This is a genomic window from Acinetobacter sp. YH12108 (assembly GCF_013419055.1).
GTDB lineage: Bacteria > Pseudomonadota > Gammaproteobacteria > Pseudomonadales > Moraxellaceae > Acinetobacter.
This window is the reverse complement of sequence record NZ_VPAW01000011.1, coordinates 1-107,544: the sequence shown is the minus strand read 5'-3', so window position 1 is coordinate 107,544 and position 107,544 is coordinate 1. Positions and strand designations below refer to the sequence as shown.

The window sequence follows — 107,544 nt, the reverse complement described above, 5'->3', positions numbered from 1 at the left end:
ACCTACTGCATCTTTCAGGGCATTCTGGACTTCTGTCCATGATTCAGCGGTGTAATCCGATGGTTTTTTCGCCAAGGCTTCATCAATCAGATCTTTTAGCTCTGCTTCTTTGGCATCAGACAGACCGTTGTCATTCTGGTCATTCTCATTCACAACTGGTGGCGTAACTGTTATCAGACCATTAATCGCGGTTTCCAGACTAGAGATCAGCTCATCTAATGCAGCGTCATTTTCAGGAGTCGTACCTACTGCATCTTTCAGGGCATTCTGGACTTCTGTCCATGATTCAGCGGTGTAATCCGATGGTTTTTTCGCCAAGGCTTCATCAATCAGATCTTTTAGCTCTGCTTCTTTGGCATCAGACAGACCGTTATTGTCCTTGTCGTTTTCATTTACTACGGCACGATAACCCATTGAATTACCAGAGCTATCAGCAGTTAATATACCAACTGCCACTGCACCCGCCCCCCATGGTAAAAGATCAAGAAAGAAATTTTCAGAACCTTTATAAAGTAATGATTCAAGTTCATTTAAAGGGTTATAACTAACACTATCAAAGTTAAATAAGAACATTTCCGATTGTTCATTTCTAAAAACTAATGAACTCTTTTCCGGATTAAATTGATCAACTAATATTTTTTCGCCATTTTTTAAAGTGATTACTGCTTGGTTGTTTATATATTCTATTTTTTCTATATCTTCGACTTTTACATCTACTAGAACTACAGAATCTGTGTTGAGTTCTATTTTTTCCAGATACTCTTTTATTAATCGATTATTACCGCCTGCTTTTGAAATAATTTGAACCTGCATAGAAAACCCCTAAAAACCCACTGAAACAGTTGGTATTAATTAAAGATTTATTAAAAACATTTTTCAAGCAATTACTTTACTTTTTTACAATATAATTTTACAGATAATAATAATCATTTCTGGTTTAACTATCACTTTTTTAACAATAGCTAATCATTCATTGATAGTTTTATATAAAATAAAATTAAGTTATTGTTTTACATAGTTTAATAAGACTCATAAAGTTAAAATATTTAGTTTTTTTAAAAAATTACATTCAAATAAATTATATTTAATCTTATAAAATTTATGTTTTTTTACTTTTCTAGATTTGGAAAGTATTTATTTCTAAAAATTTATTTTTATTACTTTTAATGTAAACTTCACATTGAAAAACAGTTAATTTATTAAAACAAAGATATTAAGCACCACTCTGAAAGATATCTCTGATTAAAATAGATCACACCTAAATTATTTAATATTTTTAAATTAATATTTAAGATTTTCTTAAACTATTTTTTATTGGTTTGCTTTACTTTTATATTTATAGAGTCTGATCATTAAAAATTAATATTAAGTATTTATCTCAAGAATCTAATCACTATATCCTGTAAAAAATAAGAGCGGGTATTTAACGTTATAACCTGCTCTTAAATTAAAAATTCAGTAATATCTAAACTATAAGGTTCTAACCTAATTCATTTCTAATATTGTTCACCATATGTAATAAACGTGGTGCAATATCATTTTTGATTTTCTCTTCATTGAGCAGAAAACTTGGACCGCCGCAGTTAAACACCAGTAGACCATGCTGTTCATGGACAAAAGGAACTGCAACCGAATTCACATCCTTATGCCATTCACCGATTGAAAAGCAGAAACCATATTCCTGATAGTCTTTAAATGACTTCTCCAGATTTTTTTGGATCTGTGGCCATTCTTCAACATGTTTACGGCGAATCGCATCAAGCAGAAAATCACGCTCATCTTCTGGCATTGCAGCCAGACAGGCACGCCCCATTGAACTTAAATGAATCGGCAAATGGGTTCCTACCTGACGACGCATGGTGACATTGCCTTTGCCCTGCACCACATCCAGATAAATCATGTTCAAACGGTCGCGGGTCGCCATTGCAACGGCTGCCTCAGCATAGTCTGCCAGATTTTTCATTAATGGATGAGCAACCGATCGCAAGGATAAATTCGACAGCATCGAATAACCAAAAGACAGTACGCCGACTGAGAGCTGAAACTTGCTCGAATTCGGAACCTGCTTTAAATATCCTAAACGGGACAAAGTATGGGTCAAACGGGTAATCGTCGGTTTAGGCAAACCTGTCATTTGTGACAGCTCCTGATTACCCAGGTGCTGATGTTTTGGACTAAAGCAGCGCAGTAACTCCAGACCACGTGCTAAAGCTGTAATAAATTGACGGTCATTTTCATCCTGCATATCTTCGATCGGATGCAATAACTCATGGCGCAAAGGCGCAATTAATTTTTCTTCCGACTGATCGGTTTCAGGTACATCATCAGACATGTCTTCACCGTCCTTCAAATTCATAATAAGTGTTTCGCATTGCGAAATTATAAATAATTATCTTGTATATAGCAAAGAAGCAACTTTGATTAAGTTGCTTCTTTATTGGACTTATGGGTTTTCTTGTTTATTAACCAACAATACCTTGAGCTTTTAGGGCCTCCAGTTTTTCCTCATCCACGACACGTGAAAGAATTTCATTCGTATGCTCACCTAACATTGGTGGTGCTTTACGATATTCCACTGGTGTACGCGATAATTTAATTGGTGAGCCAATCACCGTTAATTTTTCTTTTAACGGATGGGGGATCTCAACCAGCATATTACGCGCTTGCACTTGTGGTTCCTGGAAAGCTTGTTCAAGGTTATTAATCAGGCCTACCGGAACTTTCACTGCATGAATTGCTTCTACCCAATGCTTCGCAGTATTGCTTAAGAAATGTTTGGCTAGCAGCTCTGTGATTTCTGCACGATGCTGAATACGCAGTGCATTGGTCACAAAACGTGGATCTTGCGGTAAATCAGGCAAACCAATTGCAGCGCTCAAGGCAACAAATTGCTTGTCATTACCACAGGCAATAATGAAGTCTTGGTCGGCAGCGCGGAACACTTGATAAGGCACAATATTGGCATGCGCATTACCATAACGACCTGGAATTTTACCTGAAGCCAGGTAGTTCATCCCTTGGTTTGCCAGCAAAGCAACCTGCACATCCAACAGTGCCATATCAATATGCTGACCCAGGCCAGTCACATGACGATTCAGCAAAGCAGCCTGAATAGCGATGGTTGAATACAAACCCGTCGTCAAATCCGCAAAAGCCACGCCAACTTTTTGTGGTCCACCACCTGGTAAGTCATCTTTCTCACCAGTGACAGACATTAAACCGCCCATCCCCTGGATGATAAAGTCATAACCTGGTTCAGGTGCACGAGGGCCAGTTTGACCAAAGCCAGTAATTGAGCAATACACCAGTTTCGGATTAATCGCGCTGAGGCTTTCATAATCCAGACCGTATTTTTTCAATGAACCCGCTTTGTAATTTTCAATCACCACATCTGAATCAGCAGCCAGTGCTTTGACCAGTTCCTGACCTTCAGGCGTTGAAATATCAATCGCAACTGACATTTTATTACGGTTGGCTGACTGGTAGTACGCCGCTTCACGTGTATTTTCACCATGGTCATTTTTCATCCAAGGTGGTCCCCACATACGGGTATCATCACCCGTTTTAGGACGTTCAACTTTAATCACTTCAGCGCCTAAATCCGCGAGGATTTGACCACACCAAGGACCTGCAAGTACGCGACTTAAATCCAGTACGCGAATACCCTCTAATGCACCCATGTGTTTTTCCTTTGTTTATACGCGTTCGATGACCAGTGCCAGACCTTGGCCCACACCGATACACAGACTAATCACAGCATATTTTTTGCCGCTGCGCTGCAATTCACGAGCGGTGCTGAGCACTAAACGAGCACCTGAAGCACCGAGTGGATGCCCAACTGCAATCGCACCACCATTCGGGTTCACACGAGCATCATCAAATGCCACACCCAGACCTTTTAAGCATGCTAAAACTTGTGATGCGAATGCTTCATTGATTTCAATGATATCCATGTCATCCAACGTCAAGTTGGCACGTTTTAATGCTAGTTTGATCGCATCAACCGGACCGGCGCCCATAATACGTGGTTCAATACCCGCAGCCGCTGAAGCGATGATTTTCGCCATTGGCTGGATGCCCAGTTTTTCCTGAGCGGCTTCAGAACCAATGATTAGCGCTGCTGCACCATCATTGACACCAGAAGCATTACCCGCAGTCACTACACCGCCTTCAAACAGTGGACGTAGTTTCTGTAGCGCTTCCAAGTTAGAAGATGGACGTGGATGTTCGTCTTGATCGACCAATTTTGCTGGTAATTTACGGCCTTGAGGCACTTCAACACCCACGATCTCGTCAGCAAAGAAACCTGCCTGTTTAGCTGCTTCATATTTGGCTTGTGATGCTGCAGCAAACTGGTCTGCATCTTCACGGGTTACACCGTATTCTACTGCTACATTATCGCCAGTTTGCGGCATGGTGTCATTGCCGAACTGTTTTTCAATGGCAGGGTTCGGAAAACGTGCGCCGATGGTTGAATCGAATACTTTAAAATCACGGCTAAATGGTGTTTCAGATTTGGCAAAGACAAACGGTGCACGAGACATCGACTCGACACCACCTGCAAGGAAGATATCCCCTTCATTACAAGTAATCGCACGAGCTGCATCAATCACCGCTGCTAAACCTGAAGCACATAGACGGTTCACAGTTTGTGCTGGCGTTTTCACATCCAGACCCGCTAATAACGTTGCATGACGTGCAATGTTACGACTGTCTTCACCCGCCTGATTGGTATTACCCAGAATTACATCATCAAAAATATCAGCAGCTAAATTATGCTTCTCTACCAGTGCCTTAATCACATGTGCAGCAAGATCATCTGGACGAACCTTTGCCAGGCTACCTGCATGACGACCAAATGGCGTACGTAATCCATCATAAATATATGCATTTAACATGAGTTTGATTCCTTAAACTGCTGCAGTGTGAAGAAGAGAAAGTTTTAAACGGGCACGGCGTTGTACCCATGGACTTGGACGGTAACGCTGGTCACCGGTATTTGTCAGGATACGTTCCAGGATCAACAGGATACGTTCTGCGCCCAAAACATCACCCCATGAAATTGGTCCATGTGGGTAGCCCAGACCAAGTTTTACTGCTTTATCGATATCGGCTGCAGTTGCGATTTGTTGTTGGGCAATATCACAAGCCAGATTCACGACCATTGCCAATACGCGCTGTGCGACAAAGCCAATACTTTCAGCAATTACCGATACGCCATGACCATTTTTAGCAAACAATGCATGTGCCTGGTCGATATAGGCTTTTTGAGTTGCAATCGAAGGCATGATGGTACGGTGCTTGGCAAAATCAGTCAGCATATCGATGCTGATTGCACGAGTCGCATCGACATCAAAACGAAGCGCTGCAGTCGTGGTGTCTTCACCATAAGTGGCCAATAGAATCAGACTGTCAGCTGCCGGAGTTTCTGCACTGTCGATAACCAGACCTTGCTCACGGATATAGTCACGCAAGATACTGGCATCCTGTTCAAGATCTGCTTTGATCCAGACCGGGCTGAATTCAGTTACTTCAGGCGCAATCTGAGCCGGAGCTTCATTAGTCTTTTGACCATCCTGATACTTATAGAAACCTTCACCGACTTTACGACCGACTTTTTTACCAGCCAGCATTTGACGGGTTAAAGCGCTTGGACGGTAACGGTCTTCCTGATAATACTGGTTGAAAATCGATTCCATTACCGGATGAGAAACATCCAGTGCAGTCAAGTCAAATAATTCCAGTGGTCCCATACGGAAACCGGCACCTTCACGCAGAATACGGTCGATTTCAGAAACAGAAGCTACACCTTCACCCAGGATTTTTAGTGCTTCAGTACCATAAGCACGACCCGCGTGATTGACAATGAATCCTGGCGTGTCTTTGGTACGCACACCAAAGTGACCCATATGTTGTGCCAGTTCGAGTAGATCTGCAACGACCTGTTCATCTGTTGCTAGGCCAGCAATCACTTCGACAATTTTCATCAAGGGCACTGGATTAAAGAAGTGGAATCCCGCCATACGACCTTGATGCTCAAGATTGGAAGCAATCGCAGTCACTGAAAGCGATGAGGTATTGGTGGCCAGAATGGTCTCTGGTGAAACAATGGATTCCAGCTGTTTAAATAAACCTTGCTTGATGTCCAGATTTTCGATGATGGCTTCAACCACCAGATCAACACCAACCACTTCTTCAATGCTATTCAGGATTTTGAAACGTGCCAGAGTTGCATTCAGAACTTCTTCAGTAAATTTACCTTTGGCTTGCAGCTTTTCAAGCGTAGCTTTAAGTTTAGCCAAACCTGCTTCTGCCGCACCTGCTTTGGCATCGAATAAGCGCACTTCCAGACCTGCCTGGGCTGCGATTTGCGCGATACCCATGCCCATTACACCAGTACCAATGAGCGCCATAGATTGAATGGTCATGTCTTATTCTCCAGTGTATTGTGCAGGACGTTTTTCAAAGAACGCATTCACGCCTTCTTTCTGATCTTTGGTATCAAATAAAATCTGGAAAGCTTTACGTTCCAATGCCAAAGCACCTTGTAAAGATTGATCTTGGCCAAGATTGGTCACTTCTTTAATTTGCTGCACTGCAATTGGAGAGAAAGACGCAATGGTTTGAGCAATTTCAATGGCATGCGTAATAGTATTTTCATCTTCCACGACTTCAGAAACCAAGCCCATACGCTCAGCTTCAGCAGCTTTCACCAGTTTACCGGTGAGTACCCAAAGCATGGTTTGATATTTACCAATCGCACGCAGTAAACGTTGTGTTCCACCTGCACCCGGCATCAAGCCCAGTTTTACTTCAGGCTGACCAAATTTGGCATTTTCACCGGCAATGATGATGTCGGCATGCATGGCCAGTTCACAGCCACCACCGAGTGCATAACCATTCACAGCCGCAATAATCGGTTTCGGACAGTCAGTAATACTTTGCCAGTACTGTTCAGTATGGCGTAAATACATTTGTGCTGTGGTTGCAGTAGTGAAATCTTTAATGTCTGCTCCCGCAGCAAAAACCTTTTCACCGCCGGTCAAAACAATGGCTTTTACAGCATCTAATTTTGAAAGGTATTGAAATGCTTCAGAGAGTTGCTGACGTAATTCCAGGTTCAAGGCATTACGTGCTTCCGGGCGATGGATTTGAACAATCGCGACGCCATCTTCCTGTACAGTCAATTTTAAAATTTCAGTGCTTTCCATAATCTTCTCATTTCGCACAGCGGTATTTAATTAACAATATACATAAATTTCGTTCAAAGTAAACTATTCAAATTTGAACAAAAAATATTTTATAACGCCTTAAAAATAGCATTAATCAAACCAAATCAATTATTTAAATCCAATTTTATAGCAAAACATAAATATCGCACAGCAAAATATAATTTCGTATATATTGATCCTTGTTTTAATTTTAATTAGTATCCGCATAAATTTAGCTTAGTGATGAGTTTTTATTCACATTGGACAAGATGTGGACAGAACGAAATCCTAGATACGGAGTTAGGACATGATTCGTGATCAGGAAACCTTAGACCAGTTGGTAGATATGATTCGCCAGTTTGTAGAAGGCGTATTAATCCCAAATGAAGAAATTGTTGCAGAAACGGATGAAATTCCTACAGAAATCGTGCAACAAATGAAAGAGTTGGGCTTATTTGGTTTAACCATTCCTGAAGAATATGACGGTCTTGGCCTGACCATGGAAGAAGAAGTCTATATCGCTTTTGAACTAGGCCGTACTTCCCCTGCTTTCCGCTCATTGATTGGTACGAATAACGGTATCGGCGCATCTGGCCTGATCATCGATGGTACTGAAGAGCAAAAACAGCACTTCCTGCCAAAACTTGCCAGCGGTGAAATCATTGGCTCGTTCTGTCTGACTGAACCGGATTCTGGTTCTGATGCAGCGTCGCTTAAAACTACTGCTGTAAAAGATGGTGATGAGTACATTCTGAATGGTACCAAGCGTTTCATTACCAATGCCCCACATGCGGGTGTATTCACAGTAATGGCACGTACCAATCCTGAATTAAAAGGTGCTGCAGCTATTTCAGCGTTCATCGTTGACAGTAAATTGCCAGGTATTTCACTGGGTAAACGTGACAAGAAAATGGGCCAGAAAGGCGCACATACCTGTGACGTGATCTTTGAAAACTGCCGTATCCCTGCATCAGCTTTGATTGGCGGTGTAGAAGGCGTTGGCTTTAAAACTGCGATGAAGGTTCTGGATAAGGGCCGTATCCACATTGCTGCACTGAGCGTGGGTGCTGCAACCCGTATGCTGGAAGATTCATTGCAATATGCCGTTGAACGTAAGCAGTTCGGTCAGGCGATTGCCAACTTCCAGCTGATCCAGGGCATGCTGGCAGATTCTAAAGCTGAAATTTATGCAGCGAAATGCATGGTGCTTGATGCAGCGCGTCGTCGTGATGCCGGCCAGAATGTAAGTACTGAAGCATCATGCGCAAAAATGTTTGCAACAGAAATGTGTGGCCGTGTCGCTGACCGTGGTGTGCAAATCCATGGTGGCGCGGGCTACATCAGTGAATATGCAATTGAGCGCTTCTACCGCGATGTGCGTTTATTCCGTCTTTATGAAGGAACCACGCAGATCCAGCAAGTCATTATTGCGCGCAATATGATTCGCGAGGCGACTCAGTAACAAGTTTGGCCTGATCAACTCTCCTTGCGATCAGGCCTTTTTTATAGGTAATGGATGATGGCTATAACGAATACAATTTCAAAAATTGGCCCAAATACCTGGAAAATCGCATTTATCTTTGCATTCCTCGCCCTGCTGGTCGATGGTGCGGATTTAATGCTGCTTTCCTACAGCTTAAACAGTATTAAAGCTGAATTTGGCCTAACCTCTGTGGAAGCTGGGATGCTCGGAAGCTTTACCCTTGCAGGTATGGCAGTTGGAGGTATATTCGGAGGGTGGGCTTGTGATAAATTCGGTCGTGTACGTACCGTCGTTGTCTCAATCCTTTTATTTTCGGCATTGACTTGTGGTCTTGGTTTTACCCAAAGCTTTGCTCAATTTGGTGCATTACGTTTCTTCGCTTCTCTTGGCTTGGGTTCTTTGTATATTGCATCGAATACTTTAATGGCTGAGTACGTGCCAACTAAATATCGTACAACTGTTTTAGGTACATTACAGGCTGGCTGGACAGTTGGCTATATCGTTGCGACCTTGCTTGCGGGCTGGTTAATTCCAGATCACGGCTGGCGCATGCTGTTCTATGTAGCTGCGATTCCAATTGCCTTGGCTATTTTGATGCACATTCTGGTACCAGAACCAGCGGCATGGCAAGAAAACCGCTTCAAGAAAGTTGAAGTGACTGACAAACCTGCTGAGTCGACCTGGAAGCTGATTTTCCAAGATAAGAAAAACCGTAACATGTTTATCTTATGGGCTTTGACTGCCGGTTTCCTTCAGTTTGGTTACTATGGCGTTAACAACTGGATGCCGACATACCTTGAAAGTGAACTCGGTATGAAGTTCAAGGAAATGACTGCCTACATGGTGGGTACGTATACTGCGATGATTCTAGGTAAAATCCTTGCAGGCTTAATGGCAGATAAATTCGGACGTCGTTTTACTTATGCCTTCGGTGCAATTGGTACTGCGATCTTCCTGCCACTGATCGTATTCTATAACTCACCAGACAATATCCTGTACTTATTGGTGATCTTCGGTTTCCTATATGGTATTCCATATGGTGTGAATGCAACATATATGACTGAAAGCTTCCCAACCAATGTACGTGGTACAGCAATTGGTGGTGCATATAACGTCGGTCGTTTAGGTGCGGCAATTGCCCCAGCTACGATTGGTTATCTGGCAACAGGCGGTTCGATCGGTCTTGGCTTCTTAGTAATGGGTGCTGCATACTTTATCTGTGGTCTGCTTCCTGCCCTGTTCATCAAAGAAAAACTCTACGATCCTCAAAAATCTTAATCCGTTTTAGAAAAAGCCTCCTAGGAGGCTTTTTTCATAATCAATTCCCAACTTTCTATTTAAAAACTTTTTCACTGTGGTAAAATACCGCTAAGCGAAACAGGGTTTCTTATTATGGAAGATATTTCTAGAGAATCGATGGAGTTTGACGTTGTGATCGTAGGTGCGGGCCCTGCCGGCCTGTCTGCTGCAATCAAAATCCGTCAACTTGCAATTGAAAACAATTTAAATGATCTGTCCGTTTGTGTCGTAGAAAAAGGATCCGAAGTCGGTGCACATATTCTTTCAGGTGCTGTGCTTGAACCACGTGCCATGAACGAACTATTCCCGAACTGGAAAGAAGAAGGTGCACCTTTAAATGTGCCAGTGACAGAAGACAAAACTTTCTTCCTTCTTTCAGATGAAAAATCACAAGAAGCACCGCACTGGATGGTGCCGAAAACCATGCACAATGATGGCAACTATGTCATCTCACTCGGTAATGTAGTGCGCTGGTTAGGCCAGAAAGCCGAAGAACTGGAAGTATCGATCTTCCCGGGCTTTGCTGCTTCAGAAATTCTGTATCATGAAGATGGTACGGTGAAAGGTATCCAAACCGGTGACATGGGTATTGGCAAAGATGGCGAACCGACACATAACTTTGCGCCAGGTTATGAGTTGCATGCCAAATACACCATCTTTGCTGAAGGCTGCCGCGGTCATTTAGGTAAACGCCTGATCCAAAAATTCAATCTGGACAAAGATGCTGATCCGCAGCACTACGGGATCGGCATTAAAGAACTCTGGGAAATCGATCCTGCCAAACATAAACCAGGTCTGGTAATGCACGGTGCCGGCTGGCCTTTATCTGAAACTGGTTCGTCAGGCGGCTGGTGGTTATACCATGCTGAAAACAACCAGGTGACATTAGGCATGATCGTGGATCTTTCTTATGAAAATCCACACATGTATCCATTCATGGAAATGCAGCGCTGGAAAACCCATCCACTGATCAAACAGTATCTGGAAGGCGGTAAACGTATTTCTTATGGTGCGCGTGCCGTAACCAAAGGTGGTTTTAACTCCCTGCCGAAATTTACCTTCCCGGGTGGCTCACTCATTGGTGATGATGCCGGCTTCCTGAACTTTGCCAAGATCAAAGGCTCACACACTGCCATGAAATCCGGCATGTTGTGTGGTGAAGCGGTATTTGAAGCGATTGCTGCCGGTGTAGAAAAAGGCGGTGATCTGGCGATTGCCCGTGTGACTGAAGGCGAAGACTTCTTTGTTAAAGAACTGACTACTTATACAGACAAGTTCAACAACAGCTGGTTGAAAGAAGAGCTGTACAGCGCGCGTAACTTTGGCCCAGCAATGCACAAGTTCGGTCAATGGATGGGTGGTGCATTCAACTTCATCGACCAGAACGTGTTTAAAGTACCATTTACCCTGCATGACCTGATGCCAGACTTTAAAACTCTGAAAACAGTCGATGCAGTAAACTTCAAGCCGAACTATCCAAAACCGGATGGTAAGCTAACCTTTGACCGTCTGTCTTCTGTGTTTGTATCGAACACGGTACATGAAGAAAACCAGCTGGCACATTTGAAACTGACCGATGCTTCGATTCCGGTAGATGTCAACTTACCGAAATGGGATGAGCCTGCACAGCGCTACTGCCCGGCAGGTGTGTATGAAATCATGGAAAATGATGACGGTTCAAAACGCTTCCAGATCAATGCAGCGAACTGTGTACACTGCAAGACCTGTGACATCAAAGATCCATCTCAGAATATCACCTGGGTAACACCGGAAGGTGGCGGTGGTCCGAATTACCCGAATATGTAGGGTAATTTGTGTGAGTAAGAAATCTTTTTCTTGTTCATATACCCAATTTTGAAGCAGTTATAACTAACACTTCACTTTAATTTTTTAGGTAATCCCAGTTCCCTAGGGAGCTGGGATTAAAAATAATCAAGAATAAAAACAGATTCACGTCTTTTTCGCTGACTTGCTGCTTAGACCAGCTTATTGACTGTGAAATACTGTGCCTCAGTAGAGAACCAACACCTTATCTAGTCATTTTTATCCATATACGTTGTCTTTAATTAAAATTAATTGCCTGAATATACAAACACTTTAGTCGTATTCCTCTTTGGTTCTTCCTATTCAAAATGCTATTGTACAAAAAGTTTCCAATTTCTCATTTTCTAATCACGATCTAGTTTCATGACTTATAAACTGAATGCCCGACATCTGGTGTTAGACCTGCTCTATGCCTCACATAACTCTACTGTTAGCATCAAACAGATGTTATGTGCAGCAGATTTATTAGGAATCTCTGACAACAGCTTGCGGGTTGCAGTCGCACGACTCAATCAGGATCAGATCATTCAGTCAGTAGAACGCGGCATTTATCAGTTAATTGAAAAAAAATTTGATACTTCTTTTATCAGCCTGAACAAACATCCTAATATGCAGACTGCTACGGCTTGGGATGGCAAATACATTCTGGTTTATACCGGTGCGTTGGGACGAGTAGATCGTACGGCCTTATCTAAACGGGAAAAAGCCCTGCGTTATTATGGATTTCAGGAACTGGAACAGAATGTGTTTATCCGCCCGGATAATTTACAACTCAGTTTGAACGAGCTTAAATCAGCAGCCGTCAAGTTTGGTCTGGATCAAGGCGCACGATTTTTTCAGGTCAGCGAGATCGATCAGCACACTCATGTATCTGCACTTTGGGATATTCATGGCCTGCATCAAACTTATTTGAATATCAGTCAGGAAATTGAACAATGGTTTGAAAACCATCAACAGTTATCCTTGGCTGAATCAGCTAAAACTGCCTTTTATCTGGCAAAATCTGCTGTATTTAGTCTGCGTGCAGATCCGCTATTGCCTGAAGAATGGCTAGACGCTCCAGCCCGACAAAAATTTGAACTGGCTGTACGGCGTATGGAAGAACAAGGCCAGCAGTTATGGCAGCAATATTTTCAGCAGCAAGGCGTATAATTTATTTCCTATACACTCACAAAAATAAATTGACTGTAATATTTTAATTCAAATATAGTGACAAGAAATACAAGAACTAAATCAAGGCAAAATAATGAACAGTAAAGTGAGTGTCACAGAGCTATTTAGCCGTGAAGAAATCAAAGAGCTGACCACCCCATCCGACTTACAGGGGGCTCTGGCAGTAGGCTCAACTTGGGCTGTGATTGTTTTGACCTTTGGCACAGTCGCTTATAGCTGGGAATATTTACCAGTCTGGGGAAAAATATTGATATGTGCCTTGGCATTAGCCATTCTGGCAGGTCGTCAGCTGGCTATGGCCATTTTAATGCACGATGCCTCACACCACAGTCTGTTTAAAACCAAGTGGCTAAACACACACTTCACTGACTGGTTGTGCGCCCGTCCGATCTGGAATGAGGTCGGTAAATATCGTCCTTATCATTTGAAACATCATGCCCGCACCTCTCAACCTGATGATCCAGATTTAGGTTTGGTGAAAAACTTTCCAATTACTAAACAATCATTATTTAGAAAATTCTTTAGAGATTTAAATGGTCAATCCGGCCTAAAATTTCTGGCTGGCCGAGTCTTGATGGATTTAGAACTTCTGGAATGGAGTGTTTCCAATGATCCGAAACCAATTCCTCGTGGTAATCGCAGTAACTTGGAACTGGCAAAGAATCTGTTAAAAAATAGCTCGGGCATGCTGATTTCCAATGCTGCCCTATTTTCCGCACTTTGGGCCAGCGGTCATCCAAAACTTTATTTATTATGGCCGTTAGCTTATATCACTCCTTTCCCACTGTTTATCCGTATACGGGCAATGGCTGAACATGCAGGCCTGGAAACCAGCCATTCTGCACTGACTAATACCCGTACCACCCATGCAGGCTGGCTAGCGCGGGCTTTCGTTGCACCGATTCATGTAAATTATCATATTGAACATCATTTAATAGCCTCTGTTCCGCATCAAAATCTGCCCAAAATGCATCAGATGTTGCGAGAGCGCGATTACGTGAAAGCGCCACCGAGTTATAAAGATGTAATTGTTTCATTATTAAAAGGCTAAAATAAAAGATCGAAGTTTAAAAATACATTAAGTGTGATGGCAAAATTTTTTAAACTTAATGTTGATGGCTTTCCTTATGCTCATGCGAATGGGCTGATTGCCGATGCTGTTCTGGGGGACAATCTTCTGCTTCAATTTGTAATGTCATCTCGGTAATGTGATGTTCATGATGCAACATCTCAAACGCCTCCTGATGCAACTTTTTATAGTCAACTTCTGGCGCAACCAGATGAACGGTCAGCATGACTTTCTTGGAAGTAATCGCCCAGACTTTTAGCTGATGAATATCTTCAACACCGTCTAGCGCCAGTAGGTCATGGCGCAGTTTTTCAATATCGATTTCATCGGGAACCCCTTCCAGCAGAATATTGATGCTCTGTTTCAATAAAATCCATGTCCGTGGAATGACCCAGAATCCGATCATGACTGCAATCACGGTATCGATCCACATCCAGCCGCTGAAATAGATGATGATTGCGCCAATAATGACACCCACCGAACCCAGTGCATCACTCAGTACTTCCAGATAAGCCCCTTTAATATTCAAGCTTTCCTGACTGCTAGAAACCAGAATTTTCATGGAGATCAGGTTAATGACCAGTCCAAGTATGGCAACAATCAACATGCCCAGACTTTCAATTTCAGGGGGATGGCTCAGGCGCTGGTAAGCTTCGAACAAGATATACATCGCCACCAGAAATAGCATAATCGCATTAAACAAAGCTGCCAGAATTTCAAATCGCTGGTAGCCAAAGGTACGTTTATCATCTGCGGGTTTTTGCCCGATCTTAATCGCAGCCAGTGCAATCGCCAATGCAGCGGCATCGGTAAACATATGTGCTGCATCAGAAAGCAAGGCCAGACTCTGAGTCATAAAACCGGCAATAACTTCTACAATTAAAAAGGCTGTCGTCAGGGCTAAGGCGATGGACAGTTTTTTGGCATTCTTGGCACTAACTTCTACATGACTATGATCATGATGATGTGATCCACCCACCTTATACTCCTTTTCATTTGAATTTGATTCTAAGTTTTAGCTACTTCTTATTACCTATACTTTCTATACTACGCTTGCTCTGCTGATATTTAAGAAATTTTTTGTATAACTTGGCTCTCTTTTAAAATATCCATGTCTATCTATTAAGCAAACTTAGTACTTAAATTATTAAATTGACCTCTCTATACCGGACATAGAGTCAGAACTCAGAATGAGTCTTCAATTTTTCATTTTCCAAAATCCAGGACTGCACTGAAGATCGCTGAAAATTACGCTGGATATAGGCCTGAATCTTTTCGGGAAGCTCAACATCATGACTAAGCAGACGATGCAGCATAAAGGCTAGATCAAAGTCTGCAATTGACCATTGTTCGGTGAGCCACAACTCTTCAACTAAAATTTCTGTGATTGCCAGTAAGCGCTGAATATCCTGCATGGTTTCAGCCGATGCGATTAAAGGCCTTTTAGGTGGAACAAAGATCGAAGTTGAAAGCATATCCTGCCGGATAGAGGAAAAATCAGTTTTAATCAAAGCCTGAACGGCGCGACATTTTGCTCTGGCTTTCATCTCTGCAGGATATAAAGCAGGATAATCCGGTGCCGGAAAAGCATCTTCCAGGTATTCAGTAATCGCCCACGATTCAAATAAATGAAAATCATCAATGATCAGACAAGGAACTTTGCCACTCGGACAAATTTTACGATAAGCTGAAGATTGCTGTTCCAGCAGATCCAGATCAATCATTTTTTCCTGAAAGTTGAGTCCTTTCTCTTTTAGAGCCACATAAACCGACATGGCATAAGGACTGATACGTTTTTTATCGACATATAAGCAGATATTGTGCATTTTTTATCCTGCCTCTTATGATTATCCACTGCTTTCTACTCTAACGCCTTTTTTATAGAAAAGGAAAATATCGCTGCATATTGATACAAAGCGGAGTTATAGTCTTACATAGGATTGCCGATTCGGATGAATCACCTACCTAAGGCTAAATCACCGGATTAAAAAGACTTCTAATTTTTTGCAGAATAACGTTAAATAAATATTTTCCATTTAGACCTGACTGCTATGCTGAACCTTGATCACTTCCCCGATACCGTATATGCCATTCAACATCTGGCTTTTGAAGACCTAGGTGCCTGGGAAGATGTATTTTATCAGTTGGGATTACGTGTTCGCTATTTTGAAGCCGGTATTGATGACCTGCGTAAAGCGTATGAATATAAAGGTCTGACAATTATTTTAGGGGGTCCAATTGGTGTTTATGAAACGGAGGACTACCCTTTCTTACAACAAGAAATAGACTTACTTAAAGTGCGTTTAGAAAAGAATTTACCTACTTTAGGTATTTGTCTGGGTGCTCAACTCATGGCTCATGCACTCGGTGCTAAAGTCTATGCAGGACATAGAAAAGAAATTGGCTGGTCTAAGCTTACTCTTCCAGTCGCTGAGAATAATCCACTACAAGCCTTGGAAAATATTGAAGTGCTACATTGGCACGGCGATACTTTTAATCTGCCTGAACAGGCTGAATTGCTGGCCAGCTCTGATCTTTATCCAAATCAGGCCTTTCGGGTAGGACAGAATATTCTAGCACTACAATTCCATGCTGAAGTATCCAGTGAAAGTTTAGAGAAATGGCTGATTGGACATACCTGTGAGTTACGCAAAGCCCAAATCAATATCCTCACCTTGCGGGCGGATCATCAACGCTATGCGCCCGCGCTTGAACAGGCAGCCAGTTCGGTATTGATGCATTATTTAGAAAACCTGCAACTTAAATAACCGTAATAAAAAAGCACCCAATTGGGTGCTTTTTTAATTTGTCACTCTTACTTTTTCGGAGCAGGTACAGAAGCCTCGGTAGTAATGTTTACTGTAATTTTATCGCCCACATTTGGAACATAACCGCCTACCCCAAAGGCTGAACGGTTAAATGAAGTGGTTGCATTGAAACCAATCGTTTGTAATTTAGTCATTGGATGTACGCCTTGTTTATTTAAAACTGCATCCAGTACCACAGGTTTAGTGACATCTTTCACGGTTAAGTTGCCGGTGATTTTATATTTGTTTTTGCCTAAAGCCTGAACTTTAGTACTTTTAAAAGTAATATTCGGATATTTGGCAACATCAAAAAATTCTGCTGTCTTAATATGGTCATCCAGTGCTTTCACATTCGTATTAATGCTTGCAACCGGGATGTTCACATTGACCGAAGAATTCGCAGGTTTTTCATTATCAACATTAATGGTGCCTTGGATGTCACTGAAGTTTGCAGATGGCGTAGAGAAACCAAAGTGGCTCCAAGAGAAAACAGTTGCTGAATGAGTCGGGTCAATCGTATAGGCCACTGGTTTTGCCATAGAAACTGTTGCTACAGATGCGATCGCCAAGCCTAATGCTAATGTTTTGAAATTCATGTTTTTATCTCACGTTTTGGATGTTATTAAGTGTATAGAATCTGGAACCGTTTACAGCCCTAAAGATAAAACGTTTTGTTGCAGCGATGAAACGATAAAATTGTAAGTTATTTTTTTAATTTTTGAGCTTTAATCCATACGGTACTGAATGAATCCTGTTTTCTTGGCGACTTTGTTATACAACGCTTGTGCCTGATGGTTTGATTCCTGAGTCAGCCAGTAAACCCGGTCGCAATTACGCTGCTGCGCGACCTGATAGACATGTTGAATCAGCTTGCGCGCCACGCCTTGTCCGCGATAGTCCGGATGGGTAAATAGATCCTGCAAATAGGCATAAGGTCTTACTGTCCAGCTACTGTTATGTTCGATGACATGCACAATCCCAACGACCTTTCCATCCATCAGCGCCGCAAAACCGTACATTGAATCTAGCTCATAATTGGTTAATTTATCCCAAGTATTTTTACTTACCTCATCCGAAATTTGGGTCTGATAAAAGCGTTGATAGTCTTGCCATAAAAATAGCCATTCTGGCTGTGATATTTGCTCTAGAGATTTGATCTGGATCTGGGATGATATTTCCATATTGAGTAACTTCTTTGGTTTATGTCTTTAATTATCTTTAAGTCAATTATTTACGATATGAGTCATTAGGTTTTTATGATGGCACGAACTTAGATTTATCTCATCTAATGTTCATAAGCAACTGTCAGAGGAAATCATCCGACATAAAAAAAGCCCCATTCAGGGACTTTTAGTATTTTCTGTTAAAGTTTTTCAACCAGAATACGATCCACCTGTTTCAAACCAGAATGCTTTTCATGGTTCTTGCGACGTACTTTAATGATTTTTTCTTCAGCCATTTCCTGAAGTAATAGCTCAACCGCAACCATTGCTTCAAGGGGTAGATCCTGCCCGATCCATTTCTGCTCGCCTGCATCCATTAAAGTAATTTCATCACTAATTTGTTCATACAAGCTCATGTTTATCTCACTCTTTCATTTCAATTATGGGAGAACACTTTTTAGCGGTTGCCACATGAAAACAAGGCTAGAAAGCGGAAAAACAAAAGACGCCCCAAAACTGGGGCGCCCTTAAAAAACGACTTAATCAGTTGATTAAGCAGTAATCTCTTTTACAGCTGCTACAACAGCTTCAGTTGTAATGCCGAAGTGTTTAAACAGGTCTTTAGCAGGTGCAGATTCGCCATAAGTGGTCATGCCGATCACACGTCCATCCAGACCTACAAATTTCCACCAGTAATCCACATGTGCAGCTTCAACTGCTACACGTGCACGAATATTTGAAGGAAGAACCGCTTCGCGATACGCAGCATCCTGTTTCACGAACTCTTCAGCACATGGCATAGAAACTACACGTACACCTTCAAGCTGTGCATAAGCTTCCATTGCAAGAGAAACTTCAGACCCAGTCGCAATGATGATCGCTTTCAATTCGCCTTTTTCTTCAGCCAGAACATAACCACCTTTCGCTACATTCTCAATTTGTGCTTGAGTACGAGATTGGAATGGCAGGTTTTGACGAGAGAAGATCAACGCTGTTGGACCTTCTGAACGCATCAAAGCAGATTTCCAGGAAATCGCTGCTTCAACGGTGTCACATGGACGCCATGTATTCAGGTTTGGTGTACCACGTAAAGATGCGATTTGTTCGATTGGCTGGTGTGTAGGACCATCTTCACCCAGACCGATTGAATCGTGAGTGTAGACATGAATCACACGTTGTTTCATCAGCGCAGACATACGTACTGCATTACGTGCATATTCCATAAACATCAGGAATGTTGCTACATAAGGAATGAAACCGCCATGCAATGCTACACCATTGGCAATCGCAGTCATACCAAATTCACGTACGCCGTAATGAACATAGTTACCTGCTGGATTGTCCTGTACGCCTTGTGCACCTTTCCAAAGTGTCAGGTTAGAACCTGCAAGGTCAGCAGAACCACCTAGTACTTCTGGTAATGAAGGTACAAGTGCTTGTAACGTGTTTTGGCTCGCTTTACGTGTTGCAATGGTTTCTTCTTTCACATTTACTTCAGCGATGTAAGCATCTGCTTTTGCAACGAAGTCAGCTGGAAGATCACCAGAAAGACGACGTTTTAATTCTGCCGCTTCTGTTGGATATTTTGCTGCATAAGCGGCAAAAGTTTCGTTCCATGCTGCTTCAGCTTGTGAACCTTTTTCTTTGGCATCCCAAGCTGCGTATACATCCTCAGGAATGACAAATGCTTCGTCTGACCAGCCAAGCGCTTCACGAGTCAATACGATTTCGTCATTACCCAAAGGTGCACCGTGACAGTCTTCTTTACCCTGTTTGTTTGGTGAACCTAAACCAATCACTGTTTTACACATGATGATGGTTGGTTTGTTCGCTTCAGCTTTTGCTTCAACAGTCGCTTGACGGATTGCATCAGCATCATGACCGTCAACTTTGATCACTTGCCAGCCATAAGACTTGAAGCGTTGTTCTGTATCGTCAGAGAACCAGCCTTCAACTTCACCGTCAATCGAAATGCCGTTGTCGTCATAGTAAGCAATCAGCTTGCCTAGACCTAAAGTACCTGCCAAAGAACATGCTTCGTGAGAAACACCTTCCATCAAGCAGCCATCGCCCAGGAAGCAGTAAGTGTAGTGATCTACAACTTTAATATCTTCCTTGTTGAATTGCGCTGCTAAAGTTTTTTCAGCCAGTGCAAAACCAACAGCATTTGCGATACCTTGGCCTAATGGGCCAGTGGTTGTTTCAATACCCGGTGCATAGCCCAATTCTGGGTGACCTGGAGTTTTAGAATGAAGTTGACGGAATGCTTTAAGATCTTCAATTGAAAGATCATAGCCCGTTAAATGAAGAAGTGCGTATTGAAGCATAGAGCCATGGCCATTCGACAATACGAAACGGTCACGGTTAGCCCAATTCGGATTTGTTGGGTTATGGTTTAAGAATTCACGCCAAACCACATCAGCGATATCTGCCATCCCCATTGGAGCACCTGGATGTCCTGAGTTTGCTTTTTGCACAGCATCCATTGCCAATACACGAATTGCGTTTGCAATACGACGTTCATTAAGCGGGGTTGTCATAAATCAGCGTCCAAATAAATTCAGAAGAAATAGGAAATGATGAAAAGACTTTCAAAACTGCCGTCTATTGTCTTAAAAAAACAGCGAGGGGTAAAGACTAGCCTACAATATTTATCAATTTATTGATCTTGTATTTACCTATCGGATAAATATTCTGCACTTTTAAGGTGCATTGATTGACTAGAGTCTAAGTTAAATTCTAATAAGATGATAAATCTGGGATTATTCTTAACTATTTTTTATAAATTAAACTTTTACAATATGTTGAATTCCTCTTCAGGATACCTCCAGCTAGGAGTCAAAACAGAAGATCCAGACTTAAATAAGTGATCTTTTTCCAGTCCATAAAAATGCATATGTGAATATCTAATGTCTGCCCAAGATCATCAGACATGAAAAGATAAAGGTTGAAGTTCAATCAGGCTAGTCGATACCACGAAAATCATTGTCCTCGACACTCTTTAGGTAAATAACGCTGACTGATATCGCTCGAAGAACAACTGCCGCCATAGACATCAAAGGCGATGGATTTGCCACGGATTGCCGTATCTATCCCATCCTGCCGTAGCTTAAATTCAATCCGGCAAGCTGCATTGATCACGACTTTTTCAATATATTGGGTTCCGCTGCCAATTTGACGGCCTGCATCACAGTGACCATCAGAGGCAATAAATTGAGTTCGATAGCTACCTGCCTGCTCAAAAACCTCTGCTAGTTGGCTTCGCACGACATAACTGTGATAACTCATGCCTGCTACTGTCGCCAGAATGGCAATAATTGTGAGTACAATCATGACTTCAATCAAGGTAAACGCCTTTTGATACATGCTTTTCCATCTCCGTACAGTCTTTTAAACAAGTCCATACCAAAAGATTTCGCCACTTCCTGACAGGCGGTTTCTGAAGGCTTGAAGCTACTATGCAGAGTCGTACTATTTGCAGCAAGGCTGTCTGTCGTATGATCAATACACCCGCCTTAAGTTATTAATAGAATGATCACTTTCCTTGATATTTTAAACACTCTAATTTTTATATTTTTCTTAGTATTTAGTTCTGCAAATTTGTTTGGAAATATCACTGCTTAATTAGCGTCTCTTATCAATTCACAGACTATTTATTAAGTTTATTAAATGAATCTAGCCTGCTGTTTAATTAGGCATATCAGTTTTTTTAATTCCAATAATCAAATAAAAGCACAATAATTTGAAACAATTTCGTGCAATTTTGTCGAGTTGCGCTAGTCCTAGAGCACAAGTCGATGTAACATATCGGGTCTTTAAATTTAACTGTGATAGGACTATGCGCGAGTACGCTGTATTTACTTCGGAATCTGTAAGCGAAGGCCATCCAGATAAAATGGCTGACCAAATCAGTGATGCTATCTTGGATGCAATCTTAAAAGAAGACCCATACGCACGGGTTGCTTGTGAAACGCTTGTAAAAACAGGTGCGGTTGTACTTGCCGGTGAAATCACAACAACTGCGAACATCGATTTTGAAGCGGTTGTCCGCCATACCGTTAACAGTATTGGTTATCATCATTCTGACCTTGGCTTTGATGGTTCGACCTGTGCGATCATCAACATGATCGGTAAACAGTCTCCTGAAATTGCTCAAGGTGTAGACCGTCAGAAACCTGAAGATCAAGGTGCCGGCGACCAAGGGTTGATGTTTGGTTATGCCAGCCGTGAAACTGATGTACTCATGCCTGCGCCAATTTCTTATGCGCACCGCTTAATGGAAAAACAGGCTGAATTACGCCGTAACGGTACATTGCCTTGGTTACGTCCAGATGCAAAAAGCCAGGTGACTTTCGCTTATGAAAATGGCGTGCCTGTTCGCCTAGATGCTGTTGTGCTTTCAACTCAACACGATCCTGAAATTTCACAAGCTCATTTAAAAGAAGCTGTGATTGAAGAAATCGTGAAAAAAATCATTCCTGCCGACATGTTCCATGCAGACACCAAATTCCACATCAATCCGACCGGGATGTTTGTGATCGGTGGTCCTGTAGGTGACTGTGGTCTGACTGGCCGTAAAATCATTGTAGATACTTACGGCGGTATGGCACGTCACGGCGGTGGTGCATTCTCTGGTAAAGATCCATCAAAAGTTGACCGTTCTGCTGCTTATGCAGGCCGTTATGTTGCGAAAAACATTGTCGCTGCGGGTCTTGCAGATAAATGTGAAATTCAGGTGTCTTATGCAATTGGTGTTGCCGAGCCAACTTCAATTTCAATCAATACCTTCAATACAGGCAAAGTGTCGGATGAATTGATCGTTCAATTGGTTCGTGAGCATTTTGACCTGCGTCCATATGGTATTACCCGTATGTTGAACCTGATCCAGCCAATGTATAAACAGACTGCGGCTTATGGTCACTTTGGTCGTGAAGGTTCAGATACTGCATTTACTTGGGAAAAAACTGACAAAGTCGAAGCACTTAAAGCATCTGCTGGTCTATAAGTTTTCAAGTTTTAAAAGCTCGCTTTATGCGGGCTTTTTTTATGGCTTCTACTTTTAGCCTGACAAAAATTGAGCCGGAAATAGTTGTGTTTTGTTACATCTAAAACTCATATTAAAACGGATAAACTTATTCTTTATAAGCAGTGAGAAGCAATCTATATAAGGGTTGTAAGAAAATACATTCAAATAATCAGACGATTTATATTTGGCAAAAATTGTATAAGCCTTTATAAAAATTACATTTAGTGAACAAATTCTGATCTAATTATTAGCATAAATTCAAATAAATACTCGCTAGACTGTTTTCGACCTTACAACTACAAAGGATATGACACGATGAATAAATTACTTGTTGCTTTGGGTTTAGCTGCAACCGTTGCTTTAGTGGGTTGTAATAAGAAAGAAAATCCTGAAACAGGTGCGACAACTGGCGAACATTTAGAAAATGCTGCTACTCAAGCAGGCCATGATATGGAAGATGCCACTCATGAGGCTTCTCAGGAAACTGACCAAGCCATGGATAATGCGGCTGCAAATGCTTCTCGTGCCGCTGATGAAGCCGCCGCTGCGACTTCTCGAGCAGCAGATGCCACTGCTGAAGCCGCTAAAAACGCGACTGCTGCAACTGCGGGTGCTATTGAAGAAGGCGCAGGCAAAGTTCGCGAGAAAGCTGAAAATTAATTTTTAAAGCTTTCAATCTTTAAAAGCCTGCTTTGCAGGCTTTTAAACTTTTTATACGTTTCACTATTGGGCAAATGATTCTTGTGATTAAACTGATATCTTTTGAAATAATCATGACCTCATATCATTTAAAGTCATAATTATTATCAGTTATCAGGATATTTAATTGACTCTTAGAAGCCCTAGATCAGCCCATTTTAGTGAGAAATTACGTAATATACGCGACTTTATTTTTAAAACTTGATCTCCCATGTCTGTTATTGCTGCGTCTTCCCAGCGATCGAATCTCTCGGTCTTGGTGGCTTTTATTTTACTTGTATTAGGAACTGTCGGTGCCTATCACATCGTAGGTCTGAACCAAGCTCTATTATTTCTGGTGGGTGGTGCACTGGGTATGACCTTGTATCATGCCTCGTTTGGTTTTACCTCCAGCTGGCGTGTCTTTATTAAAGAACGTCGTGGTCGTGGCTTACGTGCCCAAATGATCATGTTAGGTCTTGCTGTATTACTATTTTTCCCTGCTTTAGGCGCAGGTGAATTGTTCGGTAATCCAGTTCAAGGCTTTGTCAGTCCGGTTTCACTTTCTGTGGTAATTGGTGCATTTATTTTCGGGATTGGGATGCAACTCGGTGGCGGCTGTGCATCAGGTACACTTTATACTGTGGGTGGTGGTAGTGCCCGTATGCTGGTAACTCTTTTCTTCTTCTGTGCCGGCTCACTGATTGCGACTTCGCATATTGACTGGTGGTTTAACCTACCTCATTTCGCACCTATCTCTATTGTAGAAAGTTTTGGTGTCATTCCTGCACTCATTTTGAGCTTTATCATTTTTGCAGTTATTGCTGCTGTAACTATCTTTTTTGAAAAGAAATGTCATGGCAATTTAGAAGTTGAACCTCAAAGCCAGCATCAGGGCTGGAAACGCTTTTTGCGTGGTCCATGGCCATTAATCTGGGGCGGAATCATTTTAACCCTGCTTAACTTTGCTACTTTGGCGCTGGCTGGTCGTCCATGGGGGGTTACTTCTGCCCTTGCTGTCTGGGCCGCGAAATCTGCAAGTTTTGTTGGAATTGATGTAGCCTCTTGGGCGTATTGGCAGCAACCAGCCAATGCCAAAGCCTTATCTGAATCGCTCTGGTTCGATATTACGTCTATGATGAACTTTGGCATCATGCTTGGTGCATTATTGGCTGCCAGTCTGGCAGGTAAATTTGCTCCAAACTTCAATATTCCAAAACGTTCATTGGTTGCTGCGGTTATTGGCGGTTTGATGCTTGGCTACGGCGCTCGTCTGGCTTATGGCTGTAATATTGGTGCCTATTTTAGTGGTATTGCTTCAGGCAGTGTACATGGCTGGTTATGGCTGGTTTTCGCATTCCTTGGAAATGGGCTTGGGGTAAAACTTCGTCCAATTTTCTTCCCCGGTGAGAAACCTCAACCAGAAAAATTAACTGGTTGCTAAATAAAAAAGCCCATCTTTGCGATGGGCTTTTTTTTAGCTTACTACTTATAACGCAGCTTTTAGATTACAACCATAATTCATGGTTTGTTGAACCTGACGATAAGCCGTATAACGGTCCAGAATAAAAGTATAGAACTGATCGCTAGATGCAAAATTGGATTTCAGGTCTTCATTCTCGGCTTTAGGCAATTGAATTTCGTCGACCAGATTCAGATTATAATGCCCCAAGCGATACATCTCAGCAAAATAACCATTCATCATGTCACAATAGGCCACTTTACTGGATTTTAGCGCAGTCCGGCTGACAGGATGCTGATTCAAGGTTTGCAGGTTATTCACATCCAAAGGCAGCTGATGAGAAAAGGCAATACTTTCTACTTTTTTAAATTGCTGAAAGTCTTGTGCCAACTTACTGTTTAGATCATCAAAACGTTGCTGTAATTCCTGTGCACTTTTAACCTGATATTTACCTGGATCTACTGCTACTTTCTGTTGCTCTGCTGAACATGCGGCCAATCCAGTTACCATAGCTAATGATGCCAGCCATACCTTCATATCTATACACTCGATCTAAATATTAGCTGTCATTATGCCTTAAACTTGGGCGAAGATTTTATTTAAAGTACTTTCTCATTCATATAACGCCAGTAGCGTTTAGGTACATACTGGATATGCAGCTTCATATTTTGTCGTGCCTGAATATTCACGCTTTTAAAATAATCTTTCCAAAGCTGATCATAGAGTACTTCTTCATCATCCAGTTCAATGCTAAAAGACTGACTATGTCCAATCCGGATTTGTGGATCAACTATTTCTGCATTCATCTCTATCTGGTGCACATCATTTAAATCGTAATAGATGCCGTACTGGCGCTGCTCATCATAAATTAGCCAACGCTGGTCTTGGTAACGTTCCTTAAAATGTCGGGAAATAATCGGCAGTACATTAAAATCCGGTTTGACCAGACTGAGAAACAATCCATCTTTGGCCTTTTTGAAGCGGACAAAAGCTTCCATACGATGCTTTTCACGCCCGACCTGTTTCATCCATTGTGACATTCCGATGACTGCATGATGGCCATAATCTTTATCAACCGGCCGCTGATTTTGGAATACATAGACCGCAAAATCGAACAGGTTCTGAAATGCCTGTTCTTTTTCAGAAAGAAAAGCATAATAAAAGGCTTTTAAACTACTGGATGATATTTTCTGTTTTAAGCCTTGCCAGACCCGCTGCCCATGACTTTCATTCGAGGCCACATGAATAAAATCATCGAATAGGCCATTTTGGGCCTGCGGATTAGCCGTCACTTTGACATCAAACTCTTTAAATTCAAAAGCCCGAAATACACAGCTTAATAAACCGGTCATGGTGCCATCAAAACAGTAGTGTGCCATCAGAAACCAAATCCCAGTTGAGGTGACAGTTGCTGCTGATATTTGGACTGACCCGCTTGTAAAATCTGCTGGCGAATCTGCTGGGATTGCTGCTCCTTTTTAAATTTCGGTGTATCTGCACAGCGAATAAAATGCTGCGCCCGGTTATACGCCACGCCCATCCGTTTTAGTTGATCGATATGAATCTGACCAAAACGGCGTGCCTGTACAATCTTTTTGGCAGAACGTACTCCAATGCCAGGCACGCGTAATATTATCTTGTAGTCGGCTCGGTTAATATCAACCGGGAAGGCCTCCGGATGGCGTAAAGCCCAGCTCAGTTTTGGATCAATATCCAGATCCAGATTTGGATGCTGGTCATCCACAATTTCATCTGCTTCAAAACCATAAAAGCGCATCAGCCAGTCAGACTGATATAGACGATTTTCTCTTAATAAGGGTGGCGCTGAGCCGATTGCAGGTAAGGCTTTTTCTTCGGGATTAATCGGAATATAGCCAGAAAAATACACGCGTTTCAGCTTAAATTCCTTGTAGTGCCGATCAGCCATCAAAATAATATCTTTGTCCGTTTCACTATGCGCACCGACCACCATTTGCGTGGTCTGTCCTGCGGGAACAAATTTGGGAACGGATTTGATGATCTTACGTTCATCTTTCAACTGGATTAAGCGATCCCGTACAATTCCCAGATCTTTTTGCACTTCTGTATGGGTTTTCTCTGGAGCAAACTTTTGCAAGCCTGCTTCGGTTGGCATTTCCAGGTTGATACTCATCCGGTCGACATATAAACCCGCTTCAGTAATGATCTCCTGCGATGCTCCGGGAATGGTTTTGAGATGAATATAACCATTAAAATTTTCTTCAAGACGCAGCTTTTTCACCACCTGCAACATCCGCTCCATGGTGTAATCTGCTGATTTAAAAATTCCCGAACTTAAAAACAGCCCTTCAATATAATTACGGCGATAAAAATTCATGGTCAGATCGACCACTTCCTGCACGGTAAATGCAGCACGTTTTACGTCATTGGAACGACGAGAGACACAATAGGCACAGTCAAAAATGCAGACATTGGAAAACAGTATTTTTAGTAATGAGACACAGCGACCATCTTCGGTATAGCTATGACAGATTCCGTTTCCGGTATTACCCAGGCCTTTGTCTTTATTTTTACGGTTACTGCCACTCGATGAACAGGACACATCATATTTGGCAGCATCAGCTAAAATTTGTAGTTTTTCTCGGATACGTTCAGACATGATTTCAGCAAGTTGTTGGCTAAAAACCTATTATAAATTTTCCCCGCTATACACTATAGCTTTCCAGTCTTTGTGGCGACATCTCATGTCGTAAGAAATGTAATTGAACCGTTATCCATACAGCATTATTTCAAAATAAAATAACCAATATGATTTGCTTAATTTTGCGGCTATAGGCAAAGTAGATAGAGTAACAGGGAGCAAATCTATGTCTTTATTAGAAAAACTCGGAATAAAACATCCTATTTTCTTGGCCCCTATGGCAGGCGTTTCGACACCTGAACTGGCAGCGGAAGTTTCAAATCAGGGTGGTCTGGGTTCGCTGGGCTTGGGAGCCAGCAGCGTAGAGTCTGCGCGCCAGCAGATTTTAAAAACTCAGGAACTTACAGATTGTCCGTTTCAGGTTAACTTTTTCTGTCATGACAGTCAGCCTCTTGATGAAAACGTAGCCCAAGCCTGGATTGACCAGTTTAAAGATAAATTTTCTGAATACGGAATTAATCCACCCACTCAATTACACTGTATTTACCCAAGTTTTAAAGACAATGATGATTTCTTGAATCTGGTTCTAGAAACCAGACCATGTGCGGTCAGCTTTCATTTTGGCATTCCTCTCCCGCATCAGGTTCAGGCCTTAAAAGATGCCGGTATTCTGACGATGGTATCTGCCACCAATTTTGCTGAGGCCAAAGCCATTCAAGAGGCAGGGATTGATATCATCATTGCTCAAGGCATTGAGGCTGGAGGTCACCGGGGTATCTTTAGTACCAAGTTTGATGCCTCAGTCAAAACCTCTAATCTGGTCAAGTTGATGAAACAGCATTTTTCACTGCCGGTGGTTGCTGCAGGCGGAATCATGAATGGTGAACAAGCCCGTCAGATGATGGACTTTGGCGCTGAAGCAGTGCAATTGGGCACAGCATTTGTTCAATGCAAATCTTCCAATGCCAATGACGCCTATCGTAAAGCGCTACTGTCCAAGCCGCTAACTCAAGTTAGTGCCAGCATTTCCGGCCGTCCAGCGCGTGGCATCATTAATCACTGGCACATAGACGTAGACACGCCTAATCGTCTGGATGTACCTGCCTATCCATATACTTATGATCTGGCCAAGCAGTTACATGCAGCAGCGTCCAAACATGGTGATCAGGGTTATGGCGCATTTTGGGCAGGTTCAAATGTGACGCAAATTCGTGAGATGGAAGCTTCTGATTTAATTAATCAGTTAGTGCTGGAAATGAAACAAAAATAAAGCAAAATTTAATTTTAGAACATAAAAAAACCTCTCCAAAGAGAGGTTTTTTTATATCGTTCTTTTAACGAGTCATACGATGCCAAGCATCTTTGATCGCAAATTTTGCTTCTTCCCAATTCAAACGAGATTCACCTTTTACCTGTTCCCATTTGGTTCGTAATTCAGGTTCGGCATGTTCGAAGTCAGTTTGACGGTCATATAGCGGACGGTTTTCATAACCAACCCGATAAGCACCACGATAGTCACGATCATAGTCGAGATCGCTGTAAGTAGTGCGTGATTCCGTATAATACGGACGGTTGGTATGCTCAGTTCTCCAGTAATCATCTTCCTGCTTAATCGTGTCCGGATGCTGATAATTATCTGCCTCTGGATGATTTTCTGGATGCTCATAGTTATCCGTCTGTTTCGGATGATCAGGTGAAGCAATATCATTCCCTGCAATACCGCCTACAACACCGCCAATGATACCGCCTACTACTGCCCCTGGAGGACCACCTACCAGACCGGCAGTCGCTCCAACTGCTGCCCCGCCTAAAGTACCTGCACTGGTAGCAAGTACATTATCCTCACCTTCATTCATATCTGGTACACGAGGATTATCTTTTTGAGGTGAATTCAAATCTGGTCGAGCACTGGCATCTGTTGCATCTTGATTTAATGCGTCACTACGTTCCTCTGGTAATTCAGTCGAGGTTTTATTGCCAAAGTCTGTAACTGGACGATTGGTATTTGTCATTATAGATCTCCCTTGATCATGAGAATGAACAAGATTGAATAAACATCTTGCCATGCTAGAAATTCAGCTTAGAGCAATTTCACGTAAACAATGTCCATATCCTGTCCAGTTTCAGTGAACTTAATATGCGGCTATGTTCACTACAGTCTTTAATGTAACGGAAGCATATAAAATTTTAGCTATAAGATAAAAAAGGTACTGTATTTACTACAGTACCTTTTAGAAGAACTAGGAAATCTCTCTTTTTATTTGGTTTCTAGCAGATTCACCTGTACATCGCTCATGATATGTCCATGTTCCAGTAATCCATTAAAATAGTTTTCCACCACTTTATATTGATCGGCAGTGTTTTCTACTTGATACATATTTTGACGGAATTCATTACTCGAACGTAGTCCTTTGGTATACCAGGCAATATGCTTACGCGAAATACGGCAACCTGAATATTCACCATAAAATTCATAAAGCTCAGATAGATGTCCTAATAACACATCTTTCACTTCAGCAATACTTGGCGCAGCAAGATGCTCTCCAGTTTCTAAATAATGTGCAATTTCACGAAAAATCCAGGGACGTCCTTGTGCAGCACGGCCAATCATGATGGCATCTGCACCTGTATAGTCCAGTACATATTTGGCTTTCTCAGGGCTATCAATATCTCCGTTCGCAATCACGGGAATACTCAACATCCCTTTCACTTCCTTGATTAAGGAGTAACGTGCCGTATTGAGGTACATATCTTCACGAGTACGACCATGTAATGCCAGCGCTGCAATCCCCGCGTCTTCAGCACGTTTTGCAACTCGCAGAATATTTTCATGACCGTTGAGATAGCCCAAACGGGTTTTTAAAGTCACAGGAACATCAACTGCAGCAACGACTGCATCTAAAATACGTGCAACCAGATCTTCATCCTTTAACAAGGCAGAACCGGCCAGCTTATTACAGACTTTCTTGGCTGGACAACCCATATTGATATCAACAATTTGTGCCCCATTTGCGACCTGATAGCGTGCTGCCTCAGCTAAGTCATGCGGATCAGAACCAGCAATCTGTGCTGAGATTGGTGCCAGCTCACCATCAAAATTCGCCCGATATAAGCTTTTTTTACTCATGCGCAAGGTCTTGTCAGAAGTCATCATTTCACTGACTGCATGACCCGCACCGAAGTACTTGCATAAGGTTCTAAATGGACGATCGGTGACACCTGCCATGGGAGCGACAATCAAATTATTTGACAGTTGATAGGGACCAATATACATATAAATTCATCACTTTTCTGATGGACATAGTATACTGCATCTGCCTTGTTCACTCATCTTTTCAATTTATTTACGACACCATGAACAAATATTTTGCTCAAGTTTTTTCTCTTAAGTCCATATCCATACTTGCTTTATCTATTAGCCTTGTAGGGTGTGGCAATGGTTCTTGGTGGTCAAATGATGAACCCACTCTTGAAGTTGAACATATTCGCAAAGCCATTCCAGGTCGTGTCAGCCAGCGTGAATCCTGGGCACAAGATATTTATGACATCACTGACCAGCTCGGTATTCCACAAACCAAAGAGAATATCTGTTCAATCGTGGCAGTTGTCGATCAGGAATCTAACTTTAATGCAGACCCGGTAGTTCCTGGTCTTGGTGAAAAAGCCGTTAAAGAAGTTCAGGAACGTCTGGAAGAAAAATTTAAAGATAAACTCGGTGCAAGTATCGGTGGAACAGTTGCAGGATATTTCCAGGATGTACTGAAAAACCATCCAAGCCCAGAAGACAATTATCTAAGCCAGATGCGCCGGGTCAAAACCGAACGTCAATTAGATGAACTTTATCGTGAAATCTTTGATTACATGGCCAAGCATTATCATGTAAGTGCACTGACAGGTGCAGCCAAACTATTTGGACAAAATATTGGCGAAAAAATGAATCCGATTACAACTTTGGGTTCCATGCAGGTTCATATCAGCTATGCCAAGGAATATAAACGTCAAGGGGGCAGTATTGCTGATTTGCGTAGTGACCTGTATAGCCAGTATGGCGGACTCTATTACGGGATTCATCGATTGATGATGTACCCTGCGGATTATGAAAAACCGATTTATCGTTTTGCTGATTATAACTCTGGGATGTATTCCAGCCGTAATGCAGCATTCCAGAGCATGTTAAATAGCTTAACCGATGCCGAATTGAGCCTGGATGGCGATTTACTACTATATACTAAAGATGGCGCGATTCGCTCACAAAAGAGTCAATCTGAACGAGAGCTCATCAGCGTTTTTGCAAAAAATAATTTTATTATTACTGAACGTCAGATTCGGGCGGATTTAAAAAAAGAAAAAGTTAAAGATTTTGAAGATACTATGACTTATCGTGGCATCAGTAAACTTTATCAAGAAAAAACCGGTAAAGAACCAATGTATGCAATGATGCCAGAAGTCGTGATCTCAGGCCCGAAATTGAGTCGTGAGTATAATACTAACTGGTTTGCCAGCCGTGTCGATGGTCGTTATCAAACATGCATGCGCCGCATCAAAAACATAAAACTCTAGCCTTATTTGATTTTGATGGAACCCTGTATCCTTATGACAGTTTTACAGGGTTCATTTTCTATGCTTTAAAGAAAAGGCAGATTTTAAAACGTGGCATTCGTATTCTGCCTTGGATTCAGGCTTACTATCTTAAGCTCTATCCTGCTCATGCAATGCGCCCAAAGCTGTATTACACCATGTTCAAAAATAGTCATGCGCATGAAATTCAGCAGCTTGCCGAAGAATATGCACAGCAGCTTGTTTTAAGATTAAATCCCAAGCTATTAAAGCAACTTAGACAACATCAGCAACTCGGGCATCAAGTCGTTCTCGTTTCTGCTTCACTAGATTTATATTTAAAACCGGTTTGTACTTATTTAAGCATTGACCTGATTTGTAGTGAAGTAGAAATTCTGACAGGCAAAATGACAGGTTTATACAACACACCTGATTGTAGTAAGGATCAGAAGAAAAGTAGAATCTTGGAAAAATATAATTTAGAAGATTATGCTGAAATTTATGCTTATGGAAATAGCGAAGAAGATGAGGCAATGTTATGCCTTGCACAGTATGCTTATCTGGAAGGACGAGATAAAGTACTTCCACTACTTGAAATGAATTTACCCGAGTCTGAGCTTAAAATAATTAATTAAACTGAGAATAATAAAAAACCGCTATGAATAGCGGTTTTTTATTGAAATCCATCTTACTTCTTAAACGGAAAAGCATATTTCACAATACGTTTAATTACGCTGCCATACTGTTTTACCAGACTGGCATTGTTATAGTTCAGACCATATTTTTTACATACTGCTTCTACTTTTGGCGCCATTTGACGGTAACGGCGTGCAGGCACATCTGGATATAAGTGATGTTCAATTTGATGGCTTAAATGTCCAGTCAAAATATGAAACGCTTCAGAACCAGTCAAGTTTGAAGAACCACGAATCTGGCGCATATACCAGTGACCCCGACTTTCATTTTCCATCACAGCTTTCGGAAACACTTCTACATCTTTAGTAAAGTGACCACAGAAAATAATACTGAAAGTCCAGATATTACGAAGGCCATTTGCCACCAGGTTACCTGTCAATACCGGTAATGCTGCAGGACCTGCAATCAACGGGAAGAATACATAATCTTTGAATAATTGCTTGCCAATTTTACGCTGCATTGGCTTCCATTCTTCAAGAGTTTGTTCTTTGGTTTTACGGCCTTTGAAGTATTTACCCAATTCAAGGTTTTGAATGGCTACGCCCCACTGGAATAACAAGCAAAATGGAATACTGTAAATTGGCTGTAATAAATAACCTGGTTTCCAGCGTTGCTCAGGGAACAAACGCAACAAGCCATAACCAATATCATCATCCATGCCTTTAATGTTAGTATAAGTATGATGCTTGAAGTTATGGGTTTGACGCCAGTTGTCTGAAGTTCCGACAATATCCCACTCGTAGGTTTGGCCATTGAGCTTCGGATCATTCATCCAGTCATATTGACCGTGCATGACATTATGACCCAATTCCATATTTTCCATGATTTTGGCAAAGCCTAATAAGCCTGTACCCAACAACCATGCTGGCGGGAACCATCCTGCAAATAATAAGGCACGACCTGCAATCGATGAATAACGGATACTCGAATATACGCGACGGATATATTTGGCATCTTTTTCACCTAAATCATCCAGCACTTCCTGTTTGATGGCATCAAGCTCACGTGCAAGTTCATCTAGCTCAGACTGGGTCAGTTCACGGTTTTTAGGATTTTTAAAATACTGTAATTTTACTGGCATATTCATAGGATAAAACTCGCTTATAAGTCGATGACAAGGTCAGTCTGCGCTGAGTTAACACAAATTTTTAAAAGATTACCCGGCTCGGTATTTTGTGCGCCATTGACCAGATTCTTGGTTGAACCTTCCGCTTTATTACAGGCACATTTATTACAGATGCCCATACGACAGCCATGGGTCGGTCGGATATTCTGTTGTTCCAGACTCACCAGAATCGACTGGCCTTTAGGAATCGTGACGATTTTTTTCGATTGAGTCAGGGTTACATTGACAAAACCGGTATCAGCTTCATCACTCAGACTCATGCTGAACGCTTCACTTTTGAACAGTTTTGCTGAAGCAAACAGTCGTTCCGCAGTCGCAACAAAACCTGATGGTCCACATGCATAGACCGTGCTTTGTTCCAATGCCTGTAATTGATCTAAATAAGATTCATCAAGACGTGGCGCAGCTGGTTGTTCCTGAGTTGCGAATACCTGATAAGAAAAATTTGAATATTTTTGTGCCAGCTCTTCAAAACGCGCAATGAAAGCAGCATCCTGGTTTTTCTTAACCCAGTACCATAAAGTCACTGGTGCATCCAGTTCAGCTTTATCTTTTAAAGCTTCCAGCATACTCAGCATTGGGGTGATACCACTACCCGCAGCAAGCAAAAGCAATGGGCTGTCCTGTTCTGGCAAAGTCATGTCACCGAAAGGTTGACCGAATTCAATGATATCGCCGACTTCAGCCTGTTCAGCAAACCAGGTAGTAACTTTACCCGCATTCACTTTTTTAACCGTCAATAAAATATGCTGCTGATCAATACGGGTCAGACTATAGCTACGTTCATAACGAATGCCGTTCACCACCACAAATACAGGATGATGCTGGCCCGCCTGACCGAACTGGAATAAATGATTGACACGAATCGTCAGGCTCAGCATATCCTGCGCAGCATGTTCTTTGCGCACAATCTTGCCTAAGGGCTGATTCATTGACCATAAAGGATTTAATTTCTGCATCCAGAAATTAATCGCATATGGATCAATCACACTCTCTTTCAGCGTATTTAATGGCGTTTTAAGCTTTTCGAGTACAGGCATCGTTTTAGACATCACCTTGGATTTTTAATTATTATACACTTGTATATATATTTGTATATACATTTGTATTGTTTCTAATCATTTCACAAGCTGGACTGCCTTCGTTATAATGTGTTAATGCCTTTTACTAATCACCTCATGAATGAGCCTTCAATGAAAATAAGCAGTGACGCGTCTTTACCATCGAAAAGCATTGATGAGCCCATTATTGTCCGTAGTGTGGGCCGTAAAGCGACCATTACCAAGGAAGAATTGTTCCAGGCTGCTTTAAACCTGATCGGACCACAAAAAAGTATTTCATCTTTAAGCTTGCGTGAAGTTGCTCGTGAGGCTGGAATTGCTCCGAACAGTTTTTATCGTCATTTTAAAGATATCGATGAACTGGCGATTGAACTGATTGATCGTGCCGGGATTGTGCTGCGTCAGATTCTCAATGAGTCCCGCCTAAAAGCATCGAAACAGAACAGTATTATTCGTAGCTCTGTTGAAGTCTTTATTGCTCAGCTGGATGCTGATGAAGGCAATTTAAGCCTGTTATTACGTGAAGGCTATACTGGTTCAAAATCTTATAAACAGGCAGTCGAACGCCAACTTAATTATTTCCAGCAGGAGCTTCAGGAAGACCTGATCCGTCTGGAACGACTAAATAATAAAAAATTATTTCATCCCGAGATTGCGGCCAGAGCGATTACCCAACTGGTATTTAATATGGGTGCCAATGTGATCGATATGGCACCTGAAGACCGTAAGGAAATTGCGGAACAGACCATGATCATGATTCGCATGATTCTGGAAGGTGCCCGTCATCTGGATCAATCTCAGATCCGTTAAGCTAGACACCAAAAAGACTCTTTATGAGTCTTTTTTATTACCAAGATTAAAGCTCATTCAATCTGGCTTTAACATGGTTTGCCGTCATTTCCGGATGCTCTAGTGGAAACATATGTCCGCCCTGCACCACCGAATAATCAATTTGATAAACCTTATGCATGCCTTGTGGTAAACCTTGCTGATAAAACTGGCTGCGCTCTGCTGTGATTAAATGTATCGGAACCTGGGGTGGTTTTCTTGGTGTACGCCACCACCAAGCCGGTACAGTCCGGAAAATTTCTGCCTCAATCTGTTTGGGAATGGCTAAAGTTACCCCTCCACGCTCTTGATCAGGCACAATCCCGCTTTCGATATAATCCTGAAAACATTGCTCATCAAAATGCTTAAACAGACGATTCGATCTCAGCGCTTCAACGGCGTCCTGTTTAGATGGCCAGTAATCTTTACGTTTTAGGGTAATACCTGCCGGAGTGAAACGGTCAATACTTTTTAAGTTGAGCTTTTTCACGACTTCAAACAGTGCACTGTTTTTACCAATCACGAAAGGTGGATCCATGATCACCAGTTTGGAAAATAAATCCGGACGTTGATAGGCTGCCATTAAAGTTATCAAACCACCAAATGAATGTCCCAGCCCAATCACCTTTTGATCCGGAGATTGCTGCTGGATATCCTGTATCACTTCATTTACTAGATAACGCCAGTCTTTGGTAATTGGATAGGCTGGATTCATCCCGATCAGCGGAATTGCCTTGACCTGATATTCATCCTGAAAATAATTTAAAAACTTACGATAGCTTGCTGATGGAATGCCATTGGCATGAGTAAAATGCAAAACCTGTTTCATTATTTTCTTTGATCATTTCTTTATAAAGTCTGAAAGAAGCTTAATATTGAAATGCAAAATTCTACAGAACCAAATTCATCAATCTATGACCTTTAAGTCACTATGAACTCATGTCTGGATATAGATAATTATTTTTTGGAAATAGTCAGGTTTTGCATCGGCAAAAAAGTGGCTCCACAACTGGCTTTATCTCCAGCAATGATTACAGCCCTGCCTTTGACTATTGTAGATAAATCACTAGCAATAGCTGTCACGGTAGTTTGGCACTTGGGACAGTAATGCTTCATGCCATTCAGATGCACCGCCATGCCATTAATTAAAAAAGAGTTTTCACATTCAGTGACCATACCGCCGTGGCTGGTTTTCGCGCCAACAGTAATCAATGCTTTGGACATGGTATTTTATTTCTTATTCTTAGGTGGGCTGATTTTAATCGATACAGAAAATATCAGCTAGCACGGCCCGACCAAAAGCTCAATCATGACTTTAATTCCAGCCATAAAAAAGCAGCCCGGAAGCTGCTTTCATAATTCATTAGATCTTATGGCTTAACCACGACCATTACTTGAATCGCTTCAGGTGTTACAGATAAACCTTCTAACAAACTCAAGCCTTCTTTTTGCAGCTTCTGTAAACGTGCGATTTCATCTTCACGGATACTTGGGTTGAACTGTTTCAGGTAAGTCAGACGGTCAATTTCATACTGCCATTTATTGCCATACGCTTCTTTAGCCTGCTGCCTGAAGTTTGGCAATGCTGAACGAGCTAATTCCAATGCCTGTTGATAACGCGCTTCAATCACTTCACGGCGTGCTTTCACCACCTGACGGCAGCTATTGCCATCTAAATGATGTAGATATGGTTTCAGGATTTCAGGCGCAATCTTCTGAGACAGATCCTGACCTTTTTCACTCAGCAATACACGGATCAGCTGCTGTGGCAAGCTTGACGGTAAGTTCAGTGCTTTTGGTGCAACCACATCAACCTTGAACCACACTTCCATCAATACAGAACCTTGTGGCAATGCTGCAGACTTTAAGACCGCAACGTTGGTACTACCAAAGCCCTGAGTATTGATCATTTCCATCACGCTTTCAGTGAATGGATGCTCTAAAGTTAGATATTGAGCATCTTCACGGATCTGAGCCTGGTCACGATAGAAGGTGGCTGTCATACCCTCTTCATCCAGGGTCAAACCTTGTACCTGCATCTGATCCGTTGGCTTGATGATCACCGTACCATTGCTTTGCTCATCAAAGTCGATATTGGTCGATGCCATAAAACGCTTCATGAACATTGGCAAGGTGGTATTGTCATCATAGTCTTCAAGCGCATTAACAATTTCCTGTGCCACGACGGGGCGGCAAGAATTGTACTCAAGCAGACGGTCACGACCTTCCTGCAACTCGGCTTCAAGCGCTTCACGTTGTACGCTAACTTCTTCCAGCAGATCTTCAAATTCCTGACCTTTATCTGCCAGCAAGCAATCTTTCAGGGCAACAATAAAGTTTTCTTGCAGCGTTTGCGCCGTTGGAGAAATGTTGCTGAAAATATTCAGCGCTTCGTTATACCAACGGAACATACGCTCCTGCGCAGTACCCACCAGATAAGGCACATGAATCTGGATACGGTTTTCCTGACCGATACGATCCAGACGACCAATACGCTGTTCCAAAACATCCGGATTGGCCGGTAAGTCAAACAGGATCAAGTCTGATGCAAACTGAAAGTTACGGCCTTCTGAACCGATTTCAGAACATAACAGAATCTGTGCACCATAAGATTCTTCAGCAAAATAAGCTGCTGCCTGGTCACGTTCCAAAAGACTCATGCCTTCATGGAACATGGCAGTACGGATACCTGCATGCAGACGTAATACATTTTCCAGTGCTTCAACCACTGGACCACTACGGGCAATCAGTAATACTTTTTTGTGTTTCAGATCAGTACGCAGCTTTTCCATCAACCACATTACACGCGGATCGGTTTCCATCCACGAGCCATCAAGTTGAGATTCTTCCGGCCACATCTGTTCACGTAGTTTGCCATCTTTAGACCAGTTTTCTGGCGCTGGCAATGGTGCTGGCTGACAGTCACGACCCGGGAAGCCCTGAATCGCTTCACGTGTGTTACGAAACAGGATACGACCCGTACCATGACGGTCTAGCAATTCATGAATGGCACGGAAACGTTGCTCTGGGGTATCTTCAATCGCATGACCAAGCAGGCTTTCAATCGCAGTGAAATGCTCAGCTTCCAGTGGAAGGTCTGACATCAGTACTTCAGCGATTTTAGCGGTATGCTGATATTGCTCTTCTTCATCTAGGAAACGATCCAATGAACTGAAACGTAGCGGATCAAGTAAACGTAGACGTGCAAAGTGAGATTCTACACCGAGCTGTTCTGGTGTTGCAGTCAATAACAATACGCCCGGTGTTTTCTCTGCCAGCTCTTCGATCAGATCATAACGGTCATTGCCGCCTTCTTCCTCAGACCACATCAGGTGATGCGCTTCATCGACAACCAACAGGTCAAAGCCCGCTTCAATCGCCTGTTCGCGTAGATCTTCGTGATCCACCATCAAGTCCACAGAAGCAATAATGCGCTGTTCGGTCAGGAATGGATTTAGTTCAGGATCATGCTCTTTGATCGATGCAGTACGAGCCAAATCAAATAGGGAGAATTCAAGATTGAAACGACGGCGCATCTCAATCATCCACTGATATTGCAGTGAATCCGGGACCAAGATCAGAATACGTTCAGAACGGCCAGCTTTAAGTTGCTGATGAATGATCAGACCTGCTTCGATGGTTTTACCCAAGCCTACTTCATCGGCCAGTAAAACACGCGGCGCGAAACGCTGACCGACTTCATGTGCGATATACAACTGGTGTGGAATCAGCCCCACACGCGAACCGACCAAGCCACGCAATGGACTGGTTTGCATATTGGCTTGCATCAGCAAGGCTTCAATACGCAGGTCATACCACTCTTTATAGTCAATCTGGCTAGCCAGTAAACGATCTAAAGGTTTAGACAACTGGATCGTTGCACCTACACGGGTTTCATTTAAAGCTTTACGTTCTTCTGTACCATCTTCAAGAGTACGAACCACGTGATAACGCACTACACCATTGCGGTCTTCAACTGACTCAACGGTCCAGATCGTACCTTCCTGATCTTGCAGTTCGTCATTCGCATTAAATACGATACGAGATAAGGGTGCGTTACTGCGAGCATAGACGCGAGTTTCATCGCTTTTTGGGAATAAAATGCTGACCGATCGCTCATCAACATCAATGAGAACCCCTAAACCGAGTTCTGTTTCAGTATCTGATAACCAACGTTGACCAATAGCAAATTGCTGCAATTTTTCCACCTTTATCTTAAGTACAAGATTATGAATATCAGGCTCAATCACGAAACGTCATTTGAGCAAAATTTCACACCTTCAAGCAATGTATTTTGACATAAAGCCCACTAAAAAGTGAGCATAATTCACGTCGATTAAACAAGTATTTCCTAGAATTCAGCCGGACAATTAAATTCAACTAACTGTTGTGTTTTAGGATGATAAAAACTTAAACGCTCGGCATGTAAGCATAGACGCGGACTAAGCTGTTGCTGCTCTGGCGTTGCATACAAGGTATCGCCAATAATCGGATGCCCGAGATATTGCATATGTACACGGAGCTGATGTGAACGACCGGTAATCGGAGTCAGTTTCACCCGAGTCACAGCTTGCCTCTGAATTTCAAAATGTTCGATGGCCTGCCATTCTGTAATTGCCGGCTTATTATGATTCGGTTCAGCAATATGCAGTGGTGGACAGCTTGGATCATAAATGACAGGCACATCAACTGTACCCTTGCCTTCTAATGTTCCAGCCACGATGGCCTGATAGGTTTTATCGGTTTGGCGTTCCTGGAACTGGCGAGAAATGGATTTTTGCCCTTCACGGCTTAAGGCAAATACTAAAATACCGGAAGTGTCTCGATCCAAGCGATGGATCAGCAAAGTTTTAGGTTCTAATTTGATGAGGCGATTGATCAGGCAATCTTGTAAATCTTCTGTTTTACCGGGCACTGTGAGTAAGCCAGCAGGCTTATGGATGACCATAAAATCTTCATCACGATGTATCAGATGTTCGGTTAGAAAATTACTCAAAGTTCAATCCCACGCTGATCGCGAAAAACAAGGCGGCCATAATAGAAAGCTTGAGTGATAATTACAATGCGCATTTATGTAAATGGCGATGAAATTTCCGATTATTTTAAGAAAATTACCCAATTAGCGATTATCGACGTGCAGATTGCATTACAAAGCTCACTAAATCATGTAATGACGGGTGTTCCAGCACATCTTCATAACGCAGATCAGCACCATGCGCACGCCATGTGCCAACCAGACTGACTACTGCTACAGAGTCCAGTCCATACTGCTTTAAATCAGCATAAGGATCAATTTCCAGCGCATCTATATTCAGCTGTTCAGCTACTGCTAACATGATGCCTTTGGTTGACAATACATATTCTGACGGCGCACTTAAGTTCCACAATCGGGTCAGACTATAGCTGTTCATATGATGCAAACCTTGTGCCGAAATATTTTCAATCCACTGAATATGCTGTTCCTGACTAGGCATCAAAATTGCATCATTAATTATGCAAATTTGGTCTGTCACACTTTGCAGATGTGGCAGGATCTGTTTCAGCACCGGTGTAATCTGTCCGGCGAAAATCAGTTGTGAATGAGTTGAAGCATATTCTCCAAGTTGCTGCATACCTTGCATTAAATCATCGCCATACAAATCAACGATTGGAATATCGAGTGCTTTGGCTTTATTACTGATCTGGATCAGATGAGTTATCAGGTCGCTGTCTTGTATGCCCTGCTGCATACGCAAGTTTTGCAATCCGACTAAAACCAAAACAGATTCATTTGATGTAAGCTGCCATTTGGCTTGAGATGGCGCGAGTTGGATTTTTTTGGGCATGGGGTACAGCATAGAATTCTCTTTGGGCTTAAGACAGTCAGCATTTATGGTGAGGGTATATGCTAACTGAGTTTGAAAGGTACTCAATACTTAAAAAGTCAGCAGGATAAGATTTAAACAAAGTAAAAAGGACTTATATCTACACTCAGCCATTATAGTAGTTATATGCAAACTGATTAGATGAATTTTAAACCAAACCTTTGATTTTATATGGTTATGTTATTATTAATTTTATAAAAGATTAATAAAAAATAACAATGAAAGCATTAATAACAGTTGGTTGTAAAACTGATCATGGCGGAATCATTACTCTTGGCGATCCTTCTTTTTTGGTAGCTGGGAAAGCAGTGCATTTGGATGGAATGGTACATTATTGTCCTAAATGTAATGTCCTATCCAAAGCACTTGCTTCTAATCGGGGTTTTATGGTTGTGCTCGGTAGAAGTATTGTTGCAGTAGGAGACAGGTCAACTTGTGGTTCAAAATTCCTGAAAATTTCTGATTTGGCTGTCATGAATAATGGTATGTTCTCAAGTAAAAGTGATCAATCAACACCCTATATAGCTGATAAATATATTGAAGAAAAAAAAGTAAAGACTATCAATAATATTTATTGGAGCTATGGAGACAATTTTATTCTTTTAGAAAAAAAGTCCAGATTTTTTGATGACTTAAATTTGCATATTGAAACTTCTGGTTATGCACAAGGCGATATTATTACTATCGAAATAAAACCAGAACCTTCCGAAATAAACGCATTTAACCCTTTTACTATTTCACTTGATATTGATGCTGAAGGTAAGGGGCTACTTAAAAATATTTTTCAAGGAAAAACAATAATAATTGATACGGAATACTAAATATGGTGAGTATAACTGCAAGGGCTGGTGGGCGTTCTTCAACCATACAAGCAAAAAGACCTTTATTTTCCGAATTATGGAAATATTATCCCGTAAAGATGCCAGCAAGTGATGTGTATTCTATGGTGGGAGGCCAGGCGATCGCTTTATATCAAGAAAATCCTACCGGGTATGCAAATGCCTGTGCTTTAAGATTAAGTAGATCCTTCAACTACGGTGGAATGCCAATTAAACAGTCAACGAGAGGTTATAAAGTCAGAGGAGCTGATCATAAACCTTATTTACTGAGGGTTCGCGAAATGATCACCTTTGTTGAACAAAATTTAGGAAATGCGGATCTCTCCTTCAAGCCTCAAAATAACCAAGATTTATCATCACAATTAAAAGGAAAAAAAGGAATTATTGTTTTTAAAGTGTCTGGTTGAGGAGATGCTTCTGGACATGTCACTTTATGGAATGGAAATGATTGTGGAGATAGCTGTTACTTTATTCATAATACACCTAGCATAAAAACCACAGATATTCTGTTTTGGAATTTAAGATAATGAAAATTATTGCCATATTTTTTAGTTTTCTAGTGATGAGTGCATGTTATGCAAACGATTTAAATAAATCCATATCAAATGCAGATGAGCTCAATATCAAAAATTTTGGATTTAGTTATTGTATGACGATGACTCAAGATCAAGCTCTTAGTTCGGAGGCAGCTCTAGCGATGGGCGGATATTTCCAACATGGCTCGTATGAAGAACCTGCCTATAAAAATTTAAAAAAATATATAAATCAATACATGAAAACTAAAACTAAGGTATATAAAAGTAAAGCAATGCCTGCGATATTAATGCATTGTTTAGATCTGTATAATTCGACAGAATATAAGGAAATGATTAAACAGCAGCATCACTATCTCATCCGATAGTGATTTTTATACTCGACTTGAGAATGTCAGCACCATTCTCAAGTGCCTAATGTCTAGCTCTGCTGCGCTAAAAACTTCTCAATCGCCACCTGTGCAATCTCCGCATCTTCAAATGACTTCACACCAGATACACCCATCGCACCCACCAACTGCCCTTGATACAGAATCGGCTCACCACCTTCCAACATACCGGAGAAGGTATCTATTGTCAGAAAGCCCATCTGGCCGCCTTTAATAATATCTTCAAACAGCTTAGATGGTCGGCGACTCATTGCAGAACAACGTGCTTTTTCCAGACATAAATTGGCGGTCATAGGTGAAGCACCATCCATACGCTTCATGGCAAGCAAATTACCAGTTTCATCTACGACTGCAATACTGACATTAAAGTTATTCTGAATCGCATATTGATGGGCTTGGTCTAATAAAAATTCCGCATCGCTTAAAGTCAAATAATGTTTGGTTTGCATTTTGATCTCAAATTAACTGAAGCTTCCCTCTCCTTTTAGGAAAGGGTTAGGGAGAGGTGTGATTTTTATTCACAACGATGAATACCCTCTCCTGAGCGAATATTAAAAGCATTGCTTATAAAATGAAGCCCAAGAGAAGGTTAGGGAGGATTCTAAAAAAGCAAATTTACTCTTTCATTTCAGCAAAAGTTTCTTTAGCCGCTTGAATCGTAAATTCAATATCTTCATCACTATGCGCAGCTGAAATAAATCCTGCTTCAAATGCAGATGGAGCCAGGTTCACACCACGACTTAACATGCCATGGAAGAATTTCTTGAAAGCTTCTACGTCACATTTCAGCATTGAATCAAAGCTGGTGATGTCTTCTTGATCAGTGAAGTACAGGCCAAACATGCCGCCCACTTGCTGGGTCTTGAATGGAATACCGGCTTCATCCGCAGCTGCTTGTAAACCTGCAAGAAGTTTTTCAAGTTGAGCAATCAGTTTTTCATAAAAACCTGACTCACGCAGATGTTTAAACATCTCGATCCCGGCACGCATTGCTAGCGGGTTACCGGACAAAGTACCTGCCTGATACACGTTACCTAGTGGCGCGATGCATTCCATCACTTCACGCTTACCGCCAAAAGCACCGACTGGCAGCCCCGCACCAATAATTTTACCCAAAGTCGTTAAATCAGGAGTTACGCCATAATGTGCCTGAGCACCACCTAGACCGACACGGAAACCTGTCATCACTTCATCAATGATGAAGACTGAACCATATTCATCACAGACATCACGTATCGCTTGCAGGAAACCATCAATCGGTTTCACCAGATTCATGTTCCCTGCCACTGGCTCTACGATCACACCCGCGATTTCTGAACCAAATTTTGCAAAGCATTCTTTTAAAGTGGCGATGTCGTTATAAGGAAGAGTTAAAGTATGTTTGGCAAAATCAGCGGGTACACCCGCAGAAGTCGCTTCCCCTTCGCCTTTAGTTAACAAGCCAGAACCTGCTTTTACCAGCAACGAGTCAGAGTGACCGTGATAACAACCTTCAAATTTTACGATTTTGTCACGTCCGGTATAACCACGCGCCAAGCGGATCGCAGTCATCGTTGCTTCAGTACCGGAATTGGTCATACGCACCAGTTCAATGGACGGCATGATATCGCAAATGATATCCGCCAAAGTCGTTTCATGAACCGTCGGTGCACCAAAGCTTAAGCCATCTACCGCAGCATCCTGAACAGCTTTAATAATCGCTGGATGCGCATGACCCAAAATCATCGGGCCCCATGAACCAACATAGTCCACATAACGTTTACCATCGACATCGTATAGATAAGCACCTTGTGCCTTTTCGATAAAGACTGGCGTGCCGCCTACACCGTTAAAAGCACGTACAGGTGAGTTTACGCCACCTGGAATATGTTTATTGGCTTGTTTAAATAGTTGTTCTTGCTTTGGAGATAAACTCATGAGAATCACTCAACTCAAAAATACAATAAGAAATAAAAATTAAGCTTGTTCAGCAAATAGTTCTGACCAGTCATACACACGTTGACCGACAGTAGACATTGAACGACCTAAAACATCACTAATGACTGCACAAAGATCTGCACCGGCCTCGATGACCTCTTTCGAGTTTTCCACCGTTAAACCACCAATAGCACAAATCGGTACATTTAATTTACTTTTGGCTTGTTTTAAGGTTTCCAGACCAATATTACCTGCTTCTGGCTTGGTGTCAGTCGCATAGATCGCGCCAAAAGCTACATAATTAGCCCCATCAGCAATGGCTTGTTCAGCAAGCTCAAGTGAGTTGTTGCAACTGCGGCCAATCAATACATTTTTAGGCAAACGTTCAACAGCTTCCTGAATTGAGCCATCATCCTGACCCAAATGCACGCCTACGCCATATTTTACTGCAGTTTCTAAATCGTCATTAATCACAAATGGAACTTTGTACTGTTCGCACATTTGTTTCATATATTCGATTTCGTAAGCCTGATCTTCTTTCGCTACTTTTTTACGACGATACTGAAGTACCGCAACTTCATAAGTCGCCATTGCACCTTCAAGTTTTGCTAGGAGAAGTTCAATAGGATCATCATTGGTAATTAAATATAAACCGCGCATGACTGCCGCCATTCAAAATACATACGCTATTATAGGCATAAATGGGCGAGTTTCCCCATCCTAAACACTGAATAATACCCGATTCAGGGATTAGATTATTATTTGTACTTTTTATACAGGTGATTGATCAATATCCCTATTTTCAGTGATAGGCGACTGCGAGAATTTACGTTTTAATGGTTTTATAACAATAATGATAAAGTGTTAATGCTTACGCCCTCCGACAAACGCTTTTAGGATTTTGCAGATAACTTAGTGGAGAAGTTGCAAAATTCTGAAAGCGATTTTTTTATGTCCGGATTTTACGATTCCTGTGTATAAAATTGCTTGAATACCATTAATCACAAAACTTAAAGAAAACTTTAAAATACCCAATTTCAGGGATAGGTCTACATGCATTAAAGGATTTAAATAAGTTCGAACACAACACATAAATAGAAAAGCAAAAGCTGTGTTTTATCTACCAGATCCTTTCTAGCTTTGGGTAAACCGTTTATGGGGAGACGTGTCAAAGCTAGAAAGGATCGACCCATCTAAGCAGAACTGACCATCTTATCTCTCAAACTTGGTTCATTCATCTCGTGAATATTTTCTAAATCATTCAGATAAATTAAAAATACGTCAATGCAGATCTTTCTGTTTTTTTAAATATAAAAAAAGCCCGGAGAAGGTCGCTCCAGGCTTGGAAAACTGATTTATTCAGTGAATTATACTCTTTGATAAAATACTGAATAAGCAATAAAACAATTAATAGAATAATAACTCTACACTTGCAAGTGTTTTTATCGTTTTTATTGCAATACTTAAGCATAAATCCGATAAAACGTCATAAGCCCTAACTTGGAATTTTGTCGTGCTTACGATCAACCAGACTCAGGTTACCACGTAATACATCGGCAAACATACGCCAGTCTGAAATAAAACTGTATAGCGGCTGTTTAAAGCTGGCCGGTTTATTCTTTTCAAAAATGAAATGACCAATCCAGGCACAGGCATAACCTGAGAGTAGTCCATAGGCCAGATATTTGGCTTTACGCTGACGAAGGGCTTTGCTAAAAAAATATATACCGATACTGCTGCCGGCGACATGCAAACGGCGGCTCATGATATGGCGATGTTCGGTTAGATAAAACCGGTAAAATTCATGATAGTCACGAATCGGCATTTTTGGAGAAGTCAGTTCTGCAATCTCATTGCTCGGCTGCACCTGTGCATTCATTATCATCATCCTGATCTTTTTTCTTCACCTTAGCGCATAATTTAGGCAATTAAAAGTACCTTTATTTTCATGCAATTCTGCTCCTGAATTTAGCTTAGATATTGAATTGTCATGCTTTCAATAAAAACCGGCGAATGAGATCAGTAACTTAATTTTTCCATTTCCATTTTTTTCAATCGGTCAAGTCTTACATCAGATTGGTTTTTCGTTACAATCAGCCGCTCAAAAGTCTAAAAATATTTCCGTTTCATATCGGAATTTCATGCAAGCGAATAAAAATTCAATTTATTTTTAATATTTTTCAATAAATTGAATAGACAGGATGATTATCATGGTTGAAGTTGAACTCAAGTTCCAGATTCCCGCGGCACGCCGTACTGCCCTGCTTAAGGCACTTGATCCCAAGAAATCTCAACAGATCCAGCTTCAAGCCAAATACTATGATACTGCAGACCGTCAACTGGCCCAGCATGGAATTGCCCTACGTCAGCGATTAGAAGGCAGTCGTTGGGTTCAGACGTTAAAAGCGGCAGGCAAAAGCCACATTGAACGTTTCGAGCATAATCATGATCTGGGTGAATTAGAACAGTCTCCTGAGCTGGACCTGAGTATTTACAAGCAGTCTGCTGAAGCGCAAGCCTTGCTTAATCGTGCTTTAGGTGATCAGTTTGACCAGCTGCAATTGCAGTTTGAAACCGATATTGCCCGTACCTTGCGCGTGATTGAATATGAAAACACATCAATCGAAGTCAGCCTGGATATCGGCTGTATTCGCACGCCTCATGCTGAGCAGGAGGTGCATGAAGTTGAATTCGAGTTAAAGCATGGCTCAATTCAGGATTTGCTGGCCTTTAGTTTTGAATGGGTCAAAAAATATCAGCTTTGGCTGGATGTACGTAGTAAGGCTGAAATCGGGAATTTGTTAGCGACTCATCAGAATGTAAGTCCCGCTACTTTTGCCAAAGAATTCCAGATCAGCAAAAAAGATAGTGCGGGTAAAAACCTGTGTCATCTGGTGGCCCAGCAAATGCAGCATCTATTGCCCAATATCGCGGGAATCTCCGCGCAATTGGCAGAGCAGGAACATATTGATCAGGCACAACAGGCCTTGGATCATCTCTATCTGACCCTACTTTTGTTTAAAGATTGGCATACTCAGGTTTCAGACAAATGGGCGCATCAGCTTGCTGCATTTAAACATCAGTTTGAACATCTGCAACATTTACAGCACATGCAAAACACCCTAGCTGGCTTCCTGCAAAATCCTACGACTGCAGAGAACCTGACTAAAGATATTCTCTATGCCAAAGAGAAGCTGAGCAATCTGGTGAAGTCCACCCAGAATGTGCATCACTATCTGGAATTGCTGATCTTCAGCTTAAGTACAGATGAAGCTAAACCGTTGGAATTAAAATTTGCAGCGCAAACTACCCTGCAGCAACAATACAAAGTCTTGCAGGAACAGATGAACCAGACTGATATTACCAATTTTGAGAGTCTGGATCAGCTAGCAATTCGCATTCAGGAATTAAAATTCAGCTTCCCAATTTTGACCACGATTTATGATGTCAAAAACCTACAAAAATACAGCAAGGCTTTAAATGATGCACAGCAGGCAGCAAATGAATATCAGACGCTGGCCTCTTCTGCAGCCTATATTCAACAGACCGAGCTGGAAGCCAGTGACTGGTTTGTGTTGGGTTGGCTGACTGCCAAGCAGGAAGTCTATGCACAGCGCTTACTGGAAGCGACAGAACAGTTTCTGGTCAGCCGCAAATTTCTTAAATAAGTATTTAACTGACTTTCAAAGCACGCTACGGCGTGCTTTTTGTTGCACAAGCACATCACAATACTTTTGTTGTTTGGTCTATATTGATTGTTATGAGCTTCATCGAGAAGGAATGGCCCGATGGCAGAAATCGAACTCAAATTCCAGATTCCGCAAAGTATACGTCACCAATTCGAACAAGATTTTCAGCAGTACGGGCCAACTCGACATCATTTATGTGCCAAATACTTTGATACTGCCGATCAGCAGTTACAGCAGCACAAAATTGCACTCCGGCAGCGTCTGGAAGATCAGCAATGGTTTCAGACCTTAAAAGCACCGAGCCAGCATCAATTTGAACGCTTTGAGCTGGAAGAAAGACTGGATACCGCACCGGACAACTGTGATTTAAAAGCTTATGCCAAGCATAAACAGGCTCGGAAGATTCTAAAACAGGCACTTCACACCCTAGATACGTCTCTGACTCTACAATTTGAAACTGATGTAGAGCGGGATCTCTGGATTGAAAATTACCGAGGAAGTCAGATTGAAATTGCACTGGATAGAGGTGAGATTCGTTCTAATGGCCAGACCTTGGATATTTATGAAGTTGAATTTGAGCTCAAAAGTGGCAAACTTGATGACTTAATTGATTTTGTTAAACCCTGGATTCAACGTTATCAGTTATGGCTGGATGTACGCAGCAAATCTGAACGTGGTTATGCTCTGCTGAATAATAAAACTGATCTTCCGGTCCAGCATCAGACAACCTTAGAGCTCGCAGCTAAAGACGATATTCATCATATCTTGCAAAAAATTATCACCAACTGTCTGACGCACCTGTTTCCCAATGCGACGGCGATTGCGCTAGAGAATTACAATAGTGACCATGTGCACCAGGCCCGCGTCGCTATCCGGCGTTTACGCAGTGCCTTAAAAATCTTCCAGCCCTATCATCAGGATTTGCCAGAGGAATGGCAGGATCAGTTACGCAATATCTTCCAGCAATTAGGCTCTACTCGGGATCGCGATGCTTTAGCTGAAAGTCTGCTTCCTCAGCTAGAAGCTGCAGGTTCACCAGTATTGCAGTTGCCTCCAGCCCAACAGGATCAGGCAGATATTAGCCAATTATTCAGAAAGCCAGCTACGATGGAGCTGATACTGGAGCTACTACAATTTAGTCAGGATCAGAATGGAGATCAGCAAAAGTCCTCTCATAAACTCCTGGGTAAAGGACTCAGCAAACTGCATCAGAAAGTCTGTGCAGATGCAGAGAGTTATCAGGAACTGGATATTGAATCACGCCACCGAACCCGCAAGCGGGTTAAACGCTTGCGTTATAACGTGGAATTTCTGCAAAGCCTGTTTCCTGAAAAGGAAGTTAAAAGATATCTGAAAGCACTAAAACCCTTACAGGAGACTTTGGGTCATTATAATGACCTGTTTGTCGCAGAAAGCCTGTATAGGCCTTACGCCAAAAAGCACTGTAAGGCATGGTTTGTCATCGGCTGGCTTACTGCAGAACAACAGCACCTGTCAGGACAGGCTGCCGAGCAGTTACAAAAATTTTCTCACACCCAGCCATTCTGGTAAGAGATAAATAGACAAAATTGCTCTAGCGATATTTTCCATATACTTTCCAGGTATTGTTATCAGCTAATGGATCGCTATAACTATCGCTGCGCTGCTTACGCGGCTTATCACGGGCATCAACCAGTTCAAAATGTGGTTCGACACTGAGGACGATGCCATTCACATAGAACCGAGTCCGGGTGTATTCACTTTGACCATGCTGGAATACATAAGTACGCAGATCTACAAATTCACGATGTGCCACAAGTGCCGCTGTCTCATCACTGTCTAGCCAGCGTTGCATGGACTGAATCTGTTCCGGTTCAAATTGCCCACATTTTTCAATCAGGCTGGCAATGCCACGAAAAGTTTTGGATTCTTTGGCACGGGTTTTATTAATCCGGATGCGGTCCACATGAAAATAGAATAAAGGCAGATTCAAATGGCTTGGCAAATGAATCGCATCTAGAACTTCATCTTCCATAAAAGGCTGAAACAGGTCTTGTGCCCTTTCAATCAGACCCAGCCATTGCTTGTAATATTCTTCGACCTGCGACTTGGTGCCATAATAAATTGGCAATCCTTCCACATTGGCCAGATTTGCTGGTGGCCAGATATTCTGGCGTAATAAGGCAATATCACTTTTCAGACTCTGTACAGCAATTGCATCTTGCATGAGATTTACATTTTTATTGCTTAGGCTATTTTTAGATTAAGGCAAAGGTTTAGTTTCTGCAAGGCTTTGCCTATAATTAGTGATTAAGATTTTATTATCAGGAAAAATTCATGGTTCAAAAGATTGAAGCAACCGATGTAACCGAAGAAGAAGCGTTAAATGCTGCATTCTTTGAACGTGCTGATGAATTTATTAAACAGGCCAACGAATTTAGCCGTGTAGAAAAAGGCTCTCAGGAAAACCCGGCAGAAAAACGTGGTCAAGTCAGCGCTGCAATGCTGTTTGGTACTGCCCGCTTTAATACCTGGGTCGCTGCCAACAATTTCAAAGATGGCAACGAGATGCGCGACGCTAAAGATCAGGTCATGTCTTATATCTTGCAGCAATTTCAGATGATGCTGGAAGATAACTACGATGAATACTGTGAGCAGTTTGAGAACTATTTACGTTTCCGTCGTAATGAAGAGTTTCATGCCAACAAGCATCAACACGACCACGATCATTAATGAAAGCCCTACGGGGCTTTTTTTAAATCTTTGATTTTAAATTTGACTTTAATACTGGATTCATCCTATAAAAAATGAATAAAAATTAAACGATGACCAAAAATATCATGCAACAACTGCCCTTTCCGATTATAGATCCGCATATTCATCAATGGGACCCTTATACCACACCGCATGCCGCAGCCTCAGCCGTAAAATTATTTGGCAAACATCCCAAACTGCTGAACAAAATGGTGCGACTGATCAAGCCCAAAGTGGTGATCGATACCATTGGTCTGACCGAACATCTGACCGCGCCTTACCTACCTGAAAATTATAAACGTGACATCGGTCATTATCAGGTGGAACAGATTGTTCATATAGAAGCAAGCTGGCATGAGCATAAAGGTACTGGCGTGGTTAATGAAACCAGGTTTATTGCCGGGCTGCCTTTTGCTGAACAGAATATTCAGCTAGGCGGCATTGTGGCTACAGCTGATCTTCGTCAAAAAAACTTTAAACAGCTGCTGCAATTACATCAGGAAGTTTCGCCTAAATTACGTGGTATTCGTAAAATGGCATCGTTCCATGCCGATAAAGGCATTCATGCCTGGACCGATGAACCGCATTTATACTGCAATAAGAAATTTCTGAAAGGATTTGAGGAATTAGCCAAAGCCAATTTAAGTTTTGATGCCTGGGTTTATTCTACCCAAATTTCTGATGTGGCCCATCTGGCCAAAACATTTCCTGAAACGCCGATTGTGCTGGATCACTTGGGCACACCTGCCGGCATCTTTGGGAAAGTCGGTAAAGCAACAGGACAAACAGCACAGCAGCGAGACTATATTTTTCAGACCTGGAAAGAAGACCTGGCTGAACTGGCAAAATGCCCAAATGTGTATAGCAAAATTTCCGGTCTGTTTATGCCTGTACTCGGTCATCGTTTTCATTTAGAGCGAAAACTGGCAAAAAAAGATGAACTGATTCAGCTCGCGGCTCCATTGATCCAGCATGCCCTACAATGCTTCGCTAAAGATCGCATCATGTTTGCTTCTAATTTCCCGATGGATCGTGTCAGCACAGATCTGGTCACCATCATTGATGCCTTTAGCGATATTGTGCAGAGCTATGACGAACATGCTGTAAAGCCGGTTTTTTATGAGAATGCCAAACGCTTTTATCGCCTATAGATACGTGGAAACGTCATCCGTAACTGATTGAGGTAGGACTACATCATAAGAGGATTGTTTCTACAATAAATTTATTTCGTGAAGGTGGTGGACGAGTTTTGCGGATGACAAATGGTTTTGGCTACTTTTGCCGAAGCAAAAGTAGCCATATAGACATCTAAACATTTATTTAAAATGAAAAGAGACCGTCATAGACTTATAAAAAATTACAGAGTTTATTTCACTTCTTTCCCATACTGATCCGCCATGACTTCGACCAGTTGATCCGGTTTAACATATTTTTTGATAACGGCATCGACATCTGCCTTGGTCAGCTTGGCAATCGCCTGATCGCGTTTTTCCCGATAGATCAGATTACGATCTTTTTCCAGTTGTGGAATCAGCATGCTGTGAATACGGCGATCATCTTCCAGTGCAGTGACGCGCTGTTTCAAAATCGTGGCTTTCGCTGCTTCAACTTCCTGCTCGGTTACCCCTTTGGCCAGAAGCTCATTCAATACCTTATGCACCGCTTGTGACACCTGTGCTGATCGGCCAGGCGTATAATTCGCCTGAATGCCTAATGCGCCTGAATCAATCCATTCATCATACTGAGCATTGGCACTAAAACCATAAACCAGCGCATTTTTCTCACGTAATTCCTGTGCTAAACGTGAAGACAACTGAGAATCACCCAGAATATGCCGGAAGACCAGCATGGCTGGCAAATCTACATGTTCTGCACCGACCGGGAATGTCATGACAGCCTGATAATGACCGAACTCGCGCTGTTCAGACAACGCATGGATTTTCTGTGCCGGATAAACTGTATATTGACCACTTAAGCGCTCATAAGGCTGTTTCGCTTTCCAGCTCGCAAAGTTATTTTTGAGGACTTTACTCACGGACTTCGGATTAAATTCCCCGGTCACTGCGATCTGGGCATGATGCGTATTGAAGAACTGCTGATATAACGCTACGACCTGTTCACGAGTAGCAGCCTGAATCTGTTTTTTCGCCAGTTCAGGTTCAAAATGATAGCGGAGGTCACCCGGCTGATAAATCTCGGTCGCGCGGGACATGGTCAGGCCTGCCACCATATTGGGCTCAGTATAAGGACGGTCCAACGCAGACAGGCTCTGTCCTTTAATCAGGTCAAATTGACTCTGCTCAAAGGCCGGTTTATTGAGTACATCCAGCACATACTGGAAAAATTCTTCAAACTTCTCTTTTTTGGCACTGATCTGAATGCTCATGCCATTTTCAGAGGAACTGGCCGTGGCTGAACCACCGGACTCAATAATTTTATCGGCAATCTGTTGCAAGCTTTGGGTTTCAGAAGAACGCAGCAGTAAGTAAGCTGTCAGATCCAGAATCTCGCCTTTATTGAACAAACTTTGTGCCGTACCAAAATTAAGTGCAATAGTGGCATAAACTTTGTCATCCTGAGTCTGGGTCGGGAATAAAGCGTATTTAATACCATTCTTCAGTTTGCCCCGTTGAATCTGCTTGTCCTTAGCCTGTAAATATTGCTTGGACTGCGCCACATACTGCTTTACTTCTGCCTGATAGACACTGACATCTTTCAGCGGTTCTGCTGCTTCAGCCTGCTGGTCCAGAGTTTGAGCCGGCACTTCAGTCTGGGGCAACACCTGTGCTTTTTTCTGATCTTCTGGTGTCGGCAAGATATTGCCAGAAATACGATATTCTGGCTTAAAGAATGCCTTATACACCTGATTGATCTGATTGACATCCAGCTTTTCTATGGCTTGCAGATCTTTGAAATACTGGCTCCAGTCACCTGAATAAGCCACTACATATTCACTTAAACGCGAACCTAAAGCGGTTGCGCTATTTTTAACATTGTCCGCCTGGTTTCGGGTTAGACTTTTAGCCCGGTTTAATTCGGTTTCGTTAAATGGCTGGCTCTGCTCTACACCCTGAATCAAGCCCTGCTCAACCTGCTTGACTTGATGATTTGGCGCATAGATGGAACCCATAAACACCAGATTAAAATCTTTATCCAGCCAGGTCATAGACTGCACCGTAGTAGTTTTACCCGTCTCGACCAGACTCTGATACAGGTGTCCGCTAGGTTGCAATGTATATAAGATTGGAGACATGGCCAGCGTGGTTTTAATACTTTCTTCTGACTGGTTCAGATAAATATTAAATTTGGCCAGATCACTACCCTTTTGCACGGTAAATTCACGTTGTTTGATCTGTTCAGGTTTTAGCGTAGGCACTTTTACCGATTCAGGCACTTTGCGGGACTGAATCGGACTGAAATGGGTATCAATCTGCTTCAGCACTTCTGCCTTATTAAACTTGCCTGAAATAATCATCAAAGCATTATTCGGTGCATACCAATGACGATAAAACTGGTTCAGCTCCTGCATCTTGATCGATTGCAGTTCGTTCAAGTCACCAATCGGTAATCGCCCCAGATACTGATTGCCATAAGCTGATTTAAATACCTGATCCATCAGTACGGAAAATGGCTGATCCAGACGGATTTCACGCTCACGTTTCACGATGTCAATTTCAGTCGGCACATACTTTTCTTGCAGGACCAGCTTGTCCATGCGTTCCGCTTCAAGGAAAATCACTTCATTGACCGCGGTCTGCTCAGGACGAATCACATTGGTATATTTGGTTGAGTAATAGTCAGTACTAGCATTGGTCATTAAGGTATATTGATCCAGACGGCGCTGAAACTCATCTCCCTTCACATTTTCCGTGCCTTTAAACGCCAGATGTTCAAGCAGATGCGCCAGGCCCCCTTTGCCTTGTGGATCATTCAGTGAACCGGTCAGATAAACCGTATTCATAAACACTTTATTTTCTTTATCATTGGGCGCAAGAATAATTCTTAAGCCATTTTCCAGTCGATATTCTTCGATATTCTGTTCTGTTTTCACCAATACCGGCTGTGCAAAACTGGCCGCTGTCCAGCCAGATAATAAAATCGCCAAGCTTAAACGTTTAAAGCGTATTTGCATTGTTCATCCAAATTTTTAAGTGTGAATTTTTATTTACAGTCACTTTGATCTTAGAGAAAAGTCTTTATTATGAATAGTCTATTTTATGAGAAGCCAAATAAAATACCGCGCAATTTCACGGTATTTTATTGAGTATGCTAGCTAAATATAAAGTTCGGCCAGCATAAACAGTTTGGCATAACCTGAAATCTCAATGCGGCCTTGTTCTTTTAATGCGCAATACAATACACCGCCACGCTGAGAGGCCTGATAAGCCACCAGTTCAGTTTTATTTAATTTCTCCGCCCAGATCGGTGCAATCCCGGTATGAATTGAACCCGTTACCGGATCTTCATTAATCCCGTTACTCGGTGCAAAATAACGTGATATGCAATCATATTGCGTATCGCCAGCGGTAATCGCGACATCCAGTAATGGACCCGCTGCTGTAATCGCGGTTCTTTTTCCATTCAGCTGCTTCAGCAATTCAATATTTGGCTGCTCTTCTAATACATCCTGCACTGATTCATATTCAATAATATAACCTTGCGTATTCAGATAAACGTTTTTAAAAGGTTTCGTCAGGGCCTGTCTTAAAGCTTCCGGATAATCTGTGATGAGTTCAGGCTGACGGATCGGGAAATTCATCCGGATTTTGCCATCTTCATCCTGGCATACTGTAAAAATGCCCAGATCTTTGACATGAAAATAAATGGTTTTTGCAGAGCTAAAATCCTTGAATAATACAAAGCTGCTGGCCAATGTGGCATGTCCACAGAAATCCACTTCCTTGGTCGGCGTAAACCAGCGAATTTCATAATTTTCTGCATCCAGCACTTTGACAAAAGCGGTCTCAGACAGATTATTTTCCAGGGCAATATTCTGCATCAGGTGATCATCCAGCCAAGCATCCTGCACGATGACTGCAGCAGGATTTCCCTTAAATAGAGACGTCGTAAAAGCATCCACCTGGTACATTTTCATTTTCTTTACTCCTGTATGTAGGTGTTTAGTTTAAAAGCTTTTTTCCAGAAGAGGAATTTTATATGCTGTGGATCAGATGATTTATTTTTCTCCCTTTTCACTCATTAAGGTTCTTTATGAACAATTCACATATTCAAACTGTACCTTTAGAAAAAGCCTATCGCCTGATTACGCATGGTCCAACAGTACTGGTATCTGCCAATGATGGGCAAGACACTGATGTCATGGCCGCTGCCTGGGCATGTGCACTCGAATTTAGTCCAGCAAAAGTCACCGTAGTGCTGGATAAAAGCACCAAGACCCGAAAAATAATTGAAAATTCTGGCTACTTTGCCCTGCAGATTCCCACCCTCAAACAGCTGGAAATGGTCTATAGTCTGGGAACATTGAGTCTGTACAATGCCCCAGACAAACTAGAACAGTCCGGTGTGCAGTTATTCAAATTCGCAGATCAAGAGATCCCAGTTGTAGAAGGTTGTGCCGCCTGGATTTTATGTGAGCTGATTCCCGAGCCACATAACCAGCAAGCCCATGACCTGTTTATTGGTAAGGTCATTGCCGCTTATGCCGATGATCGGGTGTTCCGTGATGGGCACTGGTACTATCATGAAGTCAGCGATGAATGGAAAAGTATTCATCATGTCGCCGGCGGCCACTTCTATACCATTGGCGAAGCTGTCGCAGTAAAAGATGCAGAATAAATAACTGATCTTTTTAAACAAATCATATAAAAAATTCTTGCAAACAGGCAGCTTTGACCACAGTCAGACTGCCTGAATTTATGCTACTTTATCCATAATATCTGTTTGGTCTGATGTCTTATGATGCCGTTTAAAATCCACTGTATTGATGTCAAAAACTCATTACAAAATTATATCTGGTTACTTGAACATACACCGACGCATCAGGTCGCGGTCATTGATCCCACTGAAGCGGTGCTAGTTCAAGATTATTGTACCGAACACGGGCTTGAGCTGAGTCAGATCTGGCTCACCCACTGGCATAAAGACCATATCGGGGGCGTTCCGGATTTAATTCAAAAGCAATCATTACCGGTATATGGCCCAAAAGCTGAGCTGGAAAAAATTCCGTTTATTAACCATCCACTTGAACATGACGACCAGTTCAGTTTTCATGGTGTTGAGGTACAGATTATTGCCGTACCGGGTCATACCCTAGGCCATATCGTGTATTTCCTGGATGCCATTGATGTACTGTTCTGTGGCGATACCCTGTTTGCCATGGGCTGTGGGCGGGTATTTGAAGGCACTTATCAGCAGATGTACCACTCTCTGGCTCGTCTGGCTGCCTTACCGCCACGTACCCAGGTTTATTGCACGCATGAATACACGCTGTCGAATGCACAGTTTGCCAAACATGTAGAACCGGATAATCCAGCAATTCTGGAGCGTTTCGAACAGGTTGAGCGTATGCGCATGCTAGGACAATGCACCTTACCCAGTACGATTGCAGCAGAACTGGAAACCAATCCTTTTTTACGCGCAGACAGTGTCGAAGAGTTTCAACGTTTACGCGTGATAAAAGACTCGTTTTAAACTTATAGCTGCTTAGAGTAGCTGATGCTTCTGAGCATAGTCATCCAGTTCTTGCTGGGTGACCACTCGTACCGCATTCATTTCATCAATCCTGACCAGCAATAATCCACCCAAAGCAGGTTGATAACGGCGCGCACTGCCAAATGGCGTATACGCCACCTTGGACTGTACCGAAAAATCCAGCCAGTCTTCATGACCCAGCATCACAGCAACAGGCTCCTGCCCTTGCTGCTGCATAAGTTCAATTTGCTGTTTGACGTACTGTTCAATATTTAATTCAGTCATCATTAATCTTATTTAAATTACATCAATTTCAGTATAAAGGATTGAGCCTAACACCATGACCTGAATACTCTGAGACTTTACTGGATTGTATATTTTTAAGCGTTACTCAAACTCTAAAACCTTAAACCACGCTAATTCCTAATTTAAAATGAATAACAAATAAACAATTATTGATTTAAATATTTGAATATTAATAACTATTCGAAAAATTATTTAGGCTTAAATTAAAATATTTAGTTACAACATCTTGAAAATAATAAAAAACATAGACTTAGATTAAAAACCTTATGTTTGGTCTATATTATCTTGTTCATTAAATCTGCAAATTCAATTAAATTAATTTAGATAAGGGTATTTGCCCTTTAAAACGAAAATTCTCACCCTTATCTATGATTTAACTGATGAAGGAGTTATCTCGTGAAAAAAGTGGTCAAAGCAAAAAACGTTCTCGCATTTAGACTTTGGTTAGAAAAATTGGGGTATTCGGTTCGCACCCTGGCAGACAATCGTGGTTTTAGTTTCAGTTTTAAAAAAGAATATGGTCTGGTGACCTGCGATCTTTCAGGTAATGCATTGGCCATGCAGCTGGGTGAGGAGTTTGAAGATCATCTGAAAGCTTAAATTTAATTAATCAATGCACTCATGATTTACCCTTTTATTTGAGTAAAATTCTATTATTCCTATAATCAGCCCATTTCGATGGGCTTTTTTTCGTTTAAAAAATTTCAGGCAAAAAAAAACAAGGCATCAACCTTGTCTCTTTTGATGGTGGGGACGGAGAGACTCGAACTCTCACACCTCGCGGCGCTGGAACCTAAATCCAGTGCGTCTACCAATTTCGCCACGTCCCCATCAGGGTACCAACTTAGTGTTGGACTTTTTTTCAAACTTTGGCAGAGGATCAAGGATTCGAACCTTGACGAACGGTTTTGGAGACCGTCATGCTACCATTACACCAATCCTCTACTCGGCCATTTTACTCAATCTCTTGAGTAAATTGGTGGGGACGGAGAGACTCGAACTCTCACACCTCGCGGCGCTGGAACCTAAATCCAGTGCGTCTACCAATTTCGCCACGTCCCCGATGGCTGTGTATATTATAGAGATAGCAGGTCATTGACAAGTGATTTTACAAGCAATCACTGCCTATTCCGCTATAAATTAAACAGTTAATGCAATTTTTTTATTTTTTATAAGATTTAACAAGAAAACTCGGCCTTATGAGGTTTCTTTGCTACTGCTTTGAACTTAATCTCTAAGCTTGTCTAGCTCAGTCTCAGCAGATCAGACCTCTAGAACCTCACTTATCTTGATCGAGCATGTTGTTTAAACAATAAATGAATCCAATACAAAAAATAAAAAGCCAAGCCAATAAAAATGTCGCACTAAATTTCAGGCAAAAAAAAACAAGGCATTAACCTTGTTTCTTCATATATGGTGGGGATAGAGAGCATATCGCCATTAAACTAAAACCATTATTCTGTAAGGGTTTTTCTTTTAACTATTGATTTTTAATAAATTAATATTGTATTAGAATGTATTGTAATGTGATTTAATACATCATCTAATCATTTGATTTGCACCAAATCTGCACCACAACATTATGAAAATACCAAAGGCTATTCAGCGCGGTGATAGTTGGCGTATTTGCGTCAATTATCAGAACAAGCGCCACACCTCTACCCATGATACAGAAAAAGAAGCTTTAGAATGGGCAGCTCGAAAAATTATCGAACTTAAGGATGCGGCCAAGGCATCAAAAGGCGAATTGCCAAAACACACCTACCAAGAAGCTATTGAGTATTACCTGAAGAATGTCACACCTAAAAAGAAAGGTGCCAGATGGGAAACTTTACGCTTAAGAAAGCTGATGCGTGACAATCCGCAGTTAGTGTCAAAAAACCTTACAGATCTTAAATCATTTGATTTCGTGAAATATCGAGATGCCAGAACCAAGGATGTGACCGCTACGACTGTTTCAAGAGAAATGGAATTGCTCAGTGCCGTCCTGCATTGTTGTATCCGTGAATTGGGTTGGTTGCACTCCTCTCCCCTGACTACTGTATCAAGACCAAAGTTGCCACCTCCACGAAATAGGCGTGCGGCAGATCATGAGATTGAAGCTATTTTGAATGCCTGCTCTTATGTCGAAGGCGAACCAGTTAAAACCAAAGGGCAGGAAGTGGCATGGGCTATGTTGTTTGCGCTTGAAACTGCAATGCGTCTTGGTGAAATCACAGCAATGACCTGGAAGAATGTTCATATTGATAAAATGTATGTGCATCTACCAGACACTAAAAACGGTCTTACTCGGAACATTCCTTTATCCGAACGTGCTGAAGAATTGCTGCGCCACATGCAAGGTGTAAATAATCCTCGCGTTTTAAGCATTGAGTCAGATTCATTGTCTTCTTTATTTAGACAGTATCGGGATAAATGCGGTATTCAAGATTTGCGATTCCATGATTTGCGACATGAAGCCACCACTCGCATGGCTCAGATTATCCAAAACCCTGCCGATCTAGCCAAGATTACCGGACATACGGATATTAATATTCTGGTGAATACCTACTACAATCCAACTGCTACTGAAGTTGCACAGCGATTAAGAAATGGGCTTAGGGGATAATAATGAAAACATGGACCTACTTTTACATAGAGCACGCGATTAAGAATGGAGAGATTTTTAGGAAGGAAGCCGGGTGGGCGGTGGTTAAGTAAATGTAGCTAAAGCCCTCACTTCGAGGGCTTGTCTAGCATCGGGGCAATCTAATTATCCTGCGCTGCATATTTTAGATTATCCGCAACACGATTAGTCCAGCCCTTGCCCCATGTGGGCCATGTTTTTAGTGACGTATAGAACCTTAATCGCTCAGCAGTTAAAGTCAGAATCACATCGTTCAGGTCTTGAGCATTCACGGCTTCCATCGTTTTGGGGCCAATGATTCCATCTGCGGTTACACCAACCGCTTGTTGTAGCTCCTGAATCGCACGCTTCTTCCCGGCATTAATTGCAAAGTCCCACAACTGGAATACGATTGCCGAGTGTATGCCATCTGCCCCAAGCTTGTCCCACCAGTCTTTTTTATAGATTTCTTTAGCCTGAGCAAGCGTTAGATTTTTAATATCCAGATTTGGGTAGGTATTTGCAGCGATGCCGTACTTAGTGCCTTTTAAGATGCCCACTCCAACCTTGCCACCGGTCCAGTTACCCGGGTCACGTCGATCTATAGTGTAGCCACCCTCATGCCCAATCAAACGCCGGAATGCCTCATCAAAAGTGATCGAATCAACCGGGAGTTTTGCAAAGCCTAGAATAGTTGGCTCGGGATGCAGTTCAGGTTGATATTTCTTTTTACCGAAGTAAGCCAAGGCGGGCAAAACAATGGTTAAAAGTAGTGAATGATACTCCGTCGGAATCAACTGTGTGTTAATCCCCTCCTGGATTAAAGTGGGAATTACACCCAATAAAAAAGCCCCAATTAGGGGCCATTTGACGCTGGTATATTTCAGCGCGTTTTCTTGTAAAAAGTTCATCTACTTAATTCCTCAAGTCGTGTGACTTTCTCTTTCATGAGTGACTGTGTTTGATTGATTTGAATGATTGATGCGCCAACCCAGATGCATGCAGCTATAACTGTTCCACCACAAAGGCCGAGCAAAACCCTTAAAACCCCAAGGCCCCCATCCTGAGTCGCAGACTTGTTTTCAAGGCCCGATACCTTTAATTCAAGTGAATCCAGTTCTTTCTGGATCTTAGCAATTGCATTCTCATGGTGTTCGTTAATAAAGGTTTGGCGTGCAACATGCTCCAGGATCAATCGAATGTCTTTATGAATGGAATCAATTTTCCCCTCCCATCCATTATTGTTGTACGGCCTATTTTCAGGCATACACCCCCCTATAAAATTGACATTAAAAAATAGCGTTTCGGCTCTGGTGGATCAGATGAGTAGTCATTCGACATTGCGCCCCCTAAATTTTGGTAATAAAAAACCCCGATCTCATTAAAGATCAGGGTTGATTGGTTTTATTTGGGTGTTAAAAGGTCACTAGGGTTTATTGTTGCCTACTTAATTAAGGGGATAACTGCTTTGGCCATAACTTTTGCACCATTATCATTCCAATGAGATCCCTCATCTGTGAATGTTGCGCCAGTTTTACCACTCGCTACTGTTGCTGCTTTTATGTCGCCAAATACAGCTTTGCAAGCTTCAACCCAATGCTCAGCGGTATCTAAGCAGACAATGTTTTGACTTCTTAAATATTGGATTGCTTCATGATACTTATCTAATGCCGACATAGCGCGAGCACCTCCCAATGCGCTTGCAGTTTGAGTACTAAATTTCAAAGTACCATCTTCATTAATGCCGCCAAAATTCCAAGTAATTGAGCCAACAAAAAATGCATATTCTGGAGTTTGTCCAAAATGAGCAGCGCGACTATACAAAGATAATTCATAATTTGTATCGGTCACATACTGCTTTGCAAGCCGCTCCCATGTACCGACAGGGAAAACGCCAGCACCCGATGCACCATCATTATGAATTGCTAACTCAGACAGAATTAAATCCGGTTTGAACGCCCAAACTTCATTGTCTTGATAACGTGGCAAGCCTGTCGTCTTACGTGCATCTGTTGCATGTGAGCCGCGTGAGCTGTTAATGAAAGTCATCATATATTGGCGAGGACTCCATTCAACGCCCCAGTACAGGAACCGACCACTGCCTGATGCATTTGCAATAGTTACATTTTTAGCAGAAGCACGTGAATCAAACGAACCATCCCCACTTCTACAGCGCATTTTTAAACGCTTCTGATATGTAGTATTTGCTTTACTACTTAGTGTGTAATTTGTAGGAATCTCAGTGATTAAATCTGGGATTGCGACAGTTCTTTGAACTGGCGGGGTTTCTAGCATGCTAAAACTATATCCATTAGCTTCTACCCATGCAGATGTTGTTTCATCATATACCTGCACACAACTATTACCCTCAGCAATAGATACAGTAGCCGTGCATCCAGTAGATTCTGTACGATAGATGAAGTTAAATTGCCAAGCATCAACTGGAATAACAAAACCAACAGCTGCGTCTGTGCTAGCACTTATACGAGTTAGACCATCACGGGTTTGATCATCCCATAAATCATCTTTTGATTTTGTTGTAAACGTGCCAACTTCTGTGAAATAACTTGCATCATATCGTCGGTATTGTTGCCCTTCCCATTTCAATACATCCCAGATATATGAGCCGAAAGCATTCGCGTGCATGTTCGGTGGGCGTAAATGAGCATCAGTTCTAAGTGTGCAGTGCTGACTGGTACTAGCAGTTAAAGATGTTCCTGTCATCACAACACACATATCTTTATTTTTTAAAAGATTGTTGCGTCTGAAATTTGGGAGCTTGTCCTGGTAAATTGACGGACTGTCAGCATTTACATACTTATACCAAGCTGCATCATCAAATCCACCAACTTCACCTTTCACAACCTGTTCTACCCAGTTGCTCCACGCTCCATTATATCTACGCAGAAATTCACGCGGTTTGTCAGTTGAAACTGATACAGCTCGCTGTAATGTAAACAACGAGCCTGTTGCTGTGCTTGTTTCAACAAAGAAGCTCTCGCCTGCTAGCGGAAAGTTATCTTCTACAGTTGTCACAGTTCGTGAATACATGTTGTATCCGTTGGTTCCAGCTAATGTGTTTATATTTACAGATGTACTAATTAGCGATGGAGTCATTGATGTTTTTGTTAACGTTTCAGCCCACACACCCCATGAGCCGCTTGCACCGCTACGAAAAAATGTCTTTAGCTCCATCCCTATAGCCACAACAGTCGCTTTTTGAAATATAAATAAACTCCCTTCAAGCTTAAATGTTTCTACGTATGTAGTTACATCAGCTACAGGAAAATTATTAGCTAGGGTTGCGTTAGCTGCGGAATATTGATAAATAGAATTATGGGTAATATTGTTAAGATTCTTCTCTGTAGGGTTTAATGCAGGATTAAGAAAAGGGTTTGAATCAACATAACCTTTAGCTTGCGTCAATGGATCATAAGCACTTTTAGTTAGAGTCGTACCGTTCCATACGTTCAGCCCTTGATTTGCGCCAGCCTCGCTAATAGTAACAACTGTATAAGCAGGAATGGTGGATTTAACAGCTTCAAATTCTGCAAGCGTGTTAAAGCCTTTTGTGCCGCTATTTTCATCATATTCACGCGCAATCATCGGCAAAGACTTAAATGGCGCACCGTAACGCGGGGTAACAATCGCTTCCTCATTCACCGCCTTGCCAAGATTATCCACATCAATATCGGCATTAATTAACTTTTCTCTTGTAACTGGTTGATCAGCCATGTTTCTCTCCGGCATTAAAAAACCACCCGAAGGTGGCTGTTAAATCAAATTGTTTATGTGGTCTTTGTCGTTGCTGTAGTAGCGCCTATCGTATTTGATTGCAGTTATCCCGGTTTCAAAAGTTCCACTCGGTGATTTTTCCTGTATCAAATAGGCTTCACTTTCCCCATCGCTTGCCTTGGTGATGCTGTATGTAGCATTCACCACCTTGTCTATAACTAGCGGCATGAGCGGTATTCGCGCCAACTCAACCTGATTTTCATCAAGTTGACTAACAATATTAATAACATCAACTGATCCATCTTTTAGCTGTAGGTGAATAACATAACTTTCACCTTCCTCAAGATTGACATTATTATCTAGAGTCAAAACTGTATTGTTCTGCGCTTCTACTTCACCACTGCCCAGCATTTTAAAAACATCGTCGACTACAGCAATGCGGTCATTACGTGTGACTAGGTCAGCCTCACCATAGGCAGTAAACTCAATATTTTTACGATTAAAACGAAGTTTATTCCATGCCCGATGTGCTAAAAAATGCGCCTGAATCGCATTGGTTACGCCATTGCTTTCAATGGTTTTGTAATTGGCTAAGCCATCGTGTGGCAACTTAATCACTGCTTCAGCATAATCATCAGTTTCATCACGCCACTTAAATTCAATACCTTCATATTCATCTGGTACACCAAACAGATTGGTCTTGGTTAGGCTTTCAGGTTTTATATTCCGGTGATTGAATAAAATTAAGGAATTTGGCGTTTCTTTTTCAAAAGTGAAAAAGTGCTTTCCGTTTTCCTGACGCGCTGTACAGAAAACCGCTTCAGCAACAGCAAAGGCCATCTCTTGATAACTGCTGTTCTTGTTATCAAAAGTGTAATTAAACTCACATGCTTTTGGTGTACCGAAATAAGCCTTAATTTCATCTGACACTTCATACAGCGAATCAACATCAACTTCCGATATATCAAAACGACCAATGAGTGGATCGATAGCCATATTAATGACAATGTCTGCAAAGTTGCTAGTTGGTATGCGTTCAGCAGATCGAGTGCCACTGCGGTATGAATAAAGTTTGCGTACCACTGGCAGGTTTAGTTCTGATGCATTTGTACCAGACCCAATAGCAAGACGTTTTAATCTGATCGTTGTATCGTATTCATAAGCAGTCTTTTTCGTTTCATAAAAACTATAAGCACTTTCAAATACCACATCATCAATCAGATTTGCACTACTGCCATTATCGTTAATACGCTTGGCACGGAAGCGGAATTGCCCAGTGAAAGGCAGTTTTTCACGAACTGATGCACCCACCTGGTCGCGATTGTTGGCCTTGCCCTGCATAACTATACCAGATGAATAAATTCCACCAGTAGGCACACCATCAACAACTTGCTGATATTGAACCTCAATGGCAACCTGCTTAGCTTTATCTCCTTCATAGATACCATTGGCAGCTAGAAAGTTAAGCAACATGCCTTCAGTGTCTTTGTTTCCAGCGTAGTACCAACCAATAAAGTTTTCACTGGTTCCTTTAAAGGTGATATTTCTACCAAGCATATTGCTAATTTGTTGCGCAGTTAGATTTGGTAAAAGCAGCCAGTCTGGATTTACTGCAGAAGGATTCACTAGAGTTATTTCATTGGTAGAAACTGATGAAATGGTATAGGTGCCACTAAGGTCGATATTCTCATCATGATCCGTTAGAACTGCTGATAAGATACCGGTTCCATCATCTGACATTCGCCCAAAGTTAATATTGGCTTCTGTATAGTTTGATTTAAGGGTAACCTCGTAAAACCATGCGCCAGCCGATCCTGTTTTAACAATATTTGAAACAGCGTATTCTCCAGCCAGGCTTAATTGACCTTCCACCAGATCCTCGACTGTCAGTGAAGATATGCGGATCTTTTTATAGTTATCTGGGTCGACAATATTGATGGAGGATGCAATGGTTAAAATGCCAGTAGTAGACACATCGGTTGTACCGGAAATATTGGAATCAGGTGCTGATCCATATATTGCATTCTCAATAACGATTTGTTCGCCATTAACAAAGTGATCGCTAAAGTTGGCATAAACAGGACGTGGAATAGTTGACCAGCCAAAAGCACCGCCAACATACATATAATCTCTTTCTATGTACTGGTAGTCACCTGTAACTTCTATTTTATTACCAGCGAAAGTCACCCCTTTATAATTCAGTTTAGTGTTGTTTGGCGACAGCAATTTTTGCTTACCATCAACTGAACTAACCTGCTTTGCCACAATTGGCGGATCTGTGAACTCTTCACCGATCTGGATTTGTGGGGTGCCCGTAATGAGTGTGCCAGGCTCATAAGCGCTTAAGCTTGCCCCTTCAATTGTATTGACTGGGGTTTCACCTTCTTTAATTTGATCCTGCTCTATTTCAAAATACCCAGTACCAATACTCATCAAGGTTTCTTCAATCTGAACATTGTCTGCGTAGTACCGATATACGGGCGCAATGAGATCCGGGATAGATTTTACTTTCCCGTAGATGTCTGGTGCACGCTCACTGGTACGGTGTTTATTCTGACGTGAAGCCAGGCTATTATTTCCTGAACCTGTGGCCTGATCTGGTATTTCAGGCATGTTCATATAGGTGTAAATAGCCAGAGCTGCAGACAGGACTGTGACCACAACCAGAAAAATTTCAAGCGGTGTTCCAGCATGACAAAGCACAAAGTAATCGCCATCTGCATGCAGAAGCTGTAGGGCTTCTTCTTTAGTCTTTGGTGTTACATCATTCTGGGCGCAGATGCTGTCTTTATAAAGTCGAGCTTCTGGATATTCTTCCCGAATATTTAGCCAGTCTTTAAGCAAGCACTCATACTCTTTTTCACTGTATTCAGTCGGATCAAGCTCATTGGGATAAATACGAAGCTTCATAAAATCTAAACCTTGAATAATTTCGCTCTAGAGACCGAAGTTCCTGAAAATGCACACCAATTTCAGATAGATGTAAAACACGACCGCAATAAAAAAGCCCCACATGGGAGCTATTTAAAAGATTGGTCATTAGGACAATGCAGCCTTCAATGGGCCTCTCGATCCTTTTGTTTTTGATTGTGGTGTCACGCGAAGTTTGAATGCTTTGGGAAAGATCACCAGTAAGACCCAGAAAGCTTGGTGAATAATCTTTTTCAAAAAGGTACTGTGCTGCTTCAATCAGAAAATGCACACAATGATATTTTTTTGAGTCATATTGCCGATCCAGCAAGGCATCAACACTTTTCATATCAATCCCCTCAGGTCTGGGTAGTCCTTGAAGTTATAGGTTCGACCTGTCTTCACGCTATTTTTCCCAGAAGTTGCGGCTTCAAAGGTGGTGGCCTGATAATCCTGATTCATCTTTGCTACATATAGACCGCGAATCAACTCAAGTGGAGTGGGTTTGGTGAGCACCATGGATACAGTATCAAAGGCAAACGAGCGATAAATTACCTGTGGCTTTTCATCACTCGACGCATCCTCAATTATTTGGATAAGTGGTGGCACCACTTCCCCTAAATCCCCAACTGTGATTTTCAGGGATTGATCCAAGTCATCAGAGGTATTGCCACGCTGAATCATCACCGGAATAAAATCAAACGTGGCTGGCTGGCCATTCTCAAGCGTGACAGAAATGCCATCCGGGTGATTGGTCACAAGGCGAATTGGGTTGGGCCAAAGTGAATGGCTAATTTCAAGTGTTTCCAGCAATACCACGCTGGGCGCACTATCCAGATGAAAATCCTTAATATCATCAACTGTAATCATCACACCCCCAAGGCATTCGGCATTGTTTCGTTCACTAATTTCTCAAGTAAGTTCAGCATCTCAAGTGGATTGCCGGACTCCCACAAATCCACAATCTGCTGATCAAAGGCCAAATCACCGTTGTTCAGCGGTTTGCATCGCACCTGGAATGACACGGAATAAATCACACCGCTACGCTCACCGACTGACAAAGAATCAGCAACGAACTGACAGGTGTGATCCTGTGCTTCGGCTGAGTCAGTTATCAGTCGCCATAAAAATGGCTTTGGATCGAGCGTATGCAATCGCCAAAATGCCCAGAAATACTGAGCATGGGTTTTGGTTTTAAGCAGTACAGATACGTTCACCACATGCACGTTATTTACAAACATTCTTCGTTGACGGGCGAAACCGCCAAGAAGTTGCTGCTCTAACATGTTGTTGCCAGGCGAAAAGGAATACCCGGCTTGTAACGGGCATAATGCGAAACTGTTCACTATCGCTTCACTCCTGCTGTTGTATTGCGCTGGATCTGCTTGGATTCATACGAGTTAGGATTGCTAAGATTCCCCCAAGACCGCTTAATTTGCTTCTCAACAATATCAATCGTCACAGCACCATCAGCACCGCGACTTTGCTCAGCTGTGTAGCCTGGTGGAACATTGATATTGATTTGAGGTCCATTACCACCATTGGCGATAAAGTCCTTCAAATCGCTATTAGTCCGACTATCAACAACACGTTCGCCTTTATCCAAGAGCCATGTGCCTTCTTTTGGAATATTGTCGATACCGTCATGGGCCATGCCTGCAATGGTTTGACCTGCGATCATGCCGACATTTGCATACCCCATTGCCAGCATTAATTTTGATGCTGCAACCTTGGCACCAAAGAAAGGAATTGTTGCATCCGCTGCCACCTGTGTAGCTGCTAAGTGTGTGCTTACTAAAGCGGAGCTAACGGCAAACATTTGCTGCATTAAGAACATCGCCTTAAATGCTGCAGATTGCTCTCCTTCGCTATCCTTGACAGCTTGTGTCATCTGTGACCAAGTGTTTTGAGCCTGTCCAAGCAAGTTGCTCCAGATTCCCATTTGGGATTCATACTGGCTTCTTGCTAAATCCTGCTCCTGCTTGTTGTATGCTTCAGATAGTGCGGCCTTATTCTGTAAATATGCTTCATAAGCCTGTTCAAGCTGCCTATATCTCTCAGTTGTTTCAAGATATTCATTATTCTCAATGGCAGACTGAGCTGAATACAGTTGATCAGCTAATTGAGAATAACCAGATTGCTGATCATTATTAAGCTGCCATTTCTGATACTGCTGCGGACTCATTGAAGCCTGAGCTTTCGCATCAATACCCATTTGATTCATTGCACCTAACGGCTCATTCATCATGGCAAAAGCATTACGACGAGCAAGAATGATTTGTTGGTTCGCCTCATTCTCAGCCTTAACTCGCTCATCCTGTGCTTTAATCCAGTTGGCTACATCTTCCCCGTAAGCTTTTTGCTGAAGGTCTAAAAGACGATCGCGCTCTGTTGGGTCGCTGGCAAAAGCCTCGTTGATTTCCTTGATTTTCTCTTGGTTATCAAATTCGAGTTTTTGCCATTCATTGTAGTAATTGACCTGAATTGACTGCTTTTTATCAGCCAGTTCTTTCTCAAGTTTTTCTTGCTCAACTACGTGCTGCTCTAACTCTTTCAGCCAATCATCAAAAGAATATTCTTCTGTGAATGCGACACCGCTTGAGCCACCCAAATAGCCTTTAATGTTCTTCACATACTGACGGTTGACTGGGCCAATATTAGTACCGCGTTGAACATTTCCTTCACCAGCATGATAGGCGCTAATAGCTTTGTTAATATCGCCTTTAAAAAGATCGATAAGATAGGCTAAATATTTACCAGCACCCTCAGCGGCTTGAGCTAGATTATAACGGTCTGTGACTCCATATTGTTCAGCCGTGCCTTTTAGAAACTGGAACCCACCAGCCGCACCAGAACTCTTGTTGTAGGCATTTGGATTACCTCTGGATTCCTGCATATGGATAGCAGAAAGCAGACCCGCTGGTAGGCCATTTTTAGCTTCAATCGCAGCAAAGTTGTACTTAGCTGCATTGGCTGCAACTTTGGCATTCACCTTCATTGCTTCGCCCTGAGCCTCAATAAGTTTTCTGGTTTTTTCCTCAGACTTATTGCGATCATCCACGGCATTTTTAGCCTTCATTGCAGCCTGATATTCAATACGTAATTGAGCTATTAATTCGCTTTTTAATACCTGCTGCCCTTTTGCATTGGTAGTAATCGCACCTTCAACAGCCATGTATTTTTTTACAAGCTCGATCATGGTGTCGTTATAACCACGGTCTGCTAAGGCCTTGGTAATTGCAGCGTCTTTAATATTGCGATTAGATTCATTAAGTAGTTTTTTAATTTCTTCACTTAGATTAGCCACCTCACTAGCGGTTTGTTTCGCCTGATCACCCACACCTTTAACAGCTGGAGCCATCTGATCCACAAAAGACTTCTGGTTTTTAAATTCATTACCAGCCGTTTTAACCGACCCAGCCAAAGTATTAAACTTGTCCTTACTTTCTTGATTGACAAAGCTTAGAGAATTAATCTTTTGTGAGAATTTATCGATATCACCTGTTTGCTTGTACTCAGCAATCAGTGCATTAACCTGTTTTGATTGCTCGGAAGTCATGTCGTTATGACGACTAAATGAGTAGGTGGCGGTGATTAGTTTTGAATTAACTTCATCGTATTCTTGACCCAGATCACGGAGTTTCTCTTTTTCAGACACCATCTGAGATCGGCGACGAACTTCATCTAACTCCTGATATTTCTTAATGGCTTCATCAACAGACTCGTTATTTTCACGCAAAGATTTTGTTGATTCATCGGTACTGTCCTTCATTAACAGATAGCCAGCCGCTACCGCTGCCAGTGTCACACCAATACCTACTGGTCCACCCAATAATCCAAGTGCGCTTGTCCCTGCTACCGCTGCTGCACGAGATGCTGCCGCCTGTTGGTATGCTGCACGTGCATTTGTCATCATTGCCGCAGTTTGAGCATTCGTCACACCCATAGAGCGAACCATGGCAGCAGTGGAAGCTAAATTGGCTTTAGCAACATCATAATCCGCTAAAGCCTTGGCGCGAGCTGCTATGGTATCTGCAACTTTAGCAGCTGTACCTTGAATGGTTGCTGTCGTGCTGGCATAAACTGAAGGAATATAAGTGCCGACCCAGTATGCGCCTAGAACCATCGCCGACTCAGCAACGGTTTCAATATTGTCGCCAAGCATTCCAAGTGCACCAGCGATCTGGCCGGTCGCACCTGTAGACTCATTTAATTTGCCAAGATAAACCGTTACAGAATTGGATAATTTTTGAAATCCGTCTGCTACAGAGTTTTCCATGGCATCAGCTAATTCTTTATTTTTCTCGGTTGTGGCTTGTAGGGTGTCCAGAAGTTCATTTAATGAAATTTTACCTGTTGCACCAAGCTTACGAACTTCTTCTTCTGTGCGGCCGGTCTGCTTAGCCATATCTCCGATGATATTGTCTGCTGCCGAAACAATACTAATCCATGCGTCTGCATCAATCTTGCCTTTAGCCATTGACTTATTCAGGGCATCCATCGCGCTTTGCGCTTGGTCTGCACGTGCAGCATTCGCAACAAACGCATAAGATAGAGAATCAGCCACATCCAAAGTATCTGAAGTACTCTTACCAAGTGACTTCATTCCACCAGAAAGAGATAAGTAAACCTCTTGCGCTTCAGAAAGTGCGCGATAAGTACCATTCGCTGTTGCAAGCAATCGATCTTGGACCAGATTATATTCTTGAGCTGAATCGGTAGCATTTCGGATTCGTGCGGCCATTTGTGTATAACTGTCCGCCATACCAACAATAGCATCTACAGAAAATCCCGCTAAAGCCAAGGCGCCTAGATTTTTTATGGCAGCAGTTGCACTATTTGTACTTTTTTCTATTCGCCTAGATTCACGCTCGGTTACATCCCCAGCCTTCTTAAAGCCCTCAGTGTATTGCCCAATCTGAACGGCAAGATTTAATGTTAGCGTTCCGAGTTTTGTAGCCATAACTTTTCCTCTAGGCGTAAAAAAACCGCCATTAAGGCGGTTGCTATATTTCTTTGCTTAGTCTTTAAAAGACTTTATGCACTGCAAAAAATACTGATTTGCAAATTCCTCAGAAGATTCCTGTCGGTACCTTTCTGTTTGAAATTGAGGTTTTTCATAGGCCTCATTGATCATATGCTTAAATACTTCCTTGACTTCCTCTGGCGCCTTCATTTTGTTAGTGACATCATAAATTATCTTGATTGGCGTGCCTTTTTGGCGGTAATCCATAATCACTTTTGCTCTATCGTAGATTCCACCGCAATACTCTTCATCTGCTTTCGATGCATTGACTACGTTTGCAAACGCAATCAAAGCCAATAAAATGATTTTTTTCATACAAGGACCTTAAACTTCTTTTATGTATTTAGCAGAATTTGCAATTCTAGATGGTATATCCAATCTTACCCCAAAGCTATAATCCTTGCTTCCACCACCAACAATCACAGCCTTAACATAAACTTCTGAGTTATCGGGCATATTTAAGCGCCCTAAAAGTTTTACCCAACTCTCGGCATTATTGCGAGGGAAGTAACCAACCGTCAATCCGTTGATATCCACTCTACATGCGTTTTTATCATGGCTATTGCTAAACTCCCTGATGATTTTCGCCTCTACTTCAGTAAAGCAACCCTTACCCTCTCTTTTTACAGCAAATCGTTCAATATTGGATTGGTAGTGTGATTCGCCAACAATTTCGAATGGATAGTTATCAAAATCATGCGAACCATCATAATCAAGTCGGAAAATTCTCTTAGGAGCAATCCTATTCGCATCCTTTCTTCTAGTGCTCCCCATTGGGAATGGCGGTGGAGGTGGTAGACTTCTTCCGCTTACCTCCTCTTTACTCCTGGTTTGCTGAGTCTTGAGAAACTCTTGAGTCTTTTTTTCCACCGGCATACTGGCTTTCCTTGCCAAGAAAATTGCACCGATGATTACTACAGTAATTATTAATATAAGCCACATACCCCACCCAAATATTTGTTATTCAGGACAAGATACTAATTTCAGCCGTAAAAAGAAACCTCGTTAAAAGGTTTCTTATTTGCCGTAATTTTCAACCAGATAATCTTCCAGGCTTTTTTCTTCTGGCTTTTCCTCATGTGTCATCAGATCATGAAGCTTAACATTCTTAACACCTTTCAGAGTCAGAATGGATTGATGGAGTCGGGCTAATTCTTGCTCGAATCTTCTTCCGAGATTGAGGCTTCCGTACTTTCGGATGTAGGCGGTGTACTTTTTAATTTCTCTGTACGGGAGGTCTGCGATCTCGCTGTACGTTTTGCCGAGCGCGATGCTGATTTCGATGAGGATTTCGTCGTCTTGGTTAAGCTCGACTGCTTTCCCATGACATTTACTTCAAATACTTTGCTCCAGATCGCATCAACTAAAGCCTGGTTAAAGTGCTTTCGAATTTCTTCTTCAGTAAAGGTTAATTGACCTTTTTCATCACAAATAACACTTGCAAGAATTCCAGCCAGTGACTCTTTGTTTTCACCATACGCTTTCATTTGAGCAATGGCTGTGTTGTAGCTAAAAGGCAGAATATGAGTATCAAACTCTGCATCCTCACCAGCAACTTTAATTTGGACCGTCACATGCTCTGGCTTACCCATTAAAGCGCCAGACTTAATATCATTTAGAGTTAGTTTTTTCATGATTCACCAGAAAAGCAAAAGCCCCGTTGCGGGGCTCCAAATTAAACGGTTGCAGGGGTAAGAGTTACACCAGTTGAACGCTGTAAAGTGAACTGGTAGCCCACAATAGAATCAGCTTCAAAAGTTGGTACTGCTGGAGTTAGTGCACCCTTAAATGACCAGAATGAGCGGCCAGTTGGTAGAGCCACAGCATTGGTAGCTACTGTTGGTACTGCATTTGAGTCGCTGGCACCGATGTAGAATTCAAGTTCCTTGCGTTCCTCAGCCCATTCAATGAGTTTCAGGTGTGATTGGTTTTCAAGGTCTAATCGAATTGAGATCGAACCATCACCCGGATCAGATAGGCCCGGCATATAGGATTTTGATTTCGTTTCTTCAAGACAAGTTGTTTCAATTTTTGAAGTACTGTCGCTTCCCAAGTCGATACCGGTTACACAGACAAGTTGCGTAATGTCGGTACCATCAAAAGCAAAGACGTTTGTCCCTTGCGTGCGTAATTCTGCCATTTGCGAGTGCTCCTCAATTTTTAGGCATAAAAAAAGCCACCGAATGGTGGCATTGGTTTGAAAATAATTTAGTTATTCAAATAGACATGGCTGCATAAGTCGCTCGACTTCCGTGATTGCAGTCATTAATAAATCTCGTTTCTTGCGATAGCTACCCAAAACACTACCTGCAAGGCTTGCATCTGATTTCGCCAGATCAAGCTGAAGTGATAATTTGTTGTGAATATTGTTATAACTTTGATCCTGCGAGCGAATAAACTCTCGTGTTTCAAAGAATGCTTTCACTAAAGCCTTTTTAAACTCAATAACTCGTGGACTGTTCCGCATAAGTGTCATTAAGAAGGTCGCCTGTTGTTCATTTAATGGAACAAATTTACGCTCTTGAGTACCGCCATTTGTCTCAAAGGATTGGATTTTAAATCTAACCCTTCCAAATTCTTGGAAATCAGGCATGTAAGTTCTAACCAACTTAATGACTGTTGCATGCTGGATACCTAAGCCAAGTGCTATTTGCAAAGTGGTTGTCATGGGTTCGCCATTTTCAACTTCAACAATTACGATTGGTTTTAACATAGCATTCATAATTAACTCCTTTTGAGTTGTGTTGAGCCTGAATGCTGAACGCATATAAACACTCAGGCATAAAAAAAGCACCCGATTGGGTGCCATGTGGAAATTTGGAATTTAGTTGCGTTTATATTCGACGCATTCTTGATTTGATTGTGGCATTAATTTGCCGCCGATAATTACATTAGTTATGCGCGTTTCAGTCTTTACGCACTCCCATTCAGATTTATTTAGTTCCATTTTTGGGCTTGTTAATTCTTGCCAGATGGCATACACCATAAGACAGGTAAAAGCTGCAATCAGAAGAATAACAACCGTTGCTATAATTTTATCTTTCATGATCTATCCAAAAACCAATTCGCATCAAAGCCGCGGCCGAAAATATTGGTGTCAGCAATGCGCTCAAAATGGTTTGGGTGAATATTAGTAATGTAGCAATGTGGCTCTAAAGCCTTTCTGATTGCGGCACGAATATCAGATGCTCTTTTCTGCTGAGTGTCGTAAACCACAATCTGGAAGGACACATGGTCAGTATTCGCTGGGCAATCCAAGTGGTTTTCAGGATTTGCTGTGACCACCGACCAGACCGCATAGGGATATGCTGTCTTGTGTGGTGCAATATCTTCCCAGACTTTTAAGGGATTGGTGCCAAGCAAGGCTGTGACTTCAGGACTAGCGGCAAGTGTCGGAACTACGGGTAAAATGTTCATAATTTAGCGAGTTCCTTGTCGATTTCTTTATTGAAGTTTTCAGCAAAGCTATTGGTCACGGCTTGGATGTTGTTTTGCAGTGCTGGGCGCATGAATGGAGTACCTGGATTATTAACACTAGGGAATTCAATAAACCTCCAATGTCTGGTATCACCACCTGGTGTATTGGGTGGATTTTTGTTTGAGAATGACGCACCACCACGCACACCGACACGCATCACCACTTCATTCGAGTTTCGTGTTTTCCCTGCGGCAATTGCAATATTTTTCCAAATCTTTTCGCTTGTTTGCGGATCATCTATTGCTTTTGCCCCAGATCGAGCCGCATCACGCACAATCGCCATAGCTTTACGCATAGAACGTCGAGCAGCGTTTTTGATTAAGCGAGGATTGCCAAGTCTTTTAAGTTTCTCTTGAACTAACTCCAAGCCTTCAATTTTAAATTCTACTGACATGGCTTACCCCACTAAAGACAACTCCAGCGTCATATAAATACGACCATTTTCATTGTCTGGTTTAGGTGGTGATACGATCTGGAAGGTCTGGCCATCAAATAAAACACGCATACCAGTATCAATATCTTTACGTTTGCGCAGTTTTAGCCGGGCTGTGGTTTCTGATCCTGCGGCTTTGGCGTTCAAAGAATCTTTGACAGAAAGGAAACTGATTTTACCCCAGAGCTTTTTAAACCCAGTCCAGGCTTCAGTTTCATAGTTGTATTCATCATAGACCGTGGTTTTATGCTGAATCGTTACACGGTGGCAGAGTTCGCCGGCACGTTGGGCCATATCACACCCCCATATTCCGGTAAGGCTGAATTAGCGACCAGTACCCCAAAGGCAATTCAATTGTTGCCTGAGTGGTGGCTTCTCTATTGGCATAAAGGTGCGCAACAAAGAGAAGCCGAGCAGCATCTAGGGCCTTGTTATCAACCAGGTCATTTTCATTTACTCGCTCAGCCTCGGTTGCGATAACTTTGCGATCTAAATGTGCTTGAATTTGCTCATTGGCAGCATCGATATATGCCTGTATCAAAGTATCTTCATCATCATGATCTACACGACAATGCAACTTGGCTTTTGCGAGATCAATCATTCTGGTTTGGCCTGTTTTGCTGGGGTTTTGGTTGTTTTAGGTTTTGACTCTTCTGCGGATTCAACTAAAATACCCTTATCAACTAAGTGTTTCACATCCGCTGGATTGGCTGTGCGCTTATCACCAGTCTGGTAATACTTATCACCATAGTGCTCACGCTTAACATCGTACTCAGTCATAACTATCTCCTAATAAATAAGGGCCAGTAATTTGACCCTTATTGGATTTTGGATTAACCGCCGGAAACTGCCGGGGTAATATCACCATAGATAAACGCTTCTGGGCGATAAACCGCCAATGCCAGACGCTCTTCCGCAAGAATGGTCACCAAGTTTTTAACAAAGTCATCTTCGTTCTCGGTTGCCACTTCAACACGTGAAGCCCAGCGGTCAAAGATTTGAGCACCCATTGAGAAGGCACCAGTCAGGAATTTACCCGCAGCAATCGCCTGTGTTTCTGCAACCGGAAGACCCCACAGAGTCGGGTTTAGGTTGCCTTGTGGATTGCCGATGATGTACTGACCAGATGTGTCTTTCAGGGTTTCAATTGCAGCCCAGTCAATCGGGTTTAGCACATGGCCGCTTGCAGGGTATTCAGCAAGAATTGCCTGAAGCATTGCGAAGCGCAGGGTGTCGATTTTGCTTTCTGCGGTGGTTGATACACCTGCGGGGCGCACATATCCGGTGGCTTGCGGAATAATACCTAGCAAGTTTTGACCAGTGCCGTCACCGTTCAGGATTTGCTGCTCTTCTTTGAAAGCAAGACCATAGCGTAAGCGACCATCGATGTAAGACTGCAACTGCGATGCATCATCAAGAATCTGGCGCGATGCCTTCATGTAGTGAGCGATAACTTTTGCAGTAGTCGATTTAAGATCGAACTTAATATCTGATTGAGGTTTTTTAGCACCTTCAGCCACCATGTCAGCAGCATTCACAAAGCCGGTTTCCTGAACGTATTCAAGCGCGTTACCATCCATGCGACCCTGCATCAGCAGGTCACGAATTGTAAGCTTGCGATCCTGTGGAGCAATAATGCCTGGAATGCGTGTGGTTTGAACCAGATCACCAGCCGAGCCAGCAGCATCAGTTGTTGCTGAAGTGATAGTAGCCTTGATCTCAAGGTTTGCTTTACCGCGCTGTCCAGCTGAACCAACCAGTGATTTAAACTGATCAGATTCCACAAATTGGCGGCCAAGAGATTTAACCTCTTCATTACCTTCATGCGGACGACGGGCAGCTTTCTGCTCAACTTCATCCACGCGAGCTTTTAACTCATTCAGCTTGGTAATCGCTTCATCCGCTGCCTGTTTAGCACCTTCGGCGATTTTGTCGCCATGTTCACGCTTGCCTTTGAAGTCTTCAGCAATGCCTTTAACTTCATCGACTTGTTTTTTAAACTCTTGAGCGAGTTGTTCTAAATTTTGATCAGTCATTTTGACTTCCTTTTAAAATATTAAGAGCATTTGAAATTGATTTCGCTTGGAACTTTTCATCTTCAGACTCGCTCAAAAGATGGCGCAAACCCTTGCCAGCGATTGCAGTGGCTTGCGATTTTGAAAAGCCTGACTCTCTCAGGAACTTTTCGAATTCTGGTAAAGATGGCAATTCGCCTTCTTCTAACTTGGATTTCACAGAAATCACTGTGCTTTTTTCATTGGCCGGTGTGGTGACAATGGAGATTTCACCCAGATCCAGTTCAATCAGTTCACGGATATCTGTGTTTTCGTTGTAGCTGGATTTGACTGTGCGATAACCAATGCTTAGACCATCGATTGCACCAGCCTTTAAAAGAGCGTGTGTTGATTTGGCTTTTGGGACGTCATCGACCAATAGTTTGCCTTCGACATACAAGCCTCTTTCATCCTCTACCAGCTTGGTATAGACCCCAATTGGCTCATTGGAGCTGTGGTTCCAGAGAACTGGTGGGAATTTCCCTTTTTCAGTCCATTTGGCCAGTGTATTTTTAAAGGCACCCGGCAAAATAATGTCGTTATACCAGTCGAGATTTCCAAAAACCGCACCATAGCCCGAAAAAAAACCGTCCTCTTGGACGGCTTTAATATTTAAATTAAAACTTTTTCTATTCATTTGTTTCACCTTTTTCGGTGCCCAGCGGAACCATTTGCATCTGAACCATTAATTTATCTGCGGTTGGGTCGTCAGCTCTTGGCATATCCTCAAGCTCTCGTACTTCATTGCGGGTGTATAGACCGTTCTGAGTCATCTTCACGTAGAAGTCGGCTCTTGCTGCGTTGTTTGCACGTAATAAACCATCAACCGCAAATTTAGGGCGGTATTTGTATTTATCTTGAGGCAGTAGTAATTTTCGAGCGATTGTTTGCTCATATCGAACCAATTGCGGATTCAATGAGTAAGTGAGAAAGCCCTGGTTGGTTTGCTCAAGGCTAGAAGCCCATGAACTAGCTTTATTTGTATGGCCAATCAACTGGGGTGGCACACCAAAAGCCCGACATATTTCCTCAATGCCAAAATAACGACTTTCAAGAAGCTGAGCATCAACTGGATTGATTCGAATATTTGAAGCACTGGCGACTTTCATGCCTGCTTCAAGCACCATATATTTGCCAGCATTCTCAGGTCGGCTGAACATAGAAAGGCTTTCTCGCAAAGAATGGCGCTGCTCTTTGGTTAGCGTTGTTTCTCCACTCTCAAGAAATCCACCAACTTTCAAACCATTCTTGAACCAGTCCTGCGCCTGATTATTAGCATCAAACTGCATACCAATGGTTTGAGCAAAAAACTGAATCGCTGACAGTCCCACATATCCATCCAAGGTAAAGCCCTTAAAATGCAGAATCTCATCATCGGTATAGATCTTAACTTTGCCGTTTTCCGTGTAATGGTATTCAAAGCTTCCATCTTTCAGGCGCTTTTTAACCATTTCACTAGGAAACAATGGTTCTAAAGAAATAACACTGCGATTATTGCGGCGAGCAATATAACTGTATGCATTACCCCATAAATCCAGACACGCTGACTGAATCTGCCAAAATTCACTGGCGCACATGTCTGCATTGGGTGAGTCGTGCAAGATTCGGTATAGTTCGTGGTCTTTGGCAATCTTTTTTTCAGTGTCGTATAGGTGAAGTGGCAAGGTTGAAATGGTTTCGGCACGTAGTTTTACACATGCCCAAACTGCCGATAACTTCAGAGAGGTTTCGGGATTGACCACTGCACCACCAGAAGACATATAGCTATCTACTGGATAGGAAGTATCCCCTTTCTTTAATTGAGTTTTTCCAGTCAATCGTGACCAGAAGCGAGACCAGAATCCCGTGTCTTGTAAGTCGCTCATGCTATCACGATGTCCTCTAAATATCCGTCAATGTCATAGTTTTTAACTTCCGGTGCCAGACTCATAAGTGCCACTGCGTTAAACGTCGCAATCAATGGGTCAATCTTCCCGACACCTGATTCCTGTTTGCTGATCATCATGCCGTTACCCTTCACGACTGCGCGCGCATTACCAACACACCAGGTCATTAAGCCTTGACCAGCATGGTAAAGATTGCCTTCAGCCAATTTGCGCTCGGTGGTCATGATGTATGACATCAACTTAAACCCCTGAGCTACTGCAATCATTTTGTCTTCAGGAATACCGGCATCAAGCAAGCCATCAAGCAGACCACCCAAACCAAGAGGATCGAGTCCAATTTTGTCGAGCTTGCCAGAGTCGAAGCATTTCTTCGCAATGGCCGCCAACTGATCAATGTCATCACCAATACGCTCAACAATGGTCAGGCTTTTTTCCTTTTCATAGTCAGCGTACTTTGGTGCATTCTCTTTGCGTCTTTCGACTGCAGTCTTATTGCACCAGGCATGATTCCAAAGCCACCATTTACGGCTTTTGTTATGCCGACCAAGTACAGCGAAACCGAGTAAATCATCCAGGCCACCACCATCGATACCGCAGGTAATAACGTCTGATTGCTCGATTAGTTTGTCCAGGGTGAATTTTTTGGATTGCTGCAGCCAATATTCAGCACCAGCCCAGCGGTTGGCACGTAGATTCAGGCCAATTGGTACATTTAGGTGTTTGGCAAGGAAGTCACGCAGCGATTCTTCGCCAGCATCTTTAACCTTCTCAAACTCGTTAATCAGGTAATCCAGATCAACCGATGCACCCAAGTTTGGATTGGTGACATAGAAGTTTTCAGGTTTTAAGTGCTCACCTGCCTCCAACATCCATTCAGGAAACTCGTAAATCAGCGGCAAGAACTGAGGATTGACCTTTACACCATCCCGAATATCACGCGCATAGTCCAGCAGCTGCTTAAATACACCGCATGGCGTTTCATCTGACATGGTAGACAGGTAGATCACACAACCTTCAGGCCGTGATGCCAGACCACCTTTTGCCTCACGAAACATCGATTCAGCATTTGATCGTTTCCCAAACAACCAAACCTCATCGATCAGGATGATTGAGGCCTTTTTACCTGCAGCAGCGTTACTTTCCGCAGCAATCACTTTCAAGGTCGCATTAGTGCCCAAGTGAGTGACTGTTTTGGTATGCTCGGACACATTGAACATTTCCTGAAGCTCGGGATCTGCTCGAATGAAGTCTCGAATTGGATTAAAACTATTGTCTGCGACCTCTTTTGTGGGCGCCAACAGAATAAGCTCAGCCGACATACGATCATTTAAGATCAAGGCCACCATCATGATGCCGGCTGCAATCGTCGACTTGGTATTTTTCTTAGATATCAGTAAGAAGAATTCACGAATTAAACGCTTCTTCTGTTCTGGGTCGTAAGCACCAAAGATTGCCCGGACAAATTCAATAACCCATGGCAATGTGACTTCGCCCATTTTTGGGCTACCCATCACATCGACCAGGATTAATTCTTTAAAAATCCGCTCTGCTACATCGGCCACTTCTGGGAAAAGCGGTTCACATGGCATCATGGATTCTTTATTGACAATGCGTAACGCCCAATCTGGGCACGCTGTTGTCCAGGTTGGGAGTATTGCTGACATAAATTTAACTCATTAAAAAACCCACCGAAGTGGGTTTAAATATCCTGTTTAATTACATTCCCGATGACAATTATCTGATCATTTAACTTGTGAATCACCTGAAAACTTAATTCAAAAATACTATGATTTTCTTTAAAATAATTTTGAAGAAATTTACACTCCCCATCATTTGTATCTAGATTTTTTGAGTTACCTTCAATCTGCTTTTTCCTAAACCTCGACCAATCCATCATCCCTAATGCTTCCGTAGCTTTCCTTGATTGTTCTCCAAATACATCAATATGCTCTTTAAGCATCTTGGTATTTTCGTCAATTTCATTAACGTCTAAGTAAAGCCTGCTTAATACTGTTAATTGACCTAATAATTTAAGCCCTTCTTTGGAGGTTTTAAATTCATCCGTAATTAACCTATCCGAATGGAAAATATTATGCATATATTGTTTTAAGGTATTTTCTATATCTTGAGTAATCACTTTAATTTCGTCTATTAGAGCGTGTAGCGATTTTGTTTGGTGCTCTTCGCGCCAGTCACTAAAAAGGACAAATGCAGCAACAGGTGCCAGAAATGCAGCAGTTAAAGTCAAAGTGTCTTTAATCAATTCATAAGTTATAGAGGGATTAATATTAAATCCGTCACTTTTCAAATATATTCCAATCAGAAAATAAGTGATTGAAAGTATAATCGTCCATCTCCAAACAAGCTTTACCCTTTCTTTTAAAGTTTTTTTTGCCATAAGACCCCCTGTAATCAAGGGGAATATTAGTTGATGAAACAAAAATAAACTACTTAAAAGCAGCACACTTAACTTCTCAACTGTGAACCCAGTGTTCCAAACTTCCCGCCTTGAGTTGCTTTTTTGGCTTCATCAGCTTTGGTTTCTTTCTTGCCTTTTTCAGCGACTTTGCCATGCACGTATGGCAGCACCGATTTCGCTGCATGCACCCTTAAGCCCATTTCATTTTCTTTGTCATTCATAATGTCAATCAAGAATTGAAGCGGATCATCCTTGGCATAATTGCCCTCAAAAGGATTGTTGTCCTCACCACTACTCATAGGCTTAGCGACTGGTTTTTCAGGAGTTAACTTTTGCTTCTCGGAAGTTAACTTTTTAGCGGTTGAGTATTGGTCTATATACGCAATTATTTCAGGATTTTTAGAAAGCTTTGAACCCTGCTGCATCGCCGATTTTTCAGGGTATCCTGCTGAAATTGCAGCATCTTTTTTACTCATGCCATCAACAACAGCTTGAGCAAAAGCTTTCATTTTTGTTGTTAATGCCATTGTGACTCCTTGCCACTAAAAGTTAACTTTTGCTGAAATGGGAAATTTTTTTATAAGTGAGATGGGCGGCGGTGTCCGCTGGCTCAGGGTTTCAAACTTTTTGACTCCCCCCTACCATCTGCGACGACGCTCATCTTCCTGAACATCTCTCTGCACAACCTTCGCCACACCTTTTAACTGGGCTGCCATCTTGCAGTAATTCTCTATATCTTCGCGCTGAATGACCTTGCCGGCCTGTAGTGATGCGACAAGATAGTCATGCGCCATATCTTCAATAGTTTTCTCAGTCATACTCGACTCTCCATCTGCGTCTTCTTCTTATGACAAAGCACACATAACGACTGCAGGTTAGCTTCATCATCCGTACCACCTTGAGCCACATTAACGATATGGTCTAACTCAAGCTCCATAGTCACACGACCACATGAACAGCATGTCCACTCATCACGAGTATGAATCTTCTGCTTGAGTCTGCGCCACGGTCTGCCACCACGACCTTGACCCCAATTGTTCTTAGGTGGTCTCGGTGCCTTCGGTGTCATCGCCTGTAGTTTGTTTTGCAGTCTGGGTAGTTTCATGACCATCAATCCAAATAAGGTGACTTCTTAGGCTCTTCCTCATCACTACCTTCAATTTGAATCAATAGCTCATTGATCTGAGCATTCTGTTCATTGTTGATCTGGATGACTTGGGCCACCTGGTTTATTAGTTGGTTGTTCTGTTCGATTAGCTTTAGAAGTAAGGCGTTCGATACACAGCCGCATTCTTTCTTTTGATCGCTCATATTGCTCTTTCATCCATTTACGTCGTGCTTCACAGCCTTGGCATGTCATTTGAATCACCCAATAAAAAAACCTCCCGAAGGAGGTCTTAAGTTTGTGGATACTCGAAATCGCGTATCACCCTAGGGATATTTGCTTGAATCTTTTCCTTATTCCTATTGATTCGAGTCACAGGAATATAGTCCCAGTTTTCTTCCAGTGGTGTGTTTCTGCTTTTATTTAAACTTGACAAGTCACTCTCTGATAACCACATGAATGACTCATCCATATCAACCACATACACCGGGCAACTAAATATGGTGCTAACCGGGTTTGATTGACTATTGAGTAGTTGAGGGTTTAATCCTGGAGTTCTTAGCAATTCATCACGAGTGGCGCGATTGATGAACAATTCGATAGGTGTTTTTTCATACTCAAAATGATAATTTTCAAATGCTTCATTGATTTCTTGGTGCACCATATTCAACCCTATATTTGTTGTTAATAATCCAAATATAACACCAGCCTACTCCTGATAACACCACTTCAAATCATCCGGCACAGTCAAATGCACATGCAACTGAGTCACAGCAAAGTCATGCACATAATTCAAATACTCGGTCATTTGCTTAACTGTCGCCTTGGTTGTACTGCAAAGCCTGATGACCTGTTCACCGATAGCCTTATACTCATCTGGTTCGGTTTGCTTTACCTTAGCAATGGCATGACACATTTCAGCAAACTCTTGATCATCACGACGATAGATATAAATCAGAAACTTCTTCTTGAACTCGTAATGGAGTGAATCTTCATCCTGACCAGTCTTTCTTCTAATCTCACCAATCCATTTCCAGTAAAGCCTATTCTGCGCTGCTGACCGTTCATCTAGTGTTTGATTGATCCTCACCACCAACGGCTTACCCTCATTAATCGCTTGAGTGTAATGGGTGTGCATGTAGTTGATGGCTTTGGTGATGTCTGCATGACTCTGGATAGGAAACACGGCTTTTTGCATTTCCTGCTCCCAATAAAAAAACCACCCGAGGGTGGTTATATTTTCATTAATGACAGTATCGATCCCAATCTTCTTGCAACTTAAGTTTTTGCTGCTCCGATAACCGTCCTAGCGCATAAATTACGTAAGTGTTTTGACCTTCATCCACAGAGAATTGTCTATAAAACTTACCAGAATTACTCTCTATATATTCGCTAGGTGAGTAGTGGTTTGGGAAAGGTACTTTAGTGAAATCAAATTCACCATAATCATCTTCTATTGCTTTGAAGTGAACAATAACTTGCATGTCAAATCCATTTGAAAAATTAAAGACTATAATTTACGTCAAATAGATAGTTGAATCCAAATTAAATCAAAACACCTCTTTATCCTCCATCACCAACATCCGATCCACTCTCACCAACCACTGATCAAACATTGCTTCACTCTCGGCCCGATTACCCAATTGGAATGTATCGAACTGGAAATGACACGAATGGCATAACGGTACTGTGAACAGGTCTGAACTTTTGATTCCGCGCCCTTTACCGTCACGGCTTGAATTTGAATGAGCAGCCTGGCTATTAGGATTACCGCATCGAATGCATGGCAGCTTTCTGATTGCTGCGAGTCTTTTGTGGTTGCGCATTTAATTGTTCTTCTATGCCTGCAATCTGTTTGTTTACTTTGCGGAGTTCCGCACCACACATTTCTTTAAATGCATAGCTTGAATACAGATGGTTGTAATTCATTAAGCGGCTGCGGTTCTTTTCCAGAACTTCTAAATTCCGTTTTGCTTCTACTATGTCCATGCCCACCACCAATAAGAAAAGAAAAACCCCGCCAATATCTAGAATTGAGCAGGGCCTTTGCGCCAACATGGCTAATTATTAATTTGTGAAATCGTTCTTGTATTTGCCACACTTTCTACATTCAACCTGAACGAAAATATCAGAGTGATAATCGTAGTGATGAAAGCAGAATAGGCGTTTTAGGAATTGGAGCATCACAGCACCTCGAATTGATCCCCTTCATACACAAACTGGAACCCGATACATCGAGCATCATCAGTCAATGACGGGAACATTGGTGATTTCTCTTTTGAGCAAATGATGGCTACACATTCAGCCTTGCACTTATCTTCACGATCTACAGCAAGAATCTGCTCGTTATCATCTTCATCGGGTAGCGACTCAATAACACATGGAGCCAAATAACCAAACTCATCAGCAATACCCCAAGCGTAATCCCATGCCTTATCACCTGCTCTAGCAATATGCACATCATTAAACTGGAATTCATTGTTTTGGTATTTGATTGTTTTCATGATTGGCTCGGTTATTTTTAGAATCTGGTGCCCTGATATTGCTTACACCAACATTTCTCAGGGCATTAAAAAAGCCCACCATTTGGCGAGCTTCCTATCAGTAGTGCGACTTACTTACACTTCGCGCCACTATAACATGAATTTAACAAATGCTTTCCGGAAGGTCAAGTTCTAATCACTTATATTCAATAAATTTATATCGGCAATGCAGTGCAGCCAATCCACACTTTACATCTTGCTCTGCCCCATACCTGGATCGCTCTGGTGTAATCATCTGCGACCAAGAGTTCCCATAAAAATAACGACAGATAATCGCATCCATCCACTCATCCATGATTTCACTCTGGCCTTGCATATCCAGAATCAAACGCTGAACTGCCCGTGCTTCATTGTCATCAATCTGGCATACAATGTTTGTGCGTGTCAGTCTTGGCTTATCTTCAACCAGCATAGAGTCAGCAATAATCTGGCGAGTCTTTCTTACACCCAACTTAAATTTTCTTTGCTTAACAATCGCCTCATCCATAGCAACAGCAATAGGGTTAATGCTTTTGCCACATGTTCCAGAAACGCTATTCATCCATGCTCCAAATTGATAAAGCCACTCCTCTAGTGAATACTTACCCCAATCAACCGCCTGCATAATATTTTGAACTTTAACCATCGCATTCATCCCTATTCCCTCTTAAACCCTTAACTTTTCAACTTGAATAATCAACTTCCCGCCTTTTTCTGATGGCAACCGCTTCACGAGCAATTCATCCACCTGGGAATCATCCAGAATCAATCCACCTTTTAACAAAGCATCGAAGCAAGGCTTAACGATGTTATCGATGTCGCGTATTTTCGCGTCAGGTGGCGCGTATTCGATCTTTACGCGAACTCTGCCCTGATACCCTGCTGGCTCAATAAAACGCTTCATAACGTCAATAAAGTGGATTGCACGCTTACTTAATCGATTGGTCTTGTTGGCCCCACGAATCCAGTAGTGATTCACCGAAGGAGGTGTGATTAAAACTTCACACCAAAGCAGTTCATCATTCATCACACCAAATCCTTTCCCTTCGACCAGATGAGCCGGAATCTTTGGCATTGGATCTGGATTGGATTTCTTTTTCCCCGACTTGGTTGTTACGCCAAATCGAGGGCCAATACCGGCTTTTCGTGCCTGTGCTGCAGTGATGCGGAGATTAGTCATTGGCACCCCACTTCTCGAAAAAGAACACCACCGGATCGGGTTTGATCTCAATCAATCCGAAACGATGCAAGTGACGTGCGTGAGTGCTATCCCGTAGCAATTGAACATCACGATAATGCGCAATTGATCTGCGCCAAGATTCCAAAGGCATTGAAGATTTATTTATGTTGCATGGCACACAAGATGGATTCATATTTTCCAAAGTGTCGTTCTGAGGTCTAAACAAAACCCCATTAGACACAGGAATCATGTAGCCTGTTTTCTCACACTTTTTCATATCGAAATCGCGCTTCACTGCTTCAATATGATCCGCATGCCACTTATCACCTAATTGATCACCGCAATAAGCACAGTGACCACCAAACTTCATTTTTAGCTCTGCACGTTGCTGCTTAGTTAGTTTCATGACTCACCTCGCAGGGCTTTCTTAACCATCCAATACGCTTCCTCAAATGCATTACTTGCACCCTGATCAAGCATGTCCGCTTTTTCTTTCCACAAGCCCCAGCGGTTAGTGCTTTCACCATCCAGATATTCGAGAACTTCATCAACTTTCTTATGTTGATCCTCCAACTCCTTCTTCTTCTCGATATAACAAGCCTCCATGTTGTTGAGCTGGGCTTTCAATGAATCAACCTCGGCCAACTTTTCCTTCAACATGTCAAATAATTCAGCTACAGTTTTATGCGCTACGTCTTTAAATTCACTCATGAATCGCTCCCGCATAATTCGATCTGTAGTTCGCAATGGCTTCAGGTACACCAGATTGCTGATTATCAAACCACCACAAGAACATCCCGCAACAAATCGCATGAGCTAAATGATGCTCTCCTGTTTCAGGATCTTTCTGCTCACCATGCCACCAAGCGTCTATGTGGCGTTGCATTGCATCGTAATATCGCACCTTAGCGTCAGGCACATGCTTCCAGTTGTCTACCTGATACTTATTAGCTCCAAACTCTAGAACGCGAATTACGGCATTTAGAGCGCCTTTTGGAAGCAGCGACATACGCGGCTTATTTTTGTCAAACTTTTGACCCTGCTCACTCATCCCAATCACTCCAATCACCCCGAATCAAATCCTCAAACTGCTTACTTTCTTCATCTGCTGCCTGATGCATCATTTCAAATTGCTGCTGAAGTAATTCCTTTTCCTGTAGATCAGTGGTCCGGTTGATCTGGTCTCTTAATTCTGTGAATCCTGTCATACTGCCTACTCCCCAATCTTTTGAGCCTGTTCACGCTTGCGTTTGTGATAAGCCCGGTTTGCTTCACGCTTGCAAAGAACACACTTAGTTCCATAAGCTCCATGTGACATCACTCGCTTATGAAGTGCCATCCCATGCTTCTCGCACTCGCCCTCAAAATGCGTTTCACCTCTTTCCATAGCTTGTTTCATTGCTTCCAGGTTGCGATTTATACGTTTCCATTTTTCCGTGATTGGTCCGTATGACTTCTTGGCTCTATCAGACTCGCATTTGGTGCAGCGATGCACTTTTGCATGAACTACGTACTCAACCGGGCCATGCTTTTTGCATTCACCATAAAAACGTTTCTCTCCACGGATACGTGCGTCATTTGCCAGCATTCGGTTATTGGATAATTTTTGATTGTTGTACTGCTTCACCTTTGCGCTTCTACAACTTATGCAATAAGTCGTTCCCGAGTTGTAGATTCCAAAACAGGTTTCTTTTTCCTCTTTGATGCAGTAAGCCAGGAATGTTCTTTCGCCTCGTTGCACAGCGTCTTTTTTACGAGCCATGTTATGAATGCGGATAAATGATTTTTTATCCATTGCCATAAGCGCCGGCCCATCCGCGTATTCGAAGTTTTTAATAATTTCTTCTAGCTCATGGATCCTTTCCCAAGTCAGCGCATATCTACCGATAATTGCATCATTGATTCGGTTCCATGCCACACCAAACTGTTTTGCTAGTTTGCTTGTGTCACCAAAACGCGCTCTCGCTTTAAATCCTTCAAGCAGTGTTTTTTGTTTCTGGAGGCGTAATTGTCGATCCTGCTTTTCCGCCTCCTTTTCAGCTTTTTTAAGAGCTACGCTTTTTTGACGCTCTTTTTTGATTTGCTCGGCTTTTTTCTCACGCTCTAAAGCACGTTGCTGTTTAGCCGACTCAAGTTCGCGCTCACGTCTTTTTCGTTCCTCTTGCTTGCGCTGTTTAGCTTCAGCACGTTGCTGGCGTTTTGTAACCTCTCTTGCCTGGCGAGCTTCTGTGTTAGTGGCTTCAATTTTTGCATTACGTTCAGATTCAGGAGCTACCACCTTTGCACGTTCTTTTGGAATATTCCCATCAGGAAACTTTGTGAAACCCATTGGCAACTGAGTGATTTGGTTTTTAGTCAGCCAAGCTTCAACATCGTTATTTAATTTTTCAGATTCGATTTGTTTTTGATAAATACTCACACCCCACCCCCTACTTGCTCTTGAGCAACACTTGCAAAACGACATACATCTAATTGATCCTGAACCAGTACGATTCCTTTCTTGCCATGACGGTTTTTAGTCACAAGCACCTCAGTCACACCAGTCGGCATCAAGTCCTCTGATTGCAGTTTTGGGTGTAATAAAACGATCTGGTCTGCATCCTGTTCAATCTGACCTGATTCCTTAATGTCTGAACTCTTAGGACGTGAGCCTTTGTCTGCATCACGGTTTAACTGAACCAGTGCGATAACAGGACACTCAAACTCCTTCGCCATTGATTTGAGTTCACGGCTGATGGATGCCACCTCTTGAATGCGGTCTCTTTGGCTTGGATTACGAAGAAGCTGCAGGTAGTCAATAACGATGCATCCAAGTCCGATCTTCTTGAATCTGCGCTCTGCTTTGCGAACATAGGTACGAACTTCGCTTAATGTCGGCTTTTGCTTCGGTTCGATCCAGATTGGCAGCTTTGCATAGGCAGCTTGGGCATCCGTGAATGCTTTCATCACACCTGACGACATACGAGCGTTATGCAATTCGTCATAAGGGATCAGACTCAAGGCGCTAATCATGCGATTGGCTAAAGTCTCTTTATCCATCTCAGCCGATACAAACAGCACACCCTTGTTTTTAAGTGCTGTATCCAAAGCCGACATCTGAGCCAAAGTCGATTTACCCGAACCCGGTCTACCACCAACGACACACAAATGCCCTTTTTGTACTGTGCCAATCAGGTTGTCCAAAGTGGGAAGGTTGAATCTCACACCTGATGGTTTACCTTGTGCCATTGCTTCGGCTTTTTCGATCATCTTTTTCAAAGCACTATCAATTGAATCTTCAAAGCTTGCGCCCAAGTGATTCTGATCCTGGCTGTCTGATCCGCTAAACAAGCCTTCCGCCTCTGCAAACACATCATCCAGATTCAGGTCATGTGCAATCATGGCAATCTTCTTGCCGATTTCCTCAACCTTGCGGTGTGTTTTTAATTTGTTGAGTTCAGATACATAGCTACCCAAGTTATAAAAACTTGATGGTGATTCAGACATGATCGTCATCAGGTAGTCAGTTGCATCAACCAGCGATTTGCTTTGATTGAGTTTCTGTTCAACCAGTACAGCGTCATAAGGTTTTCCAGAATCAGCCAATTCAGAAATAGCCTTAAAAACTTCTTGATGCTTTGTTGAGAAGAAGCAGTCTTGAGTTAAATCACCTGCAACAGTTTCATAAGAGTTTTGAACTGTCATCAATGCAGCAAGTACACATTGTTCGATTGCGATGTTGTGAATATCAGACATTACCAAGCTCCTTTTACTGTTTTAAGATTTTGAGGTGCTGGTGTTGCTTGACTAAATACTGGTGCTTGAGTTGTCCAGTAATCATTCTCCCAATTCTTTTGGTTTAACCATGCAGTTGGTGCTGGAATAAATTCACCATCTTGCTTAATCCAAGACTGATCTTGTTTTTGAGCGTTCAGGATTTTGATCAATGTTTCAGTAGTCACAACTGATTTGTATTTCTCAAAAGTTTTAAATGTTCCAGACTTGTCTGATTTACGCTTACAACGTGGATATGCTTCCCAGAATTTTTCAAAGTCTTCTGAGTACACCCCTTGTTTTTGATTAGTTGTTTTTATAGTTGTTTTTGTGTGTGGAAATTTTCCACTAGTAACTGGTGGAATTTCTCCACTAGTATGGTGTAAATTTTCCACTAGTGGAGATTCTACTAGTGTAGAAAATACACCATCATTTAGAGCATAAGATTTAGCTGCTTTAGCATTCTTTTGCGCATACTCTTTCACAAAACCAAACTCGATTAGCTCATTGATCGCCTTGATTACAGTCTTGCGTGACAAGCCTGTGATTTCCTCAAATTGAGTTAATGAGATAGCGTCCTTGTTCTTCTGCCAGCCGCGAGTCTTGCGAACAATTACAATGTACAGGAGGTTAGCCGTAGGGCTGAGTTTCTTCATTGCTTCATCAACGAAAGCATTCGGAAGCTGGAAGCTGTTAGGGATAAAATTACTCACAATCTCCCCCTTGTTTAAATTCTTCGTATTCATCCTGCACTTCTTCAATGTGAAACATATCCAGGTCAGCGTCATATAGATCGGCAACTGCACATACACGGAAAGCAAAGTCTGGATGCTCTCTGTCGTATTGGTCGATAAATTGGCGGGTTAGGTGGTTCATACAACACCTCGCAAGTTGAACTTAGCCCACTCACCAGCAGTCCACTCGACACCTTTTGGCGTAAATAGAGACCGTGTGAATGTGTGATTGCTCTCACTGATACCTGTGTTGTTGTGGAATCGCTTTGCATCTATATGGTTTTGATATGCCAGCCACTCGCCATTGAGCTTGTACATAATCTTTTCTTTTTTCAGGAAGTCGCGGAACTTGCGCTCATTTGCACCTAGTAGTTTTGCTACCTGGCGGAATGTTTTATTGCCATTGCCTGCAACGTATTTGTCCACGAATGCGACTTTTGGAGCTTGAATCTCCAACTCCTGTTTTAGTGCAATGTTCTGCTTTGCCTGAATCTCAATTGCCTGAAGTAGATGTGCTGGGTTGGTGATGTCGAAAGGCTTTTGCTTTTCTTTTAAAATGGCTAGTACATTCTTGCGAACACCTTTCGATTCGCGCATACCGATCAAAATGCATTGATCGATTGTTAATTCAAAAACAACTGACTCTGTATTGTTGAAATTTTGAACTACGAAACTTTCGTAGTTATCACCATCAAGCTCATCAGCCACTCGATTATTAAAATCATTCAATCGAACTGGTTTTTCGTTGAATTGAGCGCGAACTTGATTGATTAAATCAAGCAAGTCTTTACTCAACATTTTTTGTTCAGAATTTCCGAACTGTGGTAAAATTGGCATGTTCATATTGACTAATCTCCTTATTGAACATCAAGCTCAGTGGTTGCACCCACTGGGCTTTCTTTATTTGTGGACGATGTATTCACCGTATTTGTGGTATTACCAAATGCCCTGCTGAGATACTCATGTTGTTTCTTAAACTTCAGGAGCTTCTCAATGGCTGCATCCCGAATCCACTCTGAACGCTTTATGTCGTCCATTGCTGCCAGTGCATCAATCGCCTGCAACGCTTCATGTGTCATGCGGACTGATGTTGAGTCGGTCTTTTTCCCATGCACATCAAGAAAACCTAAATCCAACGCTTCTTGCATATCATCTACCCCCATCACGCAACATCCTTGTTGCGAGCCACACTTGAGATATTTGGATTTAAGAAGATATGCGGATACTGGAGTTTCACTTCCGCAGGTATCCCTCTTGTCATCCAGTTTTGAACTCGCTGTTTGCTTTTTAAGCCAAGCATCTCAGCAACTTTTGTTGACCCACCAAGAGCAACAATGATGTCTTTATCAGTGCTGATAGACATTTCACTCTCCTATAAACATTTGTGTATTAGATAGTAAACGCTGTGTTTACTAATGTCAAATCATTTGTTTAACACAATTTGTTTACTGTTGAGATAATAAAACCAAGAATAAAAGGGGTTTGTTATGCACGATTCATTTAAAAGGCTGCTTGAGACGAGCAACAATCTAAGCCAGGAAGAAATCGCAAGACGTATTGATGAATCACCACAAACGCTGACCAACTGGAAAAAGCGTGGTGTATCAAAAGCTGGGGCTTTAAAAGCGGCTGCTGAGTTTGGCTGTTCTGCAAACTGGATTTTAAGTGGTGTGGGCGATAGCTCCAGTGGGGATGTTTCGCGTGTCGCAGGATGGGATAGTTCTACACCTTTAGAAAGCGATGAGGTTGAAGTGCCGTTTTATAAAGATGTTTTGGTGTCTTGTGGCTCGGGGTCGCTTGGCGAAATCATAAATACAGAAACAAGAAAATTAAGATTAAGTGCTTCAACACTAAGACGTTATGGTGTTGATCCAGCAAATGCGCTTGCATTAACAGCTTTCGGCAACTCAATGTCTCCGGTCATCAATGATGGCGCAACGGTTTACGTTGATATAGGCAGAAAGAATGTTATTGATGGAAAGATTTATGCGATATGTCACGGTGGTCTTTTTAAGTTTAAATACTTATACAGAATGCCAATGGGCGGCATAAGGATTGTTAGCGCCAATAGTGACGAATACAAAGAAGAAGTTTTAACGCAGCAAGAAATTATCGACCAGGAGTTTGAAGTTGTTGCCTATGCATTTAATGTGCAAAATTCGCTGCCATAGATAAGTAAACAAAATGAAATTTTAAGACTGCTTATGCGGTCTTTTTTTATGTCTATATAAAACAGTTGTTTATAAATTAATTACACATTTGTTTATTTAAAGTGTTGACTACAGTACACATCATGTTTACTATTGACCTCGTAAACAACAAAAAGCCCCAGCGTAGCCTACGACAACTACCTGGAGCGCGACCCACAACCCACTGTGAGTGATTTAATTATGAATAAAAAACCAATTCGCTTCAACCCAAACATTACAGGAGCTTTGTTCCTGGGTATTTTGGGAACTCTTTCTTTAGGTGCTATGGCATTTGATTCAAGCAAGCCTGTGAGCTTTCAAGCTGAATCTATCCAAGATCAGCCACAAATCAACATCGCTGCCCCATCGTATCAGGTGGAAAACGCAGTCTGCCACCAGTACTGCACAGCAAAAGTTAAAGCTGGTGAATACGACATCTACGTTGATTATCAGCTTGATGATGGCTCAGTCGAGTTTCTGGACATTCTGAACGTAGTGCATTTTGACAAGACGATTAATGCCTATGTTGATCGTTATGAGATTGAAAAGATTAATGCTGCGATTGCGAAGGGAGAAAAATAATGAGCCGTTTAACTAAACAATTACGTCAACAAATGTTGAAAACCGTTCTAAACCACGCATTCGCAGACAAACAGAAAGCAGCTCAAGCTGAAGTTGATGAGGCGGGTATGGCGGTTTATATGTCTGTTCATGAAGCTCACCTGCCTATCATGCAACAGCTACCAGATGGCTTCTGCTACAAATCCCATCGCTTCGATGTGAATATCGGCGGTCAGTCGCACAATATCTATCTTGATGGCGAAGCGCGTCTTATGGCGTACAGAAGCAATTACAACCGTTACCCAATTGAAGCAAATGATCCTGTTGGTATCGCATATCTACAAGCGCTTAAGAAACAGGAAGATGTGTCCAATGAGCGCAGCCAAATGCACCGCGAAATCAATGCTGTTCTTGAAAGTGTACACACATTCAAGAAGCTCTGGGAAGTGTGGCCAGAATGCAAATCCCTGCTTGAGAAGTTTGAGGATAAGCCAACGATGGCCATTCTCCCGGCTGTTCAAGTGCATCGCTTAAACGCTGCTTTAGGCCTTCCAGTTGATGAGGTGCAAGCATGAACACTTACGCTCAATTCTGTGGATGTGGTGCGGCAATGCGACCTATCCACCACATCGGCAACCAGTCTTTATTCCTGTGCCGTGATGGTCATAGCACCAAGGTAATTGACTGCAAGGTGAATGAAGAGTTCACCCGTGATTTGTACTTTTCAGACCTGCCAAGCTTTCAGGTGGATCTGGACATTTCGATTGAAAATAACGTGCTGACCTTTGGCCTATATCGCCAGATTGGTGAAAACCTGTGGGCAACGGCTGATTGTTCAATGCCTGTATTGCCACACACGATGACGCAAATGCGTAGCTCAAATGGTGACATGCGCTATGCAGAGCCGGTGGATATTGATTCTTGGCTGGTAGTGAAAGATACGCCTGTAACTTTGCTGGATGTTTGGAATTTTGAAGCTGAGGAAGGTCAGACATTTACGCTGAATGATGAGCAGATTCAAGAATTGAATCGAATTGTTGCTGAGTATGCAGAGCAGATGTTTGAACAGAAATTAGATGAGCAAGACACGCGGATTGCTGAAAGTATGGCGGGAGATTGGTAATGAATGCAGTAGCTCAAGTTGAAAGCCAGTTAGGCTTATCCCTTAAGGATTATGATGTTGATCAATCGATGTGGTCTGCCCTTACATCTTCAATCTTTCCAGGCGCAAAACCCGAATCAATCGTGATGGCGGTTGAATATTGCAAGGCTCGTAATCTGGACATTATGAAAAAGCCTTGTCACATCGTTCCGATGAATGTGAAGGATGCAAAAACAGGCCAATCACAATGGCGTGATGTGATTATGCCCTCTATCGCCGAGCATCGAATTACAGCCTCACGCTCAAATAGTTATGCTGGTATTGATGCACCTATTTTTGGCCCAATGGTTCAGATCCAGTTTGGAAATACAACACATACAGTCCCAGAGTTTTGCACTGTGACTGTATTTCGAATTATTCATGGTGAAAAGGTTGCCTTCTCACATACGGAATATTTCGAAGAAGCGTGCGCCACCGTTAAGGATGGTGGTCTGAATTCAATGTGGACTAAGCGTAAACGCGGACAGTTGGCAAAGTGTGCTGAAGCTGGTGCATTGCGTAAAGCCTTCCCTGAAGAAATTGGTGATGAGTACACTAAAGAGGAAATGGAAGGAAAAATTATCACAGTGGGTGGTGCTGAGGTTTTAGGTGAAGCCAGCAAGCTTCTTAGTAGCTCAACTCCAGAAGGCTATGCGGAATTTGAAGCGGAGCATCTTGAAGCTCTGAAAGTTGAAGCTCAATACGGTTTAGGGCGTTTACAGAGTGCTTATGAAGCATTGCCTAAAGGTGAGTGCAAAAAACTACTCTGGGCCACTCATTCAGTTACCTTAAAACAAGTTGCAGAACTAGCTGATCAAGCCCTATCACGCCAAGGAGATACTTATGACCATTCACCAGCGTAGTGAAGGTTGGCATGCAGATCGATGCGGCAAGATTACAGCAAGCCGAATCAAGGATATTGATGCCAAACCCATGAAAGGCAAAGCACACAATGCCTTAACCTTAACTATTCTGACTGAGCGCCTTACTGGCGTTCAGGAGGAAACTAAAACCACAAGCCTAATGCAATGGGGTATTGATCAAGAGCCTTATGCGATTGCTGCTTACGAAAATGAAACCGGTAATTTTGTAGTTGGAACAGGTCTGATTGATCACCCGGTTATCAAAATGAGTGGTGCTAGTCCTGATGGGTTGGTGGGTAAAGATGGGCAAATCGAGGCTAAATGTCCAAGCTCTCAAACTCACCTGAATACCATTTTGACTAAAGATGTGCCTGCTGAATATGTGCCACAGATCACTTGGCAATTGGCTTGTACTTGTCGCAAGTGGTGTGACTTTGTGAGCTATGACCCTCGCCTGCCTGAGCATTTGCAGTTAGTGGTTATCCGGGTATTTGCAAAGGATTTGGATATCGCCGGTATTGAGCAGTCAGTGATTAGATTTAATCAAAAAATTGACCAGATCATTTGCGAGCTGAATCCACAGGAGGTGGCAGCATGAAAATTAAAGAAGGTGGTGGGATGGATATTCATAAAGAATTACTTGCTTACGAGCAATCACTTCAAGATAACGGATTTTTTAAAGTTGAAAACATCGGTATGTGTACCGTCTTTGATCCAGAGCAGAATAAGTACCACCCTTCTGACTTGTGCGATCCAAAGGAATATAAATTTATTGACATGTTGAATGTCGGGTGGACTGCATGGCAAGCAGCCAAAGCCCGAGCGGTGCCGGAATGGATCAGCGTCAAGGATAACCTGCCACCTGAAAATATATTGGTGCTCGGTATGTCACAAACTCGCAGCAATATATTCAATATTTATAATGTGATGGCTTTAGATGAATTTGAAGAAGCTGAAGTAACGCATTGGATGCCGCTACCCGATGCACCACAGGAGCCAGCCAATGACTGATAAATGCGTAAATACAGGGAACTGGCTAAATATGTGCGATGCCTTAAGTGAAGTCACTCGCAATCAATATGGCGACATTCAGGGTCTGACCATGAGCAGACGTGATATTGATTCATGTCGACTTGAAATCGTAGCGGGTCGATTCAAAAAGAATCGCGTTGCTTTAAATTTTTGCCCTTTTTGCGGTGTTGATATTCGCACCGAACATAAGGAGCCAGCCAATGACTGAATACAAAATTACAAGTCTAAAGGAGTTGCTAAACATCCCTGTTGATCGAATTGATGATTGCCTGGATGAGTTAAAAGATGGCCTAAAGTTGATGCATGCTCAAATGGCGGCTTTTGAAATCCCTGTGGGTGATGCTGTATTTGATAGCTTCACCTGGAAAGATGATGGCGCGAAAGATATGACCAGCAATGCACATTTTTCTTGTGGTGGTGTTGTTCAAGTTAAGGTGGATCGAAATGACTGAAATTCAACAAACAAACATTGCTGTGGCCAACTTCATCATTGATCAGCTGTATAAAGAGAAGCCTTTTAATTTGGTTTTGGATGCAGGTCAGACCGGATCTTTATACAACATTGCGAGTGAGTCACATCACTTGCACAGTGATTTTGTTCGCAAGCTGGAAGCAACTTTAAGACAGCGTGTGAACAATGGTACTGGCGTGATTCTTGAGATTAATAGCAATGCTGACCTGTATTACCACATGCTGTCGTCATATATCGCGAAGTTTGATCAGTATGGCGTGGTGAAGAGTTTGGGAGAAGTGTCTTGAATCGAATTTCTTATGATGATTTTCTTGAGGCTGTTAATCCAGTTGAGCGCCCTATTCGTACCTTTCATTGTGGTTTTAGTTACTTGGAGCAATGGTTGGTTTTGGAGGCTGAAGCGGTTGAACATGGTGTTGATATAAACCCTGATTTCCAACGTGGCCATATTTGGACTGAAGCGCAGCAAGTGGCCTACATAGAAAATGTGTTACGCAGAATCGTAGATGAAAGTGGGTTAACAATTCGATTTAACTGCCCAACATGGCGTGAAACAAAGTTGCTTGGCGATCTTCCTGAGCAGGTTGTTTGTATTGATGGTCTTCAACGATTAACAGCGATTAGAAGATTTATCAATAAGGAGTTGCCAGTATTTGGTCTTGATTATGAAGTGCTGCCAATGCGAGTAATCCTGCGTGACCTGCAGCTTGTTATAAAGATGTATGACTTTCAGGATCGCAAAGATCTCCTGAAATTTTACTTAGATATTAATGGTGGTGGAACTCCACATTCTAAAGAGGAGTTGGATCGGGTTCGAGAGTTAATGATCAAAGCAGGTAAAAAATTGGAGGTGTCTTAATGGAAGTTGGCTCAAGCCGATGGATGCCTGAGATTTTCGCAATGTTTGAAGAGCTTAAATCTCAGAATCAATATCTGGTTGAGAAAGTCGAGCGCCTGGAAGAAATTGTAGACAAGAAGCCTTTAACACTAAACACCGCTGAAGCAGCAAAAGTTTTGGGATATTCAGCGGAATATGTGAGAAAGCTTGATCGTGATGGTAAAATGCCAAAACGTGTGTCAAAAGATGGACAGCGCTCTCGATGGAATCGATCAGATATTGAAAAAATGGCTAAATCTAAGAAAACCGGAAGACCGAGAAGCAACTCTTAAAACTAAGGGTTGCACCAAATCTGCACCAAAGAGTTATAAGTTATTGATTTTATAAAATGTATGGTGGGGATAGAGAGACTCGAACTCTCACGCCCAGAAGGCGCTGCGACCTGAACACAGTGCGTCTACCAATTCCGCCATATCCCCGTGGCTGTGTATATTATAGCGATCGCATCCGCTTGACAAGCGATTCTATGATCAACTCGGTGTTTTTATATCAAAAATTAATCAGTTAATTCTTTGATGATTAAATACTGGCTTATTTCTAAAGAAACCACTTAATTTCATTTCTCCAATTTAAAAAATCAAGTTATTTGAAAGAGTGCTGAATATTAATTTTAATAGTGTTTAGATCAGCCTAAATATCACATCCAGCCAATCGATTGGATATTTTAAAGGGCTTACCTCTTCTCATCTTCACTGATACTTAGTTTGAGTATTTAAAATCCACTCATCGAAAGTAAGCGAATAATGAAAATGAGATTAAAAGATGGCTCAGCCTTAAATTTCAGGCAAAAAAAAACAAGGCATCAACCTTGTCTCTTTTGATGGTGGGGACGGAGAGACTCGAACTCTCACACCTCGCGGCGCTGGAACCTAAATCCAGTGCGTCTACCAATTTCGCCACGTCCCCATCAGGGTACCAACTTAGTGTTGGACTTTTTTTCAAACTTTGGCAGAGGATCAAGGATTCGAACCTTGACGAACGGTTTTGGAGACCGTCATGCTACCATTACACCAATCCTCTACTCGGCCATTTTACTCAATCTCTTGAGTAAATTGGTGGGGACGGAGAGACTCGAACTCTCACACCTCGCGGCGCTGGAACCTAAATCCAGTGCGTCTACCAATTTCGCCACGTCCCCGATGGCTGTGTATACTATAGGGATCAATTTCACCTGACAAGCTCTTTTTAAGAAAAAACCACTCGTTTGATTAAATAAAAAACAATATACAATTTATTGTATTTTTCTCATGCAATTTCAGTAAGTAAGGCCTGTTTTACGGCTTTGAAATCAGACAATCTATCCTGTGAGTGCTTTCGAAGCATATTTTGTAACAGGCTTTGCAAAGCTTGGAATTGTGTAGGTAGCTCAGGTTTAAAACGCTGACAATGCAATAATGCCCAATCTTGATAATCCGCTGCTTCTAAGCGCTGCCCTGTGAGCCATTCATAAAAAATGATACCCAAAGCATAAACTTCACTCTGTAGCGACTTGGCTTGCCCTTGAAATAGTTCAGGTGCCATATAACGTGGTGTAGCGTTCATTGCTTGGTTTAAAGAATTGATTGGCTGAACTTGCTCAAAATCGATCAAACAGACCCATTTCTGATAAATAACAAAATGCTCTCGTTTGAGATCAGCATGCAGATACCCGAGTTCTTGTAAGCTTATCAACGGTTCTAATGCTCGTAGCATATGCTGACGAATTTCTTGAATCGAGAACAGCTTAGGACATATATCAAAATGTGCTGGCGCATTAGGTAAGATCAAAGCCTGATTGAAAAATTCATTCCTAATCTGAAATGGCTTTCGAATAATTTGATGCGGAAGCATGAAAGTCCGCCCTTCTTGCTCACCATAAGCTTCATAAAAGTCCAGCTCATGACTTAAGCCAGTTTGGGCATACCGAGAAATAGCCGTTGAATCCAGATTCTGGGTTTTCAACCACAATGCTGACCCGGTCTCAGGATTAACTTCTAGATAATAAAGACGATGACCAAAACCCAGACTTCGGGCTTTGGTCTTAAGCTGAAAATTAAGCTGATGCAGTTTGGCGGGGTTAAGTAACAATATATTCCTGCTTGGCATCTGGTGCATGCTGGTAATTTAGCAGTTCTAGACAATGCTGAATAGTTTTACCTACCCGCTCCTGAGTTTCGATCAGGGAGATTTTTGGCCAGGTCGCCCGCTCACCTTCACGCTGCAGTACCTTGAACAAATGCGGACGAGGATTTTGCAGCATATAGCTATAATGACGCAGGCTATATTTACCCACAATATTCACATCACCATAATAACGTTGATCCACCACGCCATAACCATGATCCAGCAAACGGCGGATTGGCGGCAAACTGCCCGCATGCTCACGGGCAAAATCCATGATTCCTTTGGTAAATACCACACTCTGACGGCGTACAATGCGTTTCGGCCAGCTTAAAGTTCCTTTACGGAAGCGTGAAATATCATTCTGCATAAAAGGCACAATGTGCGGATTGGCCTGACTGGCAATGGTGTAATTGATATTGTATAGCCGTGCCATTTTCTCCTGCGGGAAATCACTACGGACACTACCATCTACCCAGCGTGTTGCGCCCATATAAGGCGTATATTGACCATCATGACGTTTACTGGTGAGACGTACCGGCGGGAACAAAATCGGCACAGCACAAGATGCCAGCACCGCACTCCAGACCAGTACATCTGGAGATGTATAGGCATTCATGATCCGAGCATCCTGCGCGGCATCATAAGGAGCAACCGCAATATTGATATGCAGACCGGAAGTTTTTAATGCTTCTTCAAAGGTCATATCTCCCAAGTTTTCGATCAGGAATTTTTTCAGGTATTTGACATCCGCCAGACCACCATTGCCCTTCATTAATTCACTCATGGTACGGAAATGAAAGGCTTCATGGAAAAAGTTATGGCCTTTTAAAATATCTACATACTGCGCAGGTTTGGAAACGCCCAACATTGCGGTCATAATTGCACCAGCACTGGAACCCGACATCACTCGAGGTAACAAATCCTGTTCCATTAGCGCCTTACATACACCGGTATGAAATAAACCGAGTGTGGCACCGCCCGAGAACATTAAAGCGGGCTGACCATAAGCACGTTGGCAGTGTTCAAAATATTCAATTTTCTCTTCAAGAGTCAGACAGGTACATTGTGCAGAAGCAATATAAGTCAGGCCCAGACTGACTTCTTCTACATAATCCTCAATAATTTTTTTAGTGCCGACATAAGTGACGGTAAACAATAAAGGATGGGCAATATTGGCAATATCGTAACTCAGCCCTTCACGCAGGATATACATCAGGTCGCGAGTGCGTTTCTGCTGACGGTAACGTCTTAATTTCCCCAGTCGATGCGCAATCACTTCAGCATCAAAATACGGTGAACTATTATCCAGTTTCCATTCTTGTGCCCCAGATTCTTCATCGATCTTTAAGGCAATATATTTCCATTCTTCGTAAGTTTCAGCCTGCTGCAATTGCTGCTTCAGCTTTTTGATACGATAGGCCTGATGTGGATTGATATCCTGAGTAAAATCTTTAAACAGCATCTGCCCTCTTCCCTATATTGTAATTTTCAGACATCCTGCAACCATGTACAAAAAACAGACATCTATTTTCTTTGTACTACAATAACGAAAATTCACCACTTTAAGCAAATTATCACACTTTCCAGACTTTGACTGTGAATTTTACAGTGATAGTATTCTAGCCATAATTGTAAATGTACTGCTCAAATCATGGCGAAAATTGATTTACCTGACAATATCTTAAATGCTCTTTCTACTGTCCTTCTCCAGCTCCAGCAAAGTCTGCCTGAATTAAAACAAAGTCCTGATTTTTCTGCTTATGCCTATAAATGGCAGGCAGGAGAACTCAAACCCATTCACCAGCTCAAACAGATTGAACTGGCAGACTTAAAAGGTATTGAACGACAAAAAGAAAAAGTCATTCAGAATACTTTGCAGTTTCTAAAAGGATTGCCTGCCAATGATGTCTTACTGACTGGCTCTCGCGGTACAGGCAAGTCTTCGATTGTGCGTGCCTTGTTAACTGAATATGCAGATCAGGGTCTACGTCTGATCGAAATTGAACGCGATGATTTGTCAGATCTTCCACAAATTCAACAACTGATCGCCGGTCGTCCGGAAAAGTTTATTGTCTATTGTGATGACTTGGCCTTCAATGCGGAAGATGAAAACTATCGCAGTCTGAAAAGTGTGCTAGATGGTTCATTACAGTCCGGTTCCAGTAATTTTGTGATTTATGCGACCAGTAACCGTCGTCATTTATTGCCGGAGTTCATGCATGAAAATACCCCGGTAACCAAAGTGGATGTACCGCAATATACGGAATTACATCCACAGGAAGCCATTGAAGAGAAAATTTCCTTGTCGGATCGTTTTGGTTTATGGCTGTCGTTCTACCCAATGGATCAAAACCTATATCTGGAAATTGTCGAGCATTATCTGAAAAAGGCAGATATGCAACTGACAGCTGAAGCCCGTGCTGAAGCATTACGCTGGTGTCAGGCGCGTGGTCAACGCTCAGGTCGCGCAGCCTATCAGTTCTCTAAACACTGGATTGGTTCGCAGCAGTTGAATTCTCTGTAAATTCTTTCCCAAAATAAAAAAAGCTCCATGATGGAGCTTTTTTTATAAGGTTAGTTCTTATTTTTTATTGCCAATAATCGTAGACCACAGTAGGTCATCCAGCTCACTGCCATTGAAATAGACAGTTGCTTTTAAGGATTCAGGCTGATTCTGTTTGACCTCAATCACCTGATCATAACTATCAGTAATTTTAAGCACACCCTCTTTTGGCAGATGCTTATAATTATTCAACACCGTTTCGTCCATCTTGAACGGTGTAGTCGTATTAAAATCAAAACTATAACGGTAATCCGCCAGATTGGGTTGACCAATAATGCTGCCGCTGCTGGTTAAGGTACGAATACCATTACTGCCACTACCATAGTCATCTACAAGGCTATAGTTGTAATTACGCACCAGTAAGTATTCCTTGCTCAGCTCATCATACTCAGCGCCAGATTTACCCGCATTCTTGTCTTCCGCTACACGCTGAAATTCCAGACGGTCAATTTTATAGCTTTCCAATGCACCTAGATTGTTTTTGCTTTTGGTATGAACAATCGTACCTGAAATCAGATAGTCATCTTTTAGATTAAAATCAACATTGGAACCATAACGTACATTGCTAAAGGTCAAGGTCGTAGTATCACCATTGACTGTCTGGGTAATGGTTGAATCTTTGCGATAGGTTTTATCCAGAACAATACAGTTATTTTTATCTGTTTTTAATTTAAAGGTTTTCACCGCACCATTGGTATTCACCTCCGAACAGATCAGATTTGGATACTTGATGCTATTCACACCCAGATTATAAATCTTGATAATACGGCCCGTGCGTCCATAAGGATAATCCGCAAACACCTCACCAATCATATGGCCTAACGCAACGTTATAGTCTGTATCATTACTGGTGCTATTGTTAATTTTGTCGCGGATTTTATCGATGATATCGCGATCCTCAAAAGGAATAAATTCTTCTGAAAGTTCAGGAGAAATACTCTCCTCTGGAACATTTGGTGGTGTAGTCACTGTAGGGTTATCTGAACTACCTCCACTGCCACCACATGCTGTAAGCAAGCCTGAAACCAAAACCAGCCCAAAGAATGACATCTGCTTTTTCATAAAATTTTATTCCCTAGAATTTCTTTGCATTTTTATTCAATGAGAATGAAAGATGGGCGTATTAAAACTGCACAATACAAACCCACTACCTGTCGATGATATTTTTTCTGGACAGTATTTCTTACACTCTGATCGTGCTTTATCTTTTAATAAACTAAGGATTAACTCTGTAATTTTAATTTATATTTCATACAACAATGCTCATTAAAAAATAAGATGTTACTTCTAGAGCAAGGTCTTATTAGTTCTCATAACTAACTCTTAGAAACCAACCCAAATAACACATATTTTCTTTACAACAATACTTATAAAATTTGTAACCGTTAGGTTAAAAAGTCGAAAAGTTATCTTTTGAATAGCCGGGTTTAAAGAAGAACTTAGGTTGCTTCTAGACAATTAAAATTTGAATAAAACCTAAAAATAAGAATAAAAGGAAATTAATTACTTCTATTTATTGTAGAAAAAACTTGGCAGCTCATGGCTGAACATTCTCAGACACCTCCTTAAAAATATTAAAAATCAAAAATATTTAAATAGACTTTTTCCAGCGCTTGTACTCAAACATATTTTTGTCTGCTTGCCACTGTGCTTCAACCAGGCCAGTCGTTGGATGACGCATCGCCATACCAAATGCGGCTTCAATTTTTGCTTCTGCAAAGGCTTCAATTAAACGATCGAGCAAACGCTCAGCTCCCGCTTTATCATTTTCTATGCTCAGAATTACGAATTCATCACCACCGATACGCGCCACAATATCATTGCTACGTACATTTTCTTGAAGGACTTGTGCTGTATGCTGAATTAATTTATCACCTTCCTTGTGCCCCAGACTATCATTCGCTTTTTTCAGGTCATTCAAGTCTATAAATAAGATCGCAGCCGGATGACCGTACTGTTTACAACGTTCTTCTTCTGCCTGTAGCAGTTTCTCCCAGGCACGACGGTTATATAACCCAGTCAGTTCATCTTTACTGGCTTGTTGCTGTAGCAGTTCTTGCTGACGGATTTGCTCGTTCTGACGCAACTCAGCTTGTAAGATGGAGCTCAAAAGCTTGCTAAATAACTCGACCATCGCCAGATCCTGAATGATGGCATCTGACTTGGCTTCAGGATCAACCGCACATAATGTCCCAAATAGACTGCCATCTTCTTTAAAAAGTGGTTGACCAATATAGGATTTGATGCAGAAATGCTGGTTAATTGGCGCAGTCGCATATAAAGGAATTTCTTCAGAGCGGGGTGCGATTCTTGGTCCCTTGCCTGCGACCATATGGCAGCAGAAAGAATTGGCCCATTCAAATACCTGACCTGGCTGGACAGCATAGCCATGATCTTCGCTTTGCAGCACAATCCAGTCATTGTCTTCTACCCGGGTGATCATCCATAAATTAAAGCCAAAATGCTGATGCAGATATTTTAAAACTGCCTGTCCCGCATCCTGAAAACCTTTAAAACTGATATTATCCATCCGAAATAGTCTCTGCATCATTCCGCATATAATAGAGAGGGATTTCTATATTATTAAACTATTTTACGGTATCAATACGAAAACACTTACTGTGGCAGAGCCAAAATAATTAAATTATTAATATTATGTGTTGAATATTTCTGCTCCACAAAAGCAGTCCAATAAAAAAAGAGGCTTAACGCCATTGCTGTCCCACAATTTTTCACAAGAGGAAGCTCAAATGAGCTTCCTCTTGTTTTATGGGTATTTTATCGGGTGAAAATAAAGCTTTTAAAGTTCTTCTTTCAAACAAATTCACTTGAATTATTCTGAGTAAACGTTGAACTGTCCAACCTGTTTTTCCTAAAT

General features: G+C 42.1%; 121 protein-coding genes, 7 tRNA genes and 1 pseudogene. 37 read left to right on the top strand and 92 right to left on the bottom strand.

The features are described 5' to 3' along the window. The 6 genes from FTU46_RS09230 to FTU46_RS09205 form a co-directional block, all read right to left on the bottom strand. Positions 1 to 813, bottom strand: an 813-nt coding sequence (locus FTU46_RS09230; protein ID WP_180104831.1) for a BapA prefix-like domain-containing protein, incomplete at its 3' end; no start/stop codon positions are given. 667 nt (positions 814 to 1,480) lie between these two features. Continuing rightward, positions 1,481 to 2,332, bottom strand: a complete 852-nt coding sequence (locus FTU46_RS09225; protein ID WP_125279305.1) for an IclR family transcriptional regulator — start codon at positions 2,330 to 2,332, stop codon at positions 1,481 to 1,483. 130 nt (positions 2,333 to 2,462) lie between these two features. Beyond that, the gene (locus FTU46_RS09220) at positions 2,463 to 3,680 is read right to left on the bottom strand and encodes a CaiB/BaiF CoA-transferase family protein (protein WP_180018191.1); all 1,218 of its coding nucleotides are present in this window, start codon (positions 3,678 to 3,680) and stop codon (positions 2,463 to 2,465) included. Between the two features lie 15 nt (positions 3,681 to 3,695). Further along, the gene (locus tag FTU46_RS09215; protein ID WP_159122796.1) at positions 3,696 to 4,898 is read right to left on the bottom strand and encodes a 3-oxoadipyl-CoA thiolase; all 1,203 of its coding nucleotides are present in this window, start codon (positions 4,896 to 4,898) and stop codon (positions 3,696 to 3,698) included. Between the two features lie 12 nt (positions 4,899 to 4,910). After that, entirely contained in the window at positions 4,911 to 6,428 is a 1,518-nt protein-coding gene (locus FTU46_RS09210) for a 3-hydroxyacyl-CoA dehydrogenase (RefSeq protein WP_180104830.1), read from the bottom strand. 3 nt (positions 6,429 to 6,431) lie between these two features. Further along, on the bottom strand, positions 6,432 to 7,211 hold the full coding sequence (locus FTU46_RS09205) for an enoyl-CoA hydratase (protein WP_004786253.1): 780 nt from the start codon (positions 7,209 to 7,211) through the stop codon (positions 6,432 to 6,434). A 307-nt stretch (positions 7,212 to 7,518) separates the two neighbouring features. On the opposite strand from FTU46_RS09205, the gene FTU46_RS09200 reads away from it, so the two are divergent. The 5 genes from FTU46_RS09200 (at position 7,519) to FTU46_RS09180 (ending at position 14,041) form a co-directional block, all read left to right on the top strand. Continuing rightward, positions 7,519 to 8,673: an acyl-CoA dehydrogenase family protein gene (locus tag FTU46_RS09200; RefSeq protein ID WP_180104829.1), complete on the top strand. Its 1,155-nt coding sequence runs from the start codon at positions 7,519 to 7,521 to the stop codon at positions 8,671 to 8,673. 57 nt (positions 8,674 to 8,730) lie between these two features. Then, positions 8,731 to 9,972: an MFS transporter gene (locus FTU46_RS09195; RefSeq protein ID WP_125279311.1), complete on the top strand. Its 1,242-nt coding sequence runs from the start codon at positions 8,731 to 8,733 to the stop codon at positions 9,970 to 9,972. A 114-nt stretch (positions 9,973 to 10,086) separates the two neighbouring features. After that, the gene (locus tag FTU46_RS09190; RefSeq protein WP_180104828.1) at positions 10,087 to 11,799 is read left to right on the top strand and encodes an electron transfer flavoprotein-ubiquinone oxidoreductase; all 1,713 of its coding nucleotides are present in this window, start codon (positions 10,087 to 10,089) and stop codon (positions 11,797 to 11,799) included. A gap of 381 nt (positions 11,800 to 12,180) precedes the next feature. After that, positions 12,181 to 12,969: a PaaX family transcriptional regulator C-terminal domain-containing protein gene (locus FTU46_RS09185; protein ID WP_125279313.1), complete on the top strand. Its 789-nt coding sequence runs from the start codon at positions 12,181 to 12,183 to the stop codon at positions 12,967 to 12,969. Positions 12,970 to 13,063: 94 nt separating this feature from the next. After that, on the top strand, positions 13,064 to 14,041 hold the full coding sequence (locus FTU46_RS09180; protein ID WP_180104827.1) for a fatty acid desaturase family protein: 978 nt from the start codon (positions 13,064 to 13,066) through the stop codon (positions 14,039 to 14,041). 55 nt (positions 14,042 to 14,096) lie between these two features. Here the strand turns inward: FTU46_RS09180 and FTU46_RS09175 are convergent, their stop codons facing one another. Together FTU46_RS09175 and yfcF are read right to left on the bottom strand one after the other, a co-directional pair. Beyond that, positions 14,097 to 15,038, bottom strand: a complete 942-nt coding sequence (locus tag FTU46_RS09175; protein ID WP_180104826.1) for a cation diffusion facilitator family transporter — start codon at positions 15,036 to 15,038, stop codon at positions 14,097 to 14,099. A gap of 199 nt (positions 15,039 to 15,237) precedes the next feature. Further along, positions 15,238 to 15,885, bottom strand: a complete 648-nt coding sequence (yfcF, locus tag FTU46_RS09170) for a glutathione transferase (protein WP_180104825.1) — start codon at positions 15,883 to 15,885, stop codon at positions 15,238 to 15,240. A 225-nt stretch (positions 15,886 to 16,110) separates the two neighbouring features. Here yfcF and FTU46_RS09165 point away from each other — a divergent pair, with 225 nt between their 5' ends. Next, the gene (locus tag FTU46_RS09165) at positions 16,111 to 16,827 is read left to right on the top strand and encodes a glutamine amidotransferase (protein ID WP_180104824.1); all 717 of its coding nucleotides are present in this window, start codon (positions 16,111 to 16,113) and stop codon (positions 16,825 to 16,827) included. Between the two features lie 47 nt (positions 16,828 to 16,874). On the opposite strand, the gene FTU46_RS09160 is transcribed toward FTU46_RS09165, so the two are convergent. The 5 genes from FTU46_RS09160 to FTU46_RS09140 form a co-directional block, all read right to left on the bottom strand. Next, positions 16,875 to 17,462, bottom strand: coding sequence for a YceI family protein (locus FTU46_RS09160; RefSeq protein ID WP_180104823.1), 588 nt, complete (start codon positions 17,460 to 17,462; stop codon positions 16,875 to 16,877). Positions 17,463 to 17,591: 129 nt separating this feature from the next. Continuing rightward, a complete protein-coding gene (locus FTU46_RS09155) occupies positions 17,592 to 18,047 on the bottom strand; it encodes a GNAT family N-acetyltransferase (protein WP_180104822.1) in 456 nt (151 codons plus the stop codon). Between the two features lie 182 nt (positions 18,048 to 18,229). Continuing rightward, the gene (locus FTU46_RS09150; protein WP_004786275.1) at positions 18,230 to 18,445 is read right to left on the bottom strand and encodes a hypothetical protein; all 216 of its coding nucleotides are present in this window, start codon (positions 18,443 to 18,445) and stop codon (positions 18,230 to 18,232) included. A 135-nt stretch (positions 18,446 to 18,580) separates the two neighbouring features. Beyond that, positions 18,581 to 20,569 carry a transketolase gene (gene tkt, locus FTU46_RS09145; RefSeq protein ID WP_180104821.1) on the bottom strand — a complete coding sequence of 663 codons (1,989 nt, stop codon included), beginning with the start codon at positions 20,567 to 20,569 and terminating at the stop codon, positions 18,581 to 18,583. 442 nt (positions 20,570 to 21,011) lie between these two features. Continuing rightward, positions 21,012 to 21,395 carry a prepilin-type N-terminal cleavage/methylation domain-containing protein gene (locus tag FTU46_RS09140; protein WP_159123753.1) on the bottom strand — a complete coding sequence of 128 codons (384 nt, stop codon included), beginning with the start codon at positions 21,393 to 21,395 and terminating at the stop codon, positions 21,012 to 21,014. 472 nt (positions 21,396 to 21,867) lie between these two features. Between FTU46_RS09140 and metK the strand changes: the two genes are divergently transcribed. The 3 genes from metK (at position 21,868) to FTU46_RS09125 (ending at position 25,177) form a co-directional block, all read left to right on the top strand. Next, positions 21,868 to 23,034 carry a methionine adenosyltransferase gene (gene metK, locus FTU46_RS09135; RefSeq protein ID WP_004786281.1) on the top strand — a complete coding sequence of 389 codons (1,167 nt, stop codon included), beginning with the start codon at positions 21,868 to 21,870 and terminating at the stop codon, positions 23,032 to 23,034. Between the two features lie 336 nt (positions 23,035 to 23,370). After that, on the top strand, positions 23,371 to 23,715 hold the full coding sequence (locus tag FTU46_RS09130; RefSeq protein ID WP_004786283.1) for a hypothetical protein: 345 nt from the start codon (positions 23,371 to 23,373) through the stop codon (positions 23,713 to 23,715). Between the two features lie 250 nt (positions 23,716 to 23,965). Further along, positions 23,966 to 25,177: a YeeE/YedE family protein gene (locus tag FTU46_RS09125; protein WP_180104820.1), complete on the top strand. Its 1,212-nt coding sequence runs from the start codon at positions 23,966 to 23,968 to the stop codon at positions 25,175 to 25,177. A 45-nt stretch (positions 25,178 to 25,222) separates the two neighbouring features. Here the strand turns inward: FTU46_RS09125 and FTU46_RS09120 are convergent, their stop codons facing one another. The 3 genes from FTU46_RS09120 to FTU46_RS09110 form a co-directional block, all read right to left on the bottom strand. Further along, positions 25,223 to 25,732, bottom strand: coding sequence for a hypothetical protein (locus FTU46_RS09120; RefSeq protein WP_180003931.1), 510 nt, complete (start codon positions 25,730 to 25,732; stop codon positions 25,223 to 25,225). 62 nt (positions 25,733 to 25,794) lie between these two features. Continuing rightward, positions 25,795 to 26,574, bottom strand: a complete 780-nt coding sequence (locus tag FTU46_RS09115) for a TIGR03915 family putative DNA repair protein (RefSeq protein WP_166135143.1) — start codon at positions 26,572 to 26,574, stop codon at positions 25,795 to 25,797. Continuing rightward, complete coding sequence (locus FTU46_RS09110) at positions 26,574 to 27,833, bottom strand: putative DNA modification/repair radical SAM protein (protein WP_180053600.1); 1,260 nt, start codon at positions 27,831 to 27,833, stop codon at positions 26,574 to 26,576. The genes FTU46_RS09115 and FTU46_RS09110 overlap by 1 nt, the downstream gene beginning before the upstream one ends. 208 nt (positions 27,834 to 28,041) lie before the next feature. Between FTU46_RS09110 and FTU46_RS09105 the strand changes: the two genes are divergently transcribed. Then, complete coding sequence (locus tag FTU46_RS09105) at positions 28,042 to 29,085, top strand: nitronate monooxygenase family protein (protein WP_180104819.1); 1,044 nt, start codon at positions 28,042 to 28,044, stop codon at positions 29,083 to 29,085. A gap of 64 nt (positions 29,086 to 29,149) precedes the next feature. On the opposite strand, the gene FTU46_RS09100 is transcribed toward FTU46_RS09105, so the two are convergent. After that, positions 29,150 to 29,827 (bottom strand): hypothetical protein, encoded by a 678-nt coding sequence (locus FTU46_RS09100; RefSeq protein ID WP_125279326.1) that lies wholly within the window; start codon positions 29,825 to 29,827, stop codon positions 29,150 to 29,152. A gap of 245 nt (positions 29,828 to 30,072) precedes the next feature. Then, the gene (gene dusB / locus FTU46_RS09095; protein WP_180053602.1) at positions 30,073 to 31,089 is read right to left on the bottom strand and encodes a tRNA dihydrouridine synthase DusB; all 1,017 of its coding nucleotides are present in this window, start codon (positions 31,087 to 31,089) and stop codon (positions 30,073 to 30,075) included. Positions 31,090 to 31,169: 80 nt separating this feature from the next. Here dusB and FTU46_RS09090 point away from each other — a divergent pair, with 80 nt between their 5' ends. Together FTU46_RS09090 and FTU46_RS09085 are read left to right on the top strand one after the other, a co-directional pair. Beyond that, entirely contained in the window at positions 31,170 to 32,375 is a 1,206-nt protein-coding gene (locus tag FTU46_RS09090; protein ID WP_180104818.1) for a DUF1615 domain-containing protein, read from the top strand. Beyond that, complete coding sequence (locus FTU46_RS09085) at positions 32,342 to 33,007, top strand: HAD family hydrolase (RefSeq protein ID WP_180104817.1); 666 nt, start codon at positions 32,342 to 32,344, stop codon at positions 33,005 to 33,007. Before FTU46_RS09090 ends, FTU46_RS09085 begins: the two co-directional genes overlap by 34 nt. A gap of 53 nt (positions 33,008 to 33,060) precedes the next feature. On the opposite strand, the gene FTU46_RS09080 is transcribed toward FTU46_RS09085, so the two are convergent. Continuing rightward, complete coding sequence (locus FTU46_RS09080) at positions 33,061 to 34,155, bottom strand: acyl-CoA desaturase (RefSeq protein ID WP_004786314.1); 1,095 nt, start codon at positions 34,153 to 34,155, stop codon at positions 33,061 to 33,063. A 14-nt stretch (positions 34,156 to 34,169) separates the two neighbouring features. Next, on the bottom strand, positions 34,170 to 35,234 hold the full coding sequence (locus FTU46_RS09075) for a ferredoxin reductase (protein ID WP_180104816.1): 1,065 nt from the start codon (positions 35,232 to 35,234) through the stop codon (positions 34,170 to 34,172). Between the two features lie 153 nt (positions 35,235 to 35,387). On the opposite strand from FTU46_RS09075, the gene fabR reads away from it, so the two are divergent. Further along, positions 35,388 to 36,065: an HTH-type transcriptional repressor FabR gene (fabR, locus tag FTU46_RS09070; RefSeq protein WP_004786319.1), complete on the top strand. Its 678-nt coding sequence runs from the start codon at positions 35,388 to 35,390 to the stop codon at positions 36,063 to 36,065. A gap of 46 nt (positions 36,066 to 36,111) precedes the next feature. On the opposite strand, the gene FTU46_RS09065 is transcribed toward fabR, so the two are convergent. From FTU46_RS09065 to FTU46_RS09045, 5 genes are all read right to left on the bottom strand, one after another. Beyond that, positions 36,112 to 36,912 carry an alpha/beta fold hydrolase gene (locus tag FTU46_RS09065; protein ID WP_180104815.1) on the bottom strand — a complete coding sequence of 267 codons (801 nt, stop codon included), beginning with the start codon at positions 36,910 to 36,912 and terminating at the stop codon, positions 36,112 to 36,114. A 128-nt stretch (positions 36,913 to 37,040) separates the two neighbouring features. Then, entirely contained in the window at positions 37,041 to 37,307 is a 267-nt protein-coding gene (locus tag FTU46_RS09060) for a PAAR domain-containing protein (protein ID WP_180013129.1), read from the bottom strand. Between the two features lie 146 nt (positions 37,308 to 37,453). Then, positions 37,454 to 40,291: an RNA polymerase-associated protein RapA gene (gene rapA, locus FTU46_RS09055; protein WP_180104814.1), complete on the bottom strand. Its 2,838-nt coding sequence runs from the start codon at positions 40,289 to 40,291 to the stop codon at positions 37,454 to 37,456. A 143-nt stretch (positions 40,292 to 40,434) separates the two neighbouring features. Continuing rightward, on the bottom strand, positions 40,435 to 41,031 hold the full coding sequence (locus FTU46_RS09050; RefSeq protein WP_302700667.1) for an RluA family pseudouridine synthase: 597 nt from the start codon (positions 41,029 to 41,031) through the stop codon (positions 40,435 to 40,437). A 178-nt stretch (positions 41,032 to 41,209) separates the two neighbouring features. Next, entirely contained in the window at positions 41,210 to 41,920 is a 711-nt protein-coding gene (locus FTU46_RS09045) for a phosphopantetheine-binding protein (protein WP_180104813.1), read from the bottom strand. A gap of 245 nt (positions 41,921 to 42,165) precedes the next feature. Here FTU46_RS09045 and FTU46_RS09040 point away from each other — a divergent pair, with 245 nt between their 5' ends. The 3 genes from FTU46_RS09040 (at position 42,166) to FTU46_RS09030 (ending at position 43,687) form a co-directional block, all read left to right on the top strand. Further along, a complete protein-coding gene (locus tag FTU46_RS09040) occupies positions 42,166 to 42,768 on the top strand; it encodes a PAAR domain-containing protein (protein ID WP_180104812.1) in 603 nt (200 codons plus the stop codon). Positions 42,769 to 42,770: 2 nt separating this feature from the next. Next, complete coding sequence (locus FTU46_RS09035; protein ID WP_257224631.1) at positions 42,771 to 43,193, top strand: type VI secretion system amidase effector protein Tae4; 423 nt, start codon at positions 42,771 to 42,773, stop codon at positions 43,191 to 43,193. Between the two features lie 119 nt (positions 43,194 to 43,312). Next, positions 43,313 to 43,687, top strand: a complete 375-nt coding sequence (locus tag FTU46_RS09030; protein WP_180104811.1) for a hypothetical protein — start codon at positions 43,313 to 43,315, stop codon at positions 43,685 to 43,687. Between the two features lie 53 nt (positions 43,688 to 43,740). Here FTU46_RS09030 and FTU46_RS09025 read toward each other — a convergent pair whose 3' ends face one another. The 4 genes from FTU46_RS09025 to FTU46_RS09010 form a co-directional block, all read right to left on the bottom strand. Continuing rightward, positions 43,741 to 44,157 carry a heme-binding protein gene (locus tag FTU46_RS09025; RefSeq protein WP_159123772.1) on the bottom strand — a complete coding sequence of 139 codons (417 nt, stop codon included), beginning with the start codon at positions 44,155 to 44,157 and terminating at the stop codon, positions 43,741 to 43,743. Between the two features lie 166 nt (positions 44,158 to 44,323). Beyond that, positions 44,324 to 45,625, bottom strand: coding sequence for a glutamate-1-semialdehyde 2,1-aminomutase (gene hemL, locus FTU46_RS09020; protein WP_180104810.1), 1,302 nt, complete (start codon positions 45,623 to 45,625; stop codon positions 44,324 to 44,326). Between the two features lie 39 nt (positions 45,626 to 45,664). After that, on the bottom strand, positions 45,665 to 46,285 hold the full coding sequence (thiE, locus tag FTU46_RS09015) for a thiamine phosphate synthase (protein WP_034706393.1): 621 nt from the start codon (positions 46,283 to 46,285) through the stop codon (positions 45,665 to 45,667). An 835-nt stretch (positions 46,286 to 47,120) separates the two neighbouring features. Further along, complete coding sequence (locus FTU46_RS09010; protein WP_180104809.1) at positions 47,121 to 47,504, bottom strand: DUF962 domain-containing protein; 384 nt, start codon at positions 47,502 to 47,504, stop codon at positions 47,121 to 47,123. Positions 47,505 to 47,835: 331 nt separating this feature from the next. Between FTU46_RS09010 and FTU46_RS09005 the strand changes: the two genes are divergently transcribed. Together FTU46_RS09005 and FTU46_RS09000 are read left to right on the top strand one after the other, a co-directional pair. Beyond that, positions 47,836 to 49,293: an inorganic triphosphatase gene (locus FTU46_RS09005; RefSeq protein ID WP_180104808.1), complete on the top strand. Its 1,458-nt coding sequence runs from the start codon at positions 47,836 to 47,838 to the stop codon at positions 49,291 to 49,293. A gap of 120 nt (positions 49,294 to 49,413) precedes the next feature. Continuing rightward, complete coding sequence (locus FTU46_RS09000; RefSeq protein WP_180104807.1) at positions 49,414 to 50,865, top strand: CYTH and CHAD domain-containing protein; 1,452 nt, start codon at positions 49,414 to 49,416, stop codon at positions 50,863 to 50,865. Positions 50,866 to 50,887: 22 nt separating this feature from the next. Here the strand turns inward: FTU46_RS09000 and FTU46_RS08995 are convergent, their stop codons facing one another. Beyond that, positions 50,888 to 51,520 carry a hypothetical protein gene (locus tag FTU46_RS08995; RefSeq protein WP_180104806.1) on the bottom strand — a complete coding sequence of 211 codons (633 nt, stop codon included), beginning with the start codon at positions 51,518 to 51,520 and terminating at the stop codon, positions 50,888 to 50,890. Between the two features lie 110 nt (positions 51,521 to 51,630). Between FTU46_RS08995 and FTU46_RS08990 the strand changes: the two genes are divergently transcribed. Beyond that, a complete protein-coding gene (locus FTU46_RS08990; RefSeq protein WP_004786347.1) occupies positions 51,631 to 52,026 on the top strand; it encodes a DUF3144 domain-containing protein in 396 nt (131 codons plus the stop codon). Positions 52,027 to 52,133: 107 nt separating this feature from the next. Then, positions 52,134 to 53,198 (top strand): amidohydrolase, encoded by a 1,065-nt coding sequence (locus FTU46_RS08985; RefSeq protein ID WP_180104805.1) that lies wholly within the window; start codon positions 52,134 to 52,136, stop codon positions 53,196 to 53,198. A 215-nt stretch (positions 53,199 to 53,413) separates the two neighbouring features. Here the strand turns inward: FTU46_RS08985 and FTU46_RS08980 are convergent, their stop codons facing one another. Then, positions 53,414 to 56,179 (bottom strand): pitrilysin family protein, encoded by a 2,766-nt coding sequence (locus FTU46_RS08980; RefSeq protein ID WP_180104804.1) that lies wholly within the window; start codon positions 56,177 to 56,179, stop codon positions 53,414 to 53,416. 141 nt (positions 56,180 to 56,320) lie between these two features. Continuing rightward, the gene (locus FTU46_RS08975) at positions 56,321 to 57,142 is read right to left on the bottom strand and encodes a PhzF family phenazine biosynthesis protein (RefSeq protein ID WP_125279550.1); all 822 of its coding nucleotides are present in this window, start codon (positions 57,140 to 57,142) and stop codon (positions 56,321 to 56,323) included. A gap of 116 nt (positions 57,143 to 57,258) precedes the next feature. Here FTU46_RS08975 and FTU46_RS08970 point away from each other — a divergent pair, with 116 nt between their 5' ends. Both FTU46_RS08970 and gloB read left to right on the top strand, forming a co-directional pair. Continuing rightward, a complete protein-coding gene (locus FTU46_RS08970; RefSeq protein ID WP_180104803.1) occupies positions 57,259 to 57,843 on the top strand; it encodes a flavin reductase family protein in 585 nt (194 codons plus the stop codon). Positions 57,844 to 57,963: 120 nt separating this feature from the next. After that, entirely contained in the window at positions 57,964 to 58,698 is a 735-nt protein-coding gene (gloB, locus tag FTU46_RS08965; protein WP_125279548.1) for a hydroxyacylglutathione hydrolase, read from the top strand. A gap of 12 nt (positions 58,699 to 58,710) precedes the next feature. On the opposite strand, the gene FTU46_RS08960 is transcribed toward gloB, so the two are convergent. Further along, entirely contained in the window at positions 58,711 to 58,983 is a 273-nt protein-coding gene (locus tag FTU46_RS08960; protein WP_004786360.1) for a hypothetical protein, read from the bottom strand. Positions 58,984 to 59,400: 417 nt separating this feature from the next. Here FTU46_RS08960 and FTU46_RS08955 point away from each other — a divergent pair, with 417 nt between their 5' ends. Continuing rightward, positions 59,401 to 59,604, top strand: coding sequence for a hypothetical protein (locus FTU46_RS08955; RefSeq protein ID WP_004786362.1), 204 nt, complete (start codon positions 59,401 to 59,403; stop codon positions 59,602 to 59,604). A gap of 145 nt (positions 59,605 to 59,749) precedes the next feature. On the opposite strand, the gene FTU46_RS08950 is transcribed toward FTU46_RS08955, so the two are convergent. The 3 genes from FTU46_RS08950 to FTU46_RS08940 form a co-directional block, all read right to left on the bottom strand. Beyond that, a tRNA-Leu gene (locus tag FTU46_RS08950) sits at positions 59,750 to 59,834 on the bottom strand. A gap of 40 nt (positions 59,835 to 59,874) precedes the next feature. After that, positions 59,875 to 59,948 (bottom strand) — tRNA-Trp (locus FTU46_RS08945). A gap of 33 nt (positions 59,949 to 59,981) precedes the next feature. Further along, positions 59,982 to 60,066, bottom strand: a tRNA-Leu gene (locus FTU46_RS08940). Positions 60,067 to 60,586: 520 nt separating this feature from the next. Between FTU46_RS08940 and FTU46_RS08935 the strand changes: the two genes are divergently transcribed. Further along, entirely contained in the window at positions 60,587 to 61,612 is a 1,026-nt protein-coding gene (locus FTU46_RS08935; protein ID WP_180104802.1) for a site-specific integrase, read from the top strand. 140 nt (positions 61,613 to 61,752) lie between these two features. Here the strand turns inward: FTU46_RS08935 and FTU46_RS08930 are convergent, their stop codons facing one another. The 47 genes from FTU46_RS08930 to FTU46_RS08700 form a co-directional block, all read right to left on the bottom strand. Continuing rightward, positions 61,753 to 62,268: a glycosyl hydrolase 108 family protein gene (locus FTU46_RS08930; RefSeq protein WP_180104834.1), complete on the bottom strand. Its 516-nt coding sequence runs from the start codon at positions 62,266 to 62,268 to the stop codon at positions 61,753 to 61,755. A gap of 248 nt (positions 62,269 to 62,516) precedes the next feature. Beyond that, on the bottom strand, positions 62,517 to 62,876 hold the full coding sequence (locus FTU46_RS08925; protein WP_180104801.1) for a hypothetical protein: 360 nt from the start codon (positions 62,874 to 62,876) through the stop codon (positions 62,517 to 62,519). Between the two features lie 176 nt (positions 62,877 to 63,052). Beyond that, positions 63,053 to 65,344, bottom strand: coding sequence for a pyocin knob domain-containing protein (locus tag FTU46_RS08920; protein WP_180104800.1), 2,292 nt, complete (start codon positions 65,342 to 65,344; stop codon positions 63,053 to 63,055). Between the two features lie 39 nt (positions 65,345 to 65,383). Further along, positions 65,384 to 68,254 carry a host specificity factor TipJ family phage tail protein gene (locus tag FTU46_RS08915; protein ID WP_180104799.1) on the bottom strand — a complete coding sequence of 957 codons (2,871 nt, stop codon included), beginning with the start codon at positions 68,252 to 68,254 and terminating at the stop codon, positions 65,384 to 65,386. Continuing rightward, positions 68,229 to 68,603 carry a hypothetical protein gene (locus FTU46_RS08910; protein WP_180104798.1) on the bottom strand — a complete coding sequence of 125 codons (375 nt, stop codon included), beginning with the start codon at positions 68,601 to 68,603 and terminating at the stop codon, positions 68,229 to 68,231. The genes FTU46_RS08915 and FTU46_RS08910 overlap by 26 nt, the downstream gene beginning before the upstream one ends. Further along, positions 68,600 to 69,124, bottom strand: a complete 525-nt coding sequence (locus tag FTU46_RS08905) for a DUF1833 family protein (RefSeq protein WP_180104797.1) — start codon at positions 69,122 to 69,124, stop codon at positions 68,600 to 68,602. The genes FTU46_RS08910 and FTU46_RS08905 overlap by 4 nt, the downstream gene beginning before the upstream one ends. Beyond that, complete coding sequence (locus FTU46_RS08900) at positions 69,124 to 69,495, bottom strand: hypothetical protein (protein WP_257224630.1); 372 nt, start codon at positions 69,493 to 69,495, stop codon at positions 69,124 to 69,126. The genes FTU46_RS08905 and FTU46_RS08900 overlap by 1 nt, the downstream gene beginning before the upstream one ends. 104 nt (positions 69,496 to 69,599) lie before the next feature. Beyond that, positions 69,600 to 73,217, bottom strand: coding sequence for a tape measure protein (locus FTU46_RS08895; RefSeq protein ID WP_180104796.1), 3,618 nt, complete (start codon positions 73,215 to 73,217; stop codon positions 69,600 to 69,602). A gap of 57 nt (positions 73,218 to 73,274) precedes the next feature. Next, positions 73,275 to 73,595, bottom strand: a complete 321-nt coding sequence (locus FTU46_RS08890; protein WP_180104795.1) for a hypothetical protein — start codon at positions 73,593 to 73,595, stop codon at positions 73,275 to 73,277. Between the two features lie 9 nt (positions 73,596 to 73,604). Then, on the bottom strand, positions 73,605 to 74,222 hold the full coding sequence (locus FTU46_RS08885; protein WP_180104794.1) for a hypothetical protein: 618 nt from the start codon (positions 74,220 to 74,222) through the stop codon (positions 73,605 to 73,607). 206 nt (positions 74,223 to 74,428) lie between these two features. After that, positions 74,429 to 74,914 (bottom strand): phage tail assembly chaperone family protein, TAC, encoded by a 486-nt coding sequence (locus FTU46_RS08880; RefSeq protein WP_180104793.1) that lies wholly within the window; start codon positions 74,912 to 74,914, stop codon positions 74,429 to 74,431. Positions 74,915 to 74,955: 41 nt separating this feature from the next. After that, complete coding sequence (locus tag FTU46_RS08875; protein WP_180104792.1) at positions 74,956 to 75,420, bottom strand: phage tail tube protein; 465 nt, start codon at positions 75,418 to 75,420, stop codon at positions 74,956 to 74,958. A 72-nt stretch (positions 75,421 to 75,492) separates the two neighbouring features. Continuing rightward, positions 75,493 to 76,002, bottom strand: coding sequence for a Rha family transcriptional regulator (locus FTU46_RS08870; RefSeq protein ID WP_180104791.1), 510 nt, complete (start codon positions 76,000 to 76,002; stop codon positions 75,493 to 75,495). Positions 76,003 to 76,104: 102 nt separating this feature from the next. Next, complete coding sequence (locus tag FTU46_RS08865) at positions 76,105 to 76,326, bottom strand: hypothetical protein (RefSeq protein ID WP_180104790.1); 222 nt, start codon at positions 76,324 to 76,326, stop codon at positions 76,105 to 76,107. Continuing rightward, on the bottom strand, positions 76,323 to 76,697 hold the full coding sequence (locus FTU46_RS08860) for a DUF3168 domain-containing protein (protein ID WP_180104789.1): 375 nt from the start codon (positions 76,695 to 76,697) through the stop codon (positions 76,323 to 76,325). The genes FTU46_RS08865 and FTU46_RS08860 overlap by 4 nt, the downstream gene beginning before the upstream one ends. Further along, positions 76,694 to 77,152 (bottom strand): HK97-gp10 family putative phage morphogenesis protein, encoded by a 459-nt coding sequence (locus tag FTU46_RS08855; protein ID WP_180104788.1) that lies wholly within the window; start codon positions 77,150 to 77,152, stop codon positions 76,694 to 76,696. The genes FTU46_RS08860 and FTU46_RS08855 overlap by 4 nt, the downstream gene beginning before the upstream one ends. 3 nt (positions 77,153 to 77,155) lie before the next feature. Further along, positions 77,156 to 77,485, bottom strand: a complete 330-nt coding sequence (locus FTU46_RS08850) for a phage head closure protein (RefSeq protein ID WP_180104787.1) — start codon at positions 77,483 to 77,485, stop codon at positions 77,156 to 77,158. A 1-nt stretch (position 77,486) separates the two neighbouring features. After that, entirely contained in the window at positions 77,487 to 77,792 is a 306-nt protein-coding gene (locus FTU46_RS08845) for a head-tail connector protein (protein ID WP_148826125.1), read from the bottom strand. Then, the gene (locus FTU46_RS08840) at positions 77,789 to 77,971 is read right to left on the bottom strand and encodes a hypothetical protein (RefSeq protein WP_180104786.1); all 183 of its coding nucleotides are present in this window, start codon (positions 77,969 to 77,971) and stop codon (positions 77,789 to 77,791) included. The genes FTU46_RS08845 and FTU46_RS08840 overlap by 4 nt, the downstream gene beginning before the upstream one ends. 53 nt (positions 77,972 to 78,024) lie before the next feature. Then, positions 78,025 to 79,227, bottom strand: coding sequence for a phage major capsid protein (locus tag FTU46_RS08835; RefSeq protein WP_180104785.1), 1,203 nt, complete (start codon positions 79,225 to 79,227; stop codon positions 78,025 to 78,027). Beyond that, on the bottom strand, positions 79,220 to 79,882 hold the full coding sequence (locus tag FTU46_RS08830) for an HK97 family phage prohead protease (protein WP_180033360.1): 663 nt from the start codon (positions 79,880 to 79,882) through the stop codon (positions 79,220 to 79,222). Before FTU46_RS08830 ends, FTU46_RS08835 begins: the two co-directional genes overlap by 8 nt. Further along, positions 79,875 to 81,110 (bottom strand): phage portal protein, encoded by a 1,236-nt coding sequence (locus FTU46_RS08825; RefSeq protein ID WP_180104784.1) that lies wholly within the window; start codon positions 81,108 to 81,110, stop codon positions 79,875 to 79,877. Before FTU46_RS08825 ends, FTU46_RS08830 begins: the two co-directional genes overlap by 8 nt. Then, entirely contained in the window at positions 81,107 to 82,795 is a 1,689-nt protein-coding gene (locus FTU46_RS08820; protein WP_180104783.1) for a terminase large subunit, read from the bottom strand. The genes FTU46_RS08825 and FTU46_RS08820 overlap by 4 nt, the downstream gene beginning before the upstream one ends. Before the next feature lie 35 nt (positions 82,796 to 82,830). Continuing rightward, positions 82,831 to 83,529, bottom strand: coding sequence for a hypothetical protein (locus FTU46_RS08815; RefSeq protein ID WP_180104782.1), 699 nt, complete (start codon positions 83,527 to 83,529; stop codon positions 82,831 to 82,833). A 68-nt stretch (positions 83,530 to 83,597) separates the two neighbouring features. Beyond that, positions 83,598 to 84,077: a terminase small subunit gene (locus FTU46_RS08810; protein ID WP_180104781.1), complete on the bottom strand. Its 480-nt coding sequence runs from the start codon at positions 84,075 to 84,077 to the stop codon at positions 83,598 to 83,600. A 111-nt stretch (positions 84,078 to 84,188) separates the two neighbouring features. Beyond that, complete coding sequence (locus tag FTU46_RS08805; protein ID WP_180104780.1) at positions 84,189 to 84,368, bottom strand: hypothetical protein; 180 nt, start codon at positions 84,366 to 84,368, stop codon at positions 84,189 to 84,191. Then, positions 84,365 to 84,655, bottom strand: a complete 291-nt coding sequence (locus FTU46_RS08800; RefSeq protein WP_180104779.1) for an HNH endonuclease — start codon at positions 84,653 to 84,655, stop codon at positions 84,365 to 84,367. Before FTU46_RS08800 ends, FTU46_RS08805 begins: the two co-directional genes overlap by 4 nt. Before the next feature lie 5 nt (positions 84,656 to 84,660). Then, complete coding sequence (locus FTU46_RS08795; RefSeq protein ID WP_180104778.1) at positions 84,661 to 84,861, bottom strand: hypothetical protein; 201 nt, start codon at positions 84,859 to 84,861, stop codon at positions 84,661 to 84,663. Between the two features lie 86 nt (positions 84,862 to 84,947). After that, the gene (locus FTU46_RS08790; protein ID WP_180104777.1) at positions 84,948 to 85,319 is read right to left on the bottom strand and encodes a hypothetical protein; all 372 of its coding nucleotides are present in this window, start codon (positions 85,317 to 85,319) and stop codon (positions 84,948 to 84,950) included. A 45-nt stretch (positions 85,320 to 85,364) separates the two neighbouring features. After that, complete coding sequence (locus tag FTU46_RS08785; RefSeq protein WP_180104776.1) at positions 85,365 to 85,853, bottom strand: recombination protein NinB; 489 nt, start codon at positions 85,851 to 85,853, stop codon at positions 85,365 to 85,367. A gap of 46 nt (positions 85,854 to 85,899) precedes the next feature. Beyond that, on the bottom strand, positions 85,900 to 86,139 hold the full coding sequence (locus tag FTU46_RS08780; protein ID WP_180104775.1) for a hypothetical protein: 240 nt from the start codon (positions 86,137 to 86,139) through the stop codon (positions 85,900 to 85,902). 66 nt (positions 86,140 to 86,205) lie between these two features. Further along, the gene (locus FTU46_RS08775; RefSeq protein ID WP_180104774.1) at positions 86,206 to 86,481 is read right to left on the bottom strand and encodes a DUF968 domain-containing protein; all 276 of its coding nucleotides are present in this window, start codon (positions 86,479 to 86,481) and stop codon (positions 86,206 to 86,208) included. Further along, positions 86,423 to 86,644: a hypothetical protein gene (locus FTU46_RS08770; protein WP_180104773.1), complete on the bottom strand. Its 222-nt coding sequence runs from the start codon at positions 86,642 to 86,644 to the stop codon at positions 86,423 to 86,425. Before FTU46_RS08770 ends, FTU46_RS08775 begins: the two co-directional genes overlap by 59 nt. 194 nt (positions 86,645 to 86,838) lie before the next feature. After that, positions 86,839 to 87,159, bottom strand: coding sequence for a hypothetical protein (locus FTU46_RS08765; protein WP_180104772.1), 321 nt, complete (start codon positions 87,157 to 87,159; stop codon positions 86,839 to 86,841). A gap of 175 nt (positions 87,160 to 87,334) precedes the next feature. Then, positions 87,335 to 87,832, bottom strand: coding sequence for a hypothetical protein (locus FTU46_RS08760; RefSeq protein WP_180104771.1), 498 nt, complete (start codon positions 87,830 to 87,832; stop codon positions 87,335 to 87,337). A gap of 12 nt (positions 87,833 to 87,844) precedes the next feature. Continuing rightward, complete coding sequence (locus FTU46_RS08755; RefSeq protein WP_180104770.1) at positions 87,845 to 88,357, bottom strand: RusA family crossover junction endodeoxyribonuclease; 513 nt, start codon at positions 88,355 to 88,357, stop codon at positions 87,845 to 87,847. Then, on the bottom strand, positions 88,350 to 88,763 hold the full coding sequence (locus FTU46_RS08750) for an HNH endonuclease (RefSeq protein ID WP_180104769.1): 414 nt from the start codon (positions 88,761 to 88,763) through the stop codon (positions 88,350 to 88,352). Before FTU46_RS08750 ends, FTU46_RS08755 begins: the two co-directional genes overlap by 8 nt. Next, positions 88,760 to 89,068 carry a hypothetical protein gene (locus FTU46_RS08745; protein ID WP_180104768.1) on the bottom strand — a complete coding sequence of 103 codons (309 nt, stop codon included), beginning with the start codon at positions 89,066 to 89,068 and terminating at the stop codon, positions 88,760 to 88,762. Before FTU46_RS08745 ends, FTU46_RS08750 begins: the two co-directional genes overlap by 4 nt. After that, the gene (locus FTU46_RS08740) at positions 89,061 to 89,408 is read right to left on the bottom strand and encodes a dATP/dGTP diphosphohydrolase domain-containing protein (RefSeq protein ID WP_257224634.1); all 348 of its coding nucleotides are present in this window, start codon (positions 89,406 to 89,408) and stop codon (positions 89,061 to 89,063) included. The genes FTU46_RS08745 and FTU46_RS08740 overlap by 8 nt, the downstream gene beginning before the upstream one ends. After that, entirely contained in the window at positions 89,401 to 89,565 is a 165-nt protein-coding gene (locus FTU46_RS08735) for a hypothetical protein (RefSeq protein WP_180033374.1), read from the bottom strand. The genes FTU46_RS08740 and FTU46_RS08735 overlap by 8 nt, the downstream gene beginning before the upstream one ends. A gap of 5 nt (positions 89,566 to 89,570) precedes the next feature. Next, positions 89,571 to 90,776: a hypothetical protein gene (locus FTU46_RS08730; protein ID WP_180104766.1), complete on the bottom strand. Its 1,206-nt coding sequence runs from the start codon at positions 90,774 to 90,776 to the stop codon at positions 89,571 to 89,573. Beyond that, positions 90,773 to 92,092, bottom strand: a complete 1,320-nt coding sequence (locus FTU46_RS08725) for a DnaB-like helicase C-terminal domain-containing protein (protein ID WP_180104765.1) — start codon at positions 92,090 to 92,092, stop codon at positions 90,773 to 90,775. Before FTU46_RS08725 ends, FTU46_RS08730 begins: the two co-directional genes overlap by 4 nt. Continuing rightward, positions 92,092 to 92,823 carry a replication protein gene (locus FTU46_RS08720; protein ID WP_180104764.1) on the bottom strand — a complete coding sequence of 244 codons (732 nt, stop codon included), beginning with the start codon at positions 92,821 to 92,823 and terminating at the stop codon, positions 92,092 to 92,094. Before FTU46_RS08720 ends, FTU46_RS08725 begins: the two co-directional genes overlap by 1 nt. Continuing rightward, entirely contained in the window at positions 92,816 to 92,986 is a 171-nt protein-coding gene (locus FTU46_RS08715) for a hypothetical protein (RefSeq protein ID WP_180104763.1), read from the bottom strand. Before FTU46_RS08715 ends, FTU46_RS08720 begins: the two co-directional genes overlap by 8 nt. After that, the gene (locus FTU46_RS08710; protein WP_180104762.1) at positions 92,983 to 93,687 is read right to left on the bottom strand and encodes a phage antirepressor KilAC domain-containing protein; all 705 of its coding nucleotides are present in this window, start codon (positions 93,685 to 93,687) and stop codon (positions 92,983 to 92,985) included. The genes FTU46_RS08715 and FTU46_RS08710 overlap by 4 nt, the downstream gene beginning before the upstream one ends. A gap of 14 nt (positions 93,688 to 93,701) precedes the next feature. Further along, entirely contained in the window at positions 93,702 to 94,007 is a 306-nt protein-coding gene (locus FTU46_RS08705) for a hypothetical protein (protein ID WP_180104761.1), read from the bottom strand. Next, a complete protein-coding gene (locus tag FTU46_RS08700) occupies positions 94,007 to 94,207 on the bottom strand; it encodes a hypothetical protein (RefSeq protein ID WP_180104760.1) in 201 nt (66 codons plus the stop codon). The genes FTU46_RS08705 and FTU46_RS08700 overlap by 1 nt, the downstream gene beginning before the upstream one ends. 124 nt (positions 94,208 to 94,331) lie before the next feature. Here FTU46_RS08700 and FTU46_RS08695 point away from each other — a divergent pair, with 124 nt between their 5' ends. From FTU46_RS08695 to FTU46_RS08640, 12 genes are all read left to right on the top strand, one after another. Further along, a complete protein-coding gene (locus FTU46_RS08695; RefSeq protein ID WP_180104759.1) occupies positions 94,332 to 95,015 on the top strand; it encodes a helix-turn-helix transcriptional regulator in 684 nt (227 codons plus the stop codon). A gap of 303 nt (positions 95,016 to 95,318) precedes the next feature. Continuing rightward, positions 95,319 to 95,615: a hypothetical protein gene (locus tag FTU46_RS08690; protein WP_306670140.1), complete on the top strand. Its 297-nt coding sequence runs from the start codon at positions 95,319 to 95,321 to the stop codon at positions 95,613 to 95,615. Next, the gene (locus FTU46_RS08685; RefSeq protein WP_180104758.1) at positions 95,615 to 96,169 is read left to right on the top strand and encodes an Nmad5 family putative nucleotide modification protein; all 555 of its coding nucleotides are present in this window, start codon (positions 95,615 to 95,617) and stop codon (positions 96,167 to 96,169) included. Before FTU46_RS08690 ends, FTU46_RS08685 begins: the two co-directional genes overlap by 1 nt. Then, the gene (locus tag FTU46_RS08680) at positions 96,166 to 96,717 is read left to right on the top strand and encodes a hypothetical protein (RefSeq protein WP_180104757.1); all 552 of its coding nucleotides are present in this window, start codon (positions 96,166 to 96,168) and stop codon (positions 96,715 to 96,717) included. The genes FTU46_RS08685 and FTU46_RS08680 overlap by 4 nt, the downstream gene beginning before the upstream one ends. Then, positions 96,717 to 97,598 (top strand): phage recombination protein Bet, encoded by an 882-nt coding sequence (gene bet, locus FTU46_RS08675; RefSeq protein WP_180104756.1) that lies wholly within the window; start codon positions 96,717 to 96,719, stop codon positions 97,596 to 97,598. Before FTU46_RS08680 ends, bet begins: the two co-directional genes overlap by 1 nt. Continuing rightward, complete coding sequence (locus FTU46_RS08670; RefSeq protein WP_180104755.1) at positions 97,579 to 98,196, top strand: lambda exonuclease family protein; 618 nt, start codon at positions 97,579 to 97,581, stop codon at positions 98,194 to 98,196. The genes bet and FTU46_RS08670 overlap by 20 nt, the downstream gene beginning before the upstream one ends. Further along, entirely contained in the window at positions 98,193 to 98,609 is a 417-nt protein-coding gene (locus FTU46_RS08665; protein WP_180104754.1) for a DUF551 domain-containing protein, read from the top strand. Before FTU46_RS08670 ends, FTU46_RS08665 begins: the two co-directional genes overlap by 4 nt. Beyond that, positions 98,602 to 98,838, top strand: coding sequence for a hypothetical protein (locus FTU46_RS08660; protein ID WP_180104753.1), 237 nt, complete (start codon positions 98,602 to 98,604; stop codon positions 98,836 to 98,838). Before FTU46_RS08665 ends, FTU46_RS08660 begins: the two co-directional genes overlap by 8 nt. Next, complete coding sequence (locus FTU46_RS08655; protein ID WP_180104752.1) at positions 98,831 to 99,082, top strand: hypothetical protein; 252 nt, start codon at positions 98,831 to 98,833, stop codon at positions 99,080 to 99,082. Before FTU46_RS08660 ends, FTU46_RS08655 begins: the two co-directional genes overlap by 8 nt. Continuing rightward, complete coding sequence (locus tag FTU46_RS08650) at positions 99,075 to 99,389, top strand: hypothetical protein (RefSeq protein ID WP_180104751.1); 315 nt, start codon at positions 99,075 to 99,077, stop codon at positions 99,387 to 99,389. The genes FTU46_RS08655 and FTU46_RS08650 overlap by 8 nt, the downstream gene beginning before the upstream one ends. Next, positions 99,386 to 99,961, top strand: coding sequence for a DUF262 domain-containing protein (locus tag FTU46_RS08645; RefSeq protein ID WP_218951183.1), 576 nt, complete (start codon positions 99,386 to 99,388; stop codon positions 99,959 to 99,961). Before FTU46_RS08650 ends, FTU46_RS08645 begins: the two co-directional genes overlap by 4 nt. Next, a complete protein-coding gene (locus FTU46_RS08640; protein WP_004782416.1) occupies positions 99,961 to 100,272 on the top strand; it encodes an AlpA family transcriptional regulator in 312 nt (103 codons plus the stop codon). Before FTU46_RS08645 ends, FTU46_RS08640 begins: the two co-directional genes overlap by 1 nt. 61 nt (positions 100,273 to 100,333) lie before the next feature. Here the strand turns inward: FTU46_RS08640 and FTU46_RS08635 are convergent. The 6 genes from FTU46_RS08635 to FTU46_RS08610 form a co-directional block, all read right to left on the bottom strand. Further along, positions 100,334 to 100,419, bottom strand: a tRNA-Leu gene (locus tag FTU46_RS08635). 402 nt (positions 100,420 to 100,821) lie between these two features. Then, a tRNA-Leu gene (locus FTU46_RS08630) sits at positions 100,822 to 100,906 on the bottom strand. Positions 100,907 to 100,946: 40 nt separating this feature from the next. Further along, positions 100,947 to 101,020 (bottom strand) — tRNA-Trp (locus FTU46_RS08625). A 33-nt stretch (positions 101,021 to 101,053) separates the two neighbouring features. Continuing rightward, a tRNA-Leu gene (locus FTU46_RS08620) sits at positions 101,054 to 101,138 on the bottom strand. Positions 101,139 to 101,245: 107 nt separating this feature from the next. Further along, a complete protein-coding gene (locus FTU46_RS08615; protein ID WP_180104750.1) occupies positions 101,246 to 102,085 on the bottom strand; it encodes a protein kinase in 840 nt (279 codons plus the stop codon). Beyond that, positions 102,057 to 103,565 carry a DUF3336 domain-containing protein gene (locus tag FTU46_RS08610; protein WP_180104749.1) on the bottom strand — a complete coding sequence of 503 codons (1,509 nt, stop codon included), beginning with the start codon at positions 103,563 to 103,565 and terminating at the stop codon, positions 102,057 to 102,059. The genes FTU46_RS08615 and FTU46_RS08610 overlap by 29 nt, the downstream gene beginning before the upstream one ends. 189 nt (positions 103,566 to 103,754) lie before the next feature. Between FTU46_RS08610 and FTU46_RS08605 the strand changes: the two genes are divergently transcribed. Beyond that, the gene (locus FTU46_RS08605) at positions 103,755 to 104,627 is read left to right on the top strand and encodes an ATP-binding protein (RefSeq protein WP_004782422.1); all 873 of its coding nucleotides are present in this window, start codon (positions 103,755 to 103,757) and stop codon (positions 104,625 to 104,627) included. Positions 104,628 to 104,684: 57 nt separating this feature from the next. On the opposite strand, the gene FTU46_RS08600 is transcribed toward FTU46_RS08605, so the two are convergent. The 3 genes and pseudogenes from FTU46_RS08600 to FTU46_RS08590 form a co-directional block, all read right to left on the bottom strand. Continuing rightward, a complete protein-coding gene (locus FTU46_RS08600) occupies positions 104,685 to 105,728 on the bottom strand; it encodes a hypothetical protein (RefSeq protein WP_180104748.1) in 1,044 nt (347 codons plus the stop codon). Positions 105,729 to 106,257: 529 nt separating this feature from the next. Next, positions 106,258 to 107,196 carry a sensor domain-containing diguanylate cyclase gene (locus FTU46_RS08595; RefSeq protein ID WP_180104747.1) on the bottom strand — a complete coding sequence of 313 codons (939 nt, stop codon included), beginning with the start codon at positions 107,194 to 107,196 and terminating at the stop codon, positions 106,258 to 106,260. A 202-nt stretch (positions 107,197 to 107,398) separates the two neighbouring features. Next, positions 107,399 to 107,544: pseudogene (locus tag FTU46_RS08590) on the bottom strand (IS4 family transposase); the annotation flags it as partial.

Excerpts from the sequence above, each read along its gene's own strand:
- FTU46_RS09225 (WP_125279305.1), bottom strand. The coding sequence starts at position 2,332 with ATGTCTGATGATGTACCTGAAACCGATCAGTCGGAAGAAAAATTAATT.
- FTU46_RS09220 (WP_180018191.1), bottom strand. The coding sequence starts at position 3,680 with ATGGGTGCATTAGAGGGTATTCGCGTACTGGATTTAAGTCGCGTACTT.
- FTU46_RS09215 (WP_159122796.1), bottom strand. The coding sequence starts at position 4,898 with ATGTTAAATGCATATATTTATGATGGATTACGTACGCCATTTGGTCGT.
- FTU46_RS09210 (WP_180104830.1), bottom strand. The coding sequence starts at position 6,428 with ATGACCATTCAATCTATGGCGCTCATTGGTACTGGTGTAATGGGCATG.
- FTU46_RS09205 (WP_004786253.1), bottom strand. The coding sequence starts at position 7,211 with ATGGAAAGCACTGAAATTTTAAAATTGACTGTACAGGAAGATGGCGTC.
- FTU46_RS09200 (WP_180104829.1), top strand. The coding sequence starts at position 7,519 with ATGATTCGTGATCAGGAAACCTTAGACCAGTTGGTAGATATGATTCGC.
- FTU46_RS09195 (WP_125279311.1), top strand. The coding sequence starts at position 8,731 with ATGGCTATAACGAATACAATTTCAAAAATTGGCCCAAATACCTGGAAA.
- FTU46_RS09190 (WP_180104828.1), top strand. The coding sequence starts at position 10,087 with ATGGAAGATATTTCTAGAGAATCGATGGAGTTTGACGTTGTGATCGTA.
- FTU46_RS09185 (WP_125279313.1), top strand. The coding sequence starts at position 12,181 with ATGACTTATAAACTGAATGCCCGACATCTGGTGTTAGACCTGCTCTAT.
- FTU46_RS09180 (WP_180104827.1), top strand. The coding sequence starts at position 13,064 with ATGAACAGTAAAGTGAGTGTCACAGAGCTATTTAGCCGTGAAGAAATC.
- yfcF (WP_180104825.1), bottom strand. The coding sequence starts at position 15,885 with ATGCACAATATCTGCTTATATGTCGATAAAAAACGTATCAGTCCTTAT.
- FTU46_RS09165 (WP_180104824.1), top strand. The coding sequence starts at position 16,111 with ATGCTGAACCTTGATCACTTCCCCGATACCGTATATGCCATTCAACAT.
- FTU46_RS09160 (WP_180104823.1), bottom strand. The coding sequence starts at position 17,462 with ATGAATTTCAAAACATTAGCATTAGGCTTGGCGATCGCATCTGTAGCA.
- FTU46_RS09155 (WP_180104822.1), bottom strand. The coding sequence starts at position 18,047 with ATGGAAATATCATCCCAGATCCAGATCAAATCTCTAGAGCAAATATCA.
- FTU46_RS09150 (WP_004786275.1), bottom strand. The coding sequence starts at position 18,445 with ATGAGCTTGTATGAACAAATTAGTGATGAAATTACTTTAATGGATGCA.
- tkt (WP_180104821.1), bottom strand. The coding sequence starts at position 20,569 with ATGACAACCCCGCTTAATGAACGTCGTATTGCAAACGCAATTCGTGTA.
- FTU46_RS09140 (WP_159123753.1), bottom strand. The coding sequence starts at position 21,395 with ATGTATCAAAAGGCGTTTACCTTGATTGAAGTCATGATTGTACTCACA.
- metK (WP_004786281.1), top strand. The coding sequence starts at position 21,868 with ATGCGCGAGTACGCTGTATTTACTTCGGAATCTGTAAGCGAAGGCCAT.
- FTU46_RS09130 (WP_004786283.1), top strand. The coding sequence starts at position 23,371 with ATGAATAAATTACTTGTTGCTTTGGGTTTAGCTGCAACCGTTGCTTTA.
- FTU46_RS09125 (WP_180104820.1), top strand. The coding sequence starts at position 23,966 with ATGTCTGTTATTGCTGCGTCTTCCCAGCGATCGAATCTCTCGGTCTTG.
- FTU46_RS09120 (WP_180003931.1), bottom strand. The coding sequence starts at position 25,732 with ATGAAGGTATGGCTGGCATCATTAGCTATGGTAACTGGATTGGCCGCA.
- FTU46_RS09115 (WP_166135143.1), bottom strand. The coding sequence starts at position 26,574 with ATGGCACACTACTGTTTTGATGGCACCATGACCGGTTTATTAAGCTGT.
- FTU46_RS09110 (WP_180053600.1), bottom strand. The coding sequence starts at position 27,833 with ATGTCTGAACGTATCCGAGAAAAACTACAAATTTTAGCTGATGCTGCC.
- FTU46_RS09105 (WP_180104819.1), top strand. The coding sequence starts at position 28,042 with ATGTCTTTATTAGAAAAACTCGGAATAAAACATCCTATTTTCTTGGCC.
- FTU46_RS09100 (WP_125279326.1), bottom strand. The coding sequence starts at position 29,827 with ATGACAAATACCAATCGTCCAGTTACAGACTTTGGCAATAAAACCTCG.
- dusB (WP_180053602.1), bottom strand. The coding sequence starts at position 31,089 with ATGTATATTGGTCCCTATCAACTGTCAAATAATTTGATTGTCGCTCCC.
- FTU46_RS09090 (WP_180104818.1), top strand. The coding sequence starts at position 31,170 with ATGAACAAATATTTTGCTCAAGTTTTTTCTCTTAAGTCCATATCCATA.
- FTU46_RS09085 (WP_180104817.1), top strand. The coding sequence starts at position 32,342 with ATGCATGCGCCGCATCAAAAACATAAAACTCTAGCCTTATTTGATTTT.
- FTU46_RS09080 (WP_004786314.1), bottom strand. The coding sequence starts at position 34,155 with ATGAATATGCCAGTAAAATTACAGTATTTTAAAAATCCTAAAAACCGT.
- FTU46_RS09075 (WP_180104816.1), bottom strand. The coding sequence starts at position 35,234 with ATGCCTGTACTCGAAAAGCTTAAAACGCCATTAAATACGCTGAAAGAG.
- fabR (WP_004786319.1), top strand. The coding sequence starts at position 35,388 with ATGAAAATAAGCAGTGACGCGTCTTTACCATCGAAAAGCATTGATGAG.
- FTU46_RS09065 (WP_180104815.1), bottom strand. The coding sequence starts at position 36,912 with ATGAAACAGGTTTTGCATTTTACTCATGCCAATGGCATTCCATCAGCA.
- FTU46_RS09060 (WP_180013129.1), bottom strand. The coding sequence starts at position 37,307 with ATGTCCAAAGCATTGATTACTGTTGGCGCGAAAACCAGCCACGGCGGT.
- FTU46_RS09050 (WP_302700667.1), bottom strand. The coding sequence starts at position 41,031 with ATGGTCATCCATAAGCCTGCTGGCTTACTCACAGTGCCCGGTAAAACA.
- FTU46_RS09045 (WP_180104813.1), bottom strand. The coding sequence starts at position 41,920 with ATGCTGTACCCCATGCCCAAAAAAATCCAACTCGCGCCATCTCAAGCC.
- FTU46_RS09040 (WP_180104812.1), top strand. The coding sequence starts at position 42,166 with ATGAAAGCATTAATAACAGTTGGTTGTAAAACTGATCATGGCGGAATC.
- FTU46_RS09035 (WP_257224631.1), top strand. The coding sequence starts at position 42,771 with ATGGTGAGTATAACTGCAAGGGCTGGTGGGCGTTCTTCAACCATACAA.
- FTU46_RS09030 (WP_180104811.1), top strand. The coding sequence starts at position 43,313 with ATGAAAATTATTGCCATATTTTTTAGTTTTCTAGTGATGAGTGCATGT.
- FTU46_RS09025 (WP_159123772.1), bottom strand. The coding sequence starts at position 44,157 with ATGCAAACCAAACATTATTTGACTTTAAGCGATGCGGAATTTTTATTA.
- hemL (WP_180104810.1), bottom strand. The coding sequence starts at position 45,625 with ATGAGTTTATCTCCAAAGCAAGAACAACTATTTAAACAAGCCAATAAA.
- thiE (WP_034706393.1), bottom strand. The coding sequence starts at position 46,285 with ATGCGCGGTTTATATTTAATTACCAATGATGATCCTATTGAACTTCTC.
- FTU46_RS09010 (WP_180104809.1), bottom strand. The coding sequence starts at position 47,504 with ATGAATGCACAGGTGCAGCCGAGCAATGAGATTGCAGAACTGACTTCT.
- FTU46_RS09005 (WP_180104808.1), top strand. The coding sequence starts at position 47,836 with ATGGTTGAAGTTGAACTCAAGTTCCAGATTCCCGCGGCACGCCGTACT.
- FTU46_RS09000 (WP_180104807.1), top strand. The coding sequence starts at position 49,414 with ATGGCAGAAATCGAACTCAAATTCCAGATTCCGCAAAGTATACGTCAC.
- FTU46_RS08995 (WP_180104806.1), bottom strand. The coding sequence starts at position 51,520 with ATGCAAGATGCAATTGCTGTACAGAGTCTGAAAAGTGATATTGCCTTA.
- FTU46_RS08990 (WP_004786347.1), top strand. The coding sequence starts at position 51,631 with ATGGTTCAAAAGATTGAAGCAACCGATGTAACCGAAGAAGAAGCGTTA.
- FTU46_RS08985 (WP_180104805.1), top strand. The coding sequence starts at position 52,134 with ATGCAACAACTGCCCTTTCCGATTATAGATCCGCATATTCATCAATGG.
- FTU46_RS08980 (WP_180104804.1), bottom strand. The coding sequence starts at position 56,179 with ATGCAAATACGCTTTAAACGTTTAAGCTTGGCGATTTTATTATCTGGC.
- FTU46_RS08975 (WP_125279550.1), bottom strand. The coding sequence starts at position 57,142 with ATGAAAATGTACCAGGTGGATGCTTTTACGACGTCTCTATTTAAGGGA.
- FTU46_RS08970 (WP_180104803.1), top strand. The coding sequence starts at position 57,259 with ATGAACAATTCACATATTCAAACTGTACCTTTAGAAAAAGCCTATCGC.
- gloB (WP_125279548.1), top strand. The coding sequence starts at position 57,964 with ATGATGCCGTTTAAAATCCACTGTATTGATGTCAAAAACTCATTACAA.
- FTU46_RS08960 (WP_004786360.1), bottom strand. The coding sequence starts at position 58,983 with ATGACTGAATTAAATATTGAACAGTACGTCAAACAGCAAATTGAACTT.
- FTU46_RS08935 (WP_180104802.1), top strand. The coding sequence starts at position 60,587 with ATGAAAATACCAAAGGCTATTCAGCGCGGTGATAGTTGGCGTATTTGC.
- FTU46_RS08925 (WP_180104801.1), bottom strand. The coding sequence starts at position 62,876 with ATGCCTGAAAATAGGCCGTACAACAATAATGGATGGGAGGGGAAAATT.
- FTU46_RS08920 (WP_180104800.1), bottom strand. The coding sequence starts at position 65,344 with ATGGCTGATCAACCAGTTACAAGAGAAAAGTTAATTAATGCCGATATT.
- FTU46_RS08915 (WP_180104799.1), bottom strand. The coding sequence starts at position 68,254 with ATGAAGCTTCGTATTTATCCCAATGAGCTTGATCCGACTGAATACAGT.
- FTU46_RS08910 (WP_180104798.1), bottom strand. The coding sequence starts at position 68,603 with ATGAAAAGTGTTGATGCCTTGCTGGATCGGCAATATGACTCAAAAAAA.
- FTU46_RS08905 (WP_180104797.1), bottom strand. The coding sequence starts at position 69,124 with ATGATTACAGTTGATGATATTAAGGATTTTCATCTGGATAGTGCGCCC.
- FTU46_RS08900 (WP_257224630.1), bottom strand. The coding sequence starts at position 69,495 with ATGTTTGTAAATAACGTGCATGTGGTGAACGTATCTGTACTGCTTAAA.
- FTU46_RS08895 (WP_180104796.1), bottom strand. The coding sequence starts at position 73,217 with ATGGCTACAAAACTCGGAACGCTAACATTAAATCTTGCCGTTCAGATT.
- FTU46_RS08890 (WP_180104795.1), bottom strand. The coding sequence starts at position 73,595 with ATGAAAAAAATCATTTTATTGGCTTTGATTGCGTTTGCAAACGTAGTC.
- FTU46_RS08885 (WP_180104794.1), bottom strand. The coding sequence starts at position 74,222 with ATGTGGCTTATATTAATAATTACTGTAGTAATCATCGGTGCAATTTTC.
- FTU46_RS08880 (WP_180104793.1), bottom strand. The coding sequence starts at position 74,914 with ATGAAAAAACTAACTCTAAATGATATTAAGTCTGGCGCTTTAATGGGT.
- FTU46_RS08875 (WP_180104792.1), bottom strand. The coding sequence starts at position 75,420 with ATGGCAGAATTACGCACGCAAGGGACAAACGTCTTTGCTTTTGATGGT.
- FTU46_RS08870 (WP_180104791.1), bottom strand. The coding sequence starts at position 76,002 with ATGAATGCTATGTTAAAACCAATCGTAATTGTTGAAGTTGAAAATGGC.
- FTU46_RS08865 (WP_180104790.1), bottom strand. The coding sequence starts at position 76,326 with ATGAAAGATAAAATTATAGCAACGGTTGTTATTCTTCTGATTGCAGCT.
- FTU46_RS08860 (WP_180104789.1), bottom strand. The coding sequence starts at position 76,697 with ATGAACATTTTACCCGTAGTTCCGACACTTGCCGCTAGTCCTGAAGTC.
- FTU46_RS08855 (WP_180104788.1), bottom strand. The coding sequence starts at position 77,152 with ATGTCAGTAGAATTTAAAATTGAAGGCTTGGAGTTAGTTCAAGAGAAA.
- FTU46_RS08850 (WP_180104787.1), bottom strand. The coding sequence starts at position 77,485 with ATGGCCCAACGTGCCGGCGAACTCTGCCACCGTGTAACGATTCAGCAT.
- FTU46_RS08845 (WP_148826125.1), bottom strand. The coding sequence starts at position 77,792 with ATGATTGATCTCGCAAAAGCCAAGTTGCATTGTCGTGTAGATCATGAT.
- FTU46_RS08840 (WP_180104786.1), bottom strand. The coding sequence starts at position 77,971 with ATGACTGAGTACGATGTTAAGCGTGAGCACTATGGTGATAAGTATTAC.
- FTU46_RS08835 (WP_180104785.1), bottom strand. The coding sequence starts at position 79,227 with ATGACTGATCAAAATTTAGAACAACTCGCTCAAGAGTTTAAAAAACAA.
- FTU46_RS08830 (WP_180033360.1), bottom strand. The coding sequence starts at position 79,882 with ATGAATAGAAAAAGTTTTAATTTAAATATTAAAGCCGTCCAAGAGGAC.
- FTU46_RS08825 (WP_180104784.1), bottom strand. The coding sequence starts at position 81,110 with ATGAGCGACTTACAAGACACGGGATTCTGGTCTCGCTTCTGGTCACGA.
- FTU46_RS08820 (WP_180104783.1), bottom strand. The coding sequence starts at position 82,795 with ATGTCAGCAATACTCCCAACCTGGACAACAGCGTGCCCAGATTGGGCG.
- FTU46_RS08815 (WP_180104782.1), bottom strand. The coding sequence starts at position 83,529 with ATGGCAAAAAAAACTTTAAAAGAAAGGGTAAAGCTTGTTTGGAGATGG.
- FTU46_RS08810 (WP_180104781.1), bottom strand. The coding sequence starts at position 84,077 with ATGGCATTAACAACAAAAATGAAAGCTTTTGCTCAAGCTGTTGTTGAT.
- FTU46_RS08805 (WP_180104780.1), bottom strand. The coding sequence starts at position 84,368 with ATGACTGAGAAAACTATTGAAGATATGGCGCATGACTATCTTGTCGCA.
- FTU46_RS08800 (WP_180104779.1), bottom strand. The coding sequence starts at position 84,655 with ATGAAACTACCCAGACTGCAAAACAAACTACAGGCGATGACACCGAAG.
- FTU46_RS08795 (WP_180104778.1), bottom strand. The coding sequence starts at position 84,861 with ATGAGCGATCAAAAGAAAGAATGCGGCTGTGTATCGAACGCCTTACTT.
- FTU46_RS08790 (WP_180104777.1), bottom strand. The coding sequence starts at position 85,319 with ATGGTGCACCAAGAAATCAATGAAGCATTTGAAAATTATCATTTTGAG.
- FTU46_RS08785 (WP_180104776.1), bottom strand. The coding sequence starts at position 85,853 with ATGCAAAAAGCCGTGTTTCCTATCCAGAGTCATGCAGACATCACCAAA.
- FTU46_RS08780 (WP_180104775.1), bottom strand. The coding sequence starts at position 86,139 with ATGCAAGTTATTGTTCACTTCAAAGCAATAGAAGATGATTATGGTGAA.
- FTU46_RS08775 (WP_180104774.1), bottom strand. The coding sequence starts at position 86,481 with ATGCGCAACCACAAAAGACTCGCAGCAATCAGAAAGCTGCCATGCATT.
- FTU46_RS08770 (WP_180104773.1), bottom strand. The coding sequence starts at position 86,644 with ATGGACATAGTAGAAGCAAAACGGAATTTAGAAGTTCTGGAAAAGAAC.
- FTU46_RS08765 (WP_180104772.1), bottom strand. The coding sequence starts at position 87,159 with ATGAAAACAATCAAATACCAAAACAATGAATTCCAGTTTAATGATGTG.
- FTU46_RS08760 (WP_180104771.1), bottom strand. The coding sequence starts at position 87,832 with ATGAATGCGATGGTTAAAGTTCAAAATATTATGCAGGCGGTTGATTGG.
- FTU46_RS08755 (WP_180104770.1), bottom strand. The coding sequence starts at position 88,357 with ATGACTAATCTCCGCATCACTGCAGCACAGGCACGAAAAGCCGGTATT.
- FTU46_RS08750 (WP_180104769.1), bottom strand. The coding sequence starts at position 88,763 with ATGAAACTAACTAAGCAGCAACGTGCAGAGCTAAAAATGAAGTTTGGT.
- FTU46_RS08745 (WP_180104768.1), bottom strand. The coding sequence starts at position 89,068 with ATGAGTGAATTTAAAGACGTAGCGCATAAAACTGTAGCTGAATTATTT.
- FTU46_RS08740 (WP_257224634.1), bottom strand. The coding sequence starts at position 89,408 with ATGAGTGAGCAGGGTCAAAAGTTTGACAAAAATAAGCCGCGTATGTCG.
- FTU46_RS08735 (WP_180033374.1), bottom strand. The coding sequence starts at position 89,565 with ATGACAGGATTCACAGAATTAAGAGACCAGATCAACCGGACCACTGAT.
- FTU46_RS08725 (WP_180104765.1), bottom strand. The coding sequence starts at position 92,092 with ATGTCTGATATTCACAACATCGCAATCGAACAATGTGTACTTGCTGCA.
- FTU46_RS08715 (WP_180104763.1), bottom strand. The coding sequence starts at position 92,986 with ATGAACCACCTAACCCGCCAATTTATCGACCAATACGACAGAGAGCAT.
- FTU46_RS08710 (WP_180104762.1), bottom strand. The coding sequence starts at position 93,687 with ATGAACATGCCAATTTTACCACAGTTCGGAAATTCTGAACAAAAAATG.
- FTU46_RS08705 (WP_180104761.1), bottom strand. The coding sequence starts at position 94,007 with ATGGGGGTAGATGATATGCAAGAAGCGTTGGATTTAGGTTTTCTTGAT.
- FTU46_RS08700 (WP_180104760.1), bottom strand. The coding sequence starts at position 94,207 with ATGTCTATCAGCACTGATAAAGACATCATTGTTGCTCTTGGTGGGTCA.
- FTU46_RS08695 (WP_180104759.1), top strand. The coding sequence starts at position 94,332 with ATGCACGATTCATTTAAAAGGCTGCTTGAGACGAGCAACAATCTAAGC.
- FTU46_RS08690 (WP_306670140.1), top strand. The coding sequence starts at position 95,319 with ATGGCATTTGATTCAAGCAAGCCTGTGAGCTTTCAAGCTGAATCTATC.
- FTU46_RS08685 (WP_180104758.1), top strand. The coding sequence starts at position 95,615 with ATGAGCCGTTTAACTAAACAATTACGTCAACAAATGTTGAAAACCGTT.
- FTU46_RS08680 (WP_180104757.1), top strand. The coding sequence starts at position 96,166 with ATGAACACTTACGCTCAATTCTGTGGATGTGGTGCGGCAATGCGACCT.
- bet (WP_180104756.1), top strand. The coding sequence starts at position 96,717 with ATGAATGCAGTAGCTCAAGTTGAAAGCCAGTTAGGCTTATCCCTTAAG.
- FTU46_RS08670 (WP_180104755.1), top strand. The coding sequence starts at position 97,579 with ATGACCATTCACCAGCGTAGTGAAGGTTGGCATGCAGATCGATGCGGC.
- FTU46_RS08665 (WP_180104754.1), top strand. The coding sequence starts at position 98,193 with ATGAAAATTAAAGAAGGTGGTGGGATGGATATTCATAAAGAATTACTT.
- FTU46_RS08660 (WP_180104753.1), top strand. The coding sequence starts at position 98,602 with ATGACTGATAAATGCGTAAATACAGGGAACTGGCTAAATATGTGCGAT.
- FTU46_RS08655 (WP_180104752.1), top strand. The coding sequence starts at position 98,831 with ATGACTGAATACAAAATTACAAGTCTAAAGGAGTTGCTAAACATCCCT.
- FTU46_RS08650 (WP_180104751.1), top strand. The coding sequence starts at position 99,075 with ATGACTGAAATTCAACAAACAAACATTGCTGTGGCCAACTTCATCATT.
- FTU46_RS08640 (WP_004782416.1), top strand. The coding sequence starts at position 99,961 with ATGGAAGTTGGCTCAAGCCGATGGATGCCTGAGATTTTCGCAATGTTT.
- FTU46_RS08615 (WP_180104750.1), bottom strand. The coding sequence starts at position 102,085 with ATGCCAAGCAGGAATATATTGTTACTTAACCCCGCCAAACTGCATCAG.
- FTU46_RS08610 (WP_180104749.1), bottom strand. The coding sequence starts at position 103,565 with ATGCTGTTTAAAGATTTTACTCAGGATATCAATCCACATCAGGCCTAT.
- FTU46_RS08605 (WP_004782422.1), top strand. The coding sequence starts at position 103,755 with ATGGCGAAAATTGATTTACCTGACAATATCTTAAATGCTCTTTCTACT.
- FTU46_RS08600 (WP_180104748.1), bottom strand. The coding sequence starts at position 105,728 with ATGAAAAAGCAGATGTCATTCTTTGGGCTGGTTTTGGTTTCAGGCTTG.
- FTU46_RS08595 (WP_180104747.1), bottom strand. The coding sequence starts at position 107,196 with ATGGATAATATCAGTTTTAAAGGTTTTCAGGATGCGGGACAGGCAGTT.